The organism is Staphylococcus hominis subsp. hominis (assembly GCF_002901845.1).
Taxonomy (GTDB): Bacteria; Bacillota; Bacilli; order Staphylococcales; family Staphylococcaceae; genus Staphylococcus; species Staphylococcus hominis.
In genome coordinates this window covers 784250-885675 of sequence record NZ_PPQE01000025.1, presented here as the reverse complement: position 1 = coordinate 885675, position 101426 = coordinate 784250, and the positions used below count along the sequence as shown (strand labels likewise).

Sequence of the window (101426 nt, the reverse complement as noted above, 5' to 3'; positions counted from 1 at the left end):
GTTAAATATTTATAATTATTTAACTATAAATTAGATATAAGCAAGTACATTCATTTAATTTTTAGAACTTTCACATGACAAAAATATAAATATATGCTTAAATAACAATGTAGACAAATTATATAAATATCTTGTACTGAAAGGGGGTAAGCGATTACATTAATGCATTACTTACCTTCTTTTATTATTGTCTATTTGAAAGACATATTAAACTACTATGAATACGTGGATATTTTATATTACTAATATATAAAATGAAATACGTTATTTATAATCGAAGGAGGACCATCATCTTTGGAAATAAAGATTATTAATGAACAATCAATTGCGCTTTATTTTAAAGAAGAAATATCTGAAAGTAATTACAGAGATGTTGAATCCGTTACTAAACATATACACGCTAAAAGAATAGATGGTATCAAAGATGTGATACCGTCATATAGAGCAATTATGATAAATTTTGATAATATAAAGCTTAATTTTAAGCAATTAATAGATATATTAGATTTAAAACAGTTAAATGGTGAACATGCTAAAGATATTTCAGATAAAACGATCATACATATTCCAGTATTATATAATTTAGAAGTCGGACCTGATTTACCATATGTAGCTAAACATAACAAACTAACTACTGATGAAGTCATTCGAATCCATACTCAAAATGAATATCTCGTTTACATGTTAGGTTTTATGCCTGGTTTTCCATTTTTAGGTGGATTGGATTCTCGTTTACATACTCCACGTCGAGATGAACCTAGAGTCAAAATTGACGCAGGTTCAGTAGGAATAGCAAATAATCAAACTGGTTTATATCCTTCTGATTCACCAGGTGGTTGGCAAATTATTGGAAGAACACCATTAAAAGTATTTGATATCAACGACGATGAAATGTCTTTATATCAAGCGGGGGATTATATTAAGTTTTATTCTATTGATGAAAATACATTTAACGACATCCAAAGTGAAATAGCAGAAAATCGATTTAATAAAGAAAAGTGGGTGTTAAATCATGTCGATTAGTATTATTCAACCTGGTATGTTTACAACTGTTCAAGATGAAGGAAGATTTGGTTTTCAACACCTAGGTTTTTCAAGTGCTGGTGCTATGGATTTATATAGTTATTTAATTGGTAAGACTTTAATTGGTAATAATGGACCCAGCCTTGAATATACTATTATCGGTCCAACACTTCAATTTAATAAAGATAATACATTTATTTTGACAGGAGCACATGTAAACGCAAAATTAAATGAAGAGACAGTTGATATTAATACTGTAATTTATGCATGCAAAGGCGATATTTTGAAAGTTGGAGCAGTGACTGCAGGCGCCCGTGGTTATATTTTCTTTGGCCATCCTTTAGATATTCAACCAATAGCAGAAAGTTATTCGACACATACTAGAAGTAAAATTGGTGGTTACAAAGGGAGACCATTATCAAAAGGAGATTTGATATACTTAAAAGAAAATCCATCTTTCAAACAAAATTTGGGTAAAACAACAGTTTATAATGCTATTCCCGAAGATAATATAATACATATTATTACCGGTCCACAAATTGAAGCATTTTCAAAGGAAAGTATAAATAAGCTCGTTAATATGGAATATAAAGTTTCTGAAAAATCTGATAGAATGGGGTATCGTCTTAATGGTGAGCATATCCCTCCTAAAACTGGAGCAGATATTATTTCAGAACCTGTTGCTTTAGGAAGTATTCAAGTCCCAAATGATGGTAATCCTATTATCTTATTAAATGATAAACAAACTATAGGTGGCTATACGAAAATCGCTACAGTCACTCAACTGGATTTAAATAAAATTGCTCAATTTAAGCCGGGAGATTTAATTCGATTTAAGTGGTCAACGATTGAAGAGTCTGCAAAGGTTCAGGAACAATATCTAAATCACTTTAATCATTTAAATGCTGAAATTAACACGTCACCAACCTTTAATATGGGTGAAATGAGACCGACAGCAAAGAAATTGACTAAAATCATTACAGAGGAGAGATAGTTATGGATATTAAAAAAATAGAAGAAGTCATTAAACTTGTAAAATCAAATGATGTAAAAAAATTTAAATATAAAGATAACAAAAACAAAATCGAATTAGATTTTACTGAACAAAGTAACAATCAAAATAATAGTACTCCAGTAATACAATCTGAAGGGAATTCTCAAGACAAAAGTATTTCAGAAAATAACCCTTCAAATGATTCATCAAAAACAATTACTTCTCCTATGGTAGGAACATTCTTCTTACAAGATAGCAAGGAATTAACGGATCCTATAATTCAAGTAGGTGACAACATTAAATCTGGTGATATTATCGGATATGTTGAAGCAATGAAAGTAATGAATGAAGTGACTAGTGATATAGATGGTGAGATTACCGACATTGTTGTTGAACATGGTACAAACGTTGAATACGATCAAGTTCTAGTTAAAGTAAAATAAAGGGGGCAAAAATATGTATCGTTGTTTAGTAGCAAATAGAGGAGAAATTGCGGTACGTATCATTCGAGCGTGTCGAGAAATGGGAATAGAAACTGTTGCAGTATACGCTAAAGGTGATGAAAAAAGTCTTCATGTAAGTTTGGCTGATCAAGCAGTTTGCATTGGAGAAGCAAATCCTTTAGATAGTTATTTAAATATAGAACGTATTATTGGTGCAGCTGAAATCACAGGTTCTAATGCTATCCATCCTGGATACGGATTTCTATCGGAGAGTACAACATTTGCCCAAAAAGTTGAAGAAAATGGTATTCATTTTATTGGCCCTAACAAAAAAACAATGGAAATGATGGGTGATAAAATAACTGCTCGTCAAACCGTTCATTCAGCAGGAGTACCAGTTATTCCTGGCTCAACAGATGCAGTAAACTCTGTAGAAGAAATTAAAGAATTAGCAAAAGACATAGGATATCCTTTAGTATTAAAAGCCGCAAGTGGTGGTGGCGGTAAAGGTATTCGAATTGTTAAGGAAGAAAATCAACTTGAGAAGTCATTAAAAGAAGCTAAAAGTGAAGGTCAAAAATATTTTAATGATGATCGAGTGTATGTAGAAGCATTTATTCCTGTTGCAAAACACGTAGAGGTTCAAGTGATTGGTGACGGCAAAGAAAATTATGTTCATTTAGGTGAACGAGATTGTTCAGTCCAAAGAAAAAATCAAAAATTAATAGAAGAAGCACCATGTGCAGCATTATCTGAAGAACGACGTGAAAAAATATGTAATGATGCTGTCAAAGTTGCAAAAGCCTCTAATTATCGTAGTGCTGGTACTATTGAATTTTTAGTTACTGAAGAGGCACATTACTTTATTGAAATGAACGCAAGAATACAAGTAGAACATACTGTTACTGAAATGCGTGCAGATAGAGATTTATTACAAGCACAATTATATTTGTTATTACATAATAAATTACCTTTTAGTCAAGAAGATATTGTATTCAATGGTCATGTAATAGAGGCACGTATCAACGCTGAAAATCCAGAAAAGAAATTCCAACCTACTCCAGGTAAAGTTAAACGTCTACACTTACCTCAAGGTTTTAATATTAGAGTAGATTCGTTATTATATGCTGGTTATCAAGTATCTCCTTACTATGATTCACTAGTTGCAAAAGTTATCGTAAAAGACTCTAATAGAACTTCTGCGATTAACAAATTAAAAGTGGCACTTGACGAAATGGTAATTGATGGTTTCACTACTACGGCTGATTTTCTATATGCAGTATTAAGTTACCCACCATACGCAAAAGGAAATGCAGAAGAAGTTGATATTAAATTCCTTGAAAAACATCACATAGTTAAAGGAGTGAAATTATGATGAAAGTTGATTTAAACTGTGATCTAGGTGAAGCATTTGGTAACTATTCATTTGGAGGTGATAAAGATATCATTCCTTTAGTTACATCTGCTAATATAGCCTGTGGTTTTCATGCGGGCGATGAAAATGTAATGAATCAAACAGTAAAATTAGCTAAAAAAAATCATGTGAGTATTGGCGCTCATCCCGGACTTCCAGATTTAAAAGGGTTTGGTCGTCGAAAGATGGATATTAGTCCAACCGAAGTATATAACCTCATAGTTTATCAGTTAGGTGCTTTAGAAGGATTTTGTAAAGTACATCAAACACGAATAAATCATGTTAAACCACACGGTGCACTGTATAATATGGGTGCTAAAAATAAAGACATTGCAAAAGCAATTGCAAAAGCAGTATACGATTTTGATTCTGCTATAGTGCTTGTAGGTTTATCTAATTCATTATTAATATCTGAAGCTAAAGCAATTGGATTGAAAACAGCTTCTGAAGTGTTTGCTGATAGACGTTACGAAGATAATGGACAATTAGTTAGTCGTAAAGAACCAGACGCAGTCATTACTGATACTGATGAAGCACTAAAACAAGTTTTGAAAATGGTAACTGAAAACAAAGTGATAAGTCGCAATGGGAAAGAAATTGATTTGGAAACAGATACAATATGTGTTCACGGTGATGGTAAACATGCACTAGAATTTGTTGAACAAATAAGAAAAAAATTAACGAAAGAAGGCATTGATATTCAATCCTTATAAGGGGGTTTTCTAATGAAAGAAAGTTTAAATCAAAAACAAGATAAAGACAATTTTAAATTTACAAAAAGTCATAGACGCTTACTTTATGGATCTGTATTTTTAATGGCTACATCAGCGATTGGTCCTGCATTTTTAACTCAAACTGCTGTGTTTACGGCAGAATTTTATGCAAGTTTCGCTTTTGCAATCTTAATCTCTATATTAATTGATATTGGAGCTCAAATTAATATTTGGCGTGTATTAGTTGTAACAGGTTTACGTGGTCAAGAAGCATCAAATAAAGTGTTACCTGGATTAGGAACTTTAATTTCAATATTGATTGCTTTTGGAGGACTTGCTTTTAATATCGGAAACATAGCTGGTGCTGGTTTAGGATTGAATGCAATGTTTGGACTTGATGTTAAATGGGGAGCAGCGATTACAGCCATTTTTGCAATTTTAATATTTGTAAGTAAAAGTGGTCAAAAAATTATGGATATTGTTTCAATGATTTTAGGAGTAATAATGATATTAGTAGTAGCTTATGTCATGGTTGTATCTAACCCTCCCTATGGTGATGCACTTATCCATTCAGTTGCACCAGAACACCCCATTAAATTAATTTTACCAATTATTACTTTAGTTGGAGGAACAGTAGGTGGATACATCACATTTGCTGGCGCACATAGAATACTTGATTCTGGAATGAAAGGTAAAGAGTTTTTACCATTTGTGAATCGTTCAGCTATTGCAGGTATCTTAACTACAGGTATTATGAGAACATTATTATTCTTAGCAGTACTTGGAGTTGTAGTGACAGGTGTCACTTTAAATGCAGATAATCCGCCAGCATCAGTATTTGAACATGCTATTGGACCAATAGGAAAAAATATTTTTGGAGTTGTTATTTTCGCAGCCGCAATGTCATCAGTGATCGGTTCAGCATATACAAGTGCAACTTTCTTAAAAACATTACACAAATCATTATTTAATAAAAATAATTTGATTGTCATTGTCTTCATCGTGATTTCAACAATAATTTTCTTATTAATTGGAAAACCAATTAGTTTATTGATTATTGCTGGAGCAATAAATGGATGGATTTTACCGATTACTTTGGGTGCAATATTGATAGCGAGTAGAAAAAAATCAATTGTTGGAGATTATAAACATCCAACATGGATGCTAGTATTTGGCATTGTAGCAGTTATTGTTACAATTATAACAGGTATATTGTCTCTACAAGATTTAGCTACTTTATGGAAAGGTTAATCATAAATAAATATCTAATTTAGGATTTTAAAATTTAACTGTCGACAGTGTTTAACTGTATCGACAGTTTTTTTATTAAATCATTTACAAGATTATTTTAATAGAAAAAGTTAGTCGTGATGAACTAGAAATTATGTTAGAATAACATGTGCTAAGATTAAAGTTGAGGTGTAAATATGATTGGAATTATTGGAGCTATGGAAGAAGAAGTAGCGATTTTAAAACATAAATTAGTGAATTTAAATGAGGTTGAAGTAGCACATGTAAAATTTTATCGTGGTCAACTAAATGATAAAGATGTTGTTTTAACACAAAGTGGAATTGGAAAAGTAAATGCTGCAATATCCACAACATTGTTAATTGAAAAATTTAAACCAACATTAATTATAAATACAGGTTCTGCTGGTGCTTTAGATGACAGTTTATCAGTTGGAGACATTTTAATTAGTAATCATGTGATGTACCATGATGCAGATGCAACTGCTTTTGGATACGACATCGGTCAAATACCTCAAATGCCAGCTCAATTTGAAGCTAACCAACAATTACTCCAATTAACTGAAAAAGTTGTAAAACAGCAAAATTTAACCGCTAAAATTGGTCAAATTGTAAGTGGCGATAGCTTTATTGGTAGTAGCGAACAGCGATTAAAAATTAAACGTCAGTTTTCAGAAGCTATGGCAGTTGAAATGGAAGCAACGGCTATTGCTCAAACTTGTTATCAATTTAATTTACCTTTTATCGTCACTCGTGCTGTTTCTGATTTAGCAAATGGGAAAGCAGAAATGTCGTTTGAAGAGTTTCTTGGTAAAGCAGCTCAATCATCAAGTAACATTGTTGAACAGTTGGTTAAAGAAATATAAACAATAAATAATTTAAAGGTGAAATGAATGGGATTAATTAAAAAATATTTTATGCCTAGTGATTATGTACAATCTGTATTTCAAATTGATATTGAAAAGTTAGCAAATTCTGGTTTTAAAGGTATTATTACAGATTTAGATAATACATTAGTAGGTTGGGACGTTAAAACACCAACGAAAGAAATACAAGAATGGTTTAAAAAAGCAAATGATTTAGGATTAACGATTACAATTGTATCAAATAATAGTGAAAAACGTGTTTCCGGTTTTTCGAAAGACTTAGACGTTGATTTTATCTTTAAAGCTAGAAAACCTATGGGAAGAGCTTTTAAAAAAGCTATACAACACATGAATATTAAACCAGAAGAAACAGTCGTTATAGGTGACCAAATGCTTACAGACGTACTTGGTGGCAATAATAACGGTCTATATACTATCATGGTAGTTCCTGTCAAAAAGACAGATGGATTTTTAACTAGACTAAATAGAATAATCGAACGTCGATTATTAAACTATTTTAAAAGAAAAGGCTATATTACATGGGAGGAAAATTGATTGGATGAAACTTTAAAATGTATCGGTTGTGGCGCTCCTTTACAATCTGAAGATAAAAACGCACCTGGGTATGTGCCAGAACATAATTTATTTAGAGATGATGTTATATGCCAACGTTGTTTTAGATTAAAAAATTATAATGAAATACAAGATGTAGGAATGGATAGTGAAGATTTTTTAAATTTATTAAATGGATTATCCGATAGACAAGGGATTATCGTTAACGTAATTGATGTTTTTGACTTTGAAGGATCGTTTATTAATGCTTTAAAACGAATTGTAGGAAATAAGAAAATCATTTTGGCGGCGAATAAATTAGATCTTTTACCAAGACAAATTAACCAACGTCGTGTAAAAGAATGGTTAAAAAGAACAGCTAGAAAGTATGGATTAGAAGCTGAAGAGGTGGTATTAATATCAGCTCATAAAGGATGGGGTATTGATGCACTTTTAGAATCAATCAACCGTTTTAGAAATCATCAAGATGTTTATATCGTTGGTACTACAAATGTTGGTAAATCAACTTTAATCAATAAATTAATTGAGCAAAGTGTAGGTGAAAAAGATGTCGTTACAACATCAAGATTTCCAGGTACAACATTAGATATGATAGATATTCCTTTAGATGAGAACACATTTATGTATGACACACCTGGCATTATACAAGCGCATCAAATGACCCATTATGTTACTGAAAAAGAATTGAAAGTGATTATTCCTAGGAATGAAATTAAACAACGTGTATTTCAGTTAAATGAGGGACAAACTTTATTCTTCGGTGGATTAGCTAGGATAGATTATGTTTCTGGTGGGAAACGACCACTTGTATGTTATTTTTCTAATGATTTAAATATTCATAGAACTAAAACTGAAAAGGCAAATGATTTATGGCGAAATCAAATAGGGCATTTATTAAGTCCACCTAGTAACCCCGAAAAATTTAATATAAGTGATATGAAAGCTGTACGTCTAGAAACAGGGAAAGAAAAACGTGACATTATGATTTCTGGATTGGGCTTTATTACACTCGAAGCAGGTGCAAAAGTGATTGTTCGTGTTCCTAAAAGTGTTGATGTTGTTTTAAGACAATCTATTATGTAGGGAGGATTCATAATGAAATTTGCAGTGATAGGAGATCCGATTTCACATTCATTATCTCCAGTGATGCATAATACTAATTTTAAAGTTTTAGGTTTAAATGATACTTATGAAGCATTGCATATACCGGTTCAAGATTTCGATAATATTAAAGAAATAATAACTGAAAAAAATTTAAGTGGATTTAATATTACTATTCCTCATAAAGAACGCATTATTCCATTCTTAGATGATATTGATGAACAAGCTAAAGCTGTAGGTGCAGTGAATACTGTGAAAATAGAAGGGAATAAATGGATTGGTTATAATACTGATGGTCTTGGATACGTAAAAGGATTAAAACAAGTATATCCTGACTTATCAAATGCATATATTTTAATTCTTGGAGCTGGGGGTGCAAGCAAAGGTATTGCAACTGCACTTTCACAATGTGTACAACCTAAATTAACTATAGCGAATAGAACAATGAGTCGCTTTGATAATTGGAAATTAGATATTAATGCGATTACCCTACAACAAGCTGAACAATATCTTGATGAGTTTGATATTATTATTAATACAACATCAGCAGGATTAGATAATAATAAAGAGAGTGTAATTCGTCTCGATCAATTATCACCGAATACATTGGTAAGTGATATCATTTATATTCCCTATAAAACATCATTTTTACAACAAGCTGAAGAGAAGGGTAACCCTATTTATAATGGTCTAGATATGTTTGTATATCAAGGTGCTGAGAGCTTTAAAATATGGACTGGCAAAGATGCTGAAATTAAAGAAATGAAATTAGCAGTTTTAAATCAATTAAAAGGAGAATAATATGCTATGCTAACAGGTAAACAAAAAAGATATTTAAGAAGTTTGGCGCATAACATTGATCCAATTTTTCAAATAGGTAAAGCTGGAATTAATGATAATATGATTAGTCAAATAGATGAAACACTTGAAAATAGAGAATTAATTAAAATTCATATACTTCAAAATAATTTTGATGATAAAAACGATTTAGCCCAAACGCTAAGTCAAGCTACTAATAGTGAAGTGGTCCAAGTCATTGGATCAATGATAGTCATTTATAGAGAATCTCAAGAAAATAAGGAAATTTCATTACCATAATTCTATGAAAAAAATTGTTTTATACGGCGGACAATTTAATCCTATTCATACTGCACATATGTTAGTAGCTAATGAAGTATTTCATAAAATTAAACCGGATGTTTTCTATTTTTTACCAAGTTATATGGCTCCACTTAAAGAACATAACGATTACTTAGATGCTCATTATCGCATCAAAATGATTAATATGGTAATTGAGCAGTTAGGTTTCGGAAATATTTGTTATGCAGAATTAGAAAGAAAAGGTCAAAGTTATACGTATGATACATTAAAAGCTTTAATTGACCAAAATCCTTACGATAAGTTTTATTTTGTAATAGGATCAGACCAATATGATCAACTTGATAAATGGTATAAAATAGATGAATTAAAGCAAATGATTATCTTTATAGTAGTAAATAGAGAAAAAAATATTCAAAAGGTTGATGAAAATATGATTTCCATATCTATTCCAAGAATGGATATTAGTTCATCAATGATTAGACAACGTGTAAAAGATAAAAAAACAATTGATATTTTAGTCCCTCGAAATGTTAGTAAATATATTAGAGAGGAAGGATTCTATGAACACTAAAGAAGCAAAAAAACTTATCGAAAATAAATTGCCCGAAAAGCGTTTTAAACATTCTCTTAGAGTAGCTGACACAGCAGTTAAGCTTGCTGAAATCTATGATGGAGATAAAAGTAAAGCAGAGTTAGCAGGCATTTTACATGATTATTGTAAATATGATGATTTAGGAAAAATGTATCAAGTCGTTCGCCAACATGATTTAGATAGCAATTTGTTAAGTTATGGAAGTGAAATTCTTCATGGACCTGTATGTGCAGCATTAATGAAGGCTGATTATGGCATCGAAGATGAAGAAATATTATTAGCCATTAAATATCACACTACTGGTCGTAAAGAAATGACAAAAACTGAAAAATTGGTATTTATTGCTGACTATATAGAACCTGGTAGAAAAACTCCAGGAGTTGAAGAAATTAGAGATATGGCATACAATCAAGGTAGCTTAGATAAAACAATTTATGAAATATCAAAACGAACAGTCTTATTTTTAATTAGTAAAGATATTACTGTTTATGGTTCTACGATTGAATGTTTAAATTATTATAATTATAGTGATCAAAAGATAAAGGATGATTAAATGAATTCAGAAGAATTATTAAATATTGCTGTCACAGCGACAGAAGATAAAAAAGCAGAAGATATTGTTTCTCTTAATATGCAAGGTATTAGTGATATGACTGATTATTTTGTAGTGTGTCATGGTAATAATGAACGTCAAGTTCAATCAATTGCTAGAGCAGTAAAAGAAAAAGTGCATGAAAATAATATTGAAGTAAAGCGTATGGAAGGTTATCAAAGTGCAAGATGGGTCTTAATTGATTTAGCAGACGTAGTAGTTCATATTTTCCATAAAGATGAACGCAATTACTATAATATAGAGAAACTTTATCAAGATGCTCCAATAGAATCATATAATCAGGTAGCATATTAAAATGATGCAATACACTGAAATGAGTAAAGTTTATGATCAGCTTACTCAAGATCAACCTTATGAAGAATGGTTTAATATTGTAAAATATTATACAAGAACAATGTCTTCTAATGATTCAATAAATATTCTTGATATTGGTTGTGGCACTGGAAGTTTAACGCAATTACTTCCTTCTATTGGAACGGTTACAGGCATGGATTTAAGTACAGACATGTTATCTATTGCTGCAAATAAATCTAATCAAGTTACTTGGTTAGAAGGTGACATGACCGATTTTTCATTAAATACAACATATGATGTTGTAACAATATTTTGTGATTCCCTGAATTATTTACCTGATATTGATGATATCGTAAATACGTTTAATTGTGTATTTAATCATTTATCTCATTTAGGAATGTTTATATTCGATATTCATACGATATATAAAATGAACACAGCATTTAATAATCAATGTTATATTGATGATAATGATAATATATTTTTAGCGTGGGAAGCTATAAAGGGTGGAGAACCTTATAGTGTTTATCATGATATGAGTTTCTTTTTAAAACAGCATAATGGTAATTATCACCGTTTTAATGAATCACACTATCAAAGAACATTTGAAAAAGATTTCTATATTCGATTATTAAAACAAACTGGATTTAATCGTATTGAAACTTTTGTAGACTTTGACATCAATAATCATAATGAAAAAGGTGACAGATTGTTTTTTGTTGCTTATAAATAAAATAAAGTAAACTCATCTCCTTATACGTTTATACATATAAGGAGATGAGTTTTTGTTTAAGTATAGAAATGAAATAATTCAATTATTAACTAAGTGGAAGACTCATATCATCATTTTAATTGCAGTAGTGTTACTTTTTATAGTGATTCTCATGCTTATGAAAAATAATGAGATTTCAGAACATATGACAACATCTAATGCTAATAATAGCCAATTTAATAATAATGAAAAATATAATAAAAATAAAAATGATAATAATTTATCCACTTCTTCTAAAGAAAATTCAACTATTTATGTAGATGTCAAAGGGGCTGTTAAATTACCAGATGTTTATGAAATGAAAAAGAACGATAGAGTTAAAGATGTATTAAAAAAAGCTAAAGTTTCTGAAAACGCTGATATTACAAAAATCAATTTATCTGAAAAACTTACTGATCAAAAAATGATTTATATACCTAATAAAAATGAAACGAAAATAAATGCTACACCCACTAATCAAAGTAATTTAAATACTTCTGAAAGTATTAAAGTCAATCTTAACACAGCAAATGAAAGAGAATTGCTTAATGTTCCAGGTATAGGGCCAACTAAAGTGAAAGAGATTATTAAATACAGAGAGGAAAAGGGACAGTTTAATAATGTTGAAGACTTAAAACAAGTAAGAGGAATTGGAGGGAAAACTTTTGAGAAACTTAAAGATTACTTTACTACATAAATTAAATTGGAAGAAATTTTAATATAAATTATAATAGATATATATTTTTTTAAGGAGTTGAACTTTATGGATAGAATAAAATGGGATGAATATTTTATGGCACAAAGTCATTTGCTTGCATTACGTTCTACATGTCAACGATTATCAGTAGGCGCAACAATTGTAAAGGACAATAGAATAATTGCAGGAGGTTATAATGGCTCAGTAGCAGGAGAAGTTCACTGTATTGATGTAGGATGTTTAATAGAAGATGATCATTGTATTAGAACCATCCACGCAGAAATGAATGCATTATTACAATGCGCAAAACAAGGTGTATCGTCAGATAATGCAACGATATATGTCACACATTTTCCTTGTTTAAACTGTACTAAGTCTATTATTCAAGCAGGTATTAAAAAAATATACTATGCAAAAGATTATCATAATCATAAATATGCTATTAAATTATTAAATCAAGCAGGTATTGAGTATGAAAAAATACCATTTTCTGCTAATAAAATAGCTGAATTTTTAACTAAAGAATGTTAGTTGTTTTATATGCACTTTCTTTTTTAAGTGGTATATTATGGGTTCATCTTAAATTATTTTCAATTTTAATATTTACTATTATATTAATTATTGTGTATCGAAAGAGTATTCCTTTATACCACTATTTATTAATTCTATCCTTTTTCTTTCTAGCTTTATTTCAAGTACACCATACTTTGAAAACAAATCATTTAATACTCCAAAATTTAAAAGTCCACAGTAATATACATTCAAAAGTAACGTTTCAAAATGATATAAAACAATTCAATCAAATTATTAAAGGACAATTTCGATATAAACATAATCTTTATCACTTTACTTTTAAAAGTCCACAATTGAGAGCTAAAGATTTAAAAAATCGAGAATGTAAAATTAATGGAAATATCACAAATAGTATTCAAAATGAAGTCTATGTTTATATCAATCAAATAGATAATAAATATTGTACTAAGGTTAATCATATAAGTTTTATAGATAAACACCTAAATTATATTCAAAACAAGTTATATCATTCTTCGTTAAAATATCCAGAGAGAGTATTAGCTTTAATTACTGGGGATACTGGTGCAATTGATACAGATTACTTAGATAAAGTTAAAGCTATAGGTATTTATCATTTACTTGCTGTCAGTGGATCACATGTTGCTACCATTATTTTTATCATTCAATATAGTCTGGTCAGGTTTAATATTCCAAAATTATTTATACGAGTTTTTATTATTATAATACTAATACTATTTATTTTTTATACAAATTTTGCACCGAGTGCTTTAAGAGCAGTTTTAACCGCTATTACTTTTTTTATTATCCCTAAGGCTTTTAAAATTTCGTCTATAAGTGTATTATCTTTAGTCTTTTTATTGATGACAATTTGGAATATGAATTTTGCTTATGATATTGGATTTCAATTTTCTTTCATCATTTCTTTTTTTATACTACTTTCTAAGCCACTATTTAATAATCAATCAATTTTAAAGAATTATATTTATATAACAATTATCGCTCAATTTTCATCCATGATTATTAGTATTTACCATTTTAATCAGTTTCAATGGATTGGTTTTATTTCTAATGTAATATTTGTCCCATTATATTCTTTCATTATTTTTCCACTTTCTATTGTTTTATTTATTTTCTATCATTTCTTTAGTGACTTGCGATATATAAATATGGTTGCAAATCAATTATTTGAACTGCACGATAGAATAATGCAACCGTTCATTTTATTTAGAAATTACCAAATAAATATCGCTGATCAATCAAATTTAAGTCTACTATACTGTTTCATTTTATTAACTCTACTAACTACATTTATATGTTATAAAAATTATAGAGTATTCTTAATTATAATTATCTTATTTATAATATTTTTAAGATTCACTAATCAACCATTAGCGACGACGTTTACTGCTTTAAACGTTGGCCAAGGTGATAGTTTTCTTTTTCAAACAAAAAATAATGAAACTGTGATGGTAGATACTGGTGGTAAAGTAGTTCAAACGAAGATTAAAGATAATCATAATATTGCGAAATATCATATTATTCCTACTTTAAAATCTAGAGGAATATCAAAAATTGATCACTTAATTCTTACCCATCCACATAATGATCATATCGGCGAATTTCCTTATTTAGCACAAAATATAAGAATCAAAAATTTATATTTATATATAAAAAGTTATTCTATAGAACAAATTAAAACTATACATACAACTTGTAGTATATATCATATAAAAGTTATTGATGTTTCAGAGACTAATAAAATTCAGTTGAAAGAAGCTAAAATATCATTTTTAAATGCTTTTATTGATTCCAATGAAGACAAAAATGCACAAAGTATAATCTCATTAATAGAGTACAAAAATTACAAATTATTATTGATGGGCGACGCAATTGAAGAAAATGAAAATTTATTATTAAAGAAATATCATTTACCGTTAATTGATGTTCTAAAAGTTGGACACCATGGCAGTAAAACAAGTAGTTCAAAACATTTGTTAGAAATCATACAACCTAAAATAAGTATTATTTCAAGTGGAAAAAATAATACTTTTCATTTGCCTAATAATGAAACGATAGATAAATTAGAGAAAATTAATTCTCATATCTACAATACTCAGACTGATGGAGATATTACTTTAAATCTCGATAATCAACTTATATCATCCTTTAATAAAAGTTAATGATAGAGAATAATAATTACACAATGCTATAATAACTTAATGGTAGAATTTTGAAAGGGTGCAAGTTTACATGGCTAATAATATAATGGCTATATACGGAGAAGTGCCAGAACTAGTGGAGAAAAAAAGTAATGAAATCGTAGAAAGTTACTTAAATGAAAAAAAAGACGATTTTAACTATGTTAAATATAATCTTTATGATACAAGTTTTAATCAGATTATGGAAGAAGCATTAACGATGCCTTTTATTTCAGAGAAAAAAGCTATCGTTGTTAAAAATGCTTTTATCTTTACAGGTGAGAAAGTTTCAAAAGATATCCAACCAAACAACGAACAAGTGAACGAATTTTTAGAAAAATATGATGGAGAAAATTTTATCATTTTTGAAGTGTATCAAAATAAATTAGATGAAAGAAAGAAAATTACTAAAACTTTAAAAAAGACAAGCAAGCTAACTAAAGTTGAACAGATGTCTGAACAAGAGATTAAAAAATGGATAAAAAATAAACTTCATGAAAATTTTAAAGATATTAAACAGGATGCATTAGATTTATTTATAGAATTAACTGGTATTAACTTTAATATAGTTTCGCAAGAATTAGAAAAAATCATTTTATTCTTAGGAGAGCGACCAACTATAAATAAAAAAGATGTTGAAGAGATTATTAATAGAAGTTTAGAACAAAATGTTTTTCTTTTAACTGAATATATACAAAAAGGAGAAAAATATAAAGCCATTCAACTTATTAAAGATTTAATAGTAATGAAGGAAGAACCTATTAAACTATTAGCATTAATAACAAGTAATTATCGATTATATTATCAATGTAAAATTTTAAGTCGAAAAGGATATAGCGGACAACAAATTGCTAAAACAATTAATGTGCACCCATATCGAGTTAAATTGGCTTTAAATCAAGTAAAACATTATCAATTAACTCATTTGCTAAATATTATTGATCAATGTGCAGAAACTGATTATAAGTTAAAATCCTCATATATGGATAAACAACTGATTTTAGAATTATTTATTCTTTCTTTATAAATAAAAAAAGTTCAAGCTAATCGCTTGAACTTTTTAAATGATTATTTGCTTGAAGACATTAATTGAGATTTAATGCGGTCAGCTTTATTTGAATGAATTAAGTTACTGTGTGCAGCTTTATCAACTGATTTAATTGCGAAGTTAACTAATTCAGCTTTATTATCAGCATTATTTTCAATTGCTGATTTAGCATTTTTCACTGCAGTACGCATAGCGTTTTTTTGTGAAATATTACGTTCTTCAGCAGTTTCAGTTGTTCTTACACGTTTAATAGCAGATTTAATATTTGGCATTACTGTCACCTCCTAAAAGTGATCTAAGCATATCAAATTTTATTTTGATTACAACAAGAAATATTTTATCAAAACATGAATATTTGTGCAATCATTTATTAACATTAAACCTATTTATTTACAAAAAGAACGATATTAACTATTGGAAACCTTTATACAACACTTTATAATTGTTATGTAGTTTAAGAAAAATCTTAAAATTAAAAGTAAATAAAGAATCTTCACATGATGATTCTTTTCTCTTAAATTTGCAAATAATGATTAAAAACGATATTATGTCAAAGATGTATACACATACGGGTAAATTTACGAAAGCGAGAATGATAAGTTATGGATATGCAAGAACGCTATAACCGAAGAGACAATATAAGAAACTTTTCTATAATTGCTCATATTGATCATGGTAAATCAACGTTAGCAGATAGAATATTAGAAAATACTAAATCTGTAGAAACTAGAGAAATGCAAAATCAATTGCTTGATTCAATGGATCTTGAAAGAGAGCGCGGTATTACAATTAAATTAAATGCTGTTAGATTAAAATATGAATCTAAAGATGGACAGACTTATACGTTTCATTTGATCGATACTCCAGGGCACGTCGATTTCTCATATGAAGTTTCTCGTTCATTAGCTGCATGTGAAGGCGCTATTTTAGTAGTTGATGCTGCACAAGGCATTGAGGCTCAAACTCTTGCTAATGTTTACTTAGCACTAGATAATGATTTAGAACTCTTACCGGTAGTAAATAAAATAGATCTACCCGCAGCTGAACCAGAAAGAGTAAAACAAGAATTAGAAGACGTTATTGGTTTAGATAAAGATGAAGTTGTGTTAGCAAGTGCTAAATCAAATATTGGTATTGATGAAATCTTAGAAAAAATTGTTGAAGTTGTTCCTCCACCAGAAGGAGATCCTAGTGCACCGCTTAAAGCTCTTATTTTTGATTCAGAGTACGATCCTTATCGAGGTGTTATTTCTTCTATTCGTGTAATGGAAGGCGTTGTAAAAGCTGGAGATCGTATCAAAATGATGGCAACAGGAAAAGAGTTTGAAGTTACTGAGGTTGGGATTAATACTCCTAAACAACTACCAATTGAAGAACTTACAGTAGGCGATGTTGGATATATTATTGCAAGTATTAAAAATGTCGACGATTCACGTGTTGGGGATACTATCACTCATGTAGATAGACCAGCAGATGCTCCGTTAAAAGGGTATAAAAAGATGAATCCAATGGTTTATTGTGGATTGTTCCCAATTGATAATAAAGATTATAACGATTTAAGAGAAGCTCTTGAAAAACTTCAATTAAATGATGCATCATTAGAATTTGAACCAGAATCATCACAAGCGTTGGGATTTGGATTTAGAACAGGATTCTTAGGTATGCTACATATGGAAATTATTCAAGAGAGAATTGAACGAGAGTTTGGAATAGAATTAATTGCCACTGCACCTTCAGTTATATATAAATGCGAAATGAATGATGGTTCAGAAGTTATAGTTGATAATCCATCTCAAATGCCTGAACATGATAGAATTAAAGCGATTTATGAACCATATGTAAAAGCAACAATGATGGTTCCAAATGACTATGTAGGAGCAGTTATGGAACTGTGTCAACGTAAACGTGGCCAATTTATAAACATGGATTACTTAGATGATATCCGTGTAAATATCGTTTATGAAATTCCATTGTCAGAAGTTGTATTTGATTTCTTTGACCAATTAAAATCTAATACGAAAGGCTATGCTTCATTTGATTATGAATTTATCGAAAATAAAGAAAGTAATTTAGTTAAAATGGATATTTTATTAAATGGTGACAAAGTAGATGCACTTAGTTTTATCGTTCACAGAGATTTTGCGTATGAACGAGGTAAAGCTCTTGTTGAAAAGTTAAAAACACTTATTCCTAGACAACAATTCGAAGTTCCGGTTCAAGCTGCAATAGGTCAAAAAATCGTAGCCCGAACTAATATTAAATCTATGGGTAAAAATGTGTTATCTAAGTGTTATGGTGGAGATATCAGCCGTAAACGTAAATTACTTGAAAAACAAAAAGCTGGTAAAGCAAAAATGAAAGCTGTTGGTAACGTAGAAATACCACAAGATGCTTTCTTAGCTGTTCTTAAAATGGATGATGAATAAATTATTAATGCGAGGCTGGAACCTACAATCATGTGTTCCAACCTCGTTTGTGTTTTAAAAACTTAAAATTGAGGGTGTAACTATGTCAATAAAAAGTGCGTATATTCATATACCTTTTTGCGTTAGGATTTGTACATATTGTGATTTTAATAAGTACTTTATTAACAAACAACCAGTAGATGAATATATTTCTGCATTAATTAAAGAAATGAAAACAAGTGAAATTAGAAATCTTGAAACAATGTACGTTGGAGGAGGTACTCCTACAGCTTTAAATCTCAAGCAACTTGAAACACTTTTAAAAGCAATACAGTCAACTTTTTCAATTAAAGGTGAATATACATTTGAAGCAAACCCCGATGAATTAACTTTAGATAAAGTGAAATTACTGCACTCATATGGTGTAAATAGAATTTCTATGGGTGTACAAACATTTAAACCAGAATTACTAAAAATTCTAGGTAGAACACATAAAACTCAAGATATATATAATGCTGTAGATTATGCTAGAAAAGCAAATATTGAATCGATTAGTTTAGACCTAATGTATCATTTACCAACTCAAACATTAGACGATTTTTCAGATAGTCTTAATAGAGCAATACAAATGGATATAGATCATATTTCAAGTTATGGATTAATTTTAGAACCTAAAACTCAATTTTATAATATGTATCGAAAAGGCAAATTAAAATTGCCAAACGAAGATCTAGGAGCTGAAATGTACCAATATTTAATGAATGTTTTAGGAGAAACTTCATTTAAACAGTATGAAATCTCAAATTTCGCCAAGTCTCATCATGAATCAAGACATAATAAGACTTACTGGCTAAATGAAGAATATTATGGTTTTGGAGCAGGCGCAAGTGGATATGTAAATGGAGAACGCTATTCGAATCTCAATCCTGTTAATCATTACATCAATGCTATTAATAATCATCAACGTCCTATTTTAACTTCCAATTTCCCTACTCAATCAGAAAGAATGGAAGAAGAAATGTTTTTAGGATTAAGAATGAATAAAGGTGTCGATAAAGTTAAATTTCTTTCAAAATTTGGTACCTCAATGGATAAAGTGTTTGGTGAGACAATAAATAATCTGAAAAAGAAAAATTTACTCTATGAAAGAGATAACCATATTTCATTGACAAACAGGGGAAAAATCATTGGAAATGAAGTTTTTGAAGCATTTCTATTAAATTAATAAATTTTTTTGAAAAATAAGAGCTTTAACGTTGACTTACTTTGACCAATTTGTTAAATTATAATTAGCACTTGAGACAAAGGAGTGCTAATGAGGTGAAGACATGATTACAAATAGACAATTAAGCATTTTAAATGCAATTGTTGAAGATTATGTTGATTTAGGACAACCGATAGGTTCTAAAACCTTAATTGATAGACATAACTTAAATGTAAGCCCAGCTACTATTAGAAACGAAATGAAGTATTTGGAAGAGTTGAATTTTTTAGAAAAAATTCATTCATCTTCAGGGCGTGCACCTTCTGAACAAGGTTTTAGATTATACGTCAATCAATTGTTAAAACAAACATCTCATCAAAAACAAAATAAAGTTCAACGTTTAAATCAACTTTTGATTGAGAATCATTATGATATTTCTTCAGCCCTTAGTTATTTTGCTGATGAATTATCAATAAAATCTCAATATGCAACGTTGGTTGTTCGACCTAATCACAAAACAGATATTATAAATAATGTTCATTTGATTCGTGCAAATTCGTCTATAATTATAATGGTCATCATCTATAATTCTGGACATGTAGAACATTTACATTTAAGTGAATCAATGGAGTTTGACGATGATAGGTTAACAAGGATTTCAAATTTTTTGACTGATAATTATTATAAAAGTCAATTTGATTTTAATAAGAAGTTAAAACAATTTACAAATTCTATTGCGGAACAATCCTTTATAAATGAATTAACTATCATGCTAACTTCTCATCTCCATAAACAAAGTAATAGCATTTTTATGGGTGGAAAGGTTAAACTTATTGATGCACTGAACGAAACCAATGTTTCTTCTATTCAGCCAATCTTACAATATCTAGAATCAGAAAAAATTATCGAGTTACTAGAAAATATTTCTACTTCTGAAATTAATGTTAAAATTGGCCACGAAATAGATAAAGGGTTAAGTGATATTTCAATTATAACGAGCCAGTACCATTTTGATGATGCACTAAAAGGACAAATTGCGGTTATCGGACCAACTGCGATGCATTATCAAAATGTGATTCAATTACTTAATCAAATATGGTGAATCTAATTGTAATTATATTGGAGGGCATAAAATGACAGAAAAAGACGAATCAGTGAAAAATAACACTGAACATACTGAAGAAAATGAAACCGTTAAAAACGAAGCGTCGTCTTTAAATGATGTAGAAAATAATCCTTCTGAAGAAGAATTAAATAATGAATCTACATCTGAACATGATAATGAAGATAAAAATGATCAATCTAAAGACGAAGAGATTCAACAATTACAATTAAAAGCAAATGAAAATGAAGAAAAATATTTAAGATTATATGCTGAATTCGAAAATTATAAGCGTCGAATTCGAAATGAAAATGAAACAAATAAAAAATATCAAGCTCAACACGTGCTTACTGATATTTTACCTACTATCGATAACATTGAACGTGCACTGCAAATTGAGGGTGATGATGAATCATTTAAATCTCTCAAAAAAGGCGTTCAAATGATTCATGAAAGCTTATTAAGAGCATTAAAAGACAATGGCTTAGAAGAAATTGAATCTGAAGGTCAAGAATTCGATCCAAACTTCCATCAAGCTGTTGTTCAAGATGACAATCCTGATTTTAATTCTGGTGAAATCACTCAAGAATTACAAAAAGGGTATAAATTAAAAGATAGAGTTTTAAGACCATCTATGGTCAAAGTTAATCAATAAGATTTAAATTTGAAAAATTTTTAAAATTGGAGGAATTTTATTATGAGTAAAGTAATAGGTATTGACTTAGGTACTACAAATTCTTGCGTATCTGTATTAGAAGGAGACGAACCTAAAGTAATTCAAAATCCTGAAGGTGCTAGAACAACTCCATCAGTTGTGGCATTTAAAAATGGTGAAACTCAAGTAGGTGAAGTTGCTAAACGTCAAGCAATTACAAACCCAAATACTGTACAATCAATTAAACGTCATATGGGTACAGATTATAAAGTAGATATTGATGGCAAATCATATACACCACAAGAACTTTCAGCAATGATTTTACAAAATTTAAAAAACACTGCTGAAAGTTATTTAGGAGATAAAGTGGATAAAGCAGTAATCACTGTGCCTGCTTATTTCAATGATGCTGAACGTCAAGCTACTAAAGATGCTGGTAAAATTGCTGGTTTAGAAGTAGAACGTATCATTAACGAACCAACAGCTGCAGCATTAGCTTATGGTTTAGATAAAACTGAACAAGATCAAAAAGTCTTAGTATTTGACTTAGGTGGCGGTACTTTCGACGTTTCTATTCTTGAATTAGGCGATGGCGTATTCGAAGTATTATCAACTGCAGGGGATAACAAACTTGGAGGGGACGACTTTGACCAAGTAATCATCGACTATTTAGTATCAGAATTCAAAAAAGAAAATGGTGTTGACTTATCACAAGATAAAATGGCGTTACAACGTCTTAAAGACGCTGCAGAAAAAGCTAAAAAAGATTTATCTGGTGTATCTCAAACACAAATCTCATTACCATTCATTTCAGCTGGAGAAAATGGTCCATTACACTTAGAAATCAACTTAACTCGTTCTAAATTTGAAGAATTAGCTGATTCATTAATCAGAAGAACAATGGAACCAACTCGTCAAGCACTTAAAGATGCTGGCTTATCTACTTCTGAAATTGATGAAGTTATCCTAGTTGGTGGTTCAACTCGTATTCCTGCAGTACAAGAAGCAGTTAAAAAAGAAATTGGTAAAGAACCTCATAAAGGTGTAAACCCAGATGAAGTTGTTGCAATGGGTGCTGCTATCCAAGGTGGCGTAATTACTGGTGATGTTAAAGACGTTGTATTATTAGACGTAACTCCATTATCATTAGGTATCGAAATTATGGGTGGTCGTATGAATACGTTAATTGAACGTAATACAACAATTCCAACATCAAAATCTCAAGTATATTCAACAGCAGCTGACAATCAACCAGCAGTAGACATTCACGTATTACAAGGTGAACGTCCAATGGCTTCAGATAATAAAACATTAGGTAGATTCCAATTAACTGATATTCCACCAGCTCCACGTGGTGTACCTCAAATTGAAGTAACATTTGATATTGATAAAAATGGTATCGTAAACGTTACTGCAAAAGACTTAGGTACAAATAAAGAACAAAATATTACTATTCAATCAAGTTCTGCATTATCTGATGAAGAAATTGATCGTATGGTTAAAGATGCTGAAGAAAATGCTGAAGCAGATAAAAAACGTCGTGAAGAAGTAGACTTAAGAAACGAAGCAGATAGCTTAGTATTCCAAGTTGAAAAAACAATTAAAGACTTAGGTGAAAATATCAGTGAAGAAGACAAATCAAATGCTGAAAGCAAAAAAGATGCACTTAAATCAGCATTAGAAGGTCAAGATTTAGATGATATTAAAGCTAAAAAAGAAGAATTAGAACAAGTAATTCAAGAATTATCTGCTAAAGTATATCAACAAGCTCAACAAGCTCAACAACAAGCACAAGACAATTCACAACAATCAAATGATAGCAATGTTGAAGACGCTGAGTTCAAAGAAGTTAAAGACGACGAAGATAAAAAATAAAGCTAATCGTTTATAACGTTTACTATGTAAACATTTATAAATGTAAGCCAAAAAGTCAAAGTCAATTGAACATTGGCTTTGACTTTTTCTTTTATAATTAAGATACTTGAGTATGTGTTTAAATTATAAAAATTTAGAAAAGGAGAGATACTTGTGGCTAAAAGAGATTATTATGAAGTTCTTGGCGTAAGTAAAGATGCTTCAAAAGATGAAATTAAAAAAGCATACCGTAAATTATCAAAAAAATATCATCCGGACATCAATAAAGAAGAAGGCGCTGATGAAAAGTTCAAAGAAATTTCTGAAGCATACGAAGTTCTAAGTGATGACAATAAACGTGCAAATTATGACCAATTTGGACATAGCGGTGCCCAAGGTGGATTTGGCAGTCAAGGATTTGGTGGACAAGACTTCAGTGGCTTCGGTGGAGGCTTTGAAGACATATTTAGCTCATTCTTTGGTGGTTCACGTCAAAGAGATCCAAATGCACCTAGAAAAGGTGACGACTTACAATACACTATGACTTTAGAATTCGATGAAGCTGTTTTTGGTACTAAAAAAGAAATTTCTATTCGAAAAGATGTTACGTGTCATACATGTCATGGTGATGGCGCTAAACCAGGTACAAGTAAAAAAACATGTAGCTATTGTCATGGTTCAGGACATGTATCTGTTGAACAAAATACAATTTTAGGACGCGTAAGAACTGAACAAACTTGTCCTAAGTGTGAGGGTAGTGGTCAAGAATTTGAAGAACCATGTCCAACTTGTCATGGTAAAGGGACTGAAAATAAAACAGTAAAATTAGAAGTAACTGTACCTGAAGGTGTAGACAATGAACAACAAATCCGTCTTGCTGGTGAAGGTGCACCTGGTGAAAATGGCGGTCCACATGGTGATCTTTATGTAGTATTCCGCGTTAAACCTTCTGATAAATTTAGAAGAGATGGCGATGATTTATTCTATGAACTTAATATTAGCTTCCCACAAGCATCACTTGGCGATGAAATCAAAGTACCAACTCTAAACAGTAACGTTATGCTTACAATTCCTGCTGGTACTCAAAATGGTAAACAATTCCGTCTTAAAGAGAAAGGCGTTAAAAATGTTCATGGATATGGCCATGGTGATTTATTTGTTAATATAAAAGTTGTCACACCAAATAAACTAACTGATAGACAAAAAGAATTAATGAGAGAATTTGCGGAAATTAGTGGTGAAAATCCGGAAGAACAACCTGCTAATTTTAAAGACAAAGCTCGTAAATTCTTTAGAGGTGAATAGTCATGAACTGGACAGAATTTGCAGTCACTGTAAATCATGAAGTTGAATCTTTAGTCACTAACATATTAGAAAACTATGGTTCAAATGGAGTAGTTATAGAAGATTCCAATGATTTAATTAATCAACCTACTGATAAATTTGGTGAAATCTACGAATTAAAAAAAGAAGATTACCCTGAACAAGGTGTGAGATTAAAAGCATACTTTAATGAATTGAAATATAACACTCAATTTAAAAATAAATTAGAAAATGAAATATTAAATTTGGATCTTATAGATGATTCAGTAGTTGAGTTTTCAGCAAAGACTATTGCTGAAGTAGATTGGGCTAATGAATGGAAAAATTATTTTCATCCTTTCAGAGCTTCTAAGAGATTTACGATTGTTCCAAGTTGGGAAGACTATTCAAAAGAATCAGAAGATGAATTATGTATAGAATTAGATCCTGGAATGGCTTTTGGTACTGGAGATCATCCAACAACAAGTATGTGTCTAAAAGCGATTGAAACTTATGTAACACCCGATTCCTCAGTCATTGATGTAGGTACAGGTTCTGGTATATTAAGTATCGCTAGTCACTTAATAGGTGTTAAACGAATTAAAGCCTTAGATATAGACGAAATGGCTGTTGGTGTGGCTAAGGAGAATTTTAGAAAAAATCATTGTGAAAATGATATTGAAGCCATTCCCGGTAATCTATTAAAAGAAGAAAATGAAAAATTTGATGTAGTTATCGCAAATATTTTAGCTCATATTATTGATGAAATGATTGAAGATGCTTATAATACACTAAATGAAGATGGTTATTTTATAACTTCAGGTATTATAGAAGAAAAGCATGAAGATATACTGTCACATATGAAGCGTGTTGGATTTAATATTGTATCAATCAATCATGACAATGGATGGGTTTGCATTGTTGGTCAGAAAGTGAGTGAATAATTTGCAACGATACTTTATCAATCAAAACGCTGATTCTCATCAGCGTTTTTTTATTACCAATGAAGAAGATATACATCATATCAAAAATGTAATGAGAAATACCGTTGGTAACAAAATTATAATTAATTTTAATGATAAAAAAGTATTTATTAGTGAAATCACAAATATAAAGTCTAATCAAATTGAAGTTTTACCAATAAACCAATTAGATATTGACACTGAATTACCAGTTGATGTAACGATTTGTAGTGGTTTAATAAAAGCTGATAAATATGAATGGTTGCTTCAAAAAAGTACAGAATTAGGTGCCAATCATTTTATTTCAGTGGGTATGGATCGATCTGTAGTTAAATTACAAGAGAACAAGGTACAAAAGAAAATAGATAGATGGCAAAAGATTGTAAAAGAAGCTGCTGAACAAAGTTATAGACTTGTTATTCCAGATGTTAAATTTCAGTCGAATTTAAAAGTAATTTATGATACCATAAATAATTATGACTATGTGTTAATAGCATATGAAGACGAAGCCAAGCATGGCGAAAAAAGTCGATTTAAAAATATTTTAAACAACTTTCAAACGAATGATCGTGTGTTAATCATATTTGGACCTGAAGGTGGTTTTTCTGATAAGGAAATCGATCTCTTTAGGGAGGTAAGCTTAAACGTTGGTTTAGGTCCTAGAATATTAAGAGCAGAAACTGCGCCACTATATGCACTTAGTGCTATAAGTTTTGAGAAAGAATTGATGGGGTGAATTAAATGGCAACAGTAGCGTTTCATACTTTAGGTTGTAAAGTAAACCATTATGAAACTGAAGCAATATGGCAATTATTTAAAGATGCTAATTATGAAAGAGTAGATTTTGAAACTAATGCAGATGTATATGTCATTAATACTTGCACCGTGACTAATACAGGTGATAAAAAAAGTAGACAAGTCATTAGAAGAGCAATACGTCGTAATCCGGATGCAGTAGTATGTGTTACAGGTTGTTATGCACAAACATCTTCTGCTGAAATTATGGAGATTCCAGGTGTAGATGTCGTTGTTGGTACTCAAGACAGACATAAATTACTTAGTTATATTGATCAATTTAGAGAAGAACGTCAACCAATTAATGGTGTTGGAAATATTATGAAAAATCGTACATATGAAGAACTTGATGTGCCTTATTTTACGGATAGAACTCGTGCATCTCTAAAAATCCAAGAAGGTTGTAATAATTTTTGTACGTTCTGTATTATTCCATGGGCACGTGGTTTAATGCGCTCTAGAGATCCTGAAAAAGTAGTTGAACAAGCAACACAATTAGTTCAATCTGGATATAAAGAAATTGTATTAACTGGTATTCATACCGGTGGATACGGTCAAGATTTAAAAAATTATAATTTAGCTCAATTACTCAGAGATCTTGAGGAAATTGATGGTTTAGAAAGAATTCGAATTTCTTCAATTGAAGCCAGTCAACTTACTGATGAAGTCATTGACGTTCTAAAAAATTCTAATAAAGTAGTTAGACATTTACATGTACCATTACAATCAGGTTCAGATACAGTATTAAAACGTATGCGTCGCAAATATACTATGGAACATTTTTCTGAAAGACTAACAAAATTACATGATGCATTACCTGATTTAGCAGTTACAAGTGATGTTATAGTAGGTTTCCCAGGAGAAACTGAAGAAGAATTCCAAGAAACATATGATTTTATAGTTAAACATAAATTCTCAGAGTTACATGTTTTCCCGTATTCACAACGTATTGGTACACCTGCTGCACGTATGGGTGATCAAATTGATGAGTCAATTAAAAATGAACGTGTGCATAAACTTATTGCTTTAAGTGATCAACTTGCTAAAGAATACGCATCAAAATTTGAAAATGAAGTTTTAGAAGTGATTCCAGAAGAAGTAGGGGAAACAAAAAATACATTAGTAGGTTACGCAGATAATTATATGAAAGTTGAATTTGAGGGTAGTGAGGATTTAATCGGTGAGATTGTTAAAGTTAAAATTAATAAAGCTGATTATCCAATTAACATTGGTAGTGCAGTTAGAATCGTTAATCATGCTACTAATAAAACTGAAGAAGGCATATTATTATAAATTTTTGAAATTATAAAGATTTATAATTGACCATAATTATTTCATATATTATACTAAATAAAGCATAGTTAATTATTTCTATGCAATTATTGACTTTAAGTTTCGTTGATATTTGGAGGGAGGGAAATACAGATGTCTAAAACAGTAGTACGTAAAAATGAATCACTAGAAGATGCATTACGTAGATTTAAACGTTCAGTATCTAAAAGTGGTACAATCCAAGAAGTACGTAAACGTGAATTTTACGAAAAACCAAGTGTAAGACGTAAGAAAAAATCAGAAGCTGCACGTAAACGTAAATTCAAATAATTAATAGCTCTGTTGACTCCCTCAACATGAATGTTAATTATATATATCCTCTCAATTAGTTAAACTAATTGAGAGTTTTTTTATATAATTGTAATACTATAATATAGTATTTATTTCATGTATAATTTAATTGAGAGCGAGGTGAGATAATGATAAGTATAAGTTTGATACATATCGAGAATACTTTTGCTTCATTGAATCATTCATGGTTGAATCATATGTCAAATATCATTGTTAATCCTATTGTTTTATTAATTCTTACATGTATTATCTTTTTAGGTTTTTTATATCAACTTTATTCTAAAAGGATAAATATTTTAGGTATTTTAGCTTCTCTAGCGTTACTTATTCTATTTCTAGGATTTTTAATTAGTGGCGATGTCAATTTGATTTCGATTTTATTGTTTTTCATAGGTATCATCTTACTAATAATAGAACTATTCGTTGTTGGAGCAGTCATTGGAATTATAGGAATAGTGCTTATTATTGTTAGTATGATTATGTTAGGAGATAATATTTTAGTTATGCTCTTTAATGTTATTGTCGCTTTAATATTTTCTATTATAGAATGGGTGATTTTGGTGAAAGTATTTAATCGCAAAATACCATTTTTTGATAAAGTGGTATTGAATGATTCAACGAGTACAGAAGCTGGTTATAGATCTCATGATGATCGTTCTTACTTAGTGGGAAAAACTGCGTATACTACTACTGATTTAAGACCTGCTGGAATCATAACTTTAGATGACAAAAGAATTGATGCTGTTTCTGACGGTACATTTATCCTGAGAAATAAAAAAGTAAAAATTTTAGAGGTAGAAGGTAGTAGAGTAGTTGTAAGAGAAATAAAAATATAAAAGGAGTAAAATCAATGTTAAATATTGGAATTATAATTATTGCGATTATTATAATAGTTGCGTTATTGTTATTATTTTCATTTGTACCAGTCGGATTATGGATTTCCGCTATTGCTGCAGGTGTAAAAGTTAGTATTGCTACACTTGTAGGAATGCGACTTCGTAGAGTATCTCCTCGTAAAGTGATAGGTCCTCTTATTAAAGCTCATAAAGCAGGATTAAATTTAACAACAAATCAATTGGAATCGCATTATCTAGCTGGTGGTAATGTAGATAGAGTAGTGGATGCCAACATAGCAGCTCAACGTGCAGATATCAATTTACCTTTTGAAAGAGGTGCCGCAATAGACTTAGCGGGACGAGATGTCTTAGAAGCTGTTCAAATGTCTGTTAATCCCAAAGTAATCGAAACTCCCTTTATTACCGGTGTTGCGATGAACGGTATCGAAGTTAAAGCTAAAGCTAGAATTACAGTAAGAGCTAATATTTCTAGACTTGTAGGTGGTTCTGGAGAAGAAACAATTATTGCACGAGTTGGTGAAGGTATTGTTTCCACAATTGGTTCTAGTGAACATCATACACAAGTACTTGAAAATCCTGATAATATTTCTAAAACAGTATTAAGTAAAGGATTGGATTCAGGAACAGCATTTGAAATTTTATCGATTGATATTGCAGATGTAGACATCGGTAAAAATATCGGCGCTGATTTACAAACGGAACAAGCACTCGCAGATAAAAATATTGCTCAAGCTAAAGCTGAGGAACGACGTGCTATGGCTGTTGCCTCTGAACAAGAAATGAAAGCACGTGTTCAAGAAATGCGTGCTAAGGTAGTAGAAGCTGAATCAGAAGTACCACTAGCAATGGCTGAAGCTTTACGTAAAGGTAATATCGGAGTAAAAGATTACTATAATTTAAAAAATGTAGAAGCAGATACAGGTATGAGAAACGCTATTAATAAACGTACCGAACAAAATGACGATGAATCACCAAATTAAATAGAGGGGTGATTAAATGAATATTGGAATTCTTATATTCGTTATTTCTGTGATTGTTACTGGTATTAGTGCAATGAGAGATAAAAGTCATGAACAACGAAAAAATCAAATGCCTCCACACAAAAATACACAAAGTCCTACGCAAAACACACCAAGAAAAAAAGGTATTTTTGAACAGATAGAAGAAGCTTTTAATGAGATGGCATCAGAATTTGATGAAGAAGAACAAACTAAAAAAACATCATCACCAAAACCATCTTCTAAAAAAGAAACGGTTCACAGTGATAAAAATCTAAAAAAAAATGTTACGCCTGAACATCATCGTGGAGAATCAAAACGGTTTGAAACTAAACAATCTCACACCGGAAAAGTGCCTTCTAAAGATAGATATTCAACTTCACGAGAGAGATCTCAAAGTGAAAAAAATATTAAAAAACAGTTAGAAGACTCGCTATCAAAAGAATTATTTAATGTGAGATCTGAAATTGACAGGGAAAAAGAAAAACAACTTTCTTTAATTGAAAAGAAAGCTAAAGAAATTATTAATGATAAGTATTTATCTGAAAAAACGAAACGTTATAAACTGAATCAACTACTCAATAGTAAATCTATTGAGAAAAATATGACACATCAAACGTTTCAATTTGATAATGATCCAATAGTTGATGGAATTATTTGGCAAGAAATATTAAATAAACCTAAAAAATTATAAGAGGTTATAAATAAAAAAATAAGACAAGATTCATTGTTTCATTCTGACCTCTATAAGAGACTTTCTACGTGAAAGTCTCTTTATTTATGTTCCTAATAAGTTAAGACGCCCCTAAAACTCATAGTGTTCTTGGTACTTTTTTGTTATGCTATATTATCTTAGGTTAATTATTCATTCAAAACATTTAAATTTGTATACTTTATCATTGTTTAGTAAAATTTATATGAAAGATTAATTATTAATGAATATGTTTTATGTGAAAAGGAGCGCTTTTATGCCAGGAATAATTCAAATAGATAACATCAATCATTCTCAAGCTTTAATTGGTAATAATGATGAACACTTAAAGTCGATTGAAGAAGCATTTGATGTTATCATACATGCTCGTGGGCAAGAAATTGCAGTAAAAGGTCAAGTATTAGAGCATGTTGAAAAAGCAGAATTAGTTCTTAAAAATTTATTAAAGGTAATTGAGTTAGGACATTCAATTACATTAAAGGATGTTGAGGCTGCCATAAAGATGGCTAAAAATGATACTATTCAATATCTATTGGATTTATATGATGAAGAGATTACTAAAGATGCCTTTGGTAAAACAATTCGTGCAAAAACAATGGGGCAACGTCTTTATATTAATGCTATGAAACGTAATGATTTGGTATTTGGTATAGGTCCTGCTGGAACAGGTAAAACTTTCCTTGCAGTTGTTTATGCTGCAAAACAATTAAGAAAAGGAACTGTAAAAAGAATTGTTTTAACAAGACCAGCTGTAGAAGCTGGTGAATCATTAGGTTTCTTACCAGGAGACTTAAAAGAAAAAGTTGATCCATATTTAAGACCTCTTTATGATGGTTTAAATACTGTCCTAGGTAGAGAACAAACAGCACGATTTATTGAACGAGGTACAATTGAAATTGCTCCCTTAGCGTATATGAGGGGTAGAACTCTAGATGATGCATTTGTCATTTTAGATGAAGCTCAAAATACAACACATGCACAAATGAAAATGTTTTTAACTCGTCTAGGATTTGATTCAAAAATGGTTGTAACTGGAGACCAAACTCAAATTGACTTACCAAAAGGTGTTAAAAGTGGATTAAAAGAAGCTATTAAGAACCTTCGTGGTGTTAAAGGAATAAATATTATGGAACTAGATCAAAGTGATGTAGTACGACACCCATTAGTAAGTAAAATTATCGAACGTTATGAAGGAGACAATTAAATGTTTACGATTGATTTCAATGATCATACAAACTTAGTTAAAGATAAATGGTATCATCAAATTGAAGACTTAATTAACTTTGCTAAAGAAAAAGAAAACATTCATGAAGATGCTGAATTGTCAGTTACTTTTGTAGATAAAGATGAAATTCAAGAAATAAATAAAAATTATCGAGATAAAGATAAAGTGACTGATGTTATTTCTTTTGCACTTGAAGAAGATGAACCAGATATTATTGGTTTAGATATTCCTAGAGTATTAGGAGATATTATTATTTGTACTGATGTAGCTAAGGAACAAGCTGAATCTTATAATCATTCATTTGAAAGAGAACTTGGTTTTTTAGCTTTACATGGTTTTTTACACTTATTAGGTTATGATCATATGAATGAAGAAGATGAAAAAGAAATGTTTGGACGTCAAAAAGAAATTTTAAATGCATACGGATTGACTAGAGATTAAATTTTTAAAACGATTTAAATACACCTTTGATGGTTTAAAAACACTTCTTCAAAAAGATCACAATTATCTAATACACTTAATCTTCGCATTCATAGCTATCATTTTAGGAATTATCGTAAGACTTTCAACTGTAGAATGGTTGTTTGTTTTATTAAGCATCACTTTGGTACTTACGCTTGAAGCTGTGAATACGGCTATAGAATGCGTCGTAGATTTAGTTACTTCTGACTATCATGAATTAGCTAAACAAGCTAAAGATATTGCCGCCTTTAGTGTTATGGTTGTTTCAATCTTTGCACTAATTATAGGTTTAATTATTTTTATACCTCACATCTTTTTTTAAGGGGACAATAAAATGAGTTATCAATCACATTATTTTCAAGAAGTTAGAAAAGCTCAACAACGTGCTTATGTACCGTATAGTCATTTTAAAGTAGGTGCATATTTAAAAACAAAAGACGGTCGTCATTTTTATGGAGCAAATGTTGAAAATGCAGCTTATCCAGCAACGATTTGCGCAGAACGATCTAGTTTAGTAGCTGCAATTTCAGAAGGCTATCGACCAGGAGATTTTGAATCAATAACAGTTACCGTTGACGCTGAACATCCGTCATCACCTTGTGGAACATGTCGTCAAGTATTAAAAGAACTCTGTGATGACGACATGCCTGTGTATATGACAAATCATAAAGGTGAGATGATTAAATCAACTGTAGCAGAACTATTACCTCACGGCTTTTCAGGAAAGGATTTAGAATAAATGACAGAACACAAATCAGGATTTGTATCTATTATAGGGAGACCGAATGTGGGAAAATCCACATTTATGAATAGAGTCATTGGACATAAAATTGCAATTATGTCAGATAAAGCTCAAACAACAAGAAATAAAATTCAGGGAGTAATGACAAGAGAAGATGCTCAAATCATTTTCTTAGATACACCAGGCATTCATAAACCTAAGCATAAATTAGGAGATTATATGATGCGTGTAGCTAAAAATACGCTATCAGAAATCGATGCTATTATGTTTATGGTAAATGTAAATGAAGATATTGGTCGTGGTGATGAATATATAATGGAAATGCTGAAAAATGTTAAAACACCGGTATTTCTAGTGTTAAATAAAATTGATTTAGTTCATCCAGATGCACTTATGCCTAAGATTGAAAAATATAAAACCTATATGGATTTTACTGAAATCGTGCCAATTTCGGCACTTGAGGGATTGAATGTGGATCATTTTATCGATGTACTTAAAGATTATTTACCTGAAGGTCCAAAATATTACCCTGATGATCAAATATCGGATCATCCAGAACAATTTGTAGTAGGCGAGATTATTAGAGAAAAAATCTTACATTTAACAAGTGAAGAAATCCCACATGCAATAGGGGTAAATGTAGACAGAATGATTAAGGAAAGTGAAGAAAGAGTAAGAATTGAAGCAACTATTTTTGTTGAACGTGATTCTCAAAAAGGAATTGTTATAGGTAAGGGTGGGAAAAAACTTAAAGAAGTTGGTAAAAGAGCTCGACGCGATATTGAAATGCTTCTCGGATCAAAAGTTTACCTTGAATTATGGGTAAAAGTTCAGAAAGATTGGAGAAATAAAGTAAACTTTATTCGTCAAATGGGATATGTTGAAGATCAAGATTAACGTTTAAATTAATAGGAAAGCCGGTGAGATGCATTGTTAGAAAAACAAAAAGGAATTATCATAAAATCAGTAGATTATGGTGAATCCGATAAAATTATTACAATATTAAACGAGCATGGTGCTAAAATTCCTATTATGGTAAGACGTGCTAAGAAATCTAAAACCGGCTTGCAAGCTCATACACAACTCTTTGTGTATGGCTTATTTATTTATAATAAATGGAAAGGTATGGGGACGCTCAGTTCTATTGATGTCATAAACCAATATTATCAATTACGATTAGATATTTTTGATAGTAGTTATGCGACTTTATGTGTCGAAGCAATAGATCGATCATTAGAACCAGATGAAGTTTCTCTATATCATTATAAGTTATTAGAATTTGTACTCAATAAAATTTCAGAAGGTAATTCTGCTCAATTAATGTCGATTATCGTATTATTGAAATGTATGAATAAATTTGGTTTTGACGCATTTTTCAATTATTGTGCAATTACTGGTGATACTGATCAATCTAAGCTTATTGCTTACAGTTTTAAATATGACGGGACAATCTCAGAAACTGTATTAAATAATGATCCTTATGCATTAAAGCTATCCAATAAAACATTTTATTTATTGGATATTTTACAAAAGTTGCCAATTGATAAAATGAATCATTTTAATATTAACCAAACTTTATTAGATGAAATGTCAGAATTAATGATAATGCTGTATAAAGAATATGCTGGCATGTACTTTAAAGGTCAAAAATTAATTAATCAACTTAAGCGATTAGAATAATATACAATGTTTAAATTAATTAAAAGAACCCACATATTACTCATAGCAAGTAATAAGTGGGTTCTTGTTATATTAAAACTTAACTTTTTCAGCTAAGAATGTTTCTAATTCTGAGATTGGCATACGAACTTGTTCCATAGAATCTCTATCACGTACTGTAACTTGATTATCTTCTAATGAATCGAAATCAAATGTAATACAGTAAGGAGTACCGATCTCATCTTGACGACGATAACGCTTACCAATTGATTGTGATTCATCAAAATCAACAGAAAACTTAGAACTTAATTGTTCAAAGATTTTAATTGCTTCTTCAGATAATTTTTTACTTAATGGTAAAATAGCAGCTTTATATGGTGCTAAAGCAGGGTGGAAATGCATTACTGTACGAGCATCTTTACTACCTTCAACGCCTTCTTCATCATAAGCATCACATAAGAAAGCTAATGTAACACGATCTGCCCCTAAAGAAGGTTCAATACAATATGGAATATATTTCTCATTTGTTTCTGGATCATGATATCTGAAATCCTCGCCAGAATGTTCACTGTGCTTTTTCAAGTCAAAATCAGTACGGCTTGCAATACCCCATAATTCGCCCCAACCAAATGGGAATTTATATTCAATATCTGTAGTCGCATTAGAATAGTGAGATAATTCTTCTTCATCATGGTCACGTAATCTCATATTTTCTTCATTGATGTTTAAATCTTTTAACCATTGACTTGCAAATGTTTTCCAGTAATTTTGCCATTCAATTTCTTCACCAGGTTTACAGAAGAATTCTAATTCCATTTGTTCAAATTCTCTTGTTCTAAAAATAAAGTTACCAGGCGTGATTTCATTACGGAATGATTTACCGATTTGACCAATACCGAATGGTAATTTTTTACGCATTGAACGTTGAACGTTTTTATAGTTTACGAAAATACCTTGAGCAGTTTCTGGACGTAAAAATAGTTCATTAGTAGAGCCCTCAGTAACACCTTGGAATGTTTTAAACATTAAGTTAAATTGACGAATATCTGTCCAATTAGCAGTACCACTTACTGGACATACAATACCTTCATCATCGATGATGCGTTTCATTTCTTCAAAACTTAAGCCATCAGCAATGAAATTTTCATCACCTTTTTCATTTTGCATATAGTCTTCGATTAATTTATCTGCACGATAGCGAATTTTACTATCTTTATTATCAATCATTGGGTCATTAAAATTACCTAAATGACCAGATGCTTCCCAAGTTTTTGGATTCATTAAAATTGCAGCATCAATCCCAACATTGTATGGTGATTGAGTAATGAATTTTTGCCACCATGCTTTTTTAATATTATTTTTTAATTCAACACCTAATGGACCATAATCCCATGTATTAGATAAACCACCGTAAATATCACTACCTGGGAATACAAATCCTCTATGTTTAGCTAGTGATACAATAGTATCCATATCTTTAACCATATTATCTCTCCTTTTAAAATAAAAACGTCCCAAGACAATAAATAAATATAAAACAATACTTATTATTATCTTGGGACGAGTTAATAATTCATCTATATAAATATATAGTGTTAACAAAATAACCCGCGGTTCCACCCAAATTAGTGTAGACACTCGCTTTTATGTAATGATATTGATAAGCCAATTTTTAAAATGTTAAGCTTCCACCAACCTTAACTCGCTTAATCATATTTTAATTCATAGAAAATTTAATAGCAAGGATTTATATGTATTTGTAGGTATATATATAAATAGGTATAATAAAACATGAAATTAAAAGGGGTGAAGACCTATAGAATTAAGTAAAAGACAAGAACAAATAATTGAAATAGTTAAGGATGGTGGCCCGATAACAGGTGAACATATAGCAGATAAGCTTAATTTAACTCGTGCTACTTTACGTCCTGATTTAGCTATTTTAACTATGTCTGGTTTTATTGAAGCTAGACCACGTGTGGGTTATTATTATTCAGGTAAATCCAAGAATAAATTAATCAGTGATCATTTACGTCAATATATAATAAAAGATCATATGTCTCTACCTGTTATCGTTAAAGAAGATACGACAATTTATGATGCTATATGTACTATATTTTTAGAAGATACAGGAACATTATTTATTACTAATCAAAAAGATGAATTGATTGGTGTGAGCTCGCGAAAAGATTTGTTACGTGCCTCTATGATTGGTCAAGATATTCATACTATGCCTATAAGTATCATCATGTCACGTATGCCTAATATTGTTTATTTAAAAGAAGAAGACCTCGTCATCTATGCTGCAAGTCAAATGATAGATAAGGAAATTGATTCAATTCCCGTCGTTAGAAAAAAAGAAAATAGTAAATATAAAGTTGTAGGTAGAATATCTAAAACAACAATAACAAAATTATTTGTTTCATTATTTAAAGAATAGGTGATAAACAATGGAAAATATAAAGATAATCATTGCATCTGATTCAATAGGAGATACAGCTGAGTTGGTTGCTAGTGCTTGCGTCGCTCACTTTAATCCTAAAGCTTGTAAACATGGTTTTTTGAGATATCCTTATATAGAAACCTTTAAGGATATAGATGAAGTTATACAGGTCGCTATAGATAAAAATGCAATTATTGTATATACGTTAGTAGAACCAGAAATTAAAGCATATATGAAGAAAAAAGTAGACGATTTCTCTTTAAAAGCTGTTGATATAATGGGTCCTCTAATGACACTACTTAATCAAACGCATGATGAGGAGCCGTATAATCAGCCAGGCAGAGTTCATAAATTAGACGATGCCTATTTCAAAAAAATAGATGCAATCGAATTTGCGGTAAAATACGATGATGGTAAAGATGCGAAAGGATTACCTAAGGCAGATATTGTTTTAATTGGCATTTCAAGAACTTCTAAGACGCCTCTATCTCAGTATTTAGCGCACAAAAGCTATAAAGTAATGAACATTCCTCTAGTTCCAGAGGTAACGCCACCAGACGAATTATTTAAAATTAATCCAACTAAATGTATAGCATTAAAGATTAGTGAAGATAAACTTAATTTAATAAGAAAACAACGACTTAAACAATTAGGATTAGGTGAACATGCTAGATATGCGACTGAAGATAGAATTAAAGAAGAAATTCAATATTTTGAAAAAATTGTCGAAAAAATAGGATGCCCTGTTATTGATGTATCTGATAAGGCTATTGAAGAAACAGCAAATGATGTTATACAAATTATTGAAAGTAAAGCATAAATATTTAAAAACCTTTTATAAAAGTGTATAATATTATGACTACTATTTAATAGGTGATATATATTGCGTATAGAACAGTCTGTAATTAACGAAATAAAGGAAAAAACAGATATTTTAGATTTAGTAAGTGAATATGTGAAATTAGAAAAAAGAGGACGCAATTACATTGGTTTGTGTCCTTTTCATGATGAAAAAACACCTTCTTTTACAGTTTCTGAAGATAAACAAATATGCCATTGCTTTGGTTGTAAAAAAGGTGGAAATGTTTTTCAATTTATTCAAGACATTAAGGACATTTCATTCGTAGAAGCAGTACAAGAACTTGGAGAACGCGTTAATATAAAAGTAGATATTGGTCATTCTAATCCCTCTACAACTCAAATAGCATCTGAAGACTTAAAAATGATTGAAATGCATGAATTAATTAATGAATATTATATGTATGCATTAATGAAATCAGTAGAAGGTGAAGAAGCTTTAAATTATCTCGTAAATCGTGGTTTCACTGAAGAATTAATAAAATCTCGTGGAATAGGGTATGCCCCTAATAACGCTCACTTTTGTCATGACTTTTTAAAACAAAAAGGATATGACATAGAACTAGCTTATGAAGCTGGTTTGTTATCACGTAACGAAGAAAATTTTAGTTACTACGATCGTTTTAGAGATCGCATCATGTTTCCTTTAAAAAATGCTCAAGGAAGAATTGTCGGTTTTTCTGGTAGAACTTATAACAATCAAGAACCTAAGTATTTAAATAGTCCTGAGACACCGATTTTTCAAAAAAGACGATTACTTTATAATCTTGATAACGCAAGAAAATCAATTAGAAAAAATGATGAAGTAATGTTGTTAGAAGGATTTATGGATGTAATTAAAGCTGATTACGCTGGATTAAAAACAGTGGTAGCAAGTATGGGTACAGCATTATCAGAAGATCACATGACAGTTTTAAAAAAATTAACCTCTAATATAACTTTAATGTTTGATGGAGACTTTGCTGGTCAAGAGGCCACTTTAAAAACTGGAGAACATTTACTGAAACATGGATTAAATGTATTTGTAGTACAATTACCAAAAAACATGGATCCCGATGAATATATAGTTAAATTCGGTAAAGAAAAATTTATAGAATTTTTAAATAATGAGAAGAAATCGTTTATTATTTACAAAGTTCAATTCTATCGAGAAGAAATTGAAAATAATGATCTAGCTTATGAGCGTCACTTTAAAGAGATTACTGAAGATATTTCATTTGTCAGATCTTCAATATTAAAAAATAAAATTGTGAATGACGTAGCTGACATTTTCAATATTGATGCCAATACTATGATGTCCAATGTACATCAACAACCTGAATTTATCTCATATGAAGAAGACTATATTGGAAATACCAATGATAACTCGAATTCAAATACTCAAAATTTAAACATTGTTTTTACACATTTAAACAAAAGTGAAAAAGCACAAAGAGCTTTATTAAAACATTTTATGATGGATAAAGATGTATTTCTAAATTATAACCGACAACTTGAAGCAAATGATTTTACGAATAAATATTTTCAAAGTATTTTTAAAGCGCTAACCGATTATTATTCTGAAAATGATTACTATTCGATAAGTGATTTAATATTATACATTGAAGATAAAGATATTAGAGAAGCAATTATACAGCTTGATGATTATGAATTAAATCGAGAACCTTATGATTTAGAAATTGAAGAATATATCTCAACCTTAAATGAAAACAAATATGAAGATTCTATTGAAGAACTTAATCATAAATTAAAAGAAGCACTTAGAATTGGTGACGTAGAATCTCAAAAATATTATTTACAAATGATAGTTGATAAAAATAAGCAACGCATGTAGATGAACATTTAAATTTAAAAAATATAAACAAATATTAAACTTTTAATATAGTATTTATATTTAATAACCATTACTGTATAATGGTTATTATGCTTTTTTAAAGGGTAGACAAATAGTAAGTTAAATATTTATGAAATAAGGATATCATTTTTATTACCTATAGAATGATAATATTTCATGTTTATTATAAAATATACTTTTCTTATTATAATAATTTATTATATAATTAAATATCTTAATTGAAAGCTTAAAATACGATTGGGAGGCCTTTTCATGTCTGATAACCAAGTTAAAATCAAAAAACAAACAATTGATCCGACTTTAACATTAGAAGATGTTAAAAAACAATTAATTGAAAAAGGTAAAAAGGAAGGTCATCTAAGTCATGAAGAAATTGCTGAAAAGCTGCAAAATTTTGACATGGATTCCGACCAAATGGATGATTTCTTTGACCAACTAAATGATAACGATATTAGTTTAGTAAATGAAAAAGATAGTTCAGATACAGATGAAAAATTAAATCCAAATGACTTAAGTGCGCCTCCAGGTGTTAAAATTAATGATCCTGTAAGAATGTACTTAAAAGAAATTGGACGTGTAAATCTTCTTAGTGCACAAGAAGAAATTGAATTAGCTAAACGTATTGAACAAGGTGATGAAGTAGCAAAATCTCGCCTTGCAGAAGCCAACTTGCGATTAGTTGTAAGTATTGCAAAACGGTATGTTGGTCGTGGTATGCTTTTCTTAGACTTAATCCAAGAGGGGAATATGGGTCTTATCAAAGCAGTAGAAAAGTTCGATTTTAGTAAAGGATTTAAATTTTCTACTTATGCTACGTGGTGGATTAGACAAGCCATTACACGTGCTATTGCTGACCAAGCTCGTACCATCCGTATTCCTGTGCATATGGTTGAAACTATTAATAAGCTTATTCGCGTACAAAGACAATTATTACAAGACTTAGGTCGTGATCCTGCTCCTGAAGAAATTGGTGAAGAAATGGATTTACCACCTGAAAAAGTTCGCGAAATACTTAAAATAGCTCAAGAGCCAGTATCCTTAGAAACGCCAATAGGTGAAGAAGATGACAGTCACTTAGGAGACTTTATTGAAGATCAAGAAGCACAAAGCCCTTCTGACCATGCTGCTTATGAGTTATTGAAAGAACAATTAGAAGACGTTTTAGATACACTTACTGATAGAGAAGAAAATGTTTTACGTTTAAGATTTGGCCTTGATGACGGACGAACTAGAACATTAGAAGAAGTGGGTAAAGTGTTCGGTGTTACAAGAGAACGTATTCGTCAAATCGAAGCTAAAGCGCTTAGAAAATTAAGACATCCAAGTCGTAGCAAGCGTCTTAAAGATTTTATGGACTAAGATTAATGGTGAATCTGAGTTAACGATAGATGTTATGTATAAAGAAACTTGAGGCTAAGACAATACTATGTCCTAGCCTCTTTTTATAATAAAGGAGATAACAATGATATCATTAAATCATCGATTAAAAGTTGTAAGCCAATACTTATTAAGTAATTCATTAGCTGATATCGGTTCTGATCACGCTTATTTACCTATTTATGCATTACAACATCATCTATGCGATGATGCTATTGCTGGCGAAGTAATCAAAGGACCTTATACAGCTGCTAAAAAGAATGTAGCACAGCATCAACTTACTCAACATATCGATGTTCGATTAGGTGATGGTCTTAGTATACTAACTGAGAAAGATAAAGTAGATAATATCACAATTTGTGGAATGGGTGGACCTTTAATAGCGAAAATATTAGATGAAGGTAAAGATAAACTTGCACATCATCCACGTCTAATTTTGCAAAGTAATATTCAAACTGAAACCTTACGCAAGACACTTCAACATCTTAATTATGATATTATCGCTGAAGAAATTTTAGAAGAAAAAGGACATATCTATGAAATTGTAGTTAGTGAATGGAAAGAAAATCTTAATCTTCTTAATAAAAAATCACTTAAATTTGGTCCTATTCTTTTAAATAATAAAAACGGTATTTTTATAAAAAAGTGGGAAAGAGAGTTAGCAGCTTTAGAGCATATTCGTAATCAATTGAATCCAATACAACATCGTGAGAGACTAGAAGAGATTGAAGAAGAGATATCAATGATAAGAGAGGTACTCTATAATGAAAATTAAAGAACTAATGTCAATTATTGACCAACACGTTCCCCTTAAAACTGCTGAAAGCTGGGATAATGTGGGTTTATTAATTGGAGATGACACTAAAGAGATAACAGGTATTTTGACAGCATTAGATTGCACAATGGAAGTAATAGAAGAGGCAATTAGCAAAGGATACAATACAATTATTGCCCATCACCCTTTAATTTTTAAAGGTATTAAATCATTAGTTAATGATGGATATGGTAAATTAATACACATGCTTATTCAAAATGATATTCAACTTATTGCTTTGCACACCAATTTAGATAATCACATTGATGGTGTCAATGAGATGCTAGCAAAAAAATTAAATTTAACTAATATTAGATTTTTAAATGAAGAAGAATCATTTTACTATAAAGTACAAACTTACATTCCCGAAGAAAATCTAGAATCATTTAAATATCATATTAATAATATTGGTTTAGCAAAAGAAGGGAATTATGAATATTGTTTCTTTGAGTCCAAAGGTAAAGGTCAATTCAAACCAGTTGGAGAGGCTCGCCCTCATATTGGAGAACTAAATCGAATTGAATATGTAAATGAAGTGAAGCTAGAATTTATGATTCGTAAAGATCAATTAAATATTGCTAAAAATGCAATTATTAATTACCATCCTTATGAAACACCTGTATATGATTTTATTAAGATGACGACATCTGCTAATTATGGTCTTGGAAAAATAGGCGAACTAAATGAGCCGTTAAATTTAGAACATTTTGCTAAATATGCTAAAGCACATTTAAATATTCCTAGCGTTCGTTATACAGGTCCTTCAGAAGCGTTAATTAAAACAGTTGCTATTATCGGAGGTGCTGGTATCGGTTTTGAAACTAGTGCTTTTAAAAAGGGAGCAGATGTTTTCGTTACTGGAGACATAAAACATCATGATGCACTTGATGCTAAAACTAATGGCATTCATTTATTAGATATCAATCATTATAGTGAGTACGTTATGAAAGAAGGACTTAAAGGTTTACTAGGACAATGGTTATTTAGTAATGAGAGTAAGCAGTTTAATATAGAAGCTTCAGAAATAAATACAGATCCATTTAATTATATTTAAAACTATACAAAGGAGGTCAGATGAATGGCTAATCATCCATTTGAAATATTTAATTTAAATACAAATCTTATTGATGCAGTTAAAGATTTAAATTTTAATAAACCTACTGAAATTCAAAATAGAATTATTCCACGTATAAAAAAAGGAACCAATTTAATTGGTCAATCACAAACCGGTACTGGCAAATCACACGCCTTTTTATTACCTTTAATAGATTTAATTAATACTGACATTAAAGAACCTCAAAGTATTGTTGTTGCACCAACTCGTGAATTAGCACAACAATTGTATAAAGTGGCTAGTCATCTAGCTAGTTTTCAATCAGATATTAAAGTAAGTTTATTTATTGGTGGTACTGACATAGAGAAAGATAAACAACGAACAAATCAACAACCTCAATTAGTGATTGGTACACCAACACGAATCAATGATTTAGCTCAGAGTGGACATTTGCATATTCATAAGGCATCATATTTAATTATCGATGAAGCAGATTTACTCATTGATTTAGGCTTAATAGAAGATGTTGATTATATTGCTGCTCGTTTAGATGAAAATGCTAATATTGCAGTCTTTAGTGCAACAATTCCAAAATCATTAGAACCGTTTTTAAATAAGTATCTTAGTCACCCTGAATATGTTGTAGTTGATAACAAATCCCAAAATAAAAAAAATATTGAATTTTATTTGATTCCTACTAAAGGAACTGAAAAAGTTGATAAAACTTTGCAATTAATTGATATACTAAATCCATATCTATGTATTATTTTTTGTAACAGTAGAGAAAATGCAAATGAACTTGCTCAATCTCTTAATGAGTCTGGCATTAAAGTTGGTATGATTCATGGCGGTTTAACACCAAGAGAACGTAAACAACAAATGAAACGTATTCGGAATTTAGATTTCCAATATGTTATTGCAAGTGATTTAGCTTCAAGAGGAATTGATATTGAAGGCGTTAGTCATGTAGTGAATTTTGATGTTCCTAATGATATTGATTTCTTTACTCATAGAGTGGGTAGAACAGGACGTGGAAATTATAAAGGCGTGGCTCTAACATTATATAGCCCAGATGAAGAACATAATATTTCTCTTATTGAAGATAAAGGCTACCACTTTGATAATGTTGATATTAAAAATGGAGAACTTAAACCAATCAAAGCGCACAATACACGTCATAAACGCGAACGTAAAGATGATCATTTAACAAATCAAGTAAAACATAAAGTAAGAAGTAAATCTAAAAATAAAGTTAAACCAGGTTATAAAAAGAAATTTAAACAAGAAGTAGAAAGAATGAAACGACAAGAAAGAAAGCAATACAGTAAACAACGTAGTAGACAACAACGAAAAAACAATAAAAAAGGTTAGGTGAAACAAATGTTAATTGGCTCACATGTATCAATGAGTGGTAAAAAAATGTTAGAAGGATCGGCCGAAGAAGCACATCAATTTGGTGAATCAACATTTATGATTTATACAGGTGCACCTCAAAATACAAGAAGAAAAAGTATAAACGATTTAAATATTGAAAAAGGGCATAAAGTTATGGAACAATATGGTTTATCAAATATTGTTGTACACGCTCCTTACATAATAAACATAGGAAATACAACGAAACCTGAAGTTTATGAATTAGGTGTTAATTTCCTTCAAAATGAGATTGAACGTACGCAAGCTTTAGGAGCGAAAGATATTGTCTTACATCCAGGTGCACATGTAGGTGCTGGTGCAGATAAAGGAATTAATCAGATTATTAAAGGATTAAATGAAGTGTTAACACATGATCATGATGTACGAATTGCACTTGAAACAATGGCTGGAAAAGGAACAGAAATTGGACGTAGTTTTGAAGAACTTGCTCGCATTATTGATGGTGTGACACATAACGATCGGTTATCTATTTGCTTCGATACCTGTCATACACATGATGCTGGTTATAATATCAAAAATGATTTTGATGGCGTTTTGAATGAGTTTGATAAAATTATTGGAATAGACCGTATTAAAGTTGTTCATGTAAATGATAGTAAAAATGAACAAGGTGCACATAAAGACCGACATGAAAATATTGGATTTGGATATATTGGTTTTGATGCCTTGAATAATGTGGTACATCATGAAGCTTTTAAAGACATTCCTAAAATCCTTGAAACTCCTTATGTAGGAGAAGATAAGAAAAATAAAAAGCCGCCTTATCGCTTTGAAATTGAAATGTTAAAATCTCAAATTTTTGATCCTAAATTAAAAGAAAAAATATTGAATCAATAATTAAAATAAGAGTAAGATAGCATAATCTACAAAGAGACTATCTTACTCTTATTTTAATTCGTAAACATTACTATTTACAAAAAACATATATAATTGTATAGTATTTAGCGAGGTGAAAAGATGAATCAACCTGTTTTTGAATTAAAAAATATTGATTATTATTTTGATAATAAACAAGTATTAGAAAACATTAATATCCGAATTAATAGAGGTGACTTTCTTGCAATTGTTGGTCCTAATGGAGCAGGAAAATCTACTCTTTTAAAGGTTATTCTTGGCTTATTACCATTACAACGCGGTGAAATATACATTGACGGGAAATCTTATAAAAAAAATACTCAATCTGCATTAAAAATTAGTTATGTGTCTCAAAAAGCCAATGCTTTTACTGCAGGATTTCCTGCTAGTGTGAAAGAAGTTGTTTTAAGTGGTTTAACTAAAACGAAAAGAATTTTTCAGTGGTTTAATAAAAATGATGAACAACAAGTAGATAATGTCTTACATCGTTTAAATATTCATCATCTAAAGAATAAAAATATTGCAGAATTATCAGGTGGACAACAACAACGTGTACTAATTGCACGCGCTTTAATTTCAAATCCATCTGTCTTAGTATTAGACGAACCGACAAATGGGATTGATGCAAAACATGTGAATGAATTTTATGCCACCTTGCAACATTTAAAAGAAGAAGGTATAACGATTATTTTAGTTACTCATGATATAGGCGTTGTGGTAGACACAGCTACAAAAGTCGCTTGCTTAAATAAACATCTTCATTTCCACGGTTCTACTGAAGAATTTAAGTCTCTTGATGAAGTTGAAATTTCAAAAATATATGGTCATCCAATTAAATTTGTTGATCATCAACATAATCGTTCATGCTGTGAAGCATAATTTTAAATAGGAGTTAATTATGATAAGTATATGGATTAAATTAAGAGGTGAATATCATGATTGAAGCATTGTTAAACTTTGATTTTATGAGATATTCACTTTTAAGTGGGATATTGATTGGTTTTATTGCACCTTTAATTGGTGCATTTATAGTGGTAAGGCGATTATCATTAATTGCTGATGCTTTAAGTCACGTCACACTAGGCGGTATTTCGTTTGGAATGTTTATTATTACCTTATCACCAGTATTAGTATTTATAAACCCTATGTGGTTTGGTATAATCTTTGCAATAGTTGGAGCTTTACTTATAGAAAAATTAAGAACTTCGTATTCAAACTATCAAGAAATTGCAATTCCAATTATAATGAGTGCTGGAATTGCATTAAGCGCAATTTTTATTTCTCTAGCTGATGGGTTCAATCAAGAAATTGTTGGATTATTATTCGGATCAATTAGTGCTGTAAATTTAAGTGACTTAGTCACAATTACGATCATTTCAATCGTCGTATTATTATTCATTCTTTTATTATACAAAGAATTATTTATTTTATCTTTTGATGAGGAATATAGTAAGGTTATTAATATTCCAAAATGGATTCAGTTTTTATTTATAACGATTGTTGCTATGGTTATTTCTGCATCAATGAGAGTAGTAGGAATTTTACTCGTGAGTGCATTAATTACATTACCTGTAGCTATAGCAATGCGATTAACTAAAGGATTTAAACAGTTGATTATCTTAAGTATTATTATAGGTGAATGTTCTGTCATTCTAGGACTTACCTTAGCATTTTATATTAATATATCTCCTGGTGGTGTCATCGTGGTATTATTAGTTCTAATTTTAGGAATAACGATGTTACTACAGAAAACTAAACGAACTGCCAAAAAGGAGCATTAAATTATGAATACAAACGACGCTATTAAAATTTTAAAAGACAATGGGTTAAAATATACTAAGAAAAGAGAAGATATGATTAATATCTTTGTTAATGAAGATAAATATATTAATGCTAAATATATACAACAACAATTAGACAATGATTATCCAGGTATATCTTTTGATACTATTTATCGTAATCTTCATCTTTTTAAAGATTTAAATATTGTTGAAAGTACAGAATTAGATGGAGAAATGAAATTTAGAATCGCTTGTACTAATCACCATCATCATCATTTTATATGTGAAAATTGTGGAGATACAAAAGTAATAGATTTTTGTCCAATTGAGCAAGTTAAGCAATTTCTACCTAATGTAGATATTCACACTCATAAATTAGAAGTATATGGTATATGTGAAACTTGCCATAATAAAGGTATAAATTAAAATGAGATATGTTCTGAGACGTAAATAAGCGTCTCAGTTTTTTTATAGGTCAAAAGTCTGAATTTTTACCAATATTGAAATATAATGTTTAAAAACTACTAAAATGAGATATAAAAAGAGTATAATAAGAAATATGACAACTATGTGAATAATATTTAAAGCAAATGATTTGTTGTACATCATATAGCTTGTTATGATTTATGTGAAGATAATTTAGGAGGATGATTATTTATGGCTTTTGAATTACCAAATTTACCATATGCAGCAGATGCATTAGAACCACATATCGACAAAGAAACAATGGAAATTCATCATGACAAACATCATAACACTTATGTTACAAAATTAAACTCTGCAGTTGAAGGTACTGATTTAGAATCTAAATCAATTGAAGAAATTGTTGCAAATTTAGATAGTGTATCTGAAAATATTCAAACAGCAGTACGTAATAATGGTGGAGGTCATTTAAATCACTCATTATTCTGGGAATTATTAACTCCTAATTCTGAAGAAAAAGGTACTGTAGTTGATAAAATTAAAGAACAATGGGGTTCTTTAGATGAGTTTAAAAAAGAATTCGCTGATAAAGCTGCAGCACGTTTTGGTTCAGGTTGGGCTTGGTTAGTAGTAAATAATGGAAAATTAGAAATTGTTACTACTCCAAATCAAGATAACCCTATTACTGAAGGAAAAACTCCAATTTTAGGCTTAGATGTTTGGGAACATGCTTATTATCTTAAATATCAAAATAAACGTCCAGATTATATCAGTGCTTTCTGGAATGTTGTAAATTGGGAAAAAGTAGACGAGTTATACAATGCTGCTACAAAATAATAAATAAAAAAAGTATTTATTAGTGATCTCTTTTTAGGAGATCACTTTTTTTATGAAAAATATAGAAAAATTATACAATTTCATATATCATTTATAAGTATACATGATTAATAATTGAGGTCGGTTGTCTTGCTTAAAAGATTAAAAGAAAAATCAAATGATGAAAAAATAAAACATACGATGAATAAACGAATTCGTTTTATATTTGGTGCAATTGTTTTGATTTTCGTATTAATTGTCCTAAGACTAGGATATTTACAAATTGCACAAGGTGCACATTATAGTCAATTAGTGAAAAATGATGAGAATATTACTGTCAATGAGTCCGTACCACGAGGAAGAATACTAGATAGAAATGGCAAGATTTTAGTTGATAATGCTTCGAAATTAGCAATTACCTACACGCGTTCTAGAAAAACAAGTCAACAAGACATGTTAAATACCGCTAAAAAATTAGCTAAACTCATTACAATGAATACTGATAAGATTACAAAGCAAGATAAACAAGACTTTTGGATACAAAATCATCCAAAAGAAGTTAATAAATTAATGAAAAAAGAAACAACTATGCTTAACAATGGTAGCATAAGTCAAGAACAGTATGATAAACAATTACATAGTAAAATTAAAAATACTCAATTAAATAGTTTATCTAAGCATGATTTACAAGTGTTAGCTATATATAGAGAAATGTCATCTGGATCTACACTTGATCCGCAAATGATAAAAAATGAAGATGTTAGTGAAAAGGAATATGCTGCTGTTTCTCAACAATTGGATAATTTACCTGGTGTCAATACTTCAATGGACTGGGATCGAAAATATCCATATGGTGAAACTTTAAGAAGTATATTTGGTAGTGTTTCTACACCTTCTGAGGGTATTCCTAAAGAATTAACTGAACAGTATTTAGCAAAAGGATATTCTAGAAATGACAGGGTAGGGAAAGCTTATCTAGAGTATCAATATGAAGACATTCTACGTGGTAAAAAGAAACAGCTGAAATACACTACTGATAAATCTGGTAAAGTTATTAGTTCTAAAGTGATTAACCCTGGGTCACGTGGAAATGATTTACAACTAACAATTGACATTGATTTACAGAAAAAAGTTGAGTCTCTGTTAGAAAACGAAATAAAAACACTGCGTAGTCAAGGAGCAACCAACATGGACAATGCGCTTGTAGTTGTTCAAAATCCTAAAAATGGTGATATTCTTGCAATGGCTGGAAGACAAATTGATAAAAATGGTGAACTGCTAGATTATGATTTAGGTAACTTTACTGGCCAATTTGCAGTCGGTTCTTCTGTTAAAGGAGCAACCTTATTAACTGGTTATCAAAATCATACTATCAAAGTCGGTGAAGAAATGATTGATGAACCTTTACACTTTAGAGGCGGACTAACTAAACGTTCTTACTTTAACCAAAATGGCAAAGTCCTAATTAACGACAAAGAAGCATTAATGCATTCTTCAAACGTATATATGTTTAAAACTGCTTTAAGACTAGCTGGTGATCCTTACTCAAGTGGTATGAGTTTACCTAATAATATTGAAGAAGCTGGTCAAAAACTAAGAAAAGGTCTAAATCAAGTAGGATTAGGTGTTAAAACAGGTATCGATTTACCTAATGAAACAATTGGTCAAATTGAACCATTAACTAATAATCCAGGCAATTATTTAGATTTATCAATAGGTCAGTATGATACTTATACACCTATTCAACTTTCACAATATATATCTACAATTGCAAATAATGGTTACAGAGTACAACCGCACATTGGTTTAGCTATACATGACGCAACAAATAGTGATCAAGTAGGACCGGTTAAAGATAAAATTAAAGGTAATATACTAAATAAAATTAATAATTCTCAAGATGAGATAGATGAAGTAAAACAAGGATTCAAGATGGCTTTCAATGAAAAAGATGGTACAGGCTATGCAAGCTTTCATAAAACTGTTGTTCCATCAGCTGGTAAAACTGGTACTGCTGAAGTTTATCAAAACGGACAATCTAGAGTTAACTCAACATATATAGGTTATGCGCCTATTAAAGATCCTAAATTAGCTTTTTCTATCGTATATACTAATCAACCTGTTCCGCCACCATGGTTAAATGGGGGAGATTTAGGAAGAGATATCATTAATTACTACTTTAAAAATGAAAAATAATTTTAATAACCGTTGATAAGATGCTTTTCTACTTAATACTAGTAAAAATTAATACTTTTCAATTAATCGTCTAAGTGGTATGATAATAAAGTCGTATTTAGAAAAGGTAAGGAGGTATAATCATGCGCGTAAACGTAACATTAGCTTGTACTGAATGTGGTGACAGAAACTACATTACTACTAAAAATAAAAGAAACAATCCTGAACGTATTGAAATGAAAAAATATTGTTCACGTGATAACAAACAAACTCTACATCGTGAAACTAAATAATATTAAAAGTAAAAAAGGTTGGAACAAAATTGTTCCAACCTTTTTTACTTTAGTAGATCATTCAACCATTAATCATCTTAAATATATAATTAGCAATTATATTTATTTTATATAGATTAATATATTTTTTAACTTAAAATAATTTGAATTATCATAAATGACATCACTATATAATAACGTTATAATATATTAAAGGATGGGAGAAAGAATGGGTAAAAAGCAAATTAGAAAAAATATTTTATCACAAATGAAAGACTTTGATAAAAAAAATAAGCGTAAAGCTGATATTTGGTTAATGAAACAATTAATTGAAAATGAAAAATTTAAAAAAGCACATCGTATCGGTATATTTTTGTCTATGCCACACGAGATTAATACATACAATATTATTACTTTCGCTTTAGATAATGGAAAACAAATTTTTGTGCCCGATACAGATTACAGAAGTCGTAATATGAATTTTAAACAACTATTAGATTTGTCATCAATAGCTACCGATGATAAAGGTATTAATTATGTTAATGAAGATACATCTATTAGTAATGACATGGACTTACTTATTGTACCTGGAATAGCTTTTCAAACAAATGGTTTTCGTATAGGATACGGAGGAGGTTACTATGATAAATTTCTAAATCAACACGATATTAACTCGATTAGTCTTATATATGACTTCCAAATATCAGATTTCGATGTGGAAAAACATGATCAACCTGTAGATAATTTAATTATATGTAATACTAAATTTGGGAGGAATTAATGAATATTGATAAACTATATTGGAAATCAATTTATTATTGGATCAAATATTTTAACTATAAATTAGAACACACAGATAAAAATACAAATGAAATTTGGTTATCCAATAAGAAAAAAGAAGAACTTATTGTATTTAGAAAAGAAGTGAGTTCAACTCAAGAGATACGCTTCGACAAATCTAAAATAAATGATCATAAAGAGAATTTACAAAAAAAGTTAGGATTTAAAATTAAAAAAGTCGAGTTCTTCTACTTTTTAGAAACATCGATGAATATTGATCATCTCGATGAAATGCATCCTACTAAGTTGATTTATCATAGTATCACTAATGAAAAAGACTTAGAAAATACAATGCCTAATTTTATTTTAAAAAAGCGCATTAATAAAAAAGAAAAAAAATCATCGTTGGATTATAAAAAACGTGTACTTAATACGAATCTTGTTGATAAGTATATGATGATGTTTTCACCAATGACTTATACACTTATAGCTATAAACGTTCTAATATGGTTATATATGAAGATTTATCTAAATCATTTTTCAGATATTAAGTTACTAGATGTTGGGGGATTAGTACACTTCAATGTAGTGCACGGAGAGTGGTACCGTCTTATTACCTCGATGTTTTTACATTTTAATTTTGAACATATTTTAATGAATATGCTATCTTTATTCATTTTTGGTAAAATTGTAGAGACTATCGTTGGTCCATATAAAATGTTAGGTATCTATTTAATTTCTGGTTTATTTGGAAACTTTGCTTCGTTATCCTTTAATATAAGTACCATATCTGTTGGTGCAAGTGGAGCTATTTTTGGTCTTATAGGAGCTATTTTAACGATGATGTACTTAAGTAAGACTTTTAATAAGAAAATGATAATACAATTGTTAGTTGTTGTATTAATATTGATTTTTGTCTCGCTATTTATGTCGAACATTAATTTAATGGCTCATTTAGGTGGTTTCATAGGTGGTTTCCTTATTACATTAATAGGCTATTATTTTCATGAGAACCGTAATTTATTTTGGTTATTTTTAATTTTATTATTAGTACTTTTTGTTTTATTACAAATTAGAATATTTTCAATTAAAGAGGAAAATATTTACGATAAACTTATTAAAGACGAAATGATATCTTATAATTATGATGATGCTTTATCAATTGTTGAACATACAATCAATAAAGGATACGATGATGATGAAACATATTACTTAAAGGGTTTAATAACTGCTACTAAAAGTTCTAAAGCAGAAGCAATGGCTGATTGGGAAAGAGGCCTAAGAAGTCATCCTAACTCTGCATTACTAAACTATGAATTATCCATAGCTAATAGAGCATTAAATGATAACGATAAATCTTTAAAATATATAAAAAAAGCTTTAAAAATTGATGGCAACAACCAAAGCTATAAAAATTTAGAAAAAGAATTGAAAGATAGTAATGAATCTAAAAATTAACAATTTTTATGATGTCTTGCAACTTTTGAAACGTTATGGTTTTATTATATATTTTAAAGATAAAGAAGATATGTATGAAATGATGCAACAAGAAATACGTTCTCTTTACAATTATGATCTTTTATCAAAAGAAGAATATCTAAAATGTATTTTAATAATTAATCAAAGAAGGAATGAGCATAAATGAAAAATATTATTTTAGCAGCTGATATAGGTGGAACAACATGTAAACTAGGTATCTTTGATACGAAATTAGAACGATTACATAAATGGTCTATTGAAACCGATACTTCAGACCATACAGGTCGAACATTATTAAGGCAAGTCTTTGATTCTTTTAAAGAAGCAACTGAATCTTATCACTTTGATCTTCAAAATGTTATCGGAGTTGGTATAGGAGTTCCCGGTCCTGTTGATTTTGAAACGGGAATCGTACATGGGGCTGTTAATTTACATTGGCCTGGAAATGTAAATGTGAGAGAGATTTTTAGTGAATTTATAGATTGTCCTGTATATGTTGATAATGATGCAAATGTAGCTGCACTAGGTGAAAAGCATAAAGGTGCGGGTCAAGGTGCAAATGATGTAGTTGCTATTACACTTGGTACTGGTCTTGGTGGAGGTATCATTTCAAATGGTGAAATTGTACATGGTCATAATGGTTCAGGTGCGGAAATAGGTCATATTAGAACTGATTTTGATCAACGTTTTAATTGTAACTGCGGCAAATCAGGATGTATTGAAACTGTTGCTTCAGCTACTGGAGTTGTTAATTTAGTCAATTTTTATTATCCTAAACTTACTTTTAAATCATCTATTTTATCACTTATAAAAGAAAATAAAGTAACTGCTAAAGCTGTATTTGATGCAGCAAAAGCAGGAGATCAATTCTGCATATTTATAACAGAGAAGGTCGCAAATCATATCGCTTATTTATGTAGTATAATTAGTGCTACAAGCAATCCTAAATATATTGTTTTAGGTGGAGGAATGTCTACAGCAGGATTAATATTAATTGAAAATATTAAAACAGAATATCATAATTTAACATTTACTCCTGCTCAAAAAGATACTGAAATTGTCCAAGCAAAACTTGGAAATGATGCTGGTATCACTGGTGCTGCTGGACTAATAAAAACATATATAATTGAAAAGGATGGTGTTAAATAATGGCTATTGTTGATGTAGTTGTTATACCAGTTGGAACGGAAGGTCCAAGTGTTAGTAAATATATTGCAGAAATCCAAATGAAACTAGAAGAATTTAAAAAACAAGGTAAAATTGACTATCAATTAACACCTATGAATACGCTTATCGAAGGTGATCTTAAAAATTTATTTGAAGTAGTTCAAGCAATTCACGAATTACCATTTGATAAAGGATTAAATAGAGTATGTACAAATATCCGTATTGATGATAGAAGAGATAAGTCTCGTAAAATGAATGATAAGTTAAAATCTGTTCAAAAACACTTAGATAAACAAGGAGAGTAATATGAGAATTTCTAATTTATCTTTAGGATTAGTTGATACAAACGCATATTTTATAGAAAGCGATAACAGTGTATTATTAGTTGACCCTGCCGGAGAATCTGATAAAATATTTAAGCAATTAAATCAAATCAATAAACCTTTGAAAGCAATATTACTTACACATGCTCATTTTGATCATATTGGTGCTTTAGATGATGTATTATCCAAATATGATGTACCTGTTTATATGCATAAAGAAGAATTTTCTTTCTTAACTGATCCTGAAAAAAATGGTTCTTCAAAGTTTAAACAATATGGTATGCCACTCACTACTAGTAAAGCTCAACCAATTGCTTTAGATGAAGGTAATTTTACAATTGATGAATTTAAATTTAATGTTATTCATACACCAGGTCATTCACCAGGAAGTTTAACTTACGTTTTTGACGATTTTGCAGTAGTCGGAGATACATTATTTAATAACGGTATTGGAAGAACAGACTTATATAGAGGAGACTATGAAACATTAGTAGACTCAATTAAAGACAAATTATTTGAATTAGACGGAGATTTGCCTTTATTCCCAGGTCACGGTCAATACACTACGGTAGATGATGAACAACTCAATCCATATTTAGATGGACAATAAAAAAAGTAATTTAAACACCTCTTACGTTTATATATGTAGGAGGTGTTTTTTTGAAATTATTATTTCAAGAAATAATTAATAAAGCAATTTCAAAAAATGCAAGTGACGTACACTTTATTCCTTCAGAGGATAAAGTACATATTAAATTCAGAGTGAATGATAGGTTAGAGACGTATGAAATATTTAGTAATGACATTTATGAAAAATTATTAATTTATATGAAATTTAAAGCAAATTTAGATGTATCAACACATCAAGTAGCTCAAAGTGGTAGATATACTTATCATGCTAAATCAATATTTTATTTAAGAATTTCTACTTTACCTTTGTCATTAGGAATAGAAAGTTGTGTTATCAGACTTATCCCTCAATATTTCACTTCTAAAAGAGAGTATAAAGACTTTAATGACTTTAAACCTCTAATGAATAAAAAGCAAGGTCTCATTTTACTTACTGGTCCAACAGGTTCAGGTAAAAGTACTTTGATGTATCAATTAGTACTCTATGCTTTTCAAGAATTAAATTTAAATGTTATTACAATAGAAAATCCTGTTGAACAATTATTAAAAGGGATAACACAAGTGTCAGTAAATCATAAAGCTGGTATAGATTATGTTAATTCATTTAAAGCAATATTAAGATGTGATCCAGATGTTATTTTAATTGGTGAAATTAGAGATGCTGAAGTGGCAAAATGTGTTATTCAAGCAAGTTTAAGTGGTCATTTAGTACTAACCACTATGCATTCAAGCAATTGTAAGGGCGCAATACTCAGATTGTTAGAGATGGGGATTAGTGTTCAAGAAATTTCACAAGCAATAAATGTCATTTCAAATCAAAGATTAGTTACAACTACTTTAAATCAAAGAAAGCTTGTTTGTGAGTCTATTACAAATAATCAAATTCAATATTTTTTTGAACATAACCATACGCTTCCTGAGACATTTAATAATTTAAAAGAAAAATTGTTATCGCTATCGAAAGAAGGTCTTATATGTGAAGATGTGGTTGAAAAATATATTTAACAAACATTCTAAAGTTCTTAGCGAAAATCAACAAATTATACTTCTAAATAATTTGAATAACTTACTTAAAAGTGGATTTACATTATTAGAATGTTTTAATTTTATAAATTTGTATTTTAATTATAAAAATAAAAATATAGCAAATAAGATAGTTAAAATAATAAAAACGGGAGGAGAATGCGATCAAATATTAGAATTAATAGGCTATCCTAAATCTATTATCACTCAAATTCAATTTGCGCAGAAATATGGGAATATAAATGAAGCACTAGAGGAAGCAATGAATTATTTAAAAACAAATCTTCAAGCTAAACAACGAATATTAAAAGCTATTCAATATCCCATTATTTTAATTGCAATATTTATAACTATGTTAAGTATATTAAATTATACAGTTTTACCTCAATTTAAACATCTGTATTCAATGATGGATGTTAAACTCAATTTATCACAAACTATTATTACATATTTAATTAGTCATTTACCACAAATTTTTCTTTTTGTTTTTTCTACTTTACTAACTTTATCCATCATTATATTTATCTTTCTTAATAAATTAGATATATCCAAAAAACTTACATTCATTTCTTACATACCAATTGTACGTTTTTATTATTCGACTATAAAAACATATCAACTTGCTAATGATTTAGCTTTATTTTATAAAAATGGTATTAGTATTCAACAAGTCGTAGATATGTACATTCATCTACAAAACAACTCATTTTTGAATTATATTGGTATCGTTATTCAAAATGAACTAAATAGAGGCATTAATTTACCCAATATTTTGATTAAAATACCATGTTATCAATATGATTTAATACAGTTTATTAAGCAAGGTGAGAAAAACAATAAATTAGATATTGAGTTGAAAATGTATTGTCAAATATTAATTCAAAGGCTCCAACAAACAGCTTTAAAACAATCAAAAATGATCCAACCTATCGTATTTATATTCTTAGGAGCCTTTATAGTCAGCTTGTATCTAGTGATCATGTTACCCATGTTCCAACTTATGCAAAATATTAAATAAAGTAAAATGGAGGTTTTTATGAAAAAATTCAAACATAAATTAAAAGCTTTTACTTTAATCGAGATGTTACTTGTACTATTAATAATTAGTGTTTTACTCATTCTTATTATTCCAAACATAGCTAAACAAATGGCACATATTCAATCAACAGGATGTGAAGCACAAGTGAAAATGGTCAATAGTCAAATTGAAGCTTATACTTTAAAACATAATAGAGTTCCTAATTCTATTGAGAACTTAATAACTGAAGGGTTTATAAAACAAGGGCAATCATCTTGTAAGTCTGGAGAAACTATCAGTATTAAAAATGGAGAAGCAGTTGCAGAGTAAGAGTATTAAATCATTCACTTTTATAGAGAGCCTATTAATCATTTTGATTTTAACAATCTTACTTAATGCAACGTTAAGGGTAAATGTATTTAACAATATTTCTTTGTCAGACGATATAAAAGCAACACAATTTGTTAATCAATTAGAATATTTTAAATCTAAAGCGATGCGTAATCATCAATCTATTACATTGTTAATTTCAAAACATTCCTCAATTATAAAAGTAATAGAAGCACATGGTGGTCGGTACAATTACAATATTGAAGATGGAAAAATAGTTGAAGTTAAAAATTTAGGGAAAATTACTTTTAATAAAGAAGGAAGAACAAATCAGTTTGGCTCTTTAATATTGAAAATTAATCAACATCAATATAAATTAATCATTAATATTGAAAAAGGAAGAATTAGATATTTTAAAATTTAAAGCAGTGTTACTCATCGATAGTTTATTTAGCTTATATATATTCACTACTATAGTTTTTACTTTAATTCCACTACTAATCAGTTTAAATCATACATTAAAAAGAGAATACCAAATTGTTGAAATCAAGCAAACCATAATGAGTAGTATCAACCATTATGATAAAAAAACCATTTCAAAAGGTATAAATTTAGGTGATTATCATATTAAACTTTATTCCAATAAAATATGTGGACTTCACAAAGAAACTGAAATCGAATCATGCGTTAAATATTAAATTAAAATCGTTCACTTTAATAGAAATGTTAGTTTCATTATTTTTAACAACAATGATGTTAACATTTTTTCCTCAATTAATTAAATTGACTCATTCCTATTTATACGAGTCATATAATAGTTATCAAACAGAATATGCTTTTTTTCAGACAAATATAACTCAAATTATTTCGAAAAAACATCATGCCCTTATAATTAAGGATAAACATACAATTATCATTGATAATGAATCGTCTAAAGATTATATAGAATTTAAAAACAACAAACTATTTTACAAAATTAATGGAAATGGCAATATCGTTTTACTAAATAACGTCATCAATGCAGAATTTCAAATTTTACCTTCTAACATCATAAAATTAAATCTAAAAATAGGTGATAAAAACGACTACTATGAAAAAAACTTATTTTTATAAAATGAAAGGATATATAAGTAGCTATACATTATTTATTCTTAGTATATATTTGATAATTATATCTACTTATTCTGCTCAATATAGTATAAAATTAAAAACAATACATAATATTCAAATATATTATGATAGTATAATAAGTGATAAACTTAAGAGAGGTGATTAGGATGACTCATTCTTATTTACCACTTATATTAACAGGCTTTATGGGTACTGGTAAAAGTACTATTGGTGAATATTTGGCTTCAAAATTATACTATTCATATATTGATTTAGATACATATATAGAAATGAAAGAATTTAAAACAATACCAGATATTTTTAATGAAATTGGTGAAAAAGGATTTCGTAAGTTAGAATATAACTATTTAAAGGATTGTATTGGTAAATACGATATTATATCAACGGGAGGAGGGATTATAGAAAACGATGATTCTATCTCACTTTTAAAAAATAAAACAGTTATTTGGTTAGATTGTGATATTGATATTATCTATCATAGAATTGCTAATGATCCACATAGACCAAATGCGAAAAACAAAAGTGAAAAACAATTAAAAGACTTGTATTTATCGAGAGTTTCAAGATATAATGAAATCGCATCCACAAAAGTAGATAGTAGTAAAACAATTGAATGTGTATATAAAACAATTTTAAATCATATACCATGCGAATGATCAGTATTAGAGAGAATAACTTGAACTGATTCTATAGTTGTTTTGAAATTATGTCATGTTATCGCCGAAGGTGCAAGTAAACTACGAAACTCTCAGGCAAAAGGATAATACTGTTACGCAGTCCTGGATTTGTTATTTAGACAGGGTAGCTTCTGCTACTCTGCTTTTTTTATAAAATAGGGGGTTTTTAAATGACAAGCGAATTAAAAAAGACACCATTATATGAAACTTATGTAAATAGTGGTGCTAAAATAGTTGAATTCGGTGGGTGGGCTATGCCTGTCCAATTTACTAGTATTAAAGAAGAACATAACGCAGTTAGATACAAAGTGGGTATGTTCGATGTAAGTCATATGGGAGAAATTTTAATTGAAGGTGAAAATGCTAGTAAATTTGTTCAATATTTACTTTCAAATGATACTACTAATTTATCTGAAACTAAAGCTCAATATACAGCTTTATGTAATGATGAGGGTGGTATTATTGATGATTTAGTAACATATAAAATTGCTGATAACAAATACTTATTAATTGTTAATGCAGCCAATACTGATAAGGATTTCGAATGGATTCAAAAACATCAATCTAAATTTAATGCTGCTGTAACAAATGTGTCTGAACAATATGGTCAATTAGCGATTCAAGGTCCTCAAGCAAGAACTTTAGTAAGTGAACTTGTTGATGTTGATGTAAGTGAAATGAAGCCTTTTGAATTCAAACAAAATGTAACTATCTTTGGAAAAAATGTTATCTTATCTCAATCTGGATATACAGGTGAAGATGGTTTTGAAATTTATTGTAATTCAAATGATACAGTTGACATTTGGAATGGTTTTATTGATAAAGGCGTTGTACCTTGTGGTTTAGGTGCAAGAGATACACTTAGATTAGAAGCTGGTTTACCTCTTCATGGACAAGATCTCACTGAATCAATCACGCCTTATGAAGGTGGAATTGGTTTTGCTGCTAAACCTTTAATTGAAGATGAATTTATTGGTAAATCTGTTTTAAAAAATCAAAAAGAGAATGGGTCAAAACGACGTACTGTGGGTTTAGAACTTATAGATAAAGGCATTGCAAGAACGGGTTATACAGTAATGAATCTTGACGGAAAAGAAATAGGTGAAATTACTTCAGGAACTCAATCACCTTCTTCAGGAAAATCAATTGCTATGGCTATTATTGATCGTGATGAATTTGAGTTAGGTAAAGAATTACTAGTTCAAGTTCGTAAAAGACAATTAAAAGCTAAAATTGTTAAGAAAAACCAAATCGAAAAATAACTAAGGGGTGTGCAATGTGAGTCATCGTTATATACCATTAACTGATAAAGATAAAAAAGAAATGTTAGAAACAATTGGAGCAAATTCAATTACCGAGCTCTTTGGAGATATTCCAAAAGATATTTTACTTAATAGAGATTTAAATATAGATAGTGCAGAAGCTGAAACTTCACTTTTAAGAAGATTGAATACTATTGCAAATAAAAATATTACTAAAGAAACACATGTGAGTTTTTTAGGTGCAGGAGTATATGATCATTACACACCTGCAGTAGTAGACGCTATGATTTCTCGTTCTGAATTTTATACTGCTTATACACCTTACCAACCTGAAATTTCTCAAGGTGAACTACAAGCAATTTTTGAATTCCAAACATTAATTTGTGAACTTACTCAAATGGATGTCGCAAATTCATCTATGTATGATGGCATAACTAGCTTTGCCGAAGCTTGTATATTAGCTTTTAATCATACTAAAAAGAACAAAATTGTAGTATCTAAAGGTCTCCATTATCAGGCTCTACAAGTATTAAAAACATATATTAAAGTAAGAAAAGAATTTGAAATTGTTGAAGTTGATTTAAATGGAACGATTACTGACTTAGAAAAATTAGAACAAGCAATTGATGATGATACTGCAGCAGTTGCTGTACAATACCCTAACTTCTATGGAACAATTGAAGATTTAGAAAAAATTCATTCTTATATTGAAAATAAAAAAGCGTTATTCATTGTTTATTCTAATCCATTAGCATTAGGCGTTTTAACACCTCCAGGACAATTTGGAGCAGATATTGTTGTTGGTGATACACAACCATTTGGTATTCCTACTCAATTTGGCGGTCCTCATTGTGGTTACTTTGCTACTACTAAAAAGTTAATGCGTAAAGTTCCTGGCAGATTAGTAGGACAAACGCAAGATGATGAAGGTAATAGAGGATTTGTTCTTACTTTACAAGCTCGTGAACAACATATTCGTCGTGATAAAGCCACATCAAATATTTGTTCAAACCAAGCATTGAATGCTTTAGCATCCTCAATTGCTATGTCAGCTCTTGGTAAACAAGGTATTTATGATATTGCGGTTCAAAACTTAGAACATGCTAATTATGCTAAAAATCAATTTAAAAATAACAGTTTTGAAGTCCTAGATGGTACATCTTTTAATGAATTTGTTGTTAAGTTTGATCAACCTATCAAAAATGTAAATAAAAAATTAGCAGAACATGGTTTCATCGGAGGCTTTGACTTAGGTGAAGTTTCATCAGACTTTGACAATCATATGTTAATTGCTGTTACTGAATTAAGAACTAAAGAAGAGATTGATACATTTGTTGAGAAAGCTGGTGAGCTAAATGACAGTAAGTAAATCTAGTCCATTAATTTTTGAAAGATCTAGAGAAGGTAGATATGCATATTCTTTACCGCAAAGTGATATTAAAACTGACTCTGTTGAACGTATTTTAGATGATAAATTTATTCGTAAAAATAAAGCAGAGTTTCCTGAAGTGGCAGAATTAGATTTAGTACGTCATTACACGGAACTTTCGAATAAAAACTTTGGGGTAGATTCTGGATTTTATCCTTTAGGTTCTTGTACTATGAAATATAATCCAAAAATCAACGAAAAAGTTGCTCGTATTTCTGGATTTGCAGAATCTCATCCACTACAAGAGGAAGAACAAATTCAAGGTTCATTAGAAATTATTTATAGTTTACAAGAAGAACTAAAAGAAATTACAGGTATGGATGAAGTAACTCTACAACCAGCAGCAGGTGCTCATGGTGAGTGGACAGCTTTAATGATTTTTAAAGCATATCATATAAAAAATGGTGAGGGCCATCGTAATGAAGTTATTGTTCCAGACTCTGCACATGGTACAAACCCTGCATCAGCTTCATTTGCTGGATTTAAATCAGTAACTGTTAAATCTAATGAACGCGGTGAAGTTGATATCGAAGACTTAAAGCGTGTCGTTAATGAAAATACCGCTGCTATTATGTTAACTAACCCAAATACTTTAGGTATCTTTGAAAAAAATATTATGGAGATTCGTGAAATTGTTCATGAAGCAGGCGGGTTACTCTATTATGATGGAGCAAACTTAAATGCTATTATGGATAAAGTTCGCCCTGGAGATATGGGATTTGATGCTGTGCACCTAAACTTGCATAAAACTTTCACAGGTCCTCATGGCGGTGGTGGTCCTGGTTCAGGTCCAGTCGGCGTAAAAAAAGAATTAGCAAGTTATTTACCAAAACCAATGGTGATTAAAGACGGTGATACATTTAAATATGATAATGATATTGAAAATTCAATCGGTCGGGTAAAACCATTTTATGGTAACTTTGGTATTTATTTAAGAGCTTATACGTATATTAGAACTATGGGTGCACAAGGATTAAAAGAAGTGTCTGAAGCAGCTGTCTTAAATGCGAACTACATTAAAGCACGATTAAAAGATCGTTATGAAATCCCTTATGAACAATATTGTAAACATGAATTTGTCTTAAGTGGATCTAAACAAAAAGAATATGGTGTCCGTACTCTGGATATGGCAAAACGTTTACTAGACTTTGGTGTACATCCACCAACAATTTACTTCCCGCTAAATGTGGAAGAGGGTATGATGATTGAACCAACCGAAACTGAATCTAAAGAAACTTTAGACTACTTCATTGATGCAATGCTTCAAATTGCAGACGAAGTTGAAAGTAATCCTGATAACGTATTAGAAGCACCTCATACAACTATCATTGATAGATTGGATGAAACAACTGCAGCTCGTAAACCTATTCTTAAATTTGAAGATTTACATCAAGAAAAACTTTAATATTGTAAATAGTTTAATGGATGATTTAATTTCAGAAATAATAAAACTCTCAAGAAATTTCTTGAGAGTTTTATTTCTGATAATTATTTTTTAGTTTTAATTTTACCAGTCCATTTTTTATAGCCGCCTTTAAGCATGTATAAATCTTTATATCCATTTTTTTTCAAAATGCGAGCAGCACGATAACTGGCAATACCATTTGCATCACAAAGATATACAGGTTGATCTTTACGTAAACCTTGAAATCTTTGTCTAAACATAGATATTGGAATATTGCGAGCACCATTAATATGACCATAATCATAATCAACTTTTTCACGTACATCAATGACTTGGGCTTTTCTTAAACCTTTATGAAATTCGTTTTGATCTAGTTCAGTTACAGCTCGTCGATTAAGAAAGAAATTTCCAACCATGTAAAGGATTATTAAAACTATAATTATTAATGCTATAATCAAAGATACATTCATATTGCATCCTCCCTAATTAACCGATATTATTAATTATAAAGGTGTTAGCTCAATTTATCAAAATTTTTTTATTGTTTCATATTATTGATACATTCTAACGTAATATTAACGTTGAATTTATATAAATTAAGTTGTGATTGGAGTTTTTATATGACTGAAACATGGAATTTTATCAATACTGGAAGCCATGACCCCTATTATAATATGGCGATGGATGAAGCCTTATTAAATTTTGTTTCAAGAGGGGAAATTGATCCTGTAGTTAGATTTTATACTTGGGATCCTGCTACCTTATCTGTAGGTTATTTTCAAAGATTAAAAAAAGAAATTGATATCGATAAAGTGAAAGAAAATGGATTTGGTTTAGTTCGCCGTCAAACTGGTGGTAGAGGCGTTTTACACGACAAAGAATTAACATATAGTGTTATCGTACCTGAATCTCATCCAAATATGCCTTCTACAATTACTGAAGCTTACCGTGTCATTTCAGAAGGACTTTTAGAAGGCTTTAAATTATTAGGATTTGATGCTTATTTTGCTATTCCACGTTCTAAAGAAGAAAGAGAAAAATTAAAACAACCAAGAAGTGCCGTTTGCTTTGATGCTCCAAGTTGGTATGAACTGGTCGTTGAAGGACGTAAAATTGCAGGTAGTGCACAAACACGTCAAAAGGGCGTTATTCTTCAACACGGATCACTACTTCAAGATGTAGATGTAGACGAATTATTTGATATGTTTATTTTTAAGAATGATCGCTTGAAAGAAAAAATGAAAAAAGCTTTCGTAGATAAAGCTGTAGCAATAAATGATATATCAGATAGACACATTTCTATTGAAGAAATGGAAAAAGCATTTGAAGAAGGATTTAAAAAAGGATTAAATATTGAATTTAAACCACTATCTCTAACTGAAAATCAATTAGCCGAAGTAAAAGTGCTTGAAGAAAAATATCGTTCAGAAGAGTGGTTATATAAAAAATAGAAATAAAACAAGGAGGCTTAAGAGTACTAATACTCTTGAACCTCCTTGTTTTTATTTTCGTTGTCTTTTTTTATATTTTCGAACTGCTCTTCGGTATTTTCTCTGATCTTCTGTAAGGAAGAAAAAATAATAGATAAAGTAAATAATAAGAGCAATCATTATAAGTGTGAAAATTGATTTCATGAACGTCATTACAAAAATATTTAGATTTAGCAGTAAACCTATAGCTGCTATAATTAAAACGAAATAAAATATAATATTTTTCAACTAAACAACTCCTATTTTATGAACTACTAGAAACATTAATCTGTGATAACTTCATCTTACCTTGATTTATTTTCTTTTTATTATTAGATTCATAGCCATTTTTAATATCTTTAAAACCAGATTGAAGATTTTTGTTTATTTGTTTAATATTTTTGTCTTCGTTAGTATTATCATTTGATATATTACCTTTATCTGTATCACTTTTATATTTACTGTAGGCATCATCTATATCATTTGATAATGAATTTAGCTTTTCAAGATTTTGATTTTTATCATCTTTTTTTGTTTTATTAAAATCAAGTTGATTAAATTTATCGATAATCTTAGCAATATCTTGATAATAATTTGAAGAAGCTTGTAAAAAATTAGCTTCATTATTATTATCAACAGTTTTAGATACATTCTTTTTATCTTTATTTAATGCTTCTAACTGAGATTTTTGATTATTTATATCTTGATTTAGTTGTTGAATTTTTAATTTTAAATTATGATTCTCATCTCTTAAATTGGTTGTTTTATCTTCTAAAGGTCCTAAATTTTGAGAGCCACAGCCAACCAAAAACAAAGAAGCTCCTAAAATCGTTAATAATCTTTTCATGTAAATCTCCCTAAATCAAAATATCTTTAATATTTTAAGTATGTTATTATTTTAATGTATATAATAAAAATGTACAAACGTTATACAAGGAGTGGGTTAAATGGATAAATTAGTTAAAGTTCGTCATATATTAGAAAGTGAAAATCTTGATGCTCTTGTTATATTATCTGACTATAATAGACGTTATATTTCTGATTTTACCGGAACAAGTGGCGCTTTAATTATTTCTAATAATGAAAATAAGTTGATTACAGATTTTCGTTACATTGAACAAGCCACAAACCAAGCCACTCATTTTGAAATTGTAAATCGACGTAGTGGGATTATTGATGAGATAAAAGAAATTATAGAAAACAAGCAGTATAAAACAGTAGGTTTTGAAGGTCATTTAGTTAGCTATGATACGTTTCGAGAATTAAGCCAAATTGATACGAATTACGTAAGTATAGGCAATGCCATTGAAAAAATTAGAGAAGTTAAATCACCTGAAGAAATCGATAAAATAAAATATGCGGCTAAGATCGTGGATGATACTTATAACTACATTTTAAACATTGCAAAAGTTGGAATGACTGAAAGAGAGTTAAAAGCATTGCTTGAAAGCAAAATGTTAGAACTAGGCGCTGATGGTCCATCATTTGATACAATCGTTGCTTCTGGTTATAGAGGGGCTTTGCCTCATGGAGTTGCTAGCGATAAAGTAATCGAAAAAGGTGACATGATTACTCTTGATTTTGGTGCATATTATAGAGGATACTGTTCAGATATTACTAGAACATTTGCGATTGGTGAACCTGATAAAAAATTGAAAGAAATCTATAATATCGTGCTTCAGTCTCAAATAAAGGCAATTGAAGAAATCAAGCCAGGTATGACAACTAAGGAAGCTGATGCATTATCTAGAGATTATATTAAAGCACATGGTTATGGTAATGAATTTGGTCATTCTTTAGGTCATGGTATTGGTTTAGATATTCATGAAGGTCCAGTATTATCTAAAAACACTAATGATACAGTTCAAGTTAATAATTGTGTTACTATTGAACCAGGTATTTATGTAGATGGTCTTGGTGGAGTGCGTATAGAAGATGACATTTTAATTACTGAAAATGGGTGTGAAGTCTTTACTAAATGCACAAAAGACCTTATTATTTTATAGTAAGCGTATAATTGAGGAGGAAACTGAATGATTTCGGTTAATGATTTTAAAACAGGTTTAACTATTTCAGTAGATAATGGAATTTGGAAAGTAATTGATTTCCAACACGTAAAACCAGGTAAAGGTTCTGCTTTTGTTCGTTCTAAATTACGTAATTTAAGAACAGGCGCTATTCAAGAAAAAACTTTCCGAGCTGGTGAAAAAGTAGAACAAGCGATGATTGAAAATCGTCGTATGCAATATTTATATGCTGATGGAGATACTCATGTCTTCATGGATAATGAAACATTTGATCAAACAGAATTATCTGGCGATTATTTAAAAGATGAATTAAAATATTTAAAAGCGAATATGGAAGTTCAAATTCAGTCATATGAAGGCGAAACGATTGGTATTGAATTACCAAAAACTGTTGAACTTGAAGTTACTGAAACAGAGCCAGGTATTAAAGGTGATACTGCAACTGGTGCTACAAAATCTGCTACAGTTGAAACTGGTTATACTTTAAATGTACCATTATTTGTTAACGAAGGCGATGTGTTAGTTATTAATACAAGCGATGGCAGTTACATTTCAAGAGCATAATTAATAATTTTAAAAATTTAAATTAAAACAGGTTAATGCATATTTAATTATGGATTAACCTGTTTTTATATAAATGATTAAAAAGAATAATCAATATTTTAGTATCTAAGTTTTAATATAAATTTACTATATTATAATTACTTATATACTTTTTTAATCATAAGTTAGATCTCAGTTAAATGAACACGCTTGAATTGAATTTCACACTCAAGTAAAATAGATGGGTAGATGAAAACTAAGTCGAGGAGTCATTAAATTATGAACTTTAAAGAAATTAAAGAATTAATTCAAATTCTTGATGAATCAAGTTTAACTGAAATTAATATAGAAGATAATAAAGGTAGCGTAGTTAATTTAAAAAAACAAAAAGAAACTGAAATTATTACGCCTCAATATTCACAACAACCAACAGTGATGGCATCTCAACCATCAGTACAAACACCAATGGCAAATGAAATGTCTCAAACTAGTGAAGTAAACCAAGAAAATGAAACGTCAAACTACGAAACAATTAATGCTCCGATGGTCGGGACTTTTTATAAATCCCCATCACCTGAAGAGGAAGCTTATGTACAAGTTGGGGATAAAGTCACTAATGATTCAACTGTATGTATCTTAGAAGCCATGAAATTATTTAATGAAATTCAAGCAGAAGTTACAGGAGAAATCGTTGAAATTTTAGTTGAAGACGGACAAATGGTAGAGTATGGCCAGCCGTTATTTAAGGTGAAATAATGAAAAAAGTATTAATTGCAAATCGTGGTGAGATTGCAGTTAGAATTATTAGAGCTTGCCATGATTTAGGTATTCAAACTGTTGCTATATATTCTGAGGGAGATAAAGATGCATTACATACTCAAATCGCTGATGAAGCATATTGTGTCGGTCCAACTCAGTCTAAAGATTCATATTTAAATATTCCAAACATCCTATCTATAGCAACTTCAACAGGATGTGAAGCAATTCATCCAGGTTATGGATTTTTAGCCGAAAATGGGGATTTCGCTGAACTTTGTGAAGCTTGCCAATTAAAATTTATTGGACCAAGTTATCAATCCATTCAAAAAATGGGTATTAAAGATGTAGCTAAAGCTGAAATGATAGCCGCTAACGTGCCTGTAGTACCAGGAAGTGATGGATTAATTGATTCGATTGAAGATGCTAAAAAAGTGGCTAAACAGATAGGATATCCAGTTATTATTAAAGCTACTGCTGGTGGCGGAGGTAAAGGAATTCGCGTTGCACGAAATGAGAACGATTTAGAAAATGGTTACCGTATGACACAACAAGAAGCTCAAACAGCTTTCGGTAATGGTGGATTATACTTAGAAAAATTCATTGAAAATTTCCGTCATATTGAAATTCAAGTGATTGGTGATCAATTCGGTAATGTCATTCATTTAGGCGAACGTGACTGTACAATTCAAAGACGTATGCAAAAATTAGTAGAAGAGTCACCTTCGCCAATACTTACAGATGAAAAACGTAAAGAGATGGGTAAAGCCGCTATTCGAGCAGCTAAAGCAGTGAATTATGAAAATGCTGGTACTATAGAATTCATATATGATTTAAATGAAAATAAATTCTATTTTATGGAAATGAATACACGAATTCAAGTAGAACACCCAGTTACTGAAATGGTAACAGGTGTAGACTTAGTGAAATTGCAATTAAAAGTTGCTATGGGAGAACCGCTACCTTATACGCAAGATGATATTACAATAAATGGCCATGCCATTGAATATAGAATTAATGCTGAAAATCCTTATAAAAATTTTATGCCTTCACCAGGTAAAATCACACAATACCTTGCGCCAGGAGGATACGGAGTAAGAATCGAATCAGCATGTTATACAAACTATACGATTCCTCCTTATTATGACTCAATGGTAGCAAAATTGATTGTGCATGAACCTACCAGAGATGAAGCAATAATGACTGGGATTCGAGCACTAAGTGAATATTTAATTCTAGGAATAGATACAACCATTCCATTCCATCTTAAATTAATGAATAATGATATTTTTAAATCTGGAGATTATAATACAAACTTTTTAGAAAAGTATAATATTATGGCTGAGAGTGAATAGGAGGATAAAACAATGGTAAATGTAGCAGATTATTCACATGCTAATTTAGGTAAAGTAGAAATTGTACCAGAAGTTATTTCAGTAATAGCAAGTATTGCTGTTTCTGAAGTTGAAGGAGTGACTGGGCATTTTTATGAACTAAAAAAGAGTAATATTGAAAAAATAAGTCGTAAAAATTTAAATAAAAATTTAAAAGTTAATACTAAAGATGATGGTATTCATATTGATGTTTATTGCTCTATTAAACATGGAATAAAAATAGCTAAAGTTGCAAGTAAAATTCAAACTTCTATTTTTAATTCCATTAAAACAATGACTGCTATCGAACCCAAAGAAATTAACATTCATATCATGCACATCACAATTGAATAAATTAAAGTTACCATAATACAAAGGAGTTTCTTATGAGTCGCAAAGAATCAAGAAAACAAGCATTTCAGACATTGTTTCAACTAGAAATGAAAAATACAGATTTAACAATCAATGAAGCTATAAATTTTATAAAAGACGATTATCCAGACTTAGATTTTGAGTTCATTCATTGGCTTGTTACAGGAGTGAAAGATCATGAACAAGTTTTAGATCAATCAATTGAACCAAAATTAAAAGACTGGTCTATACAACGATTATTAAAAACGGATCGTATTATTTTAAGAATGGCTACCTTTGAATTGCTTCATAGTGATACGCCTCCTAAAGTCATCATTAATGAAGCAGTAGAGCTAACAAAACAATTTAGTGATGAAGGTCATTATAAATTTATAAACGGTGTCTTAAGTAATATAAAATAAACATATTTGAGTGATGAATCATGTCAGAATATTTAAGTGTCTCTACTTTAACTAAATATATTAAATATAAATTTGATCAAGATCCACACTTGCAATCTATCCTATTAAAAGGTGAACTCTCAAACTTTAAAAAACATTCTAGTGGTCATCTTTATTTTAATGTGAAAGATAAAAATAGTGTGATAAGTGCTATGATGTTTAAGGGAAATGCTTCTAAACTAACATTTGATCCTAAAGAAGGAGACGAAGTTTTATTAGAAGCTCGAGTTTCGGTTTATGAACGTAGAGGAAATTATCAAATTTATGTTAATAAAATGGAAATTGACGGTATAGGAAATTTATACCAAAAGTTAGAGCAATTAAAAGAAAAACTAAATAAACAGGGGATTTTTAATCAAAATCATAAAAAAGCAATCCCTAGATTCCCTAAAAAGATTGCTATTCTTACAGCTGATACTGGAGCAGCAATCAGAGATATTCACACTACTATAGATAGTAGATACCCTCTAGTAGAAAAAATATCAATTAGTACATTAGTACAAGGTATTAATGCTAAAAATGATATTATTGAAAAAATTAAGTATGCAGATACTTTAGGAGTAGATACCATCATTCTAGGCCGTGGAGGCGGCTCTATTGAAGATTTATGGAATTTCAATGAAGAAGAAGTTGTTCGAGCTATATATGAGTGTCATACACCAATTATCTCAGCTGTAGGACATGAAACTGATTTTACTTTAAGTGATTTTGTAGCAGATATGAGAGCAGCAACTCCTACTCAAGCTGCTGTTATCGCTACACCAGATCAGTACGAACTCATTCAGCAAATACATCAGTATCGATTTTCTCTTACTAAAAGTATTAAACAACTAATAGAAAAACAACATAAACAATTAGATTATTTATCATCTTATTATAAATTTAAGCAACCTACGTTGTTATATGAACAACAGATTCAACGAAGAGATGATTTAGAAAAAAAACTAACACAACGTTTAACGTTAAATATTGAAAAAAAAAGAAACAATATCACTGTATTGCGTCAACATTTTAATATAAGAAGATTAAATGATTCAATTGTACAATATCAAAAAATGATCCGTAATAATGAAAATAGATTAATAAATTTAACATATAACTTAATTAATCATAATAAAGCTAATTTAAAGAATAAAATTGAGCAATTAAATCAACTTAGTCCAACTAATACAATGTTAAGAGGATATTCAATTATTAATAAGGACAATAAAGTCATTACAAGCACACACGATTTAAATGAACAAGATGAAATCACATTATCAATGAAAGACGGTAATATAGACGCTATAGTTAAGAAAGTAAGGTGTGAAGATGAGTAAAGAACAACAAAGTTTTGAAGAAATGATGAAAGAATTAGAAAGTATAGTTCAAAAGTTAGATAATGAAACTGTTTCATTAGAAGAATCTCTTGATTTATATCAACGTGGTATGAAATTATCATCTGCTTGTGACAAAACTTTGAAAGATGCTGAAAATAAAGTAAATCAATTAATCAAAGAAGAAGCAAAGGATGAAGATGATGTTGAAGAAATCAATGAATGAATTGATTGAAATTATAAATAATAATCTTGACGGTATTATAAAATCGTCTCCTTTAAATACTAAACTAGAGGAGAGTATGCAATATTCACTTGATGCTGGTGGTAAAAGAATTCGTCCAGTGCTTGTATTACTCACTTTAGAAGTGTTAAATGAAAATTATAAAAAAGGTTTACAAACCGCACTGGCATTAGAAATGATTCATACTTACTCACTTATACATGATGATTTACCTGCAATGGACAATGATGATTTTAGAAGAGGAAAATTAACAAATCATAAAGTGTATGGAGAATGGAAAGCGATTTTAGCGGGAGACGCCTTACTAACAAAATCATTTGAACTAATTGCAAATGATAAAAACTTAGATGCTGAAACAAAAGTAAAAGTTATTTCAAGACTAGCACATGATAGTGGCAATCTCGGCATGGTCGGTGGCCAAACCTTAGATATGGATAGTGAGAATACTCCAATAGAATTACATACTCTAGAGCAAATTCATAAGGCAAAAACTGGGGCTCTTTTAAAATTTTCTATTTTAAGTGCTGCGGATATTGCCAATGTAAACAAAGAAATTTTAAATACATTAGATTGTTTCAGTGAACACTTAGGCCTAATGTTTCAAATAAAAGATGATTTATTAGATGTTTATGGTGATGAGAAAAAATTGGGTAAAAAAGTAGGAAGCGATGTAGAAAACCATAAAAGTACTTATGTTTCTTTACTTGGTAAATCAGGCGCTGAAGAAAAACTAAAATATCATAAAGATGCTGCAATAGATACAATTAATCAATTGAAACCACAATATGATGTTGAACCGCTTCTAGAAATTGTAGATTTATTTTATTCACGTGACCATTAATAGTTAGAGTTTTTCTCTTTAAAGATTACTAAGACAATAATCTTTAAAGAGTTTTTTGTTTTAGTAATCTACTTTTAATGATTTAAAATGCATAAATGTATATAAATTTAAATTTAATTTAAATAGAAAATATGATAATACGTATCATAAATAATAATATCATTCTTCAAATCAACCTTTCTAAAGGATAACTTTAGTAGTAGTTAAAATAGCGTTGTGTTAAAATCATTGTATAAATATTCGAAACTAGGAGTGTTCATAATGGCAAAAAAATCTGTAAGACATATAAAAATAAGAGAAATTATTTCAAGTGAACAAATTGAAACACAAGATGAACTTGTAAAACGTCTAAATGAATACGACCTAAATGTTACTCAAGCGACTGTCTCTCGTGACATTAAAGAATTACAATTAATTAAAGTACCTGCTTCATCAGGACAGTATGTATACAGCCTTCCCAACGATAGAAAGTACCATCCTTTAGAAAAATTAGGTAGATACTTAATGGATTCATTTGTAAATATTGAAGGAACAGGAAACTTACTCGTACTAAAAACGCTTCCTGGTAATGCTCAATCTATCGGAGCAATCTTAGATCAAATTGATTGGGATGAAGTATTGGGAACTATTTGTGGTGATGATACCTGTCTATTAATATGCAGAGATGAAGAAGCAAGTCATACAATTAAAACAAGAATTTTCAATTTATTATAAGGATGCGATTAATCTATGTTACAAACCTTATCAATAAAGCAATTTGCAATTATAGATGAACTCGAAATTCATTTTTCTGATGGTTTAACTGTGCTTAGCGGTGAAACTGGAGCTGGTAAATCAATTATTATAGATGCAATAGGCCAACTTATTGGTATGCGTGCCTCTTCTGATTTTGTAAGACATGGAGAGAAAAAAGCAATTATCGAAGGGATTTTTGATATTGATAATAGTAAAGAGGCCATTTCAGTTTTAAATGAGTTAGATATTGATATTGATGAAGACTTTCTATTAGTAAAAAGAGAAATTTTTAGTTCGGGAAAAAGTATTTGTCGTATTAATAATCAAATTGTTACGCTTCAAGATTTAAGAAAAGTGATGCAAGAACTTTTAGACATACATGGCCAACATGAAACGCAAACGTTATTAAAACAAAAATATCATTTAAAATTATTAGATGATTATGCTGAAAATCAATATAGCAGTGTTAAAGAACAATATGAAACTACATTTAATGAATATAAAGAAAAGAAAAAAGAACTTGAAGAGTTACAGTCTGCTGATCAAGCATTATTGCAACGTCTTGATTTAATGAAGTTTCAATTTGAGGAATTGCAAGAAGCCTCTCTAAAAGAAGGTGAAATTACTCAATTAGAATCTGATATAAAACGAATCCAGAATTCTGAAAAATTAAGTTTAGCATTAAACAATGCACATGTCACACTTACAGATGAACATGCTATCACTGACCGTTTATATGAATTAAGTAATCATTTACAAACTATTGATGACATTATTCCAGGTAGATTTAAAAAACTTAAAGAAGATATTGATCAGTTCTACTATACCTTAGAGGATGCTAAACATGAACTATACGATGAAATGTCAAATACTGAATTCGATGAACAATTACTTAATGAATTAGAATCTAGAATGAACTTACTGAATAATCTCAAACGTAAATACGGTAAAAACATTGATGAACTTATTACTTATCAATCTAAATTAGAAAATGAAATTGCTAAGATTGAAAATTATGAAGAAAGTACTTCTCAATTAAAAGAAGAAATTGACCTACTTTATGAAAAAGTAATAAAATATGGACAGTCATTATCGAAGGAAAGACGAATTGTAGCTCGAACGTTACGGGAGCATATCGTGGCTGAAATTCAAAATTTACAAATGAAAGAGGCTAACCTCGAAATTTCATTTCAGCCATTAGAAACTCCTACAATAGAAGGAATTGAATTTGTAGAGTTTCTCATTAGTCCTAACAAGGGCGAACCACTTAAAAGTTTAAATAAAATAGCTTCTGGAGGAGAACTTTCTCGTATTATGCTAGCGTTAAAAAGTATATTCGTTGAATCAAGAGGTCAAACTGCTATTTTGTTTGATGAAGTTGACTCGGGTGTTTCTGGTCAAGCAGCTCAAAAAATGGCTGAAAAAATGAGAGATATTGCAAAATATATTCAAGTTATTTGTATATCTCACTTACCGCAAGTAGCTTCTATGAGTGATCATCACTTATTAATTAGTAAAATGTCTAAGAATGATCGTACAACAACTCAAGTGAAAGAGTTAAAAAAAGAAGATAAAATTGACGAAATTGCCCGTATGATTTCTGGAGCAATTGTAACTGAATTAACAAGAGAAAATGCTAGAGAAATGATTGCTCAAAATCATAAATAGTTTATAATTAAATAATTTAAATTAAGGTTGGATGTCGAAAAGAAATAGAACATATTGAGTATAATGTTATTTTTTATATTCAAATTGTTTATTCACACTTTTCAATTCTAACCTTTAAATCTGATTAATAAGGAGTAGCAAAATGTCTGAAAAACAATATGACTTAGTTGTTTTAGGTGGTGGGACAGCAGGATACGTAGCAGCGATTCGTGCTTCTCAATTAGGAAAAAAGGTAGCAATTGTAGAGAAATCTTTATTAGGTGGCACATGTTTACATAAAGGGTGTATCCCTACTAAAGCGCTACTTAAATCTGCTGAAGTGACTCGTACTGTTAGACAATCTTCAGAATTTGGTATAGACACAAAGGGTTTACATATTAATTTTGAAAAAATGATGAATCGAAAAACGGATATTGTTAATCAAATGCATAATGGCGTTCAAAGTTTAATGCAAAAAAATCATATTGATATTTATAATGGTATTGGACGTATTATGGGAACTTCTATATTTTCTCCACAAAGCGGAACAATCTCTGTTGAATACGAAGATGGCAGCTCAGAGTTACTTCCAAATCAATTTGTACTTATCGCTACAGGGTCACGACCTCAAACATTACCATTTTTAAAAATTAATCATCGAAATATTTTATCGAGCGATGATATATTACAAATTGATACACTTCCAGACAGTATTGCTATTGTTGGGGGCGGCGTGATTGGCCTTGAATTTGCTTCCTTACTAACTGATTTAAATGTAAATGTTAAAGTGATTGAAGCAGGTAAACGTATATTACCTTCTGACAGTAAATCCATTTCTACATTTTTAAAAGATAGTTTAATTGAACGAGGTGTAGAATTTTTTGAAGATTGCCAACTAAGTGAAGAGAATATCATACATAAAAATGATGTCATCCAAATACATATAAATGAAAAAACTACTATTACAGTTGATAAAATATTAGTTGCAGTAGGTCGCGTACCTAATACAAGTGATATTGGTATTCAAAATACTAAAATTCAATTAGATACTCATGGTTATATCAAAGTAAATGAATTTCAACAAACGAGTGATAAGCATCTTTATGCAGCAGGTGATTGTATCGGAACATTACAATTAGCTCACGTAGCTTCTAAAGAAGGAATCACTGCAGTTGAACATATGTTTAATGATCATCCGCTTCCAGTGAATTATCATTTAATGCCCAAATGTGTTTATACTTATCCAGAAGTCGCATCTATCGGTTTAAATATAGAAACTGCTAAATCTCAAAATATTAAGGCAACAAGTTATAAAGTTCCTTTTAATGCTATTGGAAAAGCAGTTATTGAAGAAACTAAAAATAAACGTGGTTTTTGTGAAATTATATTAAATAAGGACAATGGAGATATTATTGGTCTAAGTATGGTAGGCCCACATGTCACGGAGTTAATAAATGAAGTTGCTTTATTACAATTTATGAATGGATCAACATTAGAATTAGGATTAACGACTCATGCACATCCGTCATTGTCTGAAATATTGATGGAACTTGGACTAAAGGCTGAAAATAGAGCAATACACGTTTAAAGGAGGAAATAAAAATGATTGACTACAAATCTGTGGGACTTACAGATGAAGATTTGAGAGAAATATATAAATGGATGGACTTAGGACGAAAACTAGATGAACGCTTATGGTTACTTAACCGTGCTGGAAAAATACCATTTGTAGTAAGTGGTCAAGGACAAGAAGCCACTCAAATTGGTATGGCGTATGCAATGAAAGAAGGAGATATTTCATCTCCGTATTATAGAGATTTAGCTTTCGTTACATATATGGGGATTTCACCTTATGATACAATGTTAGCTTCTTTCGGTAAAAAGGATGACATTAATTCTGGAGGAAAACAAATGCCTTCTCATTTTAGTCATAGAGAAAAAGGTATTTTATCTCAAAGTTCTCCGGTAGCAACACAAATCCCTCACTCAGTAGGAGCAGCATTAGCATTAAAAATGAATCAACAATCTAATATAGCAACTGCTACTGTAGGAGAAGGTAGTTCTAATCAAGGAGATTTTCATGAGGGATTGAATTTTGCTGGAGTCCATAACTTACCGTTTGTATGTGTAATTATCAATAATAAATACGCAATTTCAGTACCAGATTCATTACAATATGCAGCAACGCATCTATCTGATAGAGCAATAGGTTATGGTATTCATGGAGAAACCGTAGATGGAAATGATCCAATTGCGATGTACAAAGCAATGAAAGAAGCAAGAGAAAGGGCACTTAATGGCGAAGGGACAACATTGATTGAAGCTATTACCACTCGAATGACTCCTCATTCTTCTGATGATGATGATACATATCGTTCTAAAGAAGAAAGAGATGCTTTTAAGACATCTGACTGTAATCTTAAATTCAAAAATGAATTACTCGATTTAGGCATTATTGATGAAGATTGGTTAAACGAATTAGATAACGCACATAAATCTATTATAGATAAAGCTACAAAAGATGCTGAAAATGCTCAATATCCAGATGTAGAAGAAACATATCAATATGTGTATGATCCAGAAGGAGATATTTTCAATGACTAAAATGAGTTATATAGAAGCCATTCAAAATGCACAAGACTTGGCTATGGAAAAAGATAATAATATTTTTATATTAGGAGAAGATGTAGGACGAAAAGGTGGTGTATTCGGTGCGACACGTGGTTTACAAGAAAAATATGGAGAACTGCGCGTAATTGATACGCCTTTAGCAGAATCAAATATTATCGGTACTGCAATTGGTGCAGCAATGCTTGGCAAACGTCCTATAGCTGAAATTCAATTCGCAGATTTTATTTTACCAGCAGTTAATCAAATTATTAGTGAAGCCGCTAAAATGCGATATCGTTCTAATAACGATTGGCAATGTCCTTTAACTGTTCGTGCACCATTCGGTGGTGGCGTACATGGTGGTTTATATCATTCTCAAAGTATTGAGAGTATCTTTGCATCTACACCTGGATTAACAATTGTAATTCCTTCAACTCCATATGATGCGAAAGGTTTATTATTATCTTCAATTGAATCAAATGATCCAGTATTATTTTTTGAACATAAAAAAGCATACCGATTTTTAAAAGAAGAAGTACCCGATTCTTACTATACTATTCCTTTGGGTAAAGCTGATGTTAAACGTGAAGGTGATGATATTACAGTTTTCACTTATGGTTTATGTGTTAACTATTGTATTCAAGCAGCCGATATTTTAGAGGCAGATGGCATTAATGTTGAAGTAGTTGACTTAAGAACAGTTTATCCATTAGATAAAACAACGATTATTGAACGCGCTAAACGAAATGGTAAGATTTTGCTTGTAACTGAAGATAACCTTGAAGGTAGTGTCATGTCTGAAGTTTCAGCAATCATAGCTGAACATTGTTTATTCGAATTAGATGCACCAATTATGCGGTTAGCTGGTCCTGATGTTCCATCAATGCCATTTTCTCCTAACTTAGAAAATGAAGTAATGATGAATCCTGATAAGATATTAAAAAAAATGCGTGAGTTAGCACAATTTTAGGGAGGTAACATAATGGATGTTAAAATGCCAAAATTAGGAGAAAGTGTCCATGAAGGTACAATCGAACAATGGTTAGTTTCTGAAGGGGATCATGTAGATGAATATGAACCACTATGTGAAGTAGTTACAGATAAAGTAACAGCAGAAGTTCCTTCAACTATTTCTGGTACAATTACAGAGTTAATTGCTACTGAAGGTGAAACGATTGAAATCAATCAAATCATTTGTAAAATTCAACCCGATGATACATCTTTAAATTCTAATCAAGACGATACTAATGAAACACCTAGTCAAACACAAAGTAATTCTGTAAAGAGTCAGTCTAAGCCTTCTAACACAAATCAATCATCTACGAATTCGATCAATAATGGAAGATTTTCTCCAGTCGTATTTAAGATAGCTTCAGAAAACGATATTGATTTATCACAAGTACCTGGCACAGGATTTGAGGGTAGAGTAACTAAAAAAGATATTGAAACTTATATTCAAGAAAATAACCAGCAAGACTTAAACGAAACACCTACCACTCAGATAACCAATCATTCCGAAACGAGTTCAAGAAATAATAACGCTTCATCAAATGAACCATTAGACGATTATACAGTACCAGTTAAAGGCGTGCGAAAAGCAATTGCCCAAAATATGGTTACCAGTGCCACTGAAATTCCACATGGCTGGATGATGATAGAAGTCGATGCTACAAACCTTGTGAAAACTAGAAATCATTATAAGACTGTGTTTAAAAAACAAGAAGGATATAATTTAACATTCTTTGCTTTCTTTGTAAAAGCTGTAGCAGAAGCTTTGAAATCTAATCCATTACTTAACAGCAGTTGGGATGGTAATGAAATTATAATTCATAAAGACATCAATATTTCGATAGCTGTAGCTGATGAAGACAAATTATATGTTCCTGTAATTAAAAATGCAGATGAAAAATCAATTAAAGGTATTGCTAGAGAAATCAATCAACTAGCACAAAAAGCTCGAAATCAACAACTGACTCAAGAAGACATGACTGGTGGTACTTTTACAGTTAATAATACTGGGACATTTGGTTCTGTATCTTCAATGGGTATTATTAATCATCCTCAAGCAGCAATCTTACAAGTAGAATCAATTGTTAAAAAACCTGTTGTCATCGACGATATGATAGCTATAAGAAATATGGTTAATTTATGTATTTCAATTGATCATCGTATTTTAGATGGTGTTCAAACTGGACGATTTATGTCGCAAGTAAAAAATCGAATTGAAAGCTATTCAATTGAAACAACAAATATTTATTAAAAGTTTGTTATATTACAACCAACCTATTTGAACTATATGTTGGAAATTAGTAAAATGACAATACATAACAATTGACTGAAAGGTGATTCTAAATGGATTTAAATTTTGATTTATATATGAATGGTGTTGTAGAACAAGCTAGAAATGAAATTGAATCTGCTGGTTATGAACAATTAACTACTTCAGATGAAGTTGATAAAGTATTTAAACAAGATGGTACTACACTAGTAATGATAAATTCAGTTTGTGGATGTGCAGGAGGTATAGCGCGTCCAGCCGCAAGTCACGCACTTCACTATGATAAGTTACCTAATAGATTAGTTACTGTATTTGCTGGTCAAGATAAAGAAGCAACTCAGCAAGCAAGAGAATATTTTGAAGGATACGCACCTTCAAGTCCTTCATTTGCACTTATGAAAGATGGTAAGATTACTGAAATGATAGAACGCCATCAAATAGAAGGTCATGACGTAATGGATGTTATCAATCAACTTCAAAAGTTATTTGATAAGTATTGTGAAGAAAGATAAGAGAAACAATACATGCTAACTTTAAATCCTTATAGAATTGGATTTAGAACACTTAAAACAGCTGTAGGAATTACTTTAGGCGTTATTTTAGCTAAATGGATAGGACTTGATAACTATGCTTCAAGTGCTATCCTCATTGTTCTATGTATTAAACATACTAAAGTTCACTCACTACAAGCAATTGGTTCTCGATTCGTTTCGTGTTTATTAATGTTATTTTTTGGTTCATTTATTTTTAATTTACTTGGTCAAAATGCAGTCGTTTTAGGATTAATTGTTTTATTATTTATTCCACTTACAGTGATGTTGAATGTTCAAGAAGGTGTAGTGACAAGTTGTGTCATTTTACTTCACGTATTTAATGCCAAAGTGATTGGTCTTCATTTAATTATTAATGAAATTTTACTTCTTATAATTGGTTTAGGAATAGCATTTTTAATGAATTTAATTATGCCTAGTCTAGATAATACATTAGGTAATTTTAAGAAAAAAATTGAAAATGAAATTAAAACGATATTTAAACAATATAGTGAAGCGTGTTTAAATATTAATAAACAATTGTCAATTTCTTTTGATACATTAGAAAACAATATTCGTAAGGCTAAATCTATTGCTTTTAGAGACGTTAAAAATCACTTTGTGCGAAATGAAAACTCATATTATCACTATTTCGATATGAGAGAAGAACAACTAGAAATACTACGCAGAATACAAACATTAATTCATAATACTTCATCTAATGATCCTTTGATAGAGACTGTTGCCCATTTAATGGCTGAAATTGGAGATAATGTTAATAGTAATGATTACACTGTGTTAAGACTACATTCATTATATGAGATACGTTTAAAATTAGACGAATTGCCATTGCCAGAATCACATCAATCTTTAAAATCAAGAGCAAGTATGATGCAAATTTTAAATGAATTAGAAGAATATTTAAATATTAAATCTCACTTCGGCTCTTTAAAATTACATAGTGAAATATAACATCTAAAAATAATTTCTAATCAAAGTAAAAAGACAAACTTCCTTTAAATACAAAAAGTTTGTCTTTTTTATTTGCATAAATTTAAGAAATAATAATAAAAACTATCGTCAAATTTGGTTTTTTGTCGATAGTTTCTATTCTAAGTAATTTTTAATGCATGAGAGGAACAAGACTTGTAAGTAACAGTGCAGCTACAACTGCAATTAACATGATAATGATAATAATTTTTAGCACTTTATTATTCAATGTAAACGCTCCTTGAAACCTTTAAATAATTTAATTATTCGTTATATTAATAACTTATAATATATAAAATAACCTTAAATGATTTCGATAAAAATGGCAATCAATTTATTTACTCTAATTCTCAAAGTCAGTTAAAATATTAACTATATAAGAAAGGGGTTTTCATAATGATTAATAGTCGCCGTTTACTTAATACTTTTTTAGAGTTAGTGCAAATTAATTCTGAAACTGGGAATGAAGAAACGATACAACCCATTCTAAAAAAGAAATTTATAGATTTAGGATTAAATGTTGTAGAAGATAATGCGTCTAAAAGAGAATGGTTAGGTGCAAATAATTTAATTTGTACCTTACCAAGTAGTGAAGGAAAAGAACATGTTTCTAAAATCTATTTTACTAGCCATATGGATACAGTTGTTCCAGGTATTAACGTTAAACCAATCCTTAAAGAAGATGGCTATGTATATTCAGACGGCACAACTGTATTAGGGGCAGATGATAAAGCAGGTATAGCTGCTTTGTTAGAAATGATTCAAACTATAAATGAACAAGAATTACCTCATGGACAAATTCAATTTATTATCACTGTAGGAGAAGAAGCAGGTTTAAAAGGTGCTAAAGAATTAGATCAAAACTTAATAGATGCAGAGTTCGGCTATGCTGTTGATGCCAGCCAAGCGGTTGGAACAACAGTGGTGGGTGCCCCAACTCAAATGATTATTAATACAACTATTTATGGGAAAACAGCACATGCTAGTAAACCCAACCAAGGTATAAGTGCAATTCATATTGCAGCTAAGGCGATCAATAAAATGCATTTAGGTCAGATTGATCAAGATACCACAGCTAATATTGGTAAATTTTATGGCGGTTCTGCTACAAATATTGTTGCAGATAAAGTCATTTTAGAGGGAGAAGCTCGTTCGCATAATGATAAAAGTTTAGAGTATCAAGTCAACCATATGAAAGAAACTTTCGAAACTACAGCAAAAGAATTAGGCGGTAAAGCAAATGTTGAAATTTCTAAGAGTTATCCTGGTTTTAGAAGAAACGATTCTGAGACTGTAACTCAGTATGCTATAAAGAGTGCGAAAACTTTAGGTCTTTCAGGTAAAACTGTTATTGCTGGTGGCGGTTCAGATGGCAGTATTATTAACACGTATCATATTCCAACTGTCATATTAGGTGTAGGATATGAACATATTCATACTACTTCTGAACGTATTCCTGTAGCTGCTTTAAATCAACTTACGAGTCAATTGATTAAAATTGTTGAATTAGTAGCGAAATAATATTTTACTTTAGTGAAGTCATTTATATTTTTGTGATACAATACTAATGAAATTATTGAATAAGAGAGGTAAGTAATATGACTCAACAAATAGGTGTTGTAGGTTTAGCTGTTATGGGTAAAAACCTTGCATGGAATATCGAATCACGTGGTTATAGCGTATCTGTTTATAACCGTTCTAGTGATAAAACAGATTTAATGATTAAGGAATCAGAAGGTAAACAAATTCATCCAACGTATTCTTTAGAAGATTTTGTGAACTCTTTAGAAAAACCACGCAAAATATTATTAATGGTTAAAGCTGGTCCTGCTACAGACGCAACAATAGATAGCTTATTACCTTTATTAGATGACGATGACATTTTAATTGATGGGGGTAATACAAACTATCAAGATACAATTCGTCGTAACAAAGCTCTTGCTGAAAGTGGTATCAACTTTATTGGAATGGGGGTTTCTGGTGGTGAAATCGGTGCGTTAACTGGTCCATCTTTAATGCCTGGTGGTCAACAAGAAGCTTACAACAAAGTAAGTGATATTTTAGATGCCATTGCTGCTAAAGCAAAAGATGGTGCTGCATGTGTAGAATATATTGGACCAAATGGTGCAGGACATTATGTAAAAATGGTTCATAATGGTATTGAATATGCTGATATGCAATTAATTGCTGAAAGTTATGCAATGATGAAAGAATTATTAGGTATGTCTCATGAAGAAATTTCTAAAACTTTTAAAGAATGGAATGCTGGAGAATTAGAAAGTTATTTAATTGAAATAACAGGCGATATTTTCACTAAATTAGATGAAAATAATGAGCCTCTTGTAGAAAAAATTCTTGATACTGCTGGTCAAAAAGGAACTGGTAAATGGACATCAATTAATGCATTAGAATTAGGTATACCATTAACAATCATTACTGAATCTGTATTTGCACGTTTCATTTCTTCAATTAAAGAAGAACGTGTGAAGGCATCGAAAGTATTAAGTGGTCCTAAATCAAACTTTGATGGAAATAGAGAAGAATTCTTAGAAAAAATCCGTCAAGCGTTATATATGAGTAAAATTTGTTCATACGCCCAAGGTTTCGCCCAAATGCGTAAAGCGAGCAATGAAAACGAATGGAACCTTAAATTAGGTGATTTAGCAATGATTTGGCGTGAAGGTTGTATTATTCGTGCCCAATTCTTACAAAAAATTAAAGACGCATATGACAATAATTCAGGTCTTCAAAACTTATTATTAGACCCTTATTTCAAAGGTATTGTTACTGAATATCAAGATGCACTTAGAGAAGTAGTTGCTACTGGTGTTAAAAATGGTGTACCAACACCTGGTTTCTCAGCAAGTATCAACTATTATGATAGCTACCGTTCAGAAGATCTACCTGCTAATTTAATTCAAGCACAACGTGATTATTTTGGGGCACATACTTATGAACGTAAAGATAAAGATGGTATTTTCCATACTCAATGGACTGAAGAATAATTATTGCATGATTAAAAATCTGGGACATCATTAAGTGTCTCAGATTTTTTTATTATGATAGGTTTGTATAGATGTCTTAATAAATATAGTCTTGTTATTTTAATTTATATTTAATCGATATATCCCAAGTTGACATTTAGAGACTCGATTAGTACGATAAATATAGGTGTAAACGTTTTCTAAAAAACTGGATTATCCATATATAATGTTATTACATATTATTTTATATTTCTATAAATCCAGAAAAAATTAGATTATATATTAAAGACTAACATTGACTATTAAAATAACTAACTCGAATACTATGATTTATTATTTCAAAGTTCATTTATTTACATAATATTTTCAAAGGAGCGATATAAATGGAAAAAAATTGGTGGAAAGAAGCCGTAGCATATCAAGTGTATCCAAGAAGTTTTAATGATAGCAATAATGATGGTATTGGTGATTTACCAGGGATGGTAGAAAAGTTGGATTATCTGAAAGATTTAGGTATTGATGTCATTTGGCTTAGTCCTATGTATAAATCTCCAAACGACGATAATGGTTATGATATTAGTGATTATCAAGATATTATGGAAGAATTTGGAACAATGGAAGACTTTAATCATTTGTTATCTGAGGTTCATAAGCGTGGAATGAAATTAATTTTAGACCTTGTTGTTAACCATACATCTGATGAACACCCATGGTTTATAGAATCTCGTTCTAGTAAAGATAATCCTAAACGAGATTGGTACATTTGGGCAGATCCTAAACCTGACGGTTCTGAACCTAATAATTGGGAGAGTATTTTCAATGGTTCAACATGGGAATATGATGACACAACAAAACAGTATTATTTCCATTTATTTAGTAAAAAGCAACCTGATTTAAATTGGAGTAATCCTGATGTTAGAGAAGCTGTTTTTAAAATGATGAATTGGTGGTTCGAAAAAGGAATTGATGGTTTTAGAGTCGATGCGATCACTCATATCAAAAAAACATTTGAAGCTGGTGATTTACCTGTTCCAAAAGGAAAACAATACGCTCCAGCATTTGATGTTGATATGAATCAACCAGGCATTCAAGATTGGCTTCAAGAAATGAAGGACAAATCACTTAGTCATTATGACATTATGACTGTTGGAGAAGCAAATGGCGTGAATCCAGATAATGCAAAAGAGTGGGTTGGAGAAAAAGAAGGTAAATTTAATATGATTTTCCAATTTGAACATTTAGGTTTATGGAGTACTGGAGACTCTAAATTTGATATTTTATCTTATAAAAATGTATTAAACCGTTGGCAAAAACAACTAGAGGGTATAGGATGGAATGCACTATTTATCGAAAATCATGATCAACCTAGACGTGTTTCTACTTGGGGAGATGATAAAAAGTATTGGTTTGAATCTGCTACTAGCCATGCAGTGGTATATTTCTTACAACAAGGCACACCTTTTATTTATCAAGGTCAAGAAATTGGTATGACAAACTATCCATTTGAAAGTATTGAAACATTTAACGATGTTGCTGTAAAAACAGAATATCAAATTGTTAAATCTCAAGGTGGAGATGTTAATCAGTTATTAGATAAATATAAAATGGAGAATCGTGATAATTCTAGAACACCTATGCAGTGGACTAATGAAGTAAATGGAGGTTTTACTGAAGGTACGCCATGGTTCCCAGTCAATCCTAACTATAAAACAATAAATGTAGCACAACAATCCGAGGATTCAGATTCCGTTCTTAATTTTTATAAACGTCTAATTAAAATAAAAAAATCTGATGATATATATACTTATGGTGAATTTAATTTAATCGATGATGCGAACGAGAATATTTTTGCTTACACACGTAAACTCAATAATAAGACAGTTCTAGTTGCAGGAAATTTAACAGATCATGTTGCATCATTAAATTTACCATTCGAAGTTGAACCATCTCAAATTAAGCTACACAATTATAAAAATGATTTAGATATCACTAATATGAGACCTTTTGAAGCGTTCGTAGCCGAACTTTAATAGTAAAGCGTTAGATGACATAAGTTTAATAACTTAGTCATCTAACGCTTCTTTTATTCTATATCATAAGTTTCTTGTTTAATAGGTAGCCATAACTGTATTTTAGTGAACGGGTCCTCGAATGAGAGATCAAAAGGATAAATTTCAACATATAAGCTATTTTTTTCATAAGGTAGAGTAAGTTGTAAGCTGGATTCAATATAATACCAAGCTTCATTAACAGTATAATCCACTTGACCTTGCAAATTAAATTTTGCATAGTGTCGCCCTGGCAACAATCGACTTTCTAAGTGAGCTGGATAACGTTCACTAGGTACGCCCACAAATAATTCTACACCTTCATCTAAAGGACATGTAATAACAAATAACTCATATGGACTTATATTATTATATCGTTTTAATTCTTTTATTTTACCATCTAAATATAAATCTTCTAAAAAATCAGGAACTTTGTAAGGGTTAGATAGTTGATTAGCCTCAATATATTTTACATATCCAACTAAAGGTGTGTCTTTAGTTGTTTCTAGTCTGTAAGGGTATGGTGCTCTTTCTGTAGTTGTTAATTTAATATACAAACGTTCATTCATTTTTAGTTCTTCTTTTTTAGTAGAAGCTTGAATAGGAGATATTCCATGAAAATCACTAAAATCATTTGCAAAGTCATTGGAACTTAAATAATTATAGCGTTTTGCTACATCAACCAATCTCGAAGAACTTTGTATCATTTCTTTAGCAGCTTCAGTCATTTTTCGAGAGTGAGCATAACTTTCAGGAGGTTGTCCAACAATCATTTTAAACGATTGATCAAGATGGTAAGGGGAAAGACCAACGTAATCACTTAAATCTTGCAAATTAAAAGGCTCTAATAAATGATCTTCTATATATACAATTGCCTGTTGTATCTGCTTGATAACGTCCAAAACCTTCACTCCAATAAATTTACAATCAATACTAATATTTTACATTATTTTATAAAAATATACATCAATAATATAAAATTAAATTAAATTTTTAAATGACTCTTTCAATATTCAATTTAAAAAGGACAAGACCTTATTTTCAATGAGTGAAAATAATATAATATGTCTTATCCTTTATACATCTATCACATGAAGCTTCTAGTATATCTGTTTATTGAATATCGTCCCACCAATGATTTCCATCTCTGCTTAATAATAAATCACTTTCGATAGGGCCATTTGTCCCTGATTTATAATTAGGGAAGTTTGGATCAATCATGGTCCAATGTTCTTGAATAGCGTCTACAAATTTCCATGTAGATTTAAGTTCTTCCCAATGTGTAAAGTTGGTTGCATCACCTTTAAGACAATCGAATAACAAGTTTTCATATGCATCTACTGTGTTCATTTTATCTTGTGCACTCATAGCATAAGACAGTTGAACAGGCTTTGTTTCGATACCTTGAATACTTTTCTTAGCATTTAAGTGTAATGAAATCCCTTCATTAGGTTGAATATTAATAACTAATAAATTAGAATCTAGTAGTCGATCCGTTTGATAATATAAATTCATAGGAACTTCTTTAAATTCTACAACAACTTGTATACATTTAGACTTCATACGCTTACCAGTACGAATGTAGAATGGTACACCAGCCCAACGGAAGTTATCGATAGTTAATCTTCCAGAAACAAAGGTTGGTGTATTGGAATCAGACGCAACACGATCTTCATCTCTATAAGCGATAACACGTTGGTCATTAATAGTCCCTTCTCCATATTGTCCACGCACAAAGTTTTGATTGACTTCTTCAGGTTTTAATTGTCTTAAAGATTTTAATACTTTCACCTTTTCAGCTCGAATATCTTCACTTTTAAGACTAATAGGTGCTTCCATTGCTAGTAATGCAACCATTTGTAACATATGGTTTTGTACCATATCTTTTAATGCACCGCTCGATTCATAATAACCTCCACGATCCTCAACACCTAGTATTTCTGAAGAAGTGATTTGGATATTAGAGATATACTTATTATTCCAAAGAGGTTCAAACATCGCATTAGCAAATCGTAGAACTTCGATATTTTGCACCATATCTTTACCAAGATAGTGATCAATTCTGTATATTTCTTCTTCTTTAAATGATTGTCGTAATTGATTATTTAATTTTTCAGCAGATTTAAAATCACTACCAAATGGTTTTTCAATTACAAGGCGTTTAAATCCTTTAGTTTCAGTTAAGCCAGAAGCTTTTAAATAATCAGAAATTGGTCCAAAGAATTGAGGTGCCATTGCTAAATAGAATAGGCGATTACCTTCTAATTTAAATGTATCATCAAGTTCATTAGAGAATGTTAATAATTCATGATAACTTTCTTCTTCATTGACATCATTTTTAAAATAGAAAACATGTTCTATGAATTCATCGAGTCGATCAGTATCTTTGACGTGCGTTTGAATAGATTGTTTAACTTGTTCACGGAAAAAGTCGTTAGTATAATCTCTTCGACCAACGCCAATAATGGCAATATGGTCATCTAAATTATCTTGTTGATATAAATGGAATAAAGAAGGGAATAATTTTCTATGACTCAAATCTCCAGTTGCGCCAAATATAGTAATTAAACAAGGGATATGTTTAGTGTGTGTGTTCAAATTCAAAACCTCAATTCTTTAATTGCTATGATTAATTCATTATAAATTAAAACTGTTTTTCTTGATATGTTTTTGCCTAAAATTGTTGATAATATTTACAACATTAAACTAAATAACATACAATTTATTTTTTATAAGTTACATTATACCCTAAATTCTGATAAATTCATTTATTTTATTTCATATGATAACAAACTTATAGACGTATGATAAAATATATTATTGAAGAAAGAGGAGGCAAATGCATGGAAGTTACATTTTTTGGAACGAGTGCGGGTTTACCTACTAAAGATCGTAATACTCAAGCGATTGCTTTAAATTTAGAACCTTATTCAAATTCAGTATGGTTATTCGATGTAGGAGAGGGGACTCAACATCAAATTTTGCATCACTCAATAAAATTAGGCAAAGTTGATCATATTTTTATTACGCATATGCATGGCGACCACATTTTTGGATTACCTGGATTATTAACAAGTCGTTCATTCCAAGGTGGAGAAGATAAGCCATTGACGTTAATAGGGCCAACAGGTTTACAACAATTTATTGAAACTGCTTTGAAATTATCTGAATCTCATTTAAACTATCCTATTACATATATTGAAATTGATAATAATTTTACATATCATCATCATGGCTTTACAGTTTCATCAAGGTTATTAAATCATGGTATACCTTCATATGGTTATCGAATTGAGGCTCCTACAACACCAGGTACAATTGATGTAACTGCATTAAAGGCAATTGGACTAGAACCGGGTCCTAAATATCAAGAAGTAAAAATGTTTGATACTTTTGAATATAATAATCAAATTTATCTTTCTAAAGACTTTAAAGGTCCAGCCAAACCAGGACCTATTGTTACTATTTTTGGAGATACGAAACCGTGTGACAACGAATATATACTTGCAGAAAATGCGGATATTATGATTCATGAAGCAACATATATTGAAGGTGACAAAATTTTAGCAAATAACTATCATCATAGTCACATTGATGATGTATTTAGGTTAATTCATCAGTCTAATGTGAAGAAAAGTTTTATTACCCACCTAAGTAATCGATATAATTTAGAAGATATAGAAGAGATAAACCGTGCATTAAAAGAAATGAAAGATACACCAAACTTTGAGTTTGTTAAAGACTTCGATACATTCAAATTTTAAATAATATTAGCGTTTTATAATGATACGTAAAAACTCATAAAAAGCTATAACGATATGTATGACTTAATTTTCGTTATAGCTTTTTTTATTACTCATCTTCACTTTTAGAAAGGGCAATACTTCTATCAACTGCCGCGTCTAGACAGGCTTTAAAAATACTCTCAATATCATGTCGATCAAGTTCATTTAATCCAGCTTGTGTTGTACCACCTTTAGAGGTAATATTTTTTCTAAGTTGTTCCATACTTAAATCCGATCGTTCAATCATCTTACTTGTTCCAATAATGAGATTCTTAATGGATTCTTCAACTTGTTTCTTTTCAAGACCTAATGATGTTCCTGCTTTAACATATTGTTCAAATACGTGATATAAAAAAGCTGGTCCGCTTCCTGTAATAGCCGTCACTTGATGTAAATATTCTTCGTCAACTTCAATAACTGAGCCAAAAGCACTAATTAATTCTGTTACTTCATCTTTAGAATGAGGATCGAAATTACCAGAAAAACTAATACCTGTCACTGAATGACCTACCTGTGCATTTGTATTAGGCATAATTCTAGCAACAGGATTATTCGTTTCTAACTTTTCTCGGATATAATTTATCGATAAACCAGCCATAATAGATATAAAACGATGGTCTGATTGTATATGTGATTTAATACGTGATGCGACCGTTTCAAAATCATGAGGTTTAGTACCTAAAAAAACATAATCTGCATCTTTTAATAAAAATGCATCATCGTAACTGTATTTTACTCCTAATTCTTTCGCAAATAATTTTAAAGTATTCTCATTTGATTTATTTGTTAAATAAATATCGTTATGATTTAATATTTTAGAATCAATAATTCCTTTAAAAATGGCTTGTGCCATGTTACCAGCGCCATAAAATACTAACTTCATAAAATAGCACCATCCTTACCCTTAATTGATAAAACTATAGTAACATATTCATTATAATTATTATCAAAAATTAACTATACTTGTTAGATAGGAGAGACTCATCAGTGATTGTAGGTAAACATTTCATCGTAACTGGAGGAACTAGTGGCTTAGGTTTAGAAATAACGAAAAAATTATTAAAAAAAGGTGCATATATTACCCTCATTGTTCGTAGTACGGAGAAATTCGAAAATATTAATTTTAATCCGTACAAACATCGTGTTTCAATGATTAAATGTAATTTACAAGATACTTCACAAATAGATACTATTTCTAAATCCCTTTGTTATCCGATTGACGGAATTATTTATAGTGCAGGTTTAGGCTTTTTTAAATCAATACAATCTCATTCGTTAGAAGAAACCTTGGAGACTTATGATGTGAATGTGCTTGGTTTTATTACATTATTTAAAACTGTTAAACCATATTTAACAATGAATGCTTCTATAGTGGCTATTTCAAGTCAGGCAGCATTTGTAACGCAAGCGAACGCTGCATTTTATGGCTCATCTAAAGCTGCTTTAAATGGCGTATTAAATGCTCTAAGAATTGAGGAGCAAGGCTTTCATGTTATGACTGTTAATCCAGGTCCCATTAATACACCATTTCACAAAAAAGCAGATCCATCATTGAAGTACGCTAATAAATATGCATCACTAATGATAGATCCTAAAATACTCGCAGAAGATATCGTTAAAGGTATCATCACTCGTAAAGTAGAAATTAACAAGCCGCTATGGATGAATCCACTATTAAAACTTTACCAATTAGCTCCTAGAAAAATTGAAAAATATTTTACTTCATTGTTTAAAAATAAAATATAATTTAACCTAAAAAAATGATGAAGCATTCATCATAGATACTTCATCACTTGTACTTTACATCAACGATTGTTTATAAGAATTTATTAATTAATTACTCAAGATGCTGAGTATATTCTAAATCTTTCACGCGGTGACGTGCAGATTTAATTTGATCCAAACTTACTGTTTTATTAAAATTAGTAATATTATCTTTTAATTGTGAAACAGAACTTGCACCAACAATAATAGATCCTAATGCATCATGGGATTTTAAATATTCGAATGATAAAGCACTTAAATTACTTTCAACTTCCTTAACAGAAGCAATCGTTTCTCCTAATTCATGATAATTATAGTCAAAAATACCATCTGAGAATTTCTGATCAAGTACATTAACACTATTTGAAGTAAGTAACCCTTTAAACACGGGACCACGTGCTAAAACTTTTACACCATGAGAATGAATGTGATTCAAAAGACGTTCTGGACGATTATCAATAAGATTAAATTGAGACATAATCGTTTCTATTTGACTATGTTTTAAATAATACTCAATCACGTTAGGTCTAATAGAAGAAATTCCATAAGCTTTGATTACACCTTCTTTTTTCAGTTCATCGAATGCACTAATCGTCTCATCTAGGGGATCATCAATTGTACCACCGTGAAGTTGATAAAGATCTAACTGTTCTAAACCTAAACGTTTTAAAGAACTTTTAACACTTTCTTTAATATATTTTTTTGAAGGATCCCAAGTAGTACTACCATCATTAAGCGGTCTATTTCCTACTTTTGTTCCTATAACAATATCATCTCTATTTTGATATTTCTTTAAAGACTTTCCAACAATGTCTTCATTGACACCTCTATCATAAATATCTGCGGTATCAAAATATGTGATACCATTTTCAATTGCACACTCAATGATTTCCTCTGCGTGATGGTATTCTGTGCCTAAACTCATACACCCTAAACCTAGTTCCGAAATTTCAATGCCACTTTTTAATATATTTTTTTGCATGAACAATCTCCTTCCGATACACTTTAGTTAACGCATTTATCTTATCAATTTATTAACTTAATGAAAAGGGACGTGGATATAATGGACTTTAATGAAAAAACTTTTGATAGAACAGTCATTTATAATGGTAAAATTATCGATCTAGAACTACACGATGTGGAGTTACCAGACGGGAAAACTTCCAAGAGAGAAATTATCAAGCATAATGGTGCTGTGGCAATTTGCGCTATTACTCCAGAAAAAGAAGTATTATTGGTTAAACAATATCGTAAACCTATTGAAAAACCCTTGTTAGAAATTCCAGCAGGTAAACTAGAAGAAGATGAAGAAAGAGAAGAAGCAGCTAAACGCGAATTAGAAGAAGAAACTGGCTACAAAGCTAATCATCTAACATTCATCACTCATATGTATGGTTCTCCAGGATTTTCAAATGAGAAACTAACCATTTATTTTACTGATAATTTAAGTGAAGGAGAATTGAATCTGGATGATGACGAATTTGTAGAATTGCATAAAATACACTTAGATGATATCCATGCACTTTTAGAAAATCATGAAATTGAAGATGCGAAAACAATGATTGCTTTACAATATGTATTATTAAATTATAATCATTCTAAATAAGACGTGATAACTACTTGATTTTTACTAAATTTATTGGTAATTTATTAATTGAAATAATTTAATTTAAAATGATTATAATTAATTGAGGAGTGATGCTCCCGTGGAAGAACGTCTAAATAGAGTAAAACAACAATTACAGCAATCTTCTTACAAATTAACGCCTCAACGCGAAGCAACAGTTCGTGTGTTAATTGAAAATGAAAAAGATCATCTAAGTGCTGAAGACGTATATTTAAAGGTAAAAGATAAAGCACCTGAAATAGGTTTAGCTACTGTTTATCGAACTTTAGAACTACTTGCTGAATTAAAAGTAGTAGATAAAATTAATTTTGGTGATGGCGTAGCACGATTTGATTTGAGAAAAGAAGGTGCTAAACATTTTCATCATCACTTAGTTTGTATGGAATGTGGTAAGGTAGAGGAAATTCATGAAGATTTATTACCAAAAGTGGAAGAACGTGTTGAATCAGAATATCAATTTAAAATTTTGGATCATCGCTTAACATTTCACGGTATATGTTCAGAATGTCAAGCTAAAGGTAAATAATAAGTTAAACCTAATAAAGTGTTGTATCAACTTTATATGCAAATGCCTAGAAGAGCTTTTCAAGATAAAAAAAAGTGATATGTAATAATTAATCGATAGAAGGTGTGAAATTAAGAATCAACTTTGAATTCTATTTCATACCTTTTTTATATAAACAGAGGTGTAATATGAATACGATTATTGAAGAATTCTTAAAATTTATTCAAATTGAAAAGGGATTGAGTGACAATACTATCGGCGCATATCGACGCGATTTAGCTAAATATGAAGAGTACATGAAAGAACATAAAATTGCTCATATCGATTTTATTGATCGCCAAGTCATACAAGAATGCTTAGGATATTTAATAGACCAAGGTGCTTCAGCTAAATCAATGGCGCGTTTTATCTCTACAATTCGCAATTTTCATCAATTTGCACTTAGAGAAAAATATGCCGCTAAAGATCCAACAGTCTTAATTGAAACTCCGAAATATGAGAAGAAGTTACCCGATGTTTTAGAAGTTGAGGAAGTACTTCAACTTTTAGAAACACCGGACTTAAATAAGAAAAATGGGTATCGTGATCGTACAATATTAGAATTATTATATGCGACTGGCATGCGTGTTTCGGAACTGATACAAATTAATATTGAGGATATCAATCTTATTATGGGATTTGTTAGAGTATTTGGTAAAGGTAATAAAGAACGAATTATACCATTAGGAGACACTGTGATTGAATTTCTAGATACGTATTTAGAAAAGGTACGTCCTCAACTTTTGAAAAAGACTATTACGAATGTATTATTTTTAAATATGCACGGTAGACCTTTAACTAGACAAGGAATATGGAAAATGATTAAACAATATGGTTTGAAGGCCAATATTAATAAAACTTTAACCCCTCATACGTTGAGACATTCATTTGCTACACATCTTTTAGAAAATGGGGCAGATCTAAGAGCAGTTCAAGAAATGCTTGGTCATTCAGATATTTCAACGACACAACTTTATACACATGTGTCTAAATCCCAAATAAGACAAATGTATAATCAATTTCATCCTAGAGCTTAAAATAAAAGAAAGAAAAGTGAATTATTTAACTTTTCTTTCTTTTATTTTTAAGTGCTTTTTTTCTAGCTGCAATGATATCGCTTCTATCTCTTAGACGATGACAATTAACAATCATGTCATCATTGTTAATTTGTTTCTTATATTCATAATTAGGATATAAATTGATAAGTTCCCTTTCTATTGAAGATGTAATTGGCAACTGTATTGGTTGAAATGTCTGATCATGTTTCACTTTTTCTATTTGATTTTGAATCAATAAAGTAAATTCATTGACCTTTAAACCTAGTGTATCCTTATCCTTTGCATGCTTAAATGTATATAACGCTTTTTTAAAGCTTTTTAATGCACCTAACTTATTACATCGTCTATAGTGATACATGGCAGTTGAAAATAGTATTAAACTCACTATAGCATCTTTCTTAGAAAAATTAGGGTTAGACTTCCATAATTCTTCTAAAATATCATGACATAAAAAATAATGTTGGTGTGTATGAAATTGATAGTAGAATTGACTTAATGCTTTATTCATGAATACTCCCCCTTAATTTAATTCTAATATATATTCATGCTATAATATTTAGGTGAATTATGCACAATTTAGATTTTATAATACAAGGAAGTTAATTTATGTACGAAGTTAAATTAGATGCTTTTAATGGCCCATTAGATTTACTTCTTCATTTAATTCATAAATATGAAATAGATATTTATGATATACCAATGAAAGCTTTAACTGAACAATATATGCAATATGTTCATGCAATGAAAGAAGTTGAAATTAATATTGCAAGTGAATATTTAGTGATGGCTTCAGAATTATTAATGATAAAAAGTAGATTATTATTGCCACAACAAGAAACTGAAAATGACTTAGAAGAAGATCCTCGTGAGGACCTTGTAGGTCGTTTAATCGAATATCAAAATTATAAAGAATATTCTTTACTATTAACAGAATTAAAAAAAGAACGAGAATTATATTATACTAAATCACCAGCTGATTTATCTCACTTGGAAAAAGAAACGCATTGGGACAAAAATCAAACGATTGATTTGACTCAACTGATTGTTGCATACCAAAGAGTAAAAAATAGAGTAGCATTAAATACGCCAAAAGTAGTTGAAATTTCAAAAGATACTTTTACAATTCAACAAGCTACTGAAGTGGTTGCTAAACATTTAGAGAAACAAACAGCATTTAACTTCTTTAGTTTATTTAACTTTAATGAACCTGTGAGTAAAGTCGTTACACATTTCTTAGCAATATTAGAAATGGCTAAAGCAGGTCTTATTAATATAGAACAGTCAAATAACTTTGAAGACATCAATATCATTAGAGGAGTGAACTATGCGATTGGATAACCTTGGAATTATAGAGTCCTTATTATTTACTGTAGGCGATGAAGGACTGGAAGCACGTCAGCTTGCAGATATTTTAAAAATGGATTTAGATGAACTTGATCAATTAATTTCGACGTATCATTCAAAAGGTCTTGAAATACAAAGATATGGTTCCATTTATATGTTAACCTCCAAAAAAGAGTGTGCACCTTTTATCGAAGTACTAGTGAAGCAAAAAGCAAACATGAAATTATCTCAAGCTGCTATGGAGACACTATCAATTATTGCTTATAATCAACCATTAACTAGAAGTGATATCGAAATAACAAGAGGTATCAATTCTGATGGTGCAGTGAGAACATTAATTGCTAGAGGACTTATTGAAGCAAAAGACATGGAGAATTCGCGGAGTCATTTACTCATGACTACTGATTTATTTTTAAATGTTTTTGGAATGAAATCAATAGAAGAATTACCATCTACTGAAGAAGATAACGAAGAGATTGAGAATTTCTTTAGTACACTTACAAATCAAAAGGAGAAATAAAATGAATAAAGATTTAGAAAGACTTCAAAAACGAATTGCTAACAGTGGATATACCTCTCGAAGAAAGGCAGAAACTTTAATCGCTGAAGGTAAAGTGAAAGTAAATGGTCAAGTAGTTACAGAACTTGGAACGAAAGTTAAATCTTCAGACACTGTTGAAGTTGAAGGAATTAAAATTGAGCAAGAAGATAAAATTTATATTCTGTTCTATAAACCAACGCAAGTTATTACTAGTGTTTCAGATGATAGAGGTAGAACGGTTGTAACAGATTATTTTAAAGATTTAGAAGCAAGAATTTATCCAGTTGGACGATTAGACTATGATACTTCAGGGTTATTATTACTTACAAATGATGGTGAATTTACTAACCTAATGACTCATCCCAGATATCATATTCAAAAAAAATATGTTGCAAAATTAAAAGGGTATTTAATGAGAGAAGAAGTTAAATCATTAGAACAAGGAATTGAATTAGAGGATGGTTTTACACAACCTGCTCAAGTTAAAATAAAAAATCAAAATAAAGAAAAAAATACGACACTGGTTGAAATAACTATTAGCGAAGGTAGAAATAGACAAGTTCGACGTATGTTCGAACATTTTAATCACACCGTCGATAAATTAATACGAATCGAATTTGGAAATCTTAATTTAAAAGGATTAAATGCAGGTGAAGGTAGAGTATTAACACCTCATGAGGTGAAAATATTAAGACATATGGCTGAAAATGGTAATTAATTCGAAATAACTTAACAATACAAAGTATATTCTCAATTACAATGTGTATTCTTTTTTTATTTATTCACTGTAATAATAAATCATAGGTTCTACATTAAAAAAGATATTTTGATATTTTTTTCACAAAGTCAATTGAATAGAAAGCTTTAATATAGTGAATATGCTATAATTAAAACGGTATAGAGCATGTGTAGGAGGTATATTGTAATGACGAATGAAATATTAATTGTAGACGATGAAGATAGAATCAGAAGATTATTAAAACTTTACTTAGAAAGAGAATCGTTTACTATCCATGAAGCAAGTGATGGTAAAGAAGCATATGAACTTGCTATGGAAAATGACTATGCGTGCATTCTTTTAGATTTAATGTTGCCTGAAATGGATGGTATTGAAATGTCGTCAAAATTACGTGAGCATAAAGATACGCCTATTATTATGCTTACAGCTAAGGGCGAAGAAACTAATCGTGTGGAAGGGTTCGAATCAGGTGCAGATGATTATATAGTGAAGCCTTTCTCTCCCCGAGAAGTCGTATTAAGAGTGAAAGCATTACTACGTAGAACTCAAACATCTAAACCAGAACAAAGCGAACCACATGCAAGAGATGTCATTGAGTTTAATCATCTTATTATCGATAATGATGCGCATCGTGTATTAGCGGATCAACAACAAGTGAATTTAACTCCAAAAGAATATGAGTTATTAATATACTTAGCAAAAACACCTAATAAAGTATTTGATCGTGAACAACTATTAAAAGAAGTTTGGCATTATGAATTTTATGGTGATTTAAGAACTGTAGACACACATGTTAAACGATTAAGAGAAAAATTAAATCGAGTTTCTGAAGAAGCAGCACATATGATTCAAACCGTTTGGGGTGTCGGTTACAAATTTGAGGTCAATACAAATGATGAATCGTCTAAATAGTGTTGTTATAAAACTGTGGTTAACTATAATATTTATAGTAACGACAGTTTTAATTTTATTAAGTGCAGCATTAATTACATTTATTCAATATTATTACACCCAACAAACAGAAAATGCTATAAGAGAAGATGCTTCAAGAATTAGTCACCTTGTTGAAAAAGCTGATAACAAGTCACTTGCCATACAACATAGTCAGGAATTGATTGATGGCACAGGTGGCGTTATTATTATGTCTAATAAAAATATGTCAGCAGAAAAATCATATAATTTGATTAAAAAAAGAATGTTAAAAGAAATTCAAAACAACGACAACTTTAATAAAGTATTTAATACAGGGAAATCTGCCACACAAAATGTCACAATAAGTGAAAAAGGGACATCCCATTCTTATATTCTTTTAGGATATCCGATGCAATCTCAAGATCGTAAGCATGCTAAGTTTAGCGGAGTATTTATATATCAAGATTTAAAAACAATTGAAGATACTAATAATGCAATTACCATTATTATTTTAATTACTGCTATTGTATTTTTTATTGTTTCAACGATTTTTGCGTTCTTTTTATCTAATCGTATTACTAAACCACTTAGAAAATTAAGTACACAGGCAATTAATGTATCGAATGGAGATTACTCTCAAAAAACAACCGTAAATACGAAAGATGAAATTGGTGAACTTTCTTATACTTTTAATAATATGAGTTATAAAATTCAAGAGCACATTGAAGCTTTATCTACTCAAAAAAATATTCGTGATCGTTTATTTAATTCTATGATTGAAGGTGTAGTGGGTTTAAATGATAAAAGTGAAATTATTTTATCTAACAAAATGGCAGACCAAATACTACCGACAATTGATAAATCTATTTATTCAGAAATTAAAAATCAAATTAATGCCACGTTTCATTCAAAAGGCACAGAGTTTAATGAATATGCAATAAACTCTAAGTATTATGTATTTATAATGAGTTATATTGATCGTATTCAACAAGATGGTCGTAGTGGAATTGTAATCATCATAAGAGATATGACAAATGAACATAATCTTGATCAAATGAAAAAAGATTTTATCGCAAACGTATCCCATGAACTCCGTACACCGATTTCGTTATTACAAGGTTATACTGAATCGATAGTTGATGGCATTGTAACAGAACCTAACGAAATCAAAGAATCACTATCAATTGTATTAGATGAAACAAAACGACTTAATCGCCTTGTCAACGAGCTTTTAAATGTTGCAAGAATGGATGCGGAAGGATTAACCATTAATAAAGAAATACAGCCCATAATGCCATTATTACGCAAAATACAACTTAAATACCGTCAACAAGCACAAGATTTAGAACTAAACATAGACTTGTTACCAAATATTAATGAAGATGATTTATGGAATTACGATGCTGATCGAATTGATCAAGTACTCACAAACTTAATTGATAATGCAACACGCTATACACACCCTGGAGATTCAATTACGATTACTGCTAATAAAGATAGTCAGTATCAAATTTTAAATATAAACGACACAGGTAGCGGTATTGCTCCTGAACATCTTGATCATGTATTTGATCGTTTTTATAAAGTAGAAGCTTCTAGAACTAGGGGTAAACAAGGAACTGGTTTAGGATTATTTATTAGTAAGATGATTATTCAAGAGCATGGCGGAATTATTTCTGTAGAAAGTACAGTGAATAAAGGCACAACCTTTATTATTAAATTACCTAAACCTTCTATAGATTCTAAATAATTAACTTTCAACAAAATAGGATTAAATATCCAAATTTTTTGAGATTATGTTCTTCAAAGTTAAAGATAAAACTTTGAAGAGCATTTTTATATCTATAGTTTTTTAAATATAATATTTCATGTCATATTAATTTAAAATCAGTCGATGAAACTGATGAAACATATCTCTCATTTTTATAAATAAACAGACATATTGCAATGAAAGATTTATTCGTGTAATATAAATTTTAAATGATAAATTCAATAATTCATCTTCGGGGTAGGGTGTAATTCCCAACCGGCAGTAATTTGAGCCTGCGACCTGCTTCAATAGAAGTGGCTGATTCAGTGTAAATCTGAAGCCGACAGTATAGTCTGGATGGGAGAAGGTGGAGGTTTTTTGTTGTGTAAAAGTATCCTCCAATTCTTAGTAAGATGAATGGAAGGAGAAAACTGAATATGCAACAAAATAAGCGTTTAATTACCATAAGTATGTTGAGTGCAATTGCATTCATATTAACATTTTTGAAATTTCCGTTACCATTTTTGCCTCCATACTTAACATTAGATTTTAGTGATGTACCGACTTTATTAGCTACTTTTATTTTTG

The 101426-nt window shown here is 30.1% G+C and carries 110 protein-coding genes, 2 pseudogenes and 2 riboswitches (1 of these 114 cut by a window edge); of the genes and pseudogenes, 101 read left to right on the top strand and 11 right to left on the bottom strand.

What is annotated here, in order from left to right:
• Positions 1-294: 294 nt before the first annotated feature.
• The 19 genes from pxpB (at position 295) to holA (ending at position 16182) form a co-directional block, all read left to right on the top strand.
• Positions 295-1023, top strand: a complete 729-nt coding sequence (gene pxpB, locus CD034_RS05925) for a 5-oxoprolinase subunit PxpB (protein ID WP_103288197.1) — start codon at positions 295-297, stop codon at positions 1021-1023.
• Positions 1013-2017 (top strand): 5-oxoprolinase subunit C family protein, encoded by a 1005-nt coding sequence (locus CD034_RS05920; RefSeq protein WP_002455262.1) that lies wholly within the window; start codon positions 1013-1015, stop codon positions 2015-2017. The genes pxpB and CD034_RS05920 overlap by 11 nt, the downstream gene beginning before the upstream one ends.
• Before the next feature lie 2 nt (positions 2018-2019).
• Positions 2020-2460 carry an acetyl-CoA carboxylase biotin carboxyl carrier protein gene (locus CD034_RS05915; RefSeq protein WP_103288196.1) on the top strand — a complete coding sequence of 147 codons (441 nt, stop codon included), beginning with the start codon at positions 2020-2022 and terminating at the stop codon, positions 2458-2460.
• Positions 2461-2473: 13 nt separating this feature from the next.
• Positions 2474-3835: an acetyl-CoA carboxylase biotin carboxylase subunit gene (locus CD034_RS05910; protein ID WP_002488528.1), complete on the top strand. Its 1362-nt coding sequence runs from the start codon at positions 2474-2476 to the stop codon at positions 3833-3835.
• Positions 3835-4587, top strand: coding sequence for a 5-oxoprolinase subunit PxpA (gene pxpA, locus CD034_RS05905; protein ID WP_037555992.1), 753 nt, complete (start codon positions 3835-3837; stop codon positions 4585-4587). The genes CD034_RS05910 and pxpA overlap by 1 nt, the downstream gene beginning before the upstream one ends.
• A 12-nt stretch (positions 4588-4599) precedes the next feature.
• Positions 4600-5838, top strand: a complete 1239-nt coding sequence (locus tag CD034_RS05900) for an NRAMP family divalent metal transporter (protein ID WP_002449885.1) — start codon at positions 4600-4602, stop codon at positions 5836-5838.
• A 176-nt stretch (positions 5839-6014) separates the two neighbouring features.
• Positions 6015-6701: a 5'-methylthioadenosine/adenosylhomocysteine nucleosidase gene (locus CD034_RS05895; protein WP_002449724.1), complete on the top strand. Its 687-nt coding sequence runs from the start codon at positions 6015-6017 to the stop codon at positions 6699-6701.
• A gap of 27 nt (positions 6702-6728) precedes the next feature.
• The gene (locus tag CD034_RS05890) at positions 6729-7256 is read left to right on the top strand and encodes a YqeG family HAD IIIA-type phosphatase (protein WP_002449847.1); all 528 of its coding nucleotides are present in this window, start codon (positions 6729-6731) and stop codon (positions 7254-7256) included.
• The gene (yqeH, locus tag CD034_RS05885; RefSeq protein ID WP_002449730.1) at positions 7257-8357 is read left to right on the top strand and encodes a ribosome biogenesis GTPase YqeH; all 1101 of its coding nucleotides are present in this window, start codon (positions 7257-7259) and stop codon (positions 8355-8357) included.
• A 12-nt stretch (positions 8358-8369) separates the two neighbouring features.
• On the top strand, positions 8370-9176 hold the full coding sequence (aroE, locus tag CD034_RS05880; RefSeq protein ID WP_002488542.1) for a shikimate dehydrogenase: 807 nt from the start codon (positions 8370-8372) through the stop codon (positions 9174-9176).
• Between the two features lie 6 nt (positions 9177-9182).
• Positions 9183-9473 (top strand): ribosome assembly RNA-binding protein YhbY, encoded by a 291-nt coding sequence (gene yhbY / locus CD034_RS05875; RefSeq protein WP_002449800.1) that lies wholly within the window; start codon positions 9183-9185, stop codon positions 9471-9473.
• Positions 9474-9477: 4 nt separating this feature from the next.
• On the top strand, positions 9478-10047 hold the full coding sequence (locus CD034_RS05870; protein WP_002449696.1) for a nicotinate-nucleotide adenylyltransferase: 570 nt from the start codon (positions 9478-9480) through the stop codon (positions 10045-10047).
• Positions 10037-10621 (top strand): bis(5'-nucleosyl)-tetraphosphatase (symmetrical) YqeK, encoded by a 585-nt coding sequence (gene yqeK, locus CD034_RS05865; protein WP_002449864.1) that lies wholly within the window; start codon positions 10037-10039, stop codon positions 10619-10621. The genes CD034_RS05870 and yqeK overlap by 11 nt, the downstream gene beginning before the upstream one ends.
• The gene (gene rsfS, locus CD034_RS05860) at positions 10622-10975 is read left to right on the top strand and encodes a ribosome silencing factor (RefSeq protein WP_002449779.1); all 354 of its coding nucleotides are present in this window, start codon (positions 10622-10624) and stop codon (positions 10973-10975) included.
• Position 10976: 1 nt separating this feature from the next.
• Positions 10977-11708, top strand: coding sequence for a class I SAM-dependent DNA methyltransferase (locus CD034_RS05855; protein ID WP_002449715.1), 732 nt, complete (start codon positions 10977-10979; stop codon positions 11706-11708).
• A 52-nt stretch (positions 11709-11760) separates the two neighbouring features.
• Positions 11761-12423, top strand: a complete 663-nt coding sequence (locus CD034_RS05850; protein ID WP_103288195.1) for a helix-hairpin-helix domain-containing protein — start codon at positions 11761-11763, stop codon at positions 12421-12423.
• A 66-nt stretch (positions 12424-12489) separates the two neighbouring features.
• Positions 12490-12954 (top strand): ComE operon protein 2, encoded by a 465-nt coding sequence (locus CD034_RS05845; RefSeq protein WP_002449872.1) that lies wholly within the window; start codon positions 12490-12492, stop codon positions 12952-12954.
• 176 nt (positions 12955-13130) lie between these two features.
• The gene (locus tag CD034_RS05840; RefSeq protein ID WP_227967713.1) at positions 13131-15137 is read left to right on the top strand and encodes a DNA internalization-related competence protein ComEC/Rec2; all 2007 of its coding nucleotides are present in this window, start codon (positions 13131-13133) and stop codon (positions 15135-15137) included.
• A gap of 70 nt (positions 15138-15207) precedes the next feature.
• Positions 15208-16182, top strand: coding sequence for a DNA polymerase III subunit delta (gene holA, locus CD034_RS05835; protein ID WP_002449817.1), 975 nt, complete (start codon positions 15208-15210; stop codon positions 16180-16182).
• A 41-nt stretch (positions 16183-16223) separates the two neighbouring features.
• Here the strand turns inward: holA and rpsT are convergent, their stop codons facing one another.
• Positions 16224-16475, bottom strand: coding sequence for a 30S ribosomal protein S20 (gene rpsT, locus CD034_RS05830; protein ID WP_002449701.1), 252 nt, complete (start codon positions 16473-16475; stop codon positions 16224-16226).
• A 330-nt stretch (positions 16476-16805) separates the two neighbouring features.
• Between rpsT and lepA the strand changes: the two genes are divergently transcribed.
• The 19 genes from lepA (at position 16806) to recO (ending at position 34781) form a co-directional block, all read left to right on the top strand.
• Positions 16806-18629 (top strand): translation elongation factor 4, encoded by a 1824-nt coding sequence (gene lepA, locus CD034_RS05825; protein WP_103288194.1) that lies wholly within the window; start codon positions 16806-16808, stop codon positions 18627-18629.
• An 82-nt stretch (positions 18630-18711) separates the two neighbouring features.
• Positions 18712-19833, top strand: coding sequence for a radical SAM family heme chaperone HemW (gene hemW / locus CD034_RS05820; RefSeq protein ID WP_002449698.1), 1122 nt, complete (start codon positions 18712-18714; stop codon positions 19831-19833).
• Between the two features lie 103 nt (positions 19834-19936).
• A complete protein-coding gene (gene hrcA, locus CD034_RS05815; protein WP_002455272.1) occupies positions 19937-20914 on the top strand; it encodes a heat-inducible transcriptional repressor HrcA in 978 nt (325 codons plus the stop codon).
• Positions 20915-20945: 31 nt separating this feature from the next.
• Positions 20946-21569 carry a nucleotide exchange factor GrpE gene (gene grpE, locus CD034_RS05810; protein ID WP_002449765.1) on the top strand — a complete coding sequence of 208 codons (624 nt, stop codon included), beginning with the start codon at positions 20946-20948 and terminating at the stop codon, positions 21567-21569.
• Positions 21570-21611: 42 nt separating this feature from the next.
• Positions 21612-23444, top strand: coding sequence for a molecular chaperone DnaK (gene dnaK, locus CD034_RS05805; protein WP_002449892.1), 1833 nt, complete (start codon positions 21612-21614; stop codon positions 23442-23444).
• A gap of 153 nt (positions 23445-23597) precedes the next feature.
• Positions 23598-24728: a molecular chaperone DnaJ gene (dnaJ, locus tag CD034_RS05800; RefSeq protein WP_002455274.1), complete on the top strand. Its 1131-nt coding sequence runs from the start codon at positions 23598-23600 to the stop codon at positions 24726-24728.
• A gap of 2 nt (positions 24729-24730) precedes the next feature.
• Positions 24731-25669: a 50S ribosomal protein L11 methyltransferase gene (prmA, locus tag CD034_RS05795; RefSeq protein WP_002449831.1), complete on the top strand. Its 939-nt coding sequence runs from the start codon at positions 24731-24733 to the stop codon at positions 25667-25669.
• A gap of 1 nt (position 25670) precedes the next feature.
• Positions 25671-26423: a 16S rRNA (uracil(1498)-N(3))-methyltransferase gene (locus CD034_RS05790; protein WP_049431014.1), complete on the top strand. Its 753-nt coding sequence runs from the start codon at positions 25671-25673 to the stop codon at positions 26421-26423.
• A 5-nt stretch (positions 26424-26428) separates the two neighbouring features.
• Positions 26429-27775, top strand: coding sequence for a tRNA (N(6)-L-threonylcarbamoyladenosine(37)-C(2))-methylthiotransferase MtaB (mtaB, locus tag CD034_RS05785; protein WP_002449880.1), 1347 nt, complete (start codon positions 26429-26431; stop codon positions 27773-27775).
• A 132-nt stretch (positions 27776-27907) separates the two neighbouring features.
• On the top strand, positions 27908-28084 hold the full coding sequence (gene rpsU, locus CD034_RS05780; RefSeq protein ID WP_002449867.1) for a 30S ribosomal protein S21: 177 nt from the start codon (positions 27908-27910) through the stop codon (positions 28082-28084).
• Between the two features lie 149 nt (positions 28085-28233).
• Positions 28234-28941, top strand: coding sequence for an NfeD family protein (locus CD034_RS05775; RefSeq protein WP_002449826.1), 708 nt, complete (start codon positions 28234-28236; stop codon positions 28939-28941).
• Between the two features lie 14 nt (positions 28942-28955).
• A complete protein-coding gene (gene floA / locus CD034_RS05770; protein ID WP_002449729.1) occupies positions 28956-29942 on the top strand; it encodes a flotillin-like protein FloA in 987 nt (328 codons plus the stop codon).
• A gap of 16 nt (positions 29943-29958) precedes the next feature.
• Complete coding sequence (locus CD034_RS05765) at positions 29959-30654, top strand: hypothetical protein (RefSeq protein ID WP_002449854.1); 696 nt, start codon at positions 29959-29961, stop codon at positions 30652-30654.
• Positions 30655-30928: 274 nt separating this feature from the next.
• Entirely contained in the window at positions 30929-31876 is a 948-nt protein-coding gene (locus CD034_RS05760; protein ID WP_103288193.1) for a PhoH family protein, read from the top strand.
• Entirely contained in the window at positions 31877-32338 is a 462-nt protein-coding gene (ybeY, locus tag CD034_RS05755) for an rRNA maturation RNase YbeY (protein ID WP_002455276.1), read from the top strand.
• A complete protein-coding gene (locus CD034_RS05750; protein WP_037554417.1) occupies positions 32334-32681 on the top strand; it encodes a diacylglycerol kinase family protein in 348 nt (115 codons plus the stop codon). The genes ybeY and CD034_RS05750 overlap by 5 nt, the downstream gene beginning before the upstream one ends.
• A 12-nt stretch (positions 32682-32693) precedes the next feature.
• Complete coding sequence (gene cdd, locus CD034_RS05745; RefSeq protein ID WP_002455278.1) at positions 32694-33098, top strand: cytidine deaminase; 405 nt, start codon at positions 32694-32696, stop codon at positions 33096-33098.
• A complete protein-coding gene (gene era / locus CD034_RS05740) occupies positions 33099-33998 on the top strand; it encodes a GTPase Era (protein ID WP_002449851.1) in 900 nt (299 codons plus the stop codon). It begins immediately after the preceding gene.
• Between the two features lie 33 nt (positions 33999-34031).
• Positions 34032-34781, top strand: a complete 750-nt coding sequence (recO, locus tag CD034_RS05735; protein ID WP_002455279.1) for a DNA repair protein RecO — start codon at positions 34032-34034, stop codon at positions 34779-34781.
• Between the two features lie 72 nt (positions 34782-34853).
• Here the strand turns inward: recO and CD034_RS05730 are convergent, their stop codons facing one another.
• Positions 34854-36245 (bottom strand): glycine--tRNA ligase, encoded by a 1392-nt coding sequence (locus tag CD034_RS05730; RefSeq protein WP_002449775.1) that lies wholly within the window; start codon positions 36243-36245, stop codon positions 34854-34856.
• Between the two features lie 331 nt (positions 36246-36576).
• Here CD034_RS05730 and ccpN point away from each other — a divergent pair, with 331 nt between their 5' ends.
• The 31 genes and pseudogenes from ccpN to gcvPB all read left to right on the top strand — a co-directional run bounded on the left by ccpN (position 36577) and on the right by gcvPB (position 63571).
• Positions 36577-37200 (top strand): transcriptional regulator CcpN, encoded by a 624-nt coding sequence (gene ccpN / locus CD034_RS05725; protein WP_071860142.1) that lies wholly within the window; start codon positions 36577-36579, stop codon positions 37198-37200.
• A gap of 10 nt (positions 37201-37210) precedes the next feature.
• On the top strand, positions 37211-38023 hold the full coding sequence (locus CD034_RS05720; RefSeq protein WP_103288192.1) for a pyruvate, water dikinase regulatory protein: 813 nt from the start codon (positions 37211-37213) through the stop codon (positions 38021-38023).
• 63 nt (positions 38024-38086) lie between these two features.
• A pseudogene (dnaG, locus tag CD034_RS05715) lies at positions 38087-39308 on the top strand (DNA primase); the annotation flags it as partial.
• A 161-nt stretch (positions 39309-39469) separates the two neighbouring features.
• Positions 39470-39895: pseudogene (locus tag CD034_RS11560) on the top strand (DnaB-like helicase N-terminal domain-containing protein); the annotation flags it as partial.
• A gap of 273 nt (positions 39896-40168) precedes the next feature.
• Entirely contained in the window at positions 40169-41275 is a 1107-nt protein-coding gene (rpoD, locus tag CD034_RS05710) for an RNA polymerase sigma factor RpoD (RefSeq protein WP_002449793.1), read from the top strand.
• A 103-nt stretch (positions 41276-41378) separates the two neighbouring features.
• Positions 41379-42068, top strand: a complete 690-nt coding sequence (locus tag CD034_RS05705) for a tRNA (adenine(22)-N(1))-methyltransferase (RefSeq protein ID WP_002449878.1) — start codon at positions 41379-41381, stop codon at positions 42066-42068.
• Positions 42058-43161 carry a Nif3-like dinuclear metal center hexameric protein gene (locus CD034_RS05700; RefSeq protein ID WP_002455282.1) on the top strand — a complete coding sequence of 368 codons (1104 nt, stop codon included), beginning with the start codon at positions 42058-42060 and terminating at the stop codon, positions 43159-43161. Before CD034_RS05705 ends, CD034_RS05700 begins: the two co-directional genes overlap by 11 nt.
• Positions 43162-43185: 24 nt before the next feature.
• Positions 43186-44532 carry a DEAD/DEAH box helicase gene (locus tag CD034_RS05695; RefSeq protein WP_002449896.1) on the top strand — a complete coding sequence of 449 codons (1347 nt, stop codon included), beginning with the start codon at positions 43186-43188 and terminating at the stop codon, positions 44530-44532.
• A 9-nt stretch (positions 44533-44541) separates the two neighbouring features.
• Positions 44542-45432: a deoxyribonuclease IV gene (locus CD034_RS05690; protein WP_002449740.1), complete on the top strand. Its 891-nt coding sequence runs from the start codon at positions 44542-44544 to the stop codon at positions 45430-45432.
• 120 nt (positions 45433-45552) lie between these two features.
• Entirely contained in the window at positions 45553-46329 is a 777-nt protein-coding gene (locus tag CD034_RS05685; RefSeq protein ID WP_002455284.1) for a metal ABC transporter ATP-binding protein, read from the top strand.
• 56 nt (positions 46330-46385) lie between these two features.
• Positions 46386-47231 carry a metal ABC transporter permease gene (locus CD034_RS05680; protein ID WP_002449745.1) on the top strand — a complete coding sequence of 282 codons (846 nt, stop codon included), beginning with the start codon at positions 46386-46388 and terminating at the stop codon, positions 47229-47231.
• Between the two features lie 3 nt (positions 47232-47234).
• Positions 47235-47657 carry a Fur family transcriptional regulator gene (locus CD034_RS05675; protein WP_002455286.1) on the top strand — a complete coding sequence of 141 codons (423 nt, stop codon included), beginning with the start codon at positions 47235-47237 and terminating at the stop codon, positions 47655-47657.
• A gap of 231 nt (positions 47658-47888) precedes the next feature.
• Positions 47889-48491 (top strand): superoxide dismutase, encoded by a 603-nt coding sequence (locus CD034_RS05670; protein WP_049431027.1) that lies wholly within the window; start codon positions 47889-47891, stop codon positions 48489-48491.
• A 129-nt stretch (positions 48492-48620) separates the two neighbouring features.
• Complete coding sequence (locus CD034_RS05665; protein ID WP_064206772.1) at positions 48621-50666, top strand: peptidoglycan D,D-transpeptidase FtsI family protein; 2046 nt, start codon at positions 48621-48623, stop codon at positions 50664-50666.
• Between the two features lie 122 nt (positions 50667-50788).
• Positions 50789-50938 carry a 50S ribosomal protein L33 gene (gene rpmG, locus CD034_RS05660; protein ID WP_002449881.1) on the top strand — a complete coding sequence of 50 codons (150 nt, stop codon included), beginning with the start codon at positions 50789-50791 and terminating at the stop codon, positions 50936-50938.
• A 208-nt stretch (positions 50939-51146) separates the two neighbouring features.
• Complete coding sequence (locus tag CD034_RS05655; RefSeq protein ID WP_002449726.1) at positions 51147-51698, top strand: 5-formyltetrahydrofolate cyclo-ligase; 552 nt, start codon at positions 51147-51149, stop codon at positions 51696-51698.
• A complete protein-coding gene (locus CD034_RS05650) occupies positions 51698-53155 on the top strand; it encodes a rhomboid family protein (RefSeq protein WP_002449916.1) in 1458 nt (485 codons plus the stop codon). Before CD034_RS05655 ends, CD034_RS05650 begins: the two co-directional genes overlap by 1 nt.
• Complete coding sequence (locus CD034_RS05645) at positions 53139-53342, top strand: YqgQ family protein (RefSeq protein ID WP_037555982.1); 204 nt, start codon at positions 53139-53141, stop codon at positions 53340-53342. Before CD034_RS05650 ends, CD034_RS05645 begins: the two co-directional genes overlap by 17 nt.
• Positions 53339-54325 carry an ROK family glucokinase gene (locus CD034_RS05640; RefSeq protein WP_002449785.1) on the top strand — a complete coding sequence of 329 codons (987 nt, stop codon included), beginning with the start codon at positions 53339-53341 and terminating at the stop codon, positions 54323-54325. Before CD034_RS05645 ends, CD034_RS05640 begins: the two co-directional genes overlap by 4 nt.
• A complete protein-coding gene (locus CD034_RS05635; RefSeq protein WP_103288190.1) occupies positions 54325-54648 on the top strand; it encodes an MTH1187 family thiamine-binding protein in 324 nt (107 codons plus the stop codon). Before CD034_RS05640 ends, CD034_RS05635 begins: the two co-directional genes overlap by 1 nt.
• A gap of 1 nt (position 54649) precedes the next feature.
• Entirely contained in the window at positions 54650-55276 is a 627-nt protein-coding gene (locus CD034_RS05630) for an MBL fold metallo-hydrolase (RefSeq protein WP_002449717.1), read from the top strand.
• 50 nt (positions 55277-55326) lie between these two features.
• Positions 55327-56301 (top strand): competence type IV pilus ATPase ComGA, encoded by a 975-nt coding sequence (comGA, locus tag CD034_RS05625; RefSeq protein ID WP_002449861.1) that lies wholly within the window; start codon positions 55327-55329, stop codon positions 56299-56301.
• Positions 56273-57337 carry a competence type IV pilus assembly protein ComGB gene (gene comGB / locus CD034_RS05620; protein ID WP_002455292.1) on the top strand — a complete coding sequence of 355 codons (1065 nt, stop codon included), beginning with the start codon at positions 56273-56275 and terminating at the stop codon, positions 57335-57337. Before comGA ends, comGB begins: the two co-directional genes overlap by 29 nt.
• 18 nt (positions 57338-57355) lie before the next feature.
• Positions 57356-57667, top strand: coding sequence for a competence type IV pilus major pilin ComGC (gene comGC / locus CD034_RS05615; RefSeq protein ID WP_002449700.1), 312 nt, complete (start codon positions 57356-57358; stop codon positions 57665-57667).
• A gap of 43 nt (positions 57668-57710) precedes the next feature.
• The gene (locus tag CD034_RS05610; RefSeq protein WP_231911333.1) at positions 57711-58091 is read left to right on the top strand and encodes a competence protein; all 381 of its coding nucleotides are present in this window, start codon (positions 57711-57713) and stop codon (positions 58089-58091) included.
• Positions 58057-58365: a hypothetical protein gene (locus CD034_RS11300; protein WP_002455295.1), complete on the top strand. Its 309-nt coding sequence runs from the start codon at positions 58057-58059 to the stop codon at positions 58363-58365. The genes CD034_RS05610 and CD034_RS11300 overlap by 35 nt, the downstream gene beginning before the upstream one ends.
• A 25-nt stretch (positions 58366-58390) precedes the next feature.
• The gene (locus tag CD034_RS05605; RefSeq protein WP_227967711.1) at positions 58391-58780 is read left to right on the top strand and encodes a competence type IV pilus minor pilin ComGF; all 390 of its coding nucleotides are present in this window, start codon (positions 58391-58393) and stop codon (positions 58778-58780) included.
• A gap of 164 nt (positions 58781-58944) precedes the next feature.
• Positions 58945-59454 (top strand): shikimate kinase, encoded by a 510-nt coding sequence (locus CD034_RS05595; protein ID WP_002449809.1) that lies wholly within the window; start codon positions 58945-58947, stop codon positions 59452-59454.
• A riboswitch (glycine riboswitch) is annotated at positions 59451-59572 on the top strand. (Overlaps the previous gene by 4 nt.)
• A 73-nt stretch (positions 59573-59645) precedes the next feature.
• Positions 59646-60737, top strand: a complete 1092-nt coding sequence (gcvT, locus tag CD034_RS05590; protein ID WP_002455297.1) for a glycine cleavage system aminomethyltransferase GcvT — start codon at positions 59646-59648, stop codon at positions 60735-60737.
• A 16-nt stretch (positions 60738-60753) separates the two neighbouring features.
• Positions 60754-62106: an aminomethyl-transferring glycine dehydrogenase subunit GcvPA gene (gene gcvPA, locus CD034_RS05585; RefSeq protein ID WP_002455298.1), complete on the top strand. Its 1353-nt coding sequence runs from the start codon at positions 60754-60756 to the stop codon at positions 62104-62106.
• On the top strand, positions 62093-63571 hold the full coding sequence (gene gcvPB / locus CD034_RS05580) for an aminomethyl-transferring glycine dehydrogenase subunit GcvPB (protein ID WP_002455299.1): 1479 nt from the start codon (positions 62093-62095) through the stop codon (positions 63569-63571). Before gcvPA ends, gcvPB begins: the two co-directional genes overlap by 14 nt.
• Before the next feature lie 83 nt (positions 63572-63654).
• Here the strand turns inward: gcvPB and CD034_RS05575 are convergent, their stop codons facing one another.
• Complete coding sequence (locus CD034_RS05575) at positions 63655-64041, bottom strand: rhodanese-like domain-containing protein (protein WP_002449897.1); 387 nt, start codon at positions 64039-64041, stop codon at positions 63655-63657.
• 150 nt (positions 64042-64191) lie between these two features.
• Between CD034_RS05575 and lipM the strand changes: the two genes are divergently transcribed.
• Complete coding sequence (lipM, locus tag CD034_RS05570; RefSeq protein WP_049431036.1) at positions 64192-65022, top strand: octanoyltransferase LipM; 831 nt, start codon at positions 64192-64194, stop codon at positions 65020-65022.
• Positions 65023-65073: 51 nt separating this feature from the next.
• Here the strand turns inward: lipM and CD034_RS11395 are convergent, their stop codons facing one another.
• Together CD034_RS11395 and CD034_RS05560 are read right to left on the bottom strand one after the other, a co-directional pair.
• A complete protein-coding gene (locus CD034_RS11395; RefSeq protein WP_037554422.1) occupies positions 65074-65289 on the bottom strand; it encodes an SA1362 family protein in 216 nt (71 codons plus the stop codon).
• Positions 65290-65305: 16 nt separating this feature from the next.
• A complete protein-coding gene (locus tag CD034_RS05560; protein ID WP_103288189.1) occupies positions 65306-65887 on the bottom strand; it encodes a putative periplasmic lipoprotein in 582 nt (193 codons plus the stop codon).
• 100 nt (positions 65888-65987) lie between these two features.
• On the opposite strand from CD034_RS05560, the gene CD034_RS05555 reads away from it, so the two are divergent.
• The 17 genes from CD034_RS05555 to CD034_RS05475 all read left to right on the top strand — a co-directional run bounded on the left by CD034_RS05555 (position 65988) and on the right by CD034_RS05475 (position 81724).
• The gene (locus CD034_RS05555) at positions 65988-67046 is read left to right on the top strand and encodes a M24 family metallopeptidase (RefSeq protein ID WP_103288188.1); all 1059 of its coding nucleotides are present in this window, start codon (positions 65988-65990) and stop codon (positions 67044-67046) included.
• A 27-nt stretch (positions 67047-67073) separates the two neighbouring features.
• Positions 67074-67631: an elongation factor P gene (efp, locus tag CD034_RS05550; RefSeq protein ID WP_002449752.1), complete on the top strand. Its 558-nt coding sequence runs from the start codon at positions 67074-67076 to the stop codon at positions 67629-67631.
• 258 nt (positions 67632-67889) lie between these two features.
• On the top strand, positions 67890-68366 hold the full coding sequence (accB, locus tag CD034_RS05545) for an acetyl-CoA carboxylase biotin carboxyl carrier protein (protein WP_002449862.1): 477 nt from the start codon (positions 67890-67892) through the stop codon (positions 68364-68366).
• Positions 68366-69721 (top strand): acetyl-CoA carboxylase biotin carboxylase subunit, encoded by a 1356-nt coding sequence (gene accC / locus CD034_RS05540; RefSeq protein ID WP_002449758.1) that lies wholly within the window; start codon positions 68366-68368, stop codon positions 69719-69721. The genes accB and accC overlap by 1 nt, the downstream gene beginning before the upstream one ends.
• A gap of 12 nt (positions 69722-69733) precedes the next feature.
• Positions 69734-70093 carry an Asp23/Gls24 family envelope stress response protein gene (locus CD034_RS05535; RefSeq protein WP_002449889.1) on the top strand — a complete coding sequence of 120 codons (360 nt, stop codon included), beginning with the start codon at positions 69734-69736 and terminating at the stop codon, positions 70091-70093.
• Positions 70094-70125: 32 nt separating this feature from the next.
• The gene (gene nusB / locus CD034_RS05530; RefSeq protein WP_002449711.1) at positions 70126-70512 is read left to right on the top strand and encodes a transcription antitermination factor NusB; all 387 of its coding nucleotides are present in this window, start codon (positions 70126-70128) and stop codon (positions 70510-70512) included.
• A gap of 20 nt (positions 70513-70532) precedes the next feature.
• Positions 70533-71870 carry an exodeoxyribonuclease VII large subunit gene (xseA, locus tag CD034_RS05525; protein WP_002449838.1) on the top strand — a complete coding sequence of 446 codons (1338 nt, stop codon included), beginning with the start codon at positions 70533-70535 and terminating at the stop codon, positions 71868-71870.
• The gene (locus tag CD034_RS05520; RefSeq protein WP_002449791.1) at positions 71863-72093 is read left to right on the top strand and encodes an exodeoxyribonuclease VII small subunit; all 231 of its coding nucleotides are present in this window, start codon (positions 71863-71865) and stop codon (positions 72091-72093) included. Before xseA ends, CD034_RS05520 begins: the two co-directional genes overlap by 8 nt.
• Entirely contained in the window at positions 72071-72952 is an 882-nt protein-coding gene (locus CD034_RS05515) for a polyprenyl synthetase family protein (protein WP_002455304.1), read from the top strand. Before CD034_RS05520 ends, CD034_RS05515 begins: the two co-directional genes overlap by 23 nt.
• Before the next feature lie 261 nt (positions 72953-73213).
• The gene (gene ahrC, locus CD034_RS05510; protein WP_002449839.1) at positions 73214-73666 is read left to right on the top strand and encodes a transcriptional regulator AhrC/ArgR; all 453 of its coding nucleotides are present in this window, start codon (positions 73214-73216) and stop codon (positions 73664-73666) included.
• Between the two features lie 15 nt (positions 73667-73681).
• Positions 73682-75355 carry a DNA repair protein RecN gene (recN, locus tag CD034_RS05505; protein ID WP_049431042.1) on the top strand — a complete coding sequence of 558 codons (1674 nt, stop codon included), beginning with the start codon at positions 73682-73684 and terminating at the stop codon, positions 75353-75355.
• Between the two features lie 142 nt (positions 75356-75497).
• Positions 75498-76922: a dihydrolipoyl dehydrogenase gene (gene lpdA / locus CD034_RS05500; protein WP_049431044.1), complete on the top strand. Its 1425-nt coding sequence runs from the start codon at positions 75498-75500 to the stop codon at positions 76920-76922.
• A gap of 14 nt (positions 76923-76936) precedes the next feature.
• The gene (locus CD034_RS05495; protein WP_002488545.1) at positions 76937-77938 is read left to right on the top strand and encodes a thiamine pyrophosphate-dependent dehydrogenase E1 component subunit alpha; all 1002 of its coding nucleotides are present in this window, start codon (positions 76937-76939) and stop codon (positions 77936-77938) included.
• Positions 77931-78914, top strand: a complete 984-nt coding sequence (locus CD034_RS05490; RefSeq protein ID WP_002449713.1) for an alpha-ketoacid dehydrogenase subunit beta — start codon at positions 77931-77933, stop codon at positions 78912-78914. Before CD034_RS05495 ends, CD034_RS05490 begins: the two co-directional genes overlap by 8 nt.
• A gap of 12 nt (positions 78915-78926) precedes the next feature.
• Positions 78927-80204 carry a dihydrolipoamide acetyltransferase family protein gene (locus tag CD034_RS05485; protein ID WP_002449770.1) on the top strand — a complete coding sequence of 426 codons (1278 nt, stop codon included), beginning with the start codon at positions 78927-78929 and terminating at the stop codon, positions 80202-80204.
• A gap of 92 nt (positions 80205-80296) precedes the next feature.
• The gene (brxB, locus tag CD034_RS05480; RefSeq protein ID WP_002449748.1) at positions 80297-80734 is read left to right on the top strand and encodes a bacilliredoxin BrxB; all 438 of its coding nucleotides are present in this window, start codon (positions 80297-80299) and stop codon (positions 80732-80734) included.
• Positions 80735-80746: 12 nt separating this feature from the next.
• Positions 80747-81724 carry an aromatic acid exporter family protein gene (locus CD034_RS05475; RefSeq protein WP_002449707.1) on the top strand — a complete coding sequence of 326 codons (978 nt, stop codon included), beginning with the start codon at positions 80747-80749 and terminating at the stop codon, positions 81722-81724.
• A 151-nt stretch (positions 81725-81875) separates the two neighbouring features.
• Here the strand turns inward: CD034_RS05475 and prli42 are convergent, their stop codons facing one another.
• Complete coding sequence (prli42, locus tag CD034_RS11200; protein ID WP_017176262.1) at positions 81876-81971, bottom strand: stressosome-associated protein Prli42; 96 nt, start codon at positions 81969-81971, stop codon at positions 81876-81878.
• 167 nt (positions 81972-82138) lie between these two features.
• Here prli42 and CD034_RS05470 point away from each other — a divergent pair, with 167 nt between their 5' ends.
• The 3 genes from CD034_RS05470 to CD034_RS05460 all read left to right on the top strand — a co-directional run bounded on the left by CD034_RS05470 (position 82139) and on the right by CD034_RS05460 (position 86756).
• On the top strand, positions 82139-83263 hold the full coding sequence (locus CD034_RS05470) for a M20/M25/M40 family metallo-hydrolase (protein ID WP_002449815.1): 1125 nt from the start codon (positions 82139-82141) through the stop codon (positions 83261-83263).
• Between the two features lie 77 nt (positions 83264-83340).
• Complete coding sequence (gnd, locus tag CD034_RS05465) at positions 83341-84747, top strand: NADP-dependent phosphogluconate dehydrogenase (RefSeq protein ID WP_002449697.1); 1407 nt, start codon at positions 83341-83343, stop codon at positions 84745-84747.
• 362 nt (positions 84748-85109) lie between these two features.
• A complete protein-coding gene (locus tag CD034_RS05460) occupies positions 85110-86756 on the top strand; it encodes a glycoside hydrolase family 13 protein (RefSeq protein WP_103288187.1) in 1647 nt (548 codons plus the stop codon).
• Between the two features lie 53 nt (positions 86757-86809).
• On the opposite strand, the gene CD034_RS05455 is transcribed toward CD034_RS05460, so the two are convergent.
• On the bottom strand, positions 86810-87676 hold the full coding sequence (locus tag CD034_RS05455; protein ID WP_002449782.1) for an AraC family transcriptional regulator: 867 nt from the start codon (positions 87674-87676) through the stop codon (positions 86810-86812).
• A 211-nt stretch (positions 87677-87887) separates the two neighbouring features.
• The gene (zwf, locus tag CD034_RS05450; RefSeq protein WP_002449753.1) at positions 87888-89372 is read right to left on the bottom strand and encodes a glucose-6-phosphate dehydrogenase; all 1485 of its coding nucleotides are present in this window, start codon (positions 89370-89372) and stop codon (positions 87888-87890) included.
• Between the two features lie 245 nt (positions 89373-89617).
• Here zwf and rnz point away from each other — a divergent pair, with 245 nt between their 5' ends.
• Positions 89618-90538, top strand: coding sequence for a ribonuclease Z (rnz, locus tag CD034_RS05445; RefSeq protein WP_002449876.1), 921 nt, complete (start codon positions 89618-89620; stop codon positions 90536-90538).
• A gap of 88 nt (positions 90539-90626) precedes the next feature.
• Here rnz and proC read toward each other — a convergent pair whose 3' ends face one another.
• A complete protein-coding gene (gene proC, locus CD034_RS05440; RefSeq protein WP_103288186.1) occupies positions 90627-91442 on the bottom strand; it encodes a pyrroline-5-carboxylate reductase in 816 nt (271 codons plus the stop codon).
• A 104-nt stretch (positions 91443-91546) separates the two neighbouring features.
• On the opposite strand from proC, the gene CD034_RS05435 reads away from it, so the two are divergent.
• A complete protein-coding gene (locus tag CD034_RS05435) occupies positions 91547-92305 on the top strand; it encodes an SDR family NAD(P)-dependent oxidoreductase (protein ID WP_002449837.1) in 759 nt (252 codons plus the stop codon).
• Positions 92306-92396: 91 nt separating this feature from the next.
• Here the strand turns inward: CD034_RS05435 and CD034_RS05430 are convergent, their stop codons facing one another.
• Positions 92397-93305: an aldo/keto reductase gene (locus CD034_RS05430; protein WP_002449875.1), complete on the bottom strand. Its 909-nt coding sequence runs from the start codon at positions 93303-93305 to the stop codon at positions 92397-92399.
• 81 nt (positions 93306-93386) lie between these two features.
• On the opposite strand from CD034_RS05430, the gene CD034_RS05425 reads away from it, so the two are divergent.
• The 3 genes from CD034_RS05425 (at position 93387) to xerD (ending at position 95531) form a co-directional block, all read left to right on the top strand.
• On the top strand, positions 93387-93929 hold the full coding sequence (locus CD034_RS05425; protein ID WP_002449742.1) for an NUDIX domain-containing protein: 543 nt from the start codon (positions 93387-93389) through the stop codon (positions 93927-93929).
• A gap of 100 nt (positions 93930-94029) precedes the next feature.
• Positions 94030-94476 carry a ferric iron uptake transcriptional regulator gene (gene fur / locus CD034_RS05420; protein ID WP_002449777.1) on the top strand — a complete coding sequence of 149 codons (447 nt, stop codon included), beginning with the start codon at positions 94030-94032 and terminating at the stop codon, positions 94474-94476.
• Between the two features lie 167 nt (positions 94477-94643).
• Entirely contained in the window at positions 94644-95531 is an 888-nt protein-coding gene (gene xerD / locus CD034_RS05415; protein ID WP_002449900.1) for a site-specific tyrosine recombinase XerD, read from the top strand.
• Between the two features lie 25 nt (positions 95532-95556).
• Here xerD and CD034_RS05410 read toward each other — a convergent pair whose 3' ends face one another.
• Positions 95557-96060, bottom strand: a complete 504-nt coding sequence (locus tag CD034_RS05410; protein WP_049431051.1) for a DUF309 domain-containing protein — start codon at positions 96058-96060, stop codon at positions 95557-95559.
• A 98-nt stretch (positions 96061-96158) separates the two neighbouring features.
• Between CD034_RS05410 and CD034_RS05405 the strand changes: the two genes are divergently transcribed.
• The 6 genes from CD034_RS05405 to CD034_RS05380 all read left to right on the top strand — a co-directional run.
• Complete coding sequence (locus CD034_RS05405) at positions 96159-96890, top strand: segregation and condensation protein A (protein ID WP_002449902.1); 732 nt, start codon at positions 96159-96161, stop codon at positions 96888-96890.
• Positions 96883-97416: an SMC-Scp complex subunit ScpB gene (gene scpB, locus CD034_RS05400; RefSeq protein ID WP_002449749.1), complete on the top strand. Its 534-nt coding sequence runs from the start codon at positions 96883-96885 to the stop codon at positions 97414-97416. The genes CD034_RS05405 and scpB overlap by 8 nt, the downstream gene beginning before the upstream one ends.
• Before the next feature lies 1 nt (position 97417).
• Positions 97418-98155 carry a pseudouridine synthase gene (locus tag CD034_RS05395; protein ID WP_103288185.1) on the top strand — a complete coding sequence of 246 codons (738 nt, stop codon included), beginning with the start codon at positions 97418-97420 and terminating at the stop codon, positions 98153-98155.
• A gap of 207 nt (positions 98156-98362) precedes the next feature.
• Positions 98363-99088 carry a response regulator gene (locus CD034_RS05390; RefSeq protein WP_002449874.1) on the top strand — a complete coding sequence of 242 codons (726 nt, stop codon included), beginning with the start codon at positions 98363-98365 and terminating at the stop codon, positions 99086-99088.
• Entirely contained in the window at positions 99072-100838 is a 1767-nt protein-coding gene (locus tag CD034_RS05385; protein ID WP_002455316.1) for an ATP-binding protein, read from the top strand. The genes CD034_RS05390 and CD034_RS05385 overlap by 17 nt, the downstream gene beginning before the upstream one ends.
• A 245-nt stretch (positions 100839-101083) precedes the next feature.
• Positions 101084-101211: riboswitch (FMN riboswitch) on the top strand.
• Between the two features lie 64 nt (positions 101212-101275).
• On the top strand, positions 101276-101426 hold the start of the coding sequence (locus tag CD034_RS05380) for an ECF transporter S component (protein ID WP_002449844.1). It continues 395 nt past the right edge of the window; 151 of the gene's 546 nt are visible here — the first part of the coding sequence; its start codon is at positions 101276-101278; its stop codon lies off the right edge, out of view.

What these genes read in the sequence shown, in the direction of transcription:
- CD034_RS05920 (WP_002455262.1), top strand. Translation starts at nt 1,013, where the DNA reads ATGTCGATTAGTATTATTCAACCTGGTATGTTTACAACTGTTCAAGAT.
- CD034_RS05915 (WP_103288196.1), top strand. Translation starts at nt 2,020, where the DNA reads ATGGATATTAAAAAAATAGAAGAAGTCATTAAACTTGTAAAATCAAAT.
- CD034_RS05910 (WP_002488528.1), top strand. Translation starts at nt 2,474, where the DNA reads ATGTATCGTTGTTTAGTAGCAAATAGAGGAGAAATTGCGGTACGTATC.
- pxpA (WP_037555992.1), top strand. Translation starts at nt 3,835, where the DNA reads ATGAAAGTTGATTTAAACTGTGATCTAGGTGAAGCATTTGGTAACTAT.
- CD034_RS05900 (WP_002449885.1), top strand. Translation starts at nt 4,600, where the DNA reads ATGAAAGAAAGTTTAAATCAAAAACAAGATAAAGACAATTTTAAATTT.
- CD034_RS05895 (WP_002449724.1), top strand. Translation starts at nt 6,015, where the DNA reads ATGATTGGAATTATTGGAGCTATGGAAGAAGAAGTAGCGATTTTAAAA.
- CD034_RS05890 (WP_002449847.1), top strand. Translation starts at nt 6,729, where the DNA reads ATGGGATTAATTAAAAAATATTTTATGCCTAGTGATTATGTACAATCT.
- aroE (WP_002488542.1), top strand. Translation starts at nt 8,370, where the DNA reads ATGAAATTTGCAGTGATAGGAGATCCGATTTCACATTCATTATCTCCA.
- yhbY (WP_002449800.1), top strand. Translation starts at nt 9,183, where the DNA reads ATGCTAACAGGTAAACAAAAAAGATATTTAAGAAGTTTGGCGCATAAC.
- CD034_RS05870 (WP_002449696.1), top strand. Translation starts at nt 9,478, where the DNA reads ATGAAAAAAATTGTTTTATACGGCGGACAATTTAATCCTATTCATACT.
- yqeK (WP_002449864.1), top strand. Translation starts at nt 10,037, where the DNA reads ATGAACACTAAAGAAGCAAAAAAACTTATCGAAAATAAATTGCCCGAA.
- rsfS (WP_002449779.1), top strand. Translation starts at nt 10,622, where the DNA reads ATGAATTCAGAAGAATTATTAAATATTGCTGTCACAGCGACAGAAGAT.
- CD034_RS05855 (WP_002449715.1), top strand. Translation starts at nt 10,977, where the DNA reads ATGATGCAATACACTGAAATGAGTAAAGTTTATGATCAGCTTACTCAA.
- CD034_RS05845 (WP_002449872.1), top strand. Translation starts at nt 12,490, where the DNA reads ATGGATAGAATAAAATGGGATGAATATTTTATGGCACAAAGTCATTTG.
- holA (WP_002449817.1), top strand. Translation starts at nt 15,208, where the DNA reads ATGGCTAATAATATAATGGCTATATACGGAGAAGTGCCAGAACTAGTG.
- rpsT (WP_002449701.1), bottom strand. Translation starts at nt 16,475, where the DNA reads ATGCCAAATATTAAATCTGCTATTAAACGTGTAAGAACAACTGAAACT.
- lepA (WP_103288194.1), top strand. Translation starts at nt 16,806, where the DNA reads ATGGATATGCAAGAACGCTATAACCGAAGAGACAATATAAGAAACTTT.
- hemW (WP_002449698.1), top strand. Translation starts at nt 18,712, where the DNA reads ATGTCAATAAAAAGTGCGTATATTCATATACCTTTTTGCGTTAGGATT.
- hrcA (WP_002455272.1), top strand. Translation starts at nt 19,937, where the DNA reads ATGATTACAAATAGACAATTAAGCATTTTAAATGCAATTGTTGAAGAT.
- grpE (WP_002449765.1), top strand. Translation starts at nt 20,946, where the DNA reads ATGACAGAAAAAGACGAATCAGTGAAAAATAACACTGAACATACTGAA.
- dnaK (WP_002449892.1), top strand. Translation starts at nt 21,612, where the DNA reads ATGAGTAAAGTAATAGGTATTGACTTAGGTACTACAAATTCTTGCGTA.
- prmA (WP_002449831.1), top strand. Translation starts at nt 24,731, where the DNA reads ATGAACTGGACAGAATTTGCAGTCACTGTAAATCATGAAGTTGAATCT.
- mtaB (WP_002449880.1), top strand. Translation starts at nt 26,429, where the DNA reads ATGGCAACAGTAGCGTTTCATACTTTAGGTTGTAAAGTAAACCATTAT.
- rpsU (WP_002449867.1), top strand. Translation starts at nt 27,908, where the DNA reads ATGTCTAAAACAGTAGTACGTAAAAATGAATCACTAGAAGATGCATTA.
- CD034_RS05775 (WP_002449826.1), top strand. Translation starts at nt 28,234, where the DNA reads ATGATAAGTATAAGTTTGATACATATCGAGAATACTTTTGCTTCATTG.
- floA (WP_002449729.1), top strand. Translation starts at nt 28,956, where the DNA reads ATGTTAAATATTGGAATTATAATTATTGCGATTATTATAATAGTTGCG.
- CD034_RS05765 (WP_002449854.1), top strand. Translation starts at nt 29,959, where the DNA reads ATGAATATTGGAATTCTTATATTCGTTATTTCTGTGATTGTTACTGGT.
- CD034_RS05760 (WP_103288193.1), top strand. Translation starts at nt 30,929, where the DNA reads ATGCCAGGAATAATTCAAATAGATAACATCAATCATTCTCAAGCTTTA.
- ybeY (WP_002455276.1), top strand. Translation starts at nt 31,877, where the DNA reads ATGTTTACGATTGATTTCAATGATCATACAAACTTAGTTAAAGATAAA.
- cdd (WP_002455278.1), top strand. Translation starts at nt 32,694, where the DNA reads ATGAGTTATCAATCACATTATTTTCAAGAAGTTAGAAAAGCTCAACAA.
- era (WP_002449851.1), top strand. Translation starts at nt 33,099, where the DNA reads ATGACAGAACACAAATCAGGATTTGTATCTATTATAGGGAGACCGAAT.
- CD034_RS05730 (WP_002449775.1), bottom strand. Translation starts at nt 36,245, where the DNA reads ATGGTTAAAGATATGGATACTATTGTATCACTAGCTAAACATAGAGGA.
- CD034_RS05720 (WP_103288192.1), top strand. Translation starts at nt 37,211, where the DNA reads ATGGAAAATATAAAGATAATCATTGCATCTGATTCAATAGGAGATACA.
- rpoD (WP_002449793.1), top strand. Translation starts at nt 40,169, where the DNA reads ATGTCTGATAACCAAGTTAAAATCAAAAAACAAACAATTGATCCGACT.
- CD034_RS05705 (WP_002449878.1), top strand. Translation starts at nt 41,379, where the DNA reads ATGATATCATTAAATCATCGATTAAAAGTTGTAAGCCAATACTTATTA.
- CD034_RS05700 (WP_002455282.1), top strand. Translation starts at nt 42,058, where the DNA reads ATGAAAATTAAAGAACTAATGTCAATTATTGACCAACACGTTCCCCTT.
- CD034_RS05695 (WP_002449896.1), top strand. Translation starts at nt 43,186, where the DNA reads ATGGCTAATCATCCATTTGAAATATTTAATTTAAATACAAATCTTATT.
- CD034_RS05690 (WP_002449740.1), top strand. Translation starts at nt 44,542, where the DNA reads ATGTTAATTGGCTCACATGTATCAATGAGTGGTAAAAAAATGTTAGAA.
- CD034_RS05685 (WP_002455284.1), top strand. Translation starts at nt 45,553, where the DNA reads ATGAATCAACCTGTTTTTGAATTAAAAAATATTGATTATTATTTTGAT.
- CD034_RS05680 (WP_002449745.1), top strand. Translation starts at nt 46,386, where the DNA reads ATGATTGAAGCATTGTTAAACTTTGATTTTATGAGATATTCACTTTTA.
- CD034_RS05675 (WP_002455286.1), top strand. Translation starts at nt 47,235, where the DNA reads ATGAATACAAACGACGCTATTAAAATTTTAAAAGACAATGGGTTAAAA.
- CD034_RS05670 (WP_049431027.1), top strand. Translation starts at nt 47,889, where the DNA reads ATGGCTTTTGAATTACCAAATTTACCATATGCAGCAGATGCATTAGAA.
- rpmG (WP_002449881.1), top strand. Translation starts at nt 50,789, where the DNA reads ATGCGCGTAAACGTAACATTAGCTTGTACTGAATGTGGTGACAGAAAC.
- CD034_RS05655 (WP_002449726.1), top strand. Translation starts at nt 51,147, where the DNA reads ATGGGTAAAAAGCAAATTAGAAAAAATATTTTATCACAAATGAAAGAC.
- CD034_RS05650 (WP_002449916.1), top strand. Translation starts at nt 51,698, where the DNA reads ATGAATATTGATAAACTATATTGGAAATCAATTTATTATTGGATCAAA.
- CD034_RS05645 (WP_037555982.1), top strand. Translation starts at nt 53,139, where the DNA reads ATGAATCTAAAAATTAACAATTTTTATGATGTCTTGCAACTTTTGAAA.
- CD034_RS05640 (WP_002449785.1), top strand. Translation starts at nt 53,339, where the DNA reads ATGAAAAATATTATTTTAGCAGCTGATATAGGTGGAACAACATGTAAA.
- CD034_RS05635 (WP_103288190.1), top strand. Translation starts at nt 54,325, where the DNA reads ATGGCTATTGTTGATGTAGTTGTTATACCAGTTGGAACGGAAGGTCCA.
- CD034_RS05630 (WP_002449717.1), top strand. Translation starts at nt 54,650, where the DNA reads ATGAGAATTTCTAATTTATCTTTAGGATTAGTTGATACAAACGCATAT.
- comGC (WP_002449700.1), top strand. Translation starts at nt 57,356, where the DNA reads ATGAAAAAATTCAAACATAAATTAAAAGCTTTTACTTTAATCGAGATG.
- CD034_RS05605 (WP_227967711.1), top strand. Translation starts at nt 58,391, where the DNA reads ATGTTAGTTTCATTATTTTTAACAACAATGATGTTAACATTTTTTCCT.
- CD034_RS05595 (WP_002449809.1), top strand. Translation starts at nt 58,945, where the DNA reads ATGACTCATTCTTATTTACCACTTATATTAACAGGCTTTATGGGTACT.
- gcvT (WP_002455297.1), top strand. Translation starts at nt 59,646, where the DNA reads ATGACAAGCGAATTAAAAAAGACACCATTATATGAAACTTATGTAAAT.
- gcvPB (WP_002455299.1), top strand. Translation starts at nt 62,093, where the DNA reads ATGACAGTAAGTAAATCTAGTCCATTAATTTTTGAAAGATCTAGAGAA.
- CD034_RS05575 (WP_002449897.1), bottom strand. Translation starts at nt 64,041, where the DNA reads ATGAATGTATCTTTGATTATAGCATTAATAATTATAGTTTTAATAATC.
- lipM (WP_049431036.1), top strand. Translation starts at nt 64,192, where the DNA reads ATGACTGAAACATGGAATTTTATCAATACTGGAAGCCATGACCCCTAT.
- CD034_RS05560 (WP_103288189.1), bottom strand. Translation starts at nt 65,887, where the DNA reads ATGAAAAGATTATTAACGATTTTAGGAGCTTCTTTGTTTTTGGTTGGC.
- CD034_RS05555 (WP_103288188.1), top strand. Translation starts at nt 65,988, where the DNA reads ATGGATAAATTAGTTAAAGTTCGTCATATATTAGAAAGTGAAAATCTT.
- efp (WP_002449752.1), top strand. Translation starts at nt 67,074, where the DNA reads ATGATTTCGGTTAATGATTTTAAAACAGGTTTAACTATTTCAGTAGAT.
- accB (WP_002449862.1), top strand. Translation starts at nt 67,890, where the DNA reads ATGAACTTTAAAGAAATTAAAGAATTAATTCAAATTCTTGATGAATCA.
- accC (WP_002449758.1), top strand. Translation starts at nt 68,366, where the DNA reads ATGAAAAAAGTATTAATTGCAAATCGTGGTGAGATTGCAGTTAGAATT.
- CD034_RS05535 (WP_002449889.1), top strand. Translation starts at nt 69,734, where the DNA reads ATGGTAAATGTAGCAGATTATTCACATGCTAATTTAGGTAAAGTAGAA.
- nusB (WP_002449711.1), top strand. Translation starts at nt 70,126, where the DNA reads ATGAGTCGCAAAGAATCAAGAAAACAAGCATTTCAGACATTGTTTCAA.
- xseA (WP_002449838.1), top strand. Translation starts at nt 70,533, where the DNA reads ATGTCAGAATATTTAAGTGTCTCTACTTTAACTAAATATATTAAATAT.
- CD034_RS05520 (WP_002449791.1), top strand. Translation starts at nt 71,863, where the DNA reads ATGAGTAAAGAACAACAAAGTTTTGAAGAAATGATGAAAGAATTAGAA.
- CD034_RS05515 (WP_002455304.1), top strand. Translation starts at nt 72,071, where the DNA reads ATGTTGAAGAAATCAATGAATGAATTGATTGAAATTATAAATAATAAT.
- ahrC (WP_002449839.1), top strand. Translation starts at nt 73,214, where the DNA reads ATGGCAAAAAAATCTGTAAGACATATAAAAATAAGAGAAATTATTTCA.
- recN (WP_049431042.1), top strand. Translation starts at nt 73,682, where the DNA reads ATGTTACAAACCTTATCAATAAAGCAATTTGCAATTATAGATGAACTC.
- lpdA (WP_049431044.1), top strand. Translation starts at nt 75,498, where the DNA reads ATGTCTGAAAAACAATATGACTTAGTTGTTTTAGGTGGTGGGACAGCA.
- CD034_RS05495 (WP_002488545.1), top strand. Translation starts at nt 76,937, where the DNA reads ATGATTGACTACAAATCTGTGGGACTTACAGATGAAGATTTGAGAGAA.
- CD034_RS05490 (WP_002449713.1), top strand. Translation starts at nt 77,931, where the DNA reads ATGACTAAAATGAGTTATATAGAAGCCATTCAAAATGCACAAGACTTG.
- CD034_RS05485 (WP_002449770.1), top strand. Translation starts at nt 78,927, where the DNA reads ATGGATGTTAAAATGCCAAAATTAGGAGAAAGTGTCCATGAAGGTACA.
- brxB (WP_002449748.1), top strand. Translation starts at nt 80,297, where the DNA reads ATGGATTTAAATTTTGATTTATATATGAATGGTGTTGTAGAACAAGCT.
- CD034_RS05475 (WP_002449707.1), top strand. Translation starts at nt 80,747, where the DNA reads ATGCTAACTTTAAATCCTTATAGAATTGGATTTAGAACACTTAAAACA.
- CD034_RS05470 (WP_002449815.1), top strand. Translation starts at nt 82,139, where the DNA reads ATGATTAATAGTCGCCGTTTACTTAATACTTTTTTAGAGTTAGTGCAA.
- gnd (WP_002449697.1), top strand. Translation starts at nt 83,341, where the DNA reads ATGACTCAACAAATAGGTGTTGTAGGTTTAGCTGTTATGGGTAAAAAC.
- CD034_RS05460 (WP_103288187.1), top strand. Translation starts at nt 85,110, where the DNA reads ATGGAAAAAAATTGGTGGAAAGAAGCCGTAGCATATCAAGTGTATCCA.
- rnz (WP_002449876.1), top strand. Translation starts at nt 89,618, where the DNA reads ATGGAAGTTACATTTTTTGGAACGAGTGCGGGTTTACCTACTAAAGAT.
- proC (WP_103288186.1), bottom strand. Translation starts at nt 91,442, where the DNA reads ATGAAGTTAGTATTTTATGGCGCTGGTAACATGGCACAAGCCATTTTT.
- CD034_RS05430 (WP_002449875.1), bottom strand. Translation starts at nt 93,305, where the DNA reads ATGCAAAAAAATATATTAAAAAGTGGCATTGAAATTTCGGAACTAGGT.
- CD034_RS05425 (WP_002449742.1), top strand. Translation starts at nt 93,387, where the DNA reads ATGGACTTTAATGAAAAAACTTTTGATAGAACAGTCATTTATAATGGT.
- xerD (WP_002449900.1), top strand. Translation starts at nt 94,644, where the DNA reads ATGAATACGATTATTGAAGAATTCTTAAAATTTATTCAAATTGAAAAG.
- CD034_RS05410 (WP_049431051.1), bottom strand. Translation starts at nt 96,060, where the DNA reads ATGAATAAAGCATTAAGTCAATTCTACTATCAATTTCATACACACCAA.
- CD034_RS05405 (WP_002449902.1), top strand. Translation starts at nt 96,159, where the DNA reads ATGTACGAAGTTAAATTAGATGCTTTTAATGGCCCATTAGATTTACTT.
- CD034_RS05395 (WP_103288185.1), top strand. Translation starts at nt 97,418, where the DNA reads ATGAATAAAGATTTAGAAAGACTTCAAAAACGAATTGCTAACAGTGGA.
- CD034_RS05390 (WP_002449874.1), top strand. Translation starts at nt 98,363, where the DNA reads ATGACGAATGAAATATTAATTGTAGACGATGAAGATAGAATCAGAAGA.
- CD034_RS05385 (WP_002455316.1), top strand. Translation starts at nt 99,072, where the DNA reads ATGAATCGTCTAAATAGTGTTGTTATAAAACTGTGGTTAACTATAATA.